Here is a 114,986-nt window from a genome sequence, read left to right on the forward strand (position 1 = left end):
ACTTCGTCCGAGTTGGCGAGCAATGCCCCGGATGGACAATGCTGTCGTAGTTCTCAATTCGTAAACTTTATTTCGTTCAGAAGCGCTAAGCTGGATATAGCTCATAGGGTGTCTTTTTGTTGTGGTAGACATCAGACTATCCTATGAGCCCCTCTGTGGAAAGCTTCTAGGTGTTGCACTTCGTTCTAGAATCGGCAATATGTCAAATATTAATCATGTGTAAATATTAACTCATGCACGCTAATTGATTGACTCCTTTTAACCATTTGATTGAACGTTGACAGCCATCATTAAAGGAAACTATGGGTTCATAGCCCAACATATCCTTCGCTTTATTTAGGGGTAATTTATATGAAGATTGTTGCAAAACACTCATCATCTCGGTGATCACAGGCGTTGGTGATGATTCTACAGGAGCTAATGACCTTTCTGCTGACGATAATGATGGTTTCTTGAAAATTTTCTTAAGATATTTCTTAGTGCCATCTGGTATCAAAGCTAGACTTCTTTGTATCGTTTCAGATTCTTGGATGGCGCGAATCCATTCTTTTTGTTGACTATGACTAAAACTAGGAGGAAATAGTTGGGGAATATCTTGAAGATTAATGCCAAGTTCGTTGGCAAAAGGTTGATAAAAATCACGCCAAGTGACTTTTTCTTGATCGCCAACGAAGAATGCTTCACCATCTATTCCTGGTTTTTCTAGTGACAGGTGGATCGCATGAACTAAGTTGTCTATATAAACTGTATTGCAAATACCACTGCCATCATTGATGAAATAGGCTGTACCATTCTGAAGTTGATTTGTGAGCTCGACAACCCAACGAGATCGTGGTCCAAATACTATTCCTGGCCTAAAAATTACTACCTCAACATCCCCGGTTTGCCGCATTTTTAAGAGCCTTTCTTCTGCGTCAACTTTGGCTATATGAGTAGGGAATCTAGGTTGGTGTCTAACGGGTGGAGTTGCTTCCGTTGTGCCCTCCGCTGGCGCAGAAGTATGCACAATCATCGAACTAAGATATATGATTCGGCGCACGCCAGATTGCTGCGCAGCCTGATACATAGGCCTAACACTGCCTCTAATTAATCCAGGACTGCCTAAAACGGAATGAACAACTACATCGCAACCTGCGAAGGCTTCCCTTAGAGCGGATTGGTCAAAGGCATTAGCTACATAGCTGTTAAGTCCTATTCTAGAAAAAGTTTCGAGACTGTCGGCTCGACGCGCAATAGGACGTACTGCTATTCCTTTATCATGAAGTATTTCAACGATTCGACTTCCTACAAAGCCACTAGCTCCAACAATACCGACTGTCACCATTGAGCTTTTATTCCTATAGTAGATCTTATTTTTTATTTGGCCGAAAAATTATAGCTATGTCAACAGGCTAATTGCTTCACATGATCTGCCAAGCGCAAAGATAGGGCAATCATGGTAAGGGTTGGATTAGAGTACCCAGAAGTAGGAAATACTGAACATCCTGCAATAAATAAGTTAGATATATTATGGACTTTACTATTAGAATCTACTACACCTTTCTTGGGACTATTGTGCATTCTAGTGCTGCCAATGTGGTGATGCATAGCAGTTTTCTCAAATACTTGTTTAGTCCAGTCTCGGGTGAACCTCAATTCACCAATACCTGCCTGATCTAGCTCCTCAGCCCAAATTTCTTGAATCCGGATGGCATTTTTGATGTCTATCTCATTAAGCCGCCAATGGATTTCGGTCTTGGGAAGGTTCAGAGAATCACGCTCTTTACTCAGAACAATTCGATTATTTCTGTCTGGAGCTTGCTCTAGTTGATAGAAAACCTCAAGTCTAGAGAAACGACTCTTTTCGTAAGGTAAGTAAGACCAATCACCTCTATGAAAGCCAGGAATATTTCGAATGGCGGCCCAAAAACTAGCCGAGACGACATAATCACTACCCCGGCTAATGATAGCAAGATGCTTAGCCATATCTTTGGGAAGCTTCCTATGGCGTAGGCTTGCGATTAGTTCTCGTAATGCTAAAGTTGCTTCTCGTTGATGTGGCAGAGGCCGTGGGAAAAGTTGGGCCCCATTATTCATTAGACCCTCTTGGCGCATTGTAGCTTCTGATAGCTTAATGTGAGCCATTACAGGCCCTTGCTTTGTAGGAAAAATATCGTATAAATCGGTTTGATTGAATATTGTTGATTTGTACGGAATTATGCCGCAACTTAAAATAGGTCGATCCATGAAGTATCGACCGACAACATCATGTTGATTCCCTACTCCAGCAGGATATTGTCGATTAGATACTAATAAGAGGCGAGCATTTTCCATACCTCCAGCTGCCAAAATGAAATGACTAGCTTTAATCCAACATTGCTTACCTTGCAGAGTTGAAATCTGCAGACGTGTTACTTTCTGTCCAGATTCGTTGACCTCAATGTTCAAGACATTAGCATGTATTAGCGTCGTGATGTTGGGAGTTTGCCGGAGAGAGTTTGGGTACTCGGTTGTGAACGGATCGCGTAGACCATATTGGCTGATACCAGTAGTAACACGATCAGTTTTAAATGATAGAGGTCTTGCGTTCTTGCCTTGCCAATAATCAGCGTCGTAGCTATAGGGCCCAATTTGACAAACAGTCTGTGCTCGTTCGTAGAAAGGATCTAGGTCAGATCTGCTAAATGGCCAGCCACTGTTAGGTACCCAGTCTCGTTGCTCAAAATCGATGGGGTCTAGAGGCAAACAGCGCCAACCATATTTTTGGTAGCCACTCTGACCTTCCCAGCAGTGGGCTGTTCCTCCTAGCTGGCGCCGCCTTGTTTCATGTACTACAGGATAGGGATCACCGACTACAGTGCCTTCACTCAGAGCCTGTGTCTCTTTATCAAACTCAAAACCACCACTTTCGACGAGGCAAACTGTAAAATCTTGATTAGCAAACTCTCGAGCGATAGTCAGCCCAGCGGGACCGGCCCCAACGATACAGATATGGCTCTCTAGGATCTCGTCGGCGGGGAGCGATCGCGCGTCAATAATCATAGGTATTGTGTTCTCCCAACAGTTGATATAGAGAATATGCCCACACCATAGCTTACTGCTATCTTTATCAGTGGGTCTTTAAACAAGCTTGTCCATAGCATTACCGATGTAGAAGATACTGGAAAGGCCAGAAGATTTCTGAGTAGAGTTGTATTAGGATGAAATTTTCAAGATGGTAAGCAGCTATGGCGAGATGCTTTAATATCGCAGAATGTCTCAACGCTAGTTGTGAACGTGCTTAGCGGATTTCTTTCAAGGATTAAGTAGGCCGAATTTGCTAAAGATTGAGGATGTTGTGAAGCAAACGTAGTTTAGATCACAATCGTTGCCTATGGTTGCTATATTACCTGGCAACAGTCCGGACAGTTTTAGCAACGAAGCTATAAGGCTTACGGGGCAGTCACTCCAGCAATCGCCTATTTGAATCAAGGTTAGCTTTCAGGCTGACATTGCTTTAAACACTTTGGGCGACGTAGGCTCTGGCTTACAGGCAATATGGAGGGAGAATTTTTGTCTGGAGTATTGACCCGGAGAGGCTGTGCAATCGACGTGTAGCTTGAATATTGCCGTGGCTAAGGCTGAGTTAGCTGGTTTAACAGGGAACACCGAACAGCAATGGGCTAAGTTTTGAACCCGAAGTGATACTAGCGGAGTTGCTGAGGGAAACCTGACGACTAGGGTAAACTCATACTGCTCTACCCCTATTAGGCATTTGGGAGGTAACTAACTGGCTGCCTGACACCTCTCCGGAAACCCTTGATTTCTCGTTGCCAGCCTGTCCGCGAAAGGACTCTACATCAAGGCTTCCAACCCCAGGATTAAGATCTAGGCTCCAACCATGAAACAACGAGATATCAGTACTTTGAGGCACTTGTGTCAGGCAGCCAGGTGGCTGACATGGTACAGACCCTGAGATGACACCAATTTCAGCGTCTCATGTCAACTCACCTTTTCCACCTCGCGTCACGAGGTTTCAAGCCTTTCAACCACTTCTGTCAGGCAGTCAGGCCCTAAAGTCTAATGCTCCTAAAGAATTTAATAGTTATGCAAGTTGCTTTGTAGAGTAATGATGAAATTATTACTTATCTCTGGACTTTGGTTATAGATATCAACATTTCTCGAATAGGATTGTCGAGTTAGTAATCGATGCGACCTTAAGGGCATCACCGTATTCATTAGATCTTGCTGGAGAGGCTACCATGGCTTTGGATAGACTACTTGTAACTGGTGCAGCGGGGTTTATCGGCTCAAACTTCGCTCATTATTGGCACCGCCACTACCCCCAAGGAAAGATCATTATTATAGATGCTCTTACCTATGCTGGTAATAAGTCTAACTTGAAAAATCTATTAGTTGATGCCAACGTAGATTTGATTGAGGGCGATATCTGCGACCGTGCGGCCGTTGAAAGCGTACTTAAAGAGTACGATGTTGATACATTAGTACATTTTGCGGCAGAGTCTCACGTAGATCGCTCTATCTCGGAACCTGAGGCATTTGTGCGTACTAATGTGTTAGGAACGTTTACTCTTCTAGAAGCTTTTCGTTCTTATTGGGAAGCTAAGCATAAGCCTGATCATTTTCGGTTTCTGCACGTCTCAACTGACGAAGTTTACGGTAGTTTAGGTCCTAATGATTTAGCATTTAGTGAAATTACGCCTTATTCTCCGAATAGTCCTTATTCGGCAACTAAGGCAGGGAGTGATCATCTAGCGCGAGCTTACTACCATACCTATGGTATGCCTACTCTCATAACCAATTGCTCTAATAATTATGGTCCTTACCATTTTCCAGAAAAATTAATCCCGTTGATGTGCGTCAACATGTTGCTAGGCAAACCTTTACCTATTTATGGTGATGGTCAAAATGTTCGCGACTGGTTGTTTGTAGAAGATCATTGCAGTGCTTTGGATTCAGTACTTCGCAAAGCTTCCCCTGGAGAAACATATAACATCGGTGGCCAAGCAGAAGTGAAAAATATTGATTTGGTCAATCTACTGTGCGAGTTGATGAATGAGTTGGCTCAGGATTTACCTGTGCGACCTACTCAACAGTTAATCACTTATGTTAAAGACCGCCCTGGCCATGATCGTCGTTATGCGATGGATATCAGTAAAATTCGAGCAGACTTAGGTTGGCAACCTAGTGTTACTCTGGAGGAAGGGCTAAGAAAAACTGTGAAATGGTATCTTGAGAATCGTGATTGGTGGATGCCTTTGCTATCAGCAGATTACCAAAAATATTATGAGGATATTTATAAATTTTAATCATTTTTAGTAGCCATAGATCGCAATGAATAAGCTATTTAATCATTGTATATATGCGATTTTTTAGGATTTTTCTTTAATTCCTCGTATTACCTTGTGGCTGCTATTGAGTTTCTTTGAAGTCTTTTATCTTGTTGCCTATTTATTTACCTAAACAAGCATATTCTACGTATCCAGGCAGCGTTATGATGAAAATGTATTTATAGGAAAGATTGAGAATTTTATGAAAACAAACTTAATGAAGTTGCCAGAAGTCTGCTTGTTTGAGCCAAAGGTATTTAAAGATCAGAGGGGATTTTTTTTTGAAAGCTTTAATCAGAGAAGCTTTTCTTCTGCATCAGATACGGAATTTAATTTCGTTCAAGATAATCACTCACGGTCTGAAAAAGATGTCTTGAGAGGTCTGCATTATCAAATTCAGCAGCCCCAGGGTAAGTTGGTAAGAGTGGTTGCTGGGGAGATCTTTGATGTAGCCGTAGATATTCGCCGTGACTCTCCTCGCTTTGGTCAGTGGGTCGGTTGTACACTAAGTGCTGAAAACTTTCGTCAACTTTGGGTTCCACCCGGCTTTGCCCACGGCTTTTTAGTGCTTTCAGATGTGGCAGAAGTGCTTTATAAAACGACAGACTATTATGCTCCTGAATATGAGCGCTGTATTCTTTGGGATGCTCCTGAACTAAGCATTGACTGGCCTTTGGAGGGACGAGAACCAATTCTTTCGACTAAAGACCGGGCGGGTAAATCACTTAACGCAGCTGAGGTCTATGATTAATGAAGATATTGCTAACAGGTGCTTCAGGTCAAGTTGGTCAAGAGTTGTGTAGGCTTTTGGCTTCTGATCCTGCAGTAGAATTGTGGGCTTGCGATCGCACTGCCATAGATTTAAGCCAGCCAAGTGCTATCTCTACTCAGGTGGCTTCCTTTAAGCCTGAAGTTATTATTAATGCTGCTGCTTATACGGCTGTCGATAAGGCCGAGAATGAGCCAGAGCTAGCTTATGCTATTAATGCCAAGGCTCCCGAGTGTTTAGCCCAAGCTGCTAATCAATTAGGAGCTAGCTTGATACATATTTCTACTGACTACGTATTTGATGGTCAACAATGTGTACCTTATCGAGAAGAGGATATATGTAATCCTTTGGGGTGCTATGGGCGAACGAAACTGGCGGGGGAAAGGCTAGTATTACAAGAATGCAGCCGTAGCCTAATTCTTCGTACTGCTTGGGTTCATGGGGCAAGCGGTAGAGGTAATTTCGTTAAAACTATGTTGCGTCTCGGCCAAGATAAAGAGCAACTGCGAGTCGTTTATGACCAAGTAGGAACGCCTACTTGGTCCCAAGATATTGCGCAAGCTATTGTGAACTTGATCCCCCTACTTGGAGAAGATATGTACGGAATCTACCATTTTACAAACAGTGGGGTGACGAGTTGGTATGATTTCGCGATCGCGATTTTTGAAACAGCTGAGCAGTTAGGATTTTCTCTTAAGCTGAAACAAGTCGAGCCGATTACTACGGCAGAATTTCCTTCTCCCGTACAGCGTCCTGCTTACTCAGTGCTGGGGTGTGAGAAAATAGCGGGTATTCTAGGAGCTAAAGCGCCCTATTGGCGAGACTCACTCCGGAGCATGCTGACAGAGTTATATGGCAAAGTAATTTAGATTTAATACTTATGAAAGCACTTATTTTATCGGGAGGAAAGGGGACTCGACTCCGCCCTCTAACTCATACTGGTGCTAAGCAATTAGTGCCAGTCGCTAATAAACCAATCTTATGGTACGGAATTGAGAGTATTGTTGCTGCTGGTATTACTGAAATTGGGATTATTATTAGTCCTGAGACTGGCGCCGAAATTCAACATAAAACAGGAAACGGAGAGCTTTTTGGAGCTAAAATCACGTATATCCTGCAGGATAAGCCTGAAGGCCTGGCCCATGCAGTAAAAATTGCGCGATCCTTCTTAAAGAATAGCCCTTTCGTTATGTACCTGGGGGACAACCTAATCCAAGACAGTTTAGGGAGCTTTCTACAGCAGTTTCATGATAACCGCTCTGATGCTCTGATTATGTTAAAGCGGGTAGCTAATCCTACAGCTTTTGGTGTGGCTAAGGTAACGGAAAGTGGGCAGGTAGTCAGCTTAGTTGAAAAGCCTAAGGTTCCCCCTTCCGATTTGGCTCTCGTAGGAGTTTACTTTTTTGGTCCAGAGATTCATGCTGCGATCGACCAGATATCTCCTTCAGCACGCGGAGAACTGGAGATTACTGATGCTATTCAAACAATGATTGAGAAAGAGCAGCGTGTAGATGCTTGTCAACTAGATGGATGGTGGCTGGACACTGGTAAGAAAGATGACCTGTTGGAAGCCAATCAGATTATCTTGGATGACTGTCCTATGACGGCTATTGAAGGTGAAGTAGATAGTCAAAGCCGAATCTCAGGCCGCGTCAAGATAGGTAGCGGCTCTAAAGTTACTAACTGTACCATTCGTGGACCAGTTGTGATTGGCCAAGACTGTCACTTGGAGAACTGTTTCATTGGCCCCTATAGCAGTATTGCTGACCGAGTAATTCTAATTGATTCCGATCTTGAGCACAGTGTCTTGCTAGCAGATGCCAAGGTTATTGGTGTGCAGCAGCGCATTGTCGATAGCCTAATTGGTCAACGGGCTAGTTTGACGGAAGCGCCTCGTCGACCGATGGCGTTGCGATTTATGATTGGAGATGATAGCCAAGTCGAATTAACTAATTAACTATTTGAGCCAACCAATTCTTCTTTCTAAAGTTTGAATTTATAGCGTTGGTCAGTTCGCTTAGGACATAGACAATCGCCAACCCCAAAAACTAGGGCAGCGAACTGGCGTATAGCCATCGCCGGTAGGTTACTAGGGAAACGTCCTAACCTTCGTGGCGATGGCTATACGTAATCCTTGGTCGCTTGTATAGGCAAGGTGGGAGAGGGACAATCAAACGTAAACATCTCTCCTGAAGACGTGAATCATCGGGAGAGATGTTTGGTGGCGACAACTATATCAACACAGAACTGAGATGGCAGAGATAGGCTAGTAGGCTAGACCCATACTGCGGGTGGTTTCAGCACCTAGATAAACTCTGATGCTCAAGAAGTCGGTAGGGCAGGCGGTTTCACAGCGCTTGCAGCCAACACAATCTTCAGTGCGGGGGGATGAGGCAATTTGCCCGGCCTTACAGCCATCCCAAGGCACCATTTCTAGTACATCGGTGGGGCAGGCGCGCACACACTGGGTGCAGCCAATACAGGTATCGTAGATTTTGACAGAATGGGACATTGAATAAAAACTCCAATGTGGATCACGACTGGGTTTGACGACCTTAAGGAGTCCCCCAAAGGGAGGTCAAAACGGTCTATACAGTAAGGGTTTCCTAATCTTTGACCAGTCTATAGCGAGAGATTTCAGCTCTTATCGCTACCCCCTATAAACCTTAACGGATCGTAATATGAGTGGGGCTGAGACTCATAAACGATCGCTATTAGGGATCCTCGACGCGGGGTTTTAGCTTTCGCCGGGCTATTTAGCTTGGGCAGCCATAGACCCTGCTCTAGCTACAGCTAGAGCAGGGTCTATGGAAATGTGCTCGACTGGGCATCTCTGTCTAATTAATGAAGCTGAGCAGGTGTACCATTATTTTTCAGCCTACCTAATCAATCCGGTCAATCTTTCTAAAGGCCATCACCACCAAGGCATCGTCGGCGGTAAGCCGATCAAAAGACTGAGCTTTGGGGTTGAGCAGAATGTCGCCGTTGCTTCGCCGTACCCCCAATAAGAGCAGCGGATTGTCGGGCTGGCGGGTGGTGCTGTAGGTGCTTACCCAGTGGCTGAGCTCGGTAAAGGTCTTGCCCCAAAGGTGGTTGGGGTATTGGCCTGGGGCAATGAAATAAAACTCGTTGGAGTCATCAGAGTAGGTGAGCAACTGCTGGTAGACCACTGACATGTTCCTAAACATGGCGCTCTGGGCAATGATGCCAGCGCTGTAGTCGCGGGCTGACACCACCTCGTCTACTCCAGCCTCTTGCAAATGGCGACGACGGCTGAGGTTAACCAACTCGGCAATCACGTGAATATCTCTTTGCTGGCCGGGAATATGCTCTAAATGCTTGATTGCCAGGGCAATGAGGGCATTTTTGTCATCGGGGGCTTCGGCCTCCTCATCGGCCAGTAAGATCACGGCTTGGGCCTGGGAGGCCTGTAGGCGCTCTAGGGTGGCATGGTGGGTCGGGTCGTCTTGGACAAAGTGCACTCGGCCGCTAGCGGGGCGATCGCGGCCCGCTTCGCCTACCGCCGCCGCTGACACCACGACAATATCGATGGGGTCGGCTTTGTTGCCCTCCAATAGCTGGTCGATAATGCCTGCCGCTTTATCGTTCCAGTTGCAGAGGATGATGTGGTCTTTAAATATGCTCAACGCGGTCTCCGATTGCAGGGCACGGGTGACAAAGATGGAGGAAATCTTACCGCTGATGGCCCCAAAGATAAACGTGCCCGAGATTAGCAGGAGCAATTGCAGCACTCGCCCTAGGGGGCTCTTAGGCTTGTCGGGATATTCACCCATGAGGGTAATGACGATATTCTCCAGCACCTCCCAGGGAGGGCTGATCGGGCCGCTCTCCTGCCACAGCAGCAGGCTCACTGCGATCGCCAGCATCGACACCACAATCAGGGCAATCAGACGCGGCTGTAGGCGGTGTTTGGGGAGGGGCGTCACTGTCATGGATCTGGAGCGAAACTTTCCTCAAGATACCGCCGACAGCTTCAAGTCAGAGAAAGTTTAGGCCATGGAAATATTTAAGCCGATATGGCCTATAAGCCCAGGGCTAAGTTAACAGCGGCTTCGGCATGAATGCGGGTGGTGGGAAACAGTGGCACCGCTGCCGTAGCATCCCCGACAAGTAGCTCAAGTTCGGTGCAGCCCAGGATGATGCCCTCGGCCCCAGCGCTCACGAGGTGCTGACAGAGGTTGAGCACCGTCTGGCGCGACTCGGCCCCAAACTGACCCTGGCACAGCTCGTCGTAGATGATGCGGTGTAGGGCATCTCGTTCGGGCAGATCGGGCACGAGCACCTCTAAGCCATGGCGGTTGAGTAAGCGCTGGCGATAAAAGTCTTCTTCCATGGTGAATTTGGTGCCCAGCAGCCCCACCCGCGTCAAGCCCTGGGCGCTGATCTGGTCAGCGGCGGTATCGGCAATATGTAGTAGCGGAATGGAGATACGGGCTTCGATATCGTCGGCTAGCCGGTGCATCGTGTTGGCGCAGATCAGCACCATGCTCGCCCCGGCCATTTGCAGTTTTTGGGAGGCTTCGACCAAAATATCGGTTAGATCTGACCAGTGTTCGGCATGCTGCATGGCAGCAATGTCGGCAAAATCAACAGAGAACATGATGATCTTGGCGGAGTGCAGTCCGCCCAAGTGGGCGCGGATGGATTGGTTGAGAATGCGGTAGTATTCAATCGATGACTCCCAGCTCATGCCGCCAATTAGGCCAATGGTTTTTATCGCTTCTATCGGCATGGAGGCACCGGAGAATAAGGGGCAGATTGTGCCCACGGTATATCATTTTTCCGGGTGGATGGGTTAAGGTGGCGTAAATTTGACTGAGCGCACGGGGCTATCCCAACGACCTAGTAGTCCTAGAGTTGACCTATGACAGTTTCTTCCCATGCCGCCCCTTTTGAACCCCTCAGCGTTGAGGCCCTTGCCCAGCGCCTAGCTGAGGGAGACGGTGACCTCCAGCTGATCGATGTGCGTGAGCCGAGTGAGCTAGCGCTCGCCAGCCTAGCGGGGTTTGTCAATCTGCCCCTGAGTGAGTTTGGCCACTGGTCAGAGACTATTCACAGTCGTTTTGAGCGCGATCGCGAGACCATTGTGCTCTGCCACCACGGTATGCGCTCGGCCCAGATGTGCGGCTGGCTGGCCCAGCAGGGCTTTACCCAGCTCAAAAATGTGACGGGTGGCATCGATGCCTACGCCCTTATGGTCGATAGAACTGTGCCACGCTACTAGGCTCTACTATTTGGGTTGAGACCTTTGCTCTTATGGTTACTACTATCCTGCGATCGCTGATTCCGGGCCAGGCACCTGCGGCGGCTGAGCTGCGATCGCTGGCTCAGGTTGTGGGTAGCCAGATCGCGGCCCACCGAACAGGGCTGCCGCTGGTGATACCTCGCCGCGACATTCCCCTAAACTATCGGGTATGGGGACTACAGTTTGGTCGCCAAGACAACCCGGTGTTGACCTCGACAGAGGCGATCGTCAAGCTGTTTCAGCGCGACGGTATCGATGGCCGACTGCTGATTTTAGGTGACGCTGGGGTGGGTAAAACCCATACGCTGCTGGCCATCGGCGATCGATTGCTGAAGCAGGGCGGGCCGGTGCCAGTATTGCTCGATGTGTCGGCCTGGGCCGGTGAGTCGATGCGGGAGTGGTTGATTGTCACGCTGTGGCATCAGTACCGGGTGACCAGGGCCAGCGCCGGTACCTGGGTCGATACCGCTCAGCTGACGCTGCTGGTCGATGGGTTTGACCATCTCCCTACTGCCCAACAGCGAAAATGTGCCGCCGCCCTCGAAGCCTTGCTGCGCACCAACCCCAACCAGACCGCCCTGCTCTGCTGTCGTCGTCAGGTAATGGAGTCCTCCGGGCTGATCTTTGACCAGTTCAACTGCGGGGTGCATATCATTCCGCTGGCGGCCCAGCAGGTCAAGGACTATGTGCTGGCTCAAAATTGCCCTGATCTATGGCCGACGATTAAGGGCAGCAAGGTATTGCAGCAGCTGGCTCGCCTACCTCTGCTGCTCAATCTGCTAATTGCCCTCAAAAACCCGGCAGACCCACCCATTCGCAGCCGCGCCGAGCTGGTGCAGCGGTATATCCAGCAGGGCCTAGCTGAGGCGAAAGGCCAACCAGCTCAGAATCGGACAGCGTTGACCTGGCTGGGGCAACAGCTCGATCAGCGGCCTCGAATTTTCTATCTAGATGATCTCCAGCGACTGTGGCTGCCCGCCAAGCGTCAGGGGGTGTATCGGCTGCTGGTGGGGCTGGCGATCGCCCTGGTGATGGGGCTGGTGGGGGGTAACCTGCTGCTGGGGCTAGCCCTAGGGCTGATGGCCTCTCAGATCGATCTAGAGAATTTTCCCTACCTGCGGCTGGGGCTGGCGATCGCCCCCCCAGCTCGTTTGGGCACCTTGGTTCTGGTCTGCGGCCTGCTGAGTTTGGGGCTAGGGCTAGGGCTAGGCACCTTAGCGGCGCTGCTGCTGACTCCCCTAGGGCTGGGTATGCCCGCCTTTGGCGGGGCAGGGGTGGTTGGTGCGACCATCGGCTGGGGCTTGGGGTTGGTCGGGTTACTGCGCAGTGGGCTGCCGGGAGTCGCCCAGGGCCGTCAGGCTCCGAATCAAGACATTACCCTGGCGCTGCGCAATACCATGCTGCTGGTCGCCCTCTGGGGAGGAGTGCTGGTGCTGGTGGTGGTCTTGCCGGCGATAGTCAGTGGACAGCTACCCCTGGCGCTGCTGCCCATGGCTCGCGCTCGACTGATGTTAGCGGTGCTGATAGCCACAGCGCTGTGGCTATCCTTTGCGGTGCAGCACGCCGTGCTGCGGCTGCTACTGGCTGGGGGCAAGGGCTTACCTTTAGCGGGGCGCACCTGGCTCGATGCGATGGTAACGGCAGGGCTGCTGCGGCGCGTGGGAGGTGGCTATAGTTTTGGCCACGATAGCCTACGACAGGCGATTGCCCCTGGGCCACCGGAAGCGCGATCGCCCAAGTTATTAGAGCTATGAGGCTAGCCTTTCCAGGTGCTCCTAGGGGATTGCGTTAGCTCATGGTTTAATCGGGCTGGATTAACCGGCAACGCAGCAGACTCGTAACCAGCCGCGTTGTCATCTGGGCTAGCTCCTATGGCCTTCAACAGAATCAGACACAATTGAGCATGGGGCCGCCATTGCCCTAGAGTCTGAGTCCGCCCTGCCTGAGATCACCGTGTTGTCTACCCTGTCTTGCCATGGCGTTTTCATCCAGGTCTGCATCTAAACCCCCTGACAAAACCAGATCTCGCTTTGCCATCCGCTGGGCTACTTTGACCATGGTAGCCATGGTAGGGCTGGCGGCGGCTATTGTGATCGCCTGGTTCGCTGGTGAAGTCCGCATCACCTACATCTTTAACCAACTCCAGGCATGGCAAAATCAGCCTCCTCTATGGCTTGGGGCACCAGTGGTAACGGTTCAATATCTGCTGGCCCCGACGGTAGTCCTACTGTTGGTGGCCTACACTGTTATCCGGCTCTCTCCGCGTCCTCGTCCTTGGTCACGGTGCATTGTGATCGGTATTTTGCTGACGTTGATGGTGCGCTATCTGCTGTGGCGCTGCCTATCTACCCTCAACTTGGCTACTCCCCTGGAGGGAACCCTCAGTTTATTACTGCTGGGGGTTGAGCTATTTGGGCTGTCCCTAGGCATCATCCAATTGCTACTGCTGCTGCTGGTGCGCGATCGCCGCCCCCAAGCCGATCGGCTTGAGCAAGAGGTCATTCAGGGCCACTACCAGCCCTGGGTAGACGTGTTTATTCCCACCTACGATGAACCGACTTTTATTTTGCGGCGCACCATTATCGGCTGCCAAGCCATGGATTATCCTCGCAAAACCGTCTATCTACTCGACGATACTCACCGCGTTGAGGTTCGCGATCTAGCCGCAGACCTGGGGTGCGAGTACGTGATCCGCCCTAATAATGACCATGCCAAGGCGGGTAATCTCAACCACGCTATCGAGTACACCAGAGTGCAGGGTAGGCCCCCTGGAGACTTGATTGCTTCTTTTGATGCCGATTTTGTGCCGACTCGCAACTTCCTCTGTCGTACCGTTGGCTTCTTTCAAGATTCAAAGGTAGGGCTGGTACAAACCCCCCAGAGTTTTTATAATGCCGACCCGGTCGCCCGCAATCTGGGCTTGGAAGGGGTTCTGACCCCAGATGAAGAAGTCTTCTATCGGCAGATTCAGCCCATGCGAGACGGCTCAGGCAGTGTGGTCTGTGCTGGAACTTCCTTGATTGTGCGCCGCAGTGCCCTAGAAGATAACGGCGGCTTTGTCACCGAGTCGCTCAGCGAAGACTATTTTACTGCCGTGCAGCTAGCCGCCAAGGGCAACGAGGTGATCTATCTGGATGAGCAGCTCAGTGCGGGCCTAGCGGCTGAGGATATTTCCGCCCATGTCACCCAACGGGTGCGGTGGGCCAGGGGTACGCTCCAGGCATTTTTTATTGACTCCAATCCCCTGACCATTTCAGGCCTGACGCCGATTCAGCGACTAGGGCATTTAGAGGGGTTGATGAACCAGTTTGGCAGTGTGCCTCGACTGGTGCTGTTATTTATGCCCCTGGCCTATTCGTTTCTCAATGTGGTACCCATTCAAGCCAATACCCAAGAGGTTTTGTATTTCCTCTTACCCTACTACTTGGTGCAGCTCACCGTATTTGCCTGGCTGAATGATCATTCCCGTTCGGCTCTGCTGTCAGATATTTACTCTCTAGTAATGGTATTTCCTCTAGTGGCAACGGTGGTGCAATCGATGATCCGCCCCTTTGCCAAGGGGTTCCAAGTTACCCCTAAGGGCACGTCTAGCCAAAGGTTTCAGTTTAATTGGGGCCTGGGATGGCCGCTAGTGGTGATGTTTGGCCTGATGGCCGTCAGCCTGTGGCGAAATTTGGGGCTTTGCCTGGCGATGATTGGGGGCAGTGACTACTACAGCACCTATCCCAAAGGTCTAGCCCTGGGATGGGTTTGGAGCGCCTATAACCTGGCGCTGCTGGCTGTGGCGCTGCTGGTCTTGCTGGATGTACCTCGTCCTGACCCTGATGTCTGGGTTGACCTGCGCCGGGTGGTGAGGCTATCGCCGCGCCCACCCGAGGAATCTGCCCTACAGGACTCTATGCCCCCCTTGGGTAAGCCTTGGTGGGGCACTACAACCCAAATGTCAGAAGGCGGTGTGGAGGTAGACCTTACCCAGAGGGTCACCCCAACTGGTCCTCTGGTAGTGGGGATGCCGGTAGATATCGACATCGCTGAAGAGGCGATCGCGCTAACGGGTACCATCATCGCGCTTGAAGACGAGACGGATTATTCTCGGGTGAGGGTGCGGTTTAGCGCGATCGACCCGGTTAGCTATCGATCGCTAGTGACCCTCTTGTTTTGTCGCCCTGGCCAGTGGAAGCGTTGGGATAGCCCTGGTGAACTGCAATCTATCGGCCTGCTACTGCGGGTGTTATTTTGGCCCCGCCGATTTAATCCCCAACAGTCTAGGTCTTTACCAGGGGGCAAAGGGTAAACTATCGAAGCCGAAACACTCTATGATGCGGCTATCGTACTGCCCCTATCGCCCGTTGCCGTTGCCCTATGCAGATTACCTACGACCCCGATCGCGATATCCTGCAAATTGCCTTTAACAATAGCGCAGTCGGCGAGACCGCTCGCATTTCGCCTAACCTTATTCTCGATTACGACGACGATGGGCTCATCGTTGGGCTAGAGCTGCGCCAGGCATCAAAACGGGTGGCCAGCCCTCTGTCGGTTACGTTTACCATCGGTGATGCCGATCTCGAAAAGCCCCAGCCTTAGAAACCCATAAAAAAGGGGAAGGCAATGCCTTCCCCTGGTCATCATGACAAACCCTCAAGGATCAATAGCTGATCCTATGCCTCGGCCTCGCCTGCTTCAAGGGCAGGGCTAGCCGTGTCGCCCAGGCTAATTTTGACTACCTTGTTGCGGGCTTCGACCACCTTAGGCAGGGTAAGGGTGAGCACCCCATCGGTAAAGTGGGCCGCTACCTGATCGTTTTGCACGGCGTCGGGCAGGTTCACAAGGCGATGGAAGCTGCCGTAGCGGGTATCGTCGTAGAGCACCTTGACCTCATCTTCGACGGGGGCGGGCTGGTTGCGGGTGCCTGAGATAGATACCGTATCTGCGCTTACCTGCACATCTAAGTCGGCGGAAAGTACCCCGGCGAGGTAGGTGGTGAGGACAAACTCATCGCCCTGGTCAATCAGGCGCACTGCTGGGGCCCAATCGGCTTTGGTCAGGGCTTCGGTGGTGAGTTCACCAAACACGTCGTTGATCTGGCGACGAATGGCGTTGATCTCGGTAATGGGGTCTAAGTAGCGACGAATAATCATGGATTCTAATCCTCCTGGTACTTGCCTTTGCAAACTGTGAAAGGGATTCAGGTCAAGCATTTGCGCTCTCGCTGTGTACAGTTACTATGGTGCGTCAGCGCCCCGGTATGCTCCAGTGGGAGGAACCCTACTGCGATGGCGAGCTTACCTCCCGTACCAACGGTGGGGTGAACCGTAAAGCAGGGTACGGCCGGGTGCGATTGCGCTTGTTATGCCTGGGATCGTTGAGGCAAGGTCTGCGATCGCGTTACAGCGTCACCAGGCCGGGGTGGTTGGCGATTAGCTGATCGGCACAATGATCTGATCTTAGAGTTTATTGATACAAAAACAACCGCTTAGCGGCGCGGGTAAAGGCCACATAGCAGAGCTGATTGCGCTCAATCACGTTGCGGTTGGCGGCCATGGAGGGCACATCCACAAACACATCTTGAAACGTAGACCCCTGGCTTTTGTGGATGGTGAGGCTATAGGCGTAGTCCACTGCGTGGAAGCGCTGTTGCAAGTCCCAAAACTCCATCCAGCGCTTCTCTTTGGCCAGAAAGTCGAGATTGGTTTTGAACTCGCCCTGGCCCGACTCGTGCAGCACCCGCAGCGTTTTAAAATCCCCGGTTTCGGTCTCGACCTCTAAAATCCACAGGGGCCACTCGCCCTCGCGGGCCCGAGCGATGTGCAGCACCTCGCATTCAGCAGAGGTGGGCAACACGATCGCATCGTCTTCGAGGCAGGGAGTGACGGCAATTAGTCGCTCACCAGGTACAAACCGAAGGGCATTGGGGCCGTAGATTGCCCTGCGAATGAGCTGGTTGAGCTGGGCCACCCGGCGGTTGGTGTAGGCCAGGGCCCGCACCTGATCGGGGTTGGCCTGGTAGGCGGGGCTGGTAAAGGCGCGAATGAGCAGCTCGTGCCAGGCGGGGCGGGGCAGTACAAAACAGCCTTCGGTGTTGTCGGCATTGGTATCGCTGGCAAAGCCAGGCAGGCGATCGCGCTCTAAATTACGCCGAATATCTTCGGCAATGACAGCGATCGCCCCCCCATACCTCACCACCTCAGTGAGTTCAGACCGCTGGATAATCTGGCGAAAGCAGGCCGACTCAGGCTCGTTGACCGGTGGCAGCTGGGCCGAGTCGCCCACAAACAAAATCTGGGTGCCCCGATACAGGTTTGACACGGCGTTGACCAGCAGTTCCCACAGCTCCTGGTTGACCATCGAGCACTCGTCCACAATCACCAACCGGTAGCGATCGATCTGGCTGGCCTGCTGGCGATCGACCACAAACATCTGGTTGCCGTCGTCTTCGTTGATGACGGGGCGCAGGCCCAGCAGCTTGCAGCAGGTCATGGCGTCAATATCGAGCCGCCACTGGGCCGCCATTGCCGCCAACACCTTGGTGGCCTTGTTACTAAAGGCGCTCAGCACGATGGGGCGCTCATCGCCGCGATCGCGCAATTCGCGAATAAAGGCTTGCAGCAGCGTGGTCTTGCCGGTGCCCGCGTAGCCCGTCAACAGATAAAGCTTTTCGTCCCCCTGCACAAAGGCATTGAGAGCCTCCAGCGCCGCCTGCTGCTCAATGGTGAGGGCTAAGCCAGCCCCAGATAATTGGGTTGGAGGTGAAGCCATGGATGCTGAACAGATGTTCTATCCCAGATTAGCCTGATTGTCGATGGCTTTGGGGTGAAGCTGGCTGCTCCACCCCTAGAGGCTAATGCAAAGGCTTTCTCGCCTCAGGCATTTATGGACAGGGCTGGGGTGTAACGTTGCTGCCAACACCGTTGGGGCCAGTCCGAGCAATCCAGCCTGTGCTGCCATTAAACATCGTCGTGGCCATCCAGATCCGGCCATCAGAGGTTGTGCTTTGGGTCGGGGGGTTGGTGCTAGCAAAAATGTTATCGCCAGCATTGTAGCCTGCTATCACCGTCCCGGTTGCCGGGCTCGACCTCACGACTAAGCCAAAGTTGGCCCTGAAGCAAGCCCTAGTGGTAGGCGGTGGAGTGCTGCCACAGGGGCCCAGATTGCCTGCATTGAGCCAGCCCACCGGCTGCACTGACGATAGGGTACCGCTACCCAAGAAAAACTGCGCTCGCCCCGAGGCCACTACGCCAGTCAGGGTGATCTGGGTACCCGCTGCCAGGGTGCCAATGCGGTTGGTTGTTGGCCCTAGGGCGGAGTTGTCAAAGATCTGTGCCGCTTGGTTGAGTCGCCGACAGCCGCGAATTAGGTTGGTATTCTCAGTCAGCGGTCTCGTGTCTTGGGCTAGGGCGGGGGCAATCGCCACTGAACTGGCCGACACCAGGGCGATCGCGCCTAGGGAAAGACGCCGCAGTGCTGGGGATGTCATAGGTGCTCCTAAACGGATGGTTTAACCAATTTTTTACCGTAATCGGGGGAATCACCTGGTCATCGTATCATTAGCACGGTTGGCCCCCAGCAGGGGCGTCATCATTTTGTAATGCAGGGGCCGCGAGTCTGAGAAACCGGGTTTCTGGGCCAACTGCCGGGGGCTGAGCACCGCACATAAGAGTTCGTTCCCAAAGGTGGCTCTAGGCTGGGCTAGGGCAGACTCTAATCAGGGTAACCGTCGCCATCGTTGTATCCCCCTGGTCTCGATCAGCATCTGTTCTCTAGCGTGCCATCGATTTAGCCATCGCCGCCCCAAGGTTAGGGACAGACGTGGGACAATAAACACCCTGTGCGCAAATTGGTAACAACGGTATGACGGCGGCAATGCCCTATTCTTCTGAGGCGATCGAGTCAGCAATGCAGGCGGGGGAGCTCACCTTTGCCCTGCCCGACCCCAGCGACGAAAATATTTCTGACTACGAGTTCAATCAGCAGATGGAAGCGGCCTGGCAGGTGTGCGATCGCTTTGACCTGCAAACCGATATCTGGCGGGGGCGGATCTTGAGGACGGTGCGCGATCGCGAAAAGCGCGGTGGCGACGGGCGCGGCACCGGCTTTCTCAACTGGCTCAAAGACCGCGAAATCACCAAAAGCCATGCCTACAACCTGATCGAGTTGGCCGAGAGCGCCGACCAGCTGCTCGACGCGGGTATGCTCACCCCCAAAGAGGTGAACCAGTTCAGCAAGCGCGCCTTTGTCGAAACCGCCAAAGCCGCCCCCGAGGTGCAGCAACTGGTCAGCGACTCAGCTCGCAAGGGCGACCACATCACCCGTCGCGAAGTGCGCCAGGTGGCCAACGAGTGGGCCGCCATGACCTCGGATCTGATCCCCGAAACCCTGCGGGAAAAAGCTGCCGACAATACCATTCCCAGCCGCTACATTGCGCCCCTGGTGAAGGAGATGGAAAAACTGCCCCCCGTCCACCAAACCACCCTCAAAACCGAAGTCGAGCTCAACCCCGACCTCGATACCCTGAAGCAGGTCACCGCCGAAGCCCGCTATCTCTCCAAGTATTTAGCCTCCGCCAACCAGGTGCAGCTGCTCGAAGCCAGCGGTGTCAACCTGGAGCTGGCCCTCGAAGAAGCCCTGCGAGTGGGATGTTTGAACTCTGCCGCCGATATGGTGGCCCAGGCCGCCCAAATTGAGCAGACCGCCGTCAAGCTCTTCACTGCTTGGAAGCGACTGAACCAGTTGGCCGAACGAGTATTTGTTGACAGTGGCGAAAGTACCCCGAACCTGCGCGCCCTGCTCACCGCCCTCGGCCCGGTCACTAGCGAAACCGTGCAGGTGCGCCTGGGCGAGATCGACAGCGTCACCGCCCAAACCATCCGCTGGCGCCTGATGGTGGAAGAGGATTGACTTCTGGAAATCTTCCAGAGGCTTGGCTGAATCTCAATTTAGAAATTCATCACTGCCCGCAGCCTGGCGATCGAGTTCAAAGCCCAACGGCTTGAGGCGTTTGACAATTTGACGATACTTAAACCCAGCTAGACGACCCATCAGATGCCCAGAACAAGGGGGTAATCAAAGGTGTCTTCAATATTAGTAAGACTCATCATTGGTTGAGGTGTTTGATGCTCTGATTGGTCTTCTAAAAGCTTTTGAGCCACGTCGCGAGCAATCTCGATCGTTTCGGCAACAGTTCTTCCCTGGACTACTAAACCTGGGATATCGTTAGACGTAGCCAGGTAAACTCCTTCAGGGAGTTTTTCAATATGAAGCTTAGCAATTTGTTCCATGGGGGTATTCTTCACTCTGAATGGAAATGGCTGGATGAGCACAATCCGCAACTTGAGAAGACAACGGCCTATCTCCATTGATTGTAAGCAAGAGAGCTGCCCTAGTGATCCCCTTAGACTTTGACTAGAGACATTAGCATTACCTCCCATACCAGGCGGGGCTGGACAAAGCGGCGCAGGTAGCCCTTGGCGGCTTCCAGCTGGGGTAGCCACCGGGGGCTTTCGGTCGGGTGGTGTTGCCAGTACCAGTTGAGCAGGTAATCGAGCAGCCAGAGCTGCGCTTCGGTATCCAGGGTTTTGGCCACCTGGCGACCCTGTTCCAGGGCTTCACGCAGGCTGCGGGGGGGCTGGTGTAGGGCCGTCAATAGCTCATCGGGAATATTTTGGAGCTGTTGGTAGGCGGCGATCGCACCTCCTGGGCTGCCCTGGGCCATGGCCAAAACCTGCGGCTGCTCTAGGATGTCTGCCTGCCCCATCTGATGCAGCACCGTCATCATATCTGCCCCATTGAGCCGCTGAAAGGGGATGGTCTGGCAGCGTGACACTAGCGTTGGCAGTAGTGATTGGGGGCCAGGGGCGAGCAAAACAATCGTCGCCTTTCCCGGTTCTTCCAGGGTTTTGAGCAGAGCGTTGGCGGCCCCCTCGGCCATGGTTTCGGCCGCTTCAATCACCACCACAGCACGGGGCGCTTCCAGCGGCGGGCGGCTGAGAAATTGGGCTATTTGCCGCACCTGCTCCAGGCGGGTTTGGGGCGGGCTTTTGCGTGTAAGGCCAGCCTCGGCGGCCTGGGATGCGCCGATCAGCTTACCCTGGTGCAGATAGGTGGGCTCAACCCAGAGCAGATCGGGGTGATTGCGCTGGGCAATGCGCCGCGCTAACACCGTAGACAGGGTCGTCGGATCGGGGGCAAACAAGATTTCTGCAAAGCGCTCTGCGGCTAGCCGTCGCCCGATGCCGTGGGGGCCAGCAAACAGGTAAGCTGGGGCCACCCGTTGGTGATCTACCGCACGACAGAGTAGCGCCACGGCGGTGTCTTGGCCCACTAGGTCGTCAAACTGGGGGTGTACCACTGCTGTACATACCTATCGACAACGGCATCAATCTCGGTGGCTACGGCATCGGTCTCAGCGGCGGCATCGATGGCCACAATGCGGTCTGAATGTTGCTCAGCCAGTTGCTCAAACCCCTGCTGTACCCGCTGGTGAAAGGCCAAATCGGCCTGCTCCATGCGATCGGCGGCCCCTCGTTGGCGGGTGCGGGCCAGGCCAACTGCTGCATCAAGCTGAAGCCATAGGGTGAGGTCAGGCAATAACCCGCCGGTAGCTACCTGGTTGAGCTGGTGAATTAGATCGAGATCCAGGCCCCGCCCGTAGCCCTGATAAGCCACCGTCGAATCAACGTAGCGATCGCACAGTACCCAGCTTCCGTCCGCCAGAGCGGGCTTAATCAGCTCTTCGACGTGCTGGGCGCGATCGGCGGCATACAGGAGCAGTTCAGCCCGACTGGCCATCGGGGTTGCGCTGCGATAGTCAAGCAACAAGTGCCGAATTTCCTGGCCCAGTTCAGTCCCCCCGGGTTCGCGGGTGGTCACAATCTGGGAAATAGCGCCCTGGCGCTGGAGGTCTTGTATGCGATCGCTGCCCTGCAGCGTAGCCTGTAGCCGCTGGAGCTGAGTCGATTTGCCACAGCCCTCTACGCCCTCAAATACCACCAGCCTTCCAGACATCGTTGGCTATAGTTAAACTATCCACTCAAGCTTACAGGCAAGGCCAACCCTTGATGTGGCCATGGCTTAGTCCTTACCCCAGCCATTTTGAAGAATGTGCTATACGTTAAAACATATATCAAAGCTGATGCAACACCTTTGCTGTAGGCTTGTACGTGTCTTCCTCCCTTTATAAAGCCCCCATAACATCTAGTCCATAGCCGTCAACTACTAACAAATTGCCAAGCTAGTTTTAGCAGAGGATACCTATGGCCCGGTATACCAATCTAGTGCCTGTACCTGTCGCTACTGCACGGTTGCGAGATTCAATCGTCAGCACATTGCAGGCCTGTGGTCTGAATATGGTCTATGAGACCAAAGATTATTTAGTAGCTAAAGAGCAGCCAGGCAACGTGTCGTTGGCCCAACTCACGACGATCGAGGTTTTGATTAACCCATCGACGGCTGATGCCAATGCTACCCTGGTTAACCTGGTCGTTAAGAATGAAGAGTTGCCGCTAAGCCTCAACAACCATTGTGAGCAGGTCTTTAGTGCGGTCAATCAAGCTCTTGTGGCGGCGGTTTAGTCTGTCAGCTCTCATCTAGGGCTTAAGGTTACCGCCAATACCGCTAAGCTCTGCCTAGGCTTTGCTTAGGTGATGTTAAGGGAGTTAAGCATCGGTGTCGTTATCCAGCCCATCGATGTACTCTTCACCCTCTTCAACCATATTTGGGCTGATTAGGGTAATGTCAAATTCATCCGGAGGCATGGTCGACTGGCTATCCCGTTTGAGTTGGTAATAAATCGCTCGAGCCTGGGGCCCAAAAACAATCTCGTCCTCATTCTTGAGGTCATGGGCTTGAAGCTTACGTCCGTTGATTAGCATGCCGTTAGCGCTGGGCTTGCCCTTGAGATTTCCATCCACAATGCGGTAATAGAAGGTATCGTCATCCTTGGGCAACTGCACCAGCGTAGCGTGGTGACGCGACACGAACTGAGACGACAGTCAAATGTCGCACTTGGGATCACGCCCGATGGAGTACACCGACCCATCTAAAACGATTTCTCGACGCCCCTTGCTGTCTTCGACAATGAGAATGTTACTGAGTTTCGTGTGGATTGGCATGCTCTGAACATTAGCAAAAACAAAGTTCAAAATCGGCTCATCAGAGAACGTAAGCTTTTTAACTAACCCGTTCTAAGGTTCTAGGGGCTCCTTTGAACCCGCCTTTGACTATCACACTATGAATCTAAATGAATCTAGCTACGGCAATGTTAGCTCTATTATCGTCAGGGTAAACAGGATTTTGGGTATGTTCAAGCGCTGCTTCTCAGTGTACCCCCTTGTTGCTTTGCCTAAATGGTAGAAGAATTCTCATTGGGTGACAGATCGGTTATGGCAATCCCTTAGCAAGGCTGGGGTGGGGCTCTGCTCCAGGGCATTGGCGCAAGATGCCCGGTCTAGTCACCACCGTCAACTTCGAGCTCGTCCCAGGGGTTAGAGTTGACATCGCGTAGGCGTTTGAGCATCCAATCAAAGCGAATATTACCCATGGAGAGCATATCCTCCATTTCATCAATGTCGGCATCGTTGGGAATAGCGACGGGTCGCCAGTGCTCGCCTTGCAGGTGCTTCACCGTACTGCGGAGGCGGCTAGAGAGCAAAATAGCGAGGGCACGATAAAAGCGAGAGGCAAACCAAATATCCTGCTGTAGCTTGTGGCGCAGGTGACCGCAGGAGATCGACAGCACGATACTGGGTTCTAGGGCCGATACGGTAGCCGATGGCGGTTGACCATCCACAAAGGACATTTCACCGACCACTTCACCGGTAGCGAGTTGAGCAATGGGGCTATCATTAAGGGCGGTTACCGTCACCTCAAGTTCACCATCCAGAATGAGAAAAAGCTCATCGCAGGGCTCGCCTTCACGGATGAGCACATCTGCAGCTTGTAGCTCTCGGCGCTGCCCAGCCTCAATCAGCCAATCGACATCTTCATCCTCTAAAACGCCGAGAATAAATACCACACGCTTCATGACTGCGGCCCTACTCCACAATAACCAAACTGCCAATGGCAGGGCTGACAGTGAAACCTAGCCCCAGGCATCAACAACAGTGTAGGCGGAACCCTAGGGTACTGTCGTCTAGCTACCTTGGATAGACTATGCCAGTTTTCTAACATAACCTACGATGGGATGTACGCAACATTACCCGAGAAGCGGGGTTCTGCAACAGTTCTAAACACGGGGTGAAGTATCGAGATTTTGGTGATTGGTTCGCGCTCCTAATTTTGTTCTTTCTAGTCAGCCGCATCGCCGAAACGGTGCTCGACCGGCAGCGACACTGCACCGGCCTGCGCCTAGAGTGGTATGTAGTCTTGCTGATTGTCGTAGAAGTGCTGCTATCGCTCTACGACCTATTTCTAAGCCCCCGCTGAGGTACCCATGGGACAATCGATTGTGGTAAACCAGGCCGAGTTTGAGCAGGCGGTGCTGCAGCCCTCCTTTGATCAGCCAGTGTTGGTCGACTTTTTTGCCACCTGGTGTGGCCCCTGCCAGTTGCTCAAGCCCATGCTCGAAAGCCTGGCCCAAGAGTACGACTTTACCCTGGCCAAGGTTGATATTGACCAAAACCCTGAACTGGCTAAGGCCTTTGGGGTGGAGGGTGTACCTGACGTACGCATTGTCACCCAGGGGCAGGTACAGGAGGGGTTCGTTGGGGTGCTGCCCGAACCACAGCTGCGGGAACTGTTGAGTGGGCTAGGCCTGCAATCGAGTCTGGAGAACGATCTCAAGATCTTTGAGGTGGCTCAGGCGACGGCAGATCCAGCGGAAATTTTTCCGGCCCTGACGACTCTGCTCACCCGCTACCCCAACAATGGCCAGATTTTGATCAAGGCAGCCCAAGTATATCTGGCCCAGGGTGACGATGCCCTAGCCAGCCAGTACCTGGATCTGATTGACCCCAGCGATCGCACCGTGGCTGACCAAGGGGAAGGCGTGCGGGGGCTGCTCACCCTGCGGCAGTCCCTGACGGATTTAGGGGATGAGCCCCTGGATCACGTGTTTAGGGTGGCCGTTGGAGCCGCCCTAGCCAGCGATTTTGAGTCCGCCCTAGGGAAATTCTTGGAAATCGTGAGGTGCGATCGAACCTATCGCCACGATGGTGCCCGCAAAGCCATGCTGACGGTGTTTAAGCTGCTGGGTCATGACGACCCGCTTACCCTCACCTATCGCAAGCAGCTGATGCAAGCGCTTTACTAGAGACAGCCGCTGCGCTCAGTAAAAACTGAAGAATCCTGGGTCGGGTAAATTTGGTTAAGGCTACGACAGTTATTCTAAAGACAGGTGCCTAAGCTAGTTCTCAAATACTTTGTCCTGAGTATTTTGGCCTATGAAATCTGAGCAGTAATCCTATGGCATTTCTGACCCGCTGGCTTCAGTTTTTGCGATTTCTCGAAGGGCTGCTAGAGCTTTTAGACTTCCTCGCGACTCCCCTGGGTCTGATCGCCGGGGTCGGGATCGGTCTATATAGCATGCTGGTCGGGTTGGGCATCGATGCATCTGCTGCGGCTACCCTGGCCGGGTCGGTTGCTTTAGTGCTCAGCTGCCTCATCACTCGCCCTGATTTTTGAGGATTTTAACCAAGGCGTTCGCGCTCGGGTTTGTCCTTGCCCATAGCGTCTCTCGACGCTGTCTCACCGCCTCGTCTTTCTGACCTTTCCCCCTATGCTCCCCGCCGCCGAGGCCGAAGCCAAAATTCTAAGTCTCGTTTCACTCCCCGCAGAGACTGAGCAAGTTTCCTTAGATGCTGCCCTGGGGCGCATTCTGGCCCAGTCTATTCCTAGCCCGCTTGATTTTCCCCACTGGGATAATTCGGCGATGGATGGCTATGCGGTGCGTTACGACGATGTGCAGGGGGCCGGTGCTGGTACCCCGGTGGCGCTAACGGTGACGGAGACCATTCCAGCGGGGCGATCGCCTACGCTGCCTGTGGGCCCAGGTCAGGCGGCCCGTATTCTCACGGGGTCGATGTTGCCCGCTGGGGCGGACACCATTGTCATTCAAGAGGTCACCCGGCGCGAGGGCGATCGAGTGCTGGTGCTAGAGGCTCCCCAACCGGGCCAGTTTGTACGCCGTCGGGGCAGTTTTTGTCGGGCAAATGACCCACTGATGGGGGCAGGGCTGCCCATTGGTGGGCCAGAGCTGGCGGTGCTGGCGGCGGCCCAGTGTGTGCAGGTGCCCGTGTTTCGTCAGCCCCGGGTGGCCATTCTCTCGACCGGGGATGAGTTGGTGTCGCCCACAACGCCCCTCCAGCCGGGTCAAATTGTTGACTCTAATCAGTACGCGTTAGGGGCCCTGGTGCGTCGAGTGGGGGCGGTGCCGATACCGATGGGAATCGTACCCGACCAGCCCCAGGCTCTCAAAGCCGCGATTCAGCTGGCGCTGACCCAAGCGGATGTCATTTTGTCTTCTGGCGGGGTGTCGGTGGGTGACTTCGACTATGTCGATGACATCCTGGCGGACTTGGGGGCGATGCTGCACGTGCGCTCGGTGGCGGTGAAACCCGGTAAGCCCCTCACGGTGGCTACTTTCCCCGCTGGACAAGGGGCTGATAGGCTCTACTTTGGTCTGCCGGGCAACCCGGTGTCGGCCCTGGTCACCTTTTGGCGGTTTGTGGCCCCAGCCCTGCGCCAGCGATCGGGGCTAGGGGAAGGCTGGGGGCCGATGTTTGTGCCAGCTACTACCCGCCATGGGCTCAAGGCGGGTGGGCAGCGAGAAACCTATCTGTGGGGCAGACTGGAGTCAACCCCTGCTGGCCACTGGTTTGAGCTGGCCAGCGGCGGCCATAACTCCGGTAATCTGATTAATCTGGCGGGCACCAACGCCCTGGCAGTCGTCCCCGTTGGCACCACCTCCATCCCCGCCAATGAAACCGTACGGGTTATGGTTGTGGGCTGAGGCGTTGCCTCAGTCGTCCTCTGCGATGGGCCCTGGGCCAGGCTTCGCTATCGCACAGACATAGTCCATAGCCGCCGAGTTGAGGGGATCGGGGTCAACGGGCTGCCAGCGATCGCTGCCCACAGGGCCGTCAAACGCTACATCCCGAAAGCGCCGACGTAAGCAGTCGTACTCGGTGAGGTAGTCAGTTCGCTGGGGCCGCTCGGTGCGGCGATCGATGTAATAACTACCGACTCGTACCTGCCCAGAACCCAGCAGTTCAATGGAGTCAATATCGACAAACTGCTGCTGTTGGCCCTGGCTGGCGGCGGCGACGGGGTACCAGGTAGTGGCGGCACTGTTGGCAGCAAACCCAAGATCAAGCAATAGGTGCAAGCACAGCAACCCTGTCCACCGGGCGATCGCAGTCCAGACACCCCCCGGCGACCAATGACTAGACTTCAGGAATCGCGGGCGATGCATTGCCGTGGCAGGTTAAAGGGTAACTGATGGGTGATGGATGCGGCCCATTACCCATCAGAGGTATCTGGGGGCAACTCAGGTGGTTCGATGTCGAGCAGGTTTGCTTTAGATCGCTTCAGGTCTTTCCACAGGCGTTTGATTTCGTCATAGGCATCATGGGGCGACATTTTGCCGCCGGTCTCTAGGTTGCATACAAACGACACGCGCTGGGCAAATTCTTGCAGGTTGGCATTGAAGGCCAACTGCTGAGGAGTGAACTCGCCCCAGTACTTGCTGCGGGGAAAGAGAAAACTATCTTTGGGCGATGGTTCGTTATCGGTCATAGCACCAGCCAATGAAGAGCCCTATTGTTAACTTACCTTAGACCAAGTTTCTGCTCGTTGGCGGCCTAGGGCCAACGATGTCGGTTAAAGCACTAAAATTAGCCGTTTTTTCTGCTCCGTCATCCTGATGTACTCGTCCTTCCTGCTTGGCGAAAGTAACGTGACGATTCTAAAACTCCTTAAGGTTTATGGCCATTGTTGCCCAGCCACTGATGAATTTGATCGACGGCGACCTTGGTATTGGCAGCGATCGCCACCGGGCCTGTGGCCAACCCTTGCCACAGGGAAATAGCACCGGGGTCCATGGCCATCAAAATGATTGGTTTCTGGGCTTTGAGGGCCAGGGCGATCTCTGAGGCTGTGCCAGGGCCTAGGCCGCAAGCGACTACCACCTGACTTGATAGGACATTGACGACGTTACGCCCATCCCCCAGGCCCGTCACGATTGGAATATCAACAGCTGCTGACATATCGGCGCCGTCTGCGGAGGGCAAAATACCGATGGTTATCCCCGCCGCCGCCTTAGCACCCCGACAGGCGGCGTCCATTACCCCGACCGACCGACCACCCGTCAAAACGGCCCAGCCAGCCATCGCTAGAGCCTGACCTAGGGCGTAGGCTGTCTCTAGCTGGTCGGGTGTGGCGGTGATACCCGGCCCCATGACGCCGATAATAATTTGAGCCATAGCAACTGTGGCAGTGAGTGCGCGGGGCAACAGCATCGCTACCCTCTAAATGTGGTTCATTTCTCAGCCAGGCGCAAAGAAACTTGACGATGCTATCCCACCACTTAAGGGGGCTGTCGTTTAGATTAAGTTAACTGACGGATAAATAACCGACGAAGAAAATTTGGGTACGTTGAATCCATTCCTGGCCCTGTGCCAGTCTGCTGTTCCTGCCCCCGATTCTGCCGTGCGATCTATACTGTCTTGCTTCAGTGGGTTTCGCCTGAGTGCTCTGCTGCCCCCGGTACAGAGGCTCTGGGGTCGCTCGGCCTTGATAGGAGGGCTGGTGGTGGGAGTGGGCACCCTGATGGGCCCGCCTGCTCTAGCCGCAGAGTCGATCACGATACAGTTAGGGCTGTTTTCCCAGACGGTTAGTCTGGATGATTTGCAGGCCTTCGCGGCCACTGGGGAAGTTCCTGGGTCGCTGCAGCTCTACCGCCCGTTACTCAATGCCAGTCTGCAAGAGGCGTTGCAGGGCGAGATTACCCTAGACCCCGAAGTCGGCCAGGTGATCTTAGACGAAATTTTACACACCCCTGGGGGGGCGCAGCTGCTGGATACCCTGCGGGCGATCGCCCCTAATCTAGAGGCTACCGATCTGCGCTCTACCCTGGCTCAGGTGTCAGAGGCAAAGCCAGGGCTGACGCTGCTAGGCATTTTGCGGGCTATGCCCCAAGACACCCTAGAACTTAACGTGGGCACACTCATTACCCTGGCTTCACAGTTTCGCCTGGCCCAGATGGAGAGCAAGGCCCTGAGCCGGGTGTTGCGCCAGGTACCCGATGGGCAAACTGAAGCGACAGTTGTGACCCCTGAACTGCTGGGTGTCGATCCCTTTTCGACCGGAACGGCCCAGGTCGAGCGCTGGGAGCTGGTGCTGCGCGATCGCCGCCGCGATCGCAGTATTCCGGTCGATATTTACTGGAGTGAAGACACCCACGGCCCGCTGGTGGTGATCTCCCACGGGTTTGGGGCTGACCGTCGCTTCTTTGCCTACCTGGCTCAACACCTGGCCTCCCATGGGTTGACCGTGGTATCGGTAGAACATCCCGGCAGCAACGTGGCCTCCCTGCTATCGCTGCCCGGAGATGACCTCACCACGATTGCTGCTGCCCAAAGCCGGATTTTGCCCGCTACCGAATTCCTTGACCGACCCCGCGACATTACCTACGTGCTCGATCGCCTGGAGCGGCTCAATGCCCACTCCTACAGTCTGCGCGATCGCCTCAATACCGACCAAGTGACGTTTATTGGCCATTCCCTCGGGGGCTATACCGGGCTGGCCCTGGCGGGGGCCGCGCTAGATCTGCGATCGCTCGAGTCCTACTGCCAGACCCTCAAGCCAGTGAATGTTTCGCCAGCAGACTGGTTCCAATGCGCTGCCCTCGATTTGCCGGTTAAATATGCCAACCTACGCGACGACCGCATCACTCAGCTGGTGGTGGCTAACCCCCTAACCGGTCTACTGTTTGGCGAAGCGGGCCTGAGCCGGGTACGCGTGCCGACCCTGGTCTTGGCCGGTACCCACGATGCCGTTACGCCGATGGCTAGCCAGCAGCTGCGCCCCTTTATGCAACTGTCGAGCACCAAATATTTGCTCACTGTAGTGGGTGGGTCACACCTGAGCGTTGGCGACCCCAATAATCTCAACGCCGATTTGGGGCGCATTCCCTTTATGCCAGCGCTGCCCGATGTCACGACAGCTCCCCTGCGCATCTTTCTTCAAGGGGTAACCCTCAGCTTTGTAATGCAACAGACCCCAGAGGCCGAGGCCTATGCCCCAGCACTTAGCCCTACCATGGCCAATGCCTTCTCAACAGCTAACCTGCCCCTACGCCTGAGTCAAACCGTACCCGAGGGCCTAGCTAGCTGGCCCCGGCTGCGCCAAACAGCACTCTATCGTCAGGAAGGAGTCAGTAGCTACCTGTCATCGTTGTTACACCTGGAAGCCTTGGCGATCCAAGAACAGTTTCAGGCCCTGCAGCGTCAAATGGTGGCCTATCTGCGCACCACTCCCCCTTCCCTGACGGCTGTATATCTGCCCTTTGTGATCCCTAGCGCGCCTATGCATGCCCACTATCGCTACTCCCGCGAGGCCAATCCCTAGGGAACTACCTGGTCTCCTCATCCTTTGAAGCCATGGTGTACCCATCCGGCATAATGGTGCCGTGTACATCGGTGCGGCGCAGGTTTGTGTAGTCGAGCTTGGCGTTGATCATGACGGCATCCGTCAGATCGGCACCGCTCAGGTTTGACCAACTCAGTCGAGTTCGATAGAGCGTAGCCCCCCGGAGGTTAGCGCCCCGTAGTGAACTCCAGCTGAGGTTTGCCCCCCGCAGATTGGCCTGAGAAAGGTTGGCATTGACCAGGTTGGTGCTGTTTAGTTTAGCTCGGCTCAGATCAGCTTCCTGAAAGTTGGCTCCCTCCATCGTGGCCCCCGTGAGCACTGCCTCTACCAAAATGGCCTCCTTGAAAATAACGCGGTTCATTAGGGCGCTGGTTAAATTGGCGTGCTCTAGATTGGCATGGCTTAGATCTGTGGCCAGCAGCCGACCCCGACTCAAGCTGGCTTCATTGAGCTGGGCACCCTGGAGGGTCGCGTGGTCAAGAACGGCCTCGTTAAGGTTAGTGTCCCGCAGGGTGGCTTCACTGAGGTCGGCGCGTACCAGGTTGGCGCTACGCATACCGGCCTCGCTCAGGTCAGCCCGCGCTAGGCAGCTATCGGTCAAGTCGGCACCGATTAAATTGGCTAATACCAGAACCGCCTGCTGAAAATTGATATGGGTGAGCTGGGCTTCGCGAAAGTTGGCTCCCACCAGGGTGGCTCCGGCAAAGTTAGTATTTTGTAGATTGGATTGTCGGAAGTTAGCTCCACTGAGGTTTTGCCGACTGAGGTCGGCTCCCACCATCTGAATACCGCGAAAGTCGCGCTCGCCTGCTGCGTAGCGTTCTAGCAGGTTGGCGGCCGTAATATCTGCGGGCCAATCGAGGGGCTGAGAATTAGAGGGAGGGGTTTCCAACGAAATTCCTCAAGGGTGACGATAATTCAGGGGAAGTGGGCGATCGCAGGGAAACCCGTAAATACATAGGTCAGAATCGGCGAATGCTTTCAGCCCTGGGCCCATATAGCAACAAGAACCTCGGCCCAGGGCTCGCGACTAGCCCTGAGTGCCTTGACCGGGACTGAAGACGATGGTGGTGTACTAAACGCCCCAGCACTTTAGCGTAAGCTATAAGCGCTGCCCCTCCCAGCCTATCCGAGGGAAGCTTACCTGGCTATAGGCCAGATGGCGTGACAGCAAAGTCAGATCGGCTATCAGCCGGGGCAGGGTTGTCTCTGGTAGTCGGCACCTTTGTCTCCCAACGGCGGCTAGCGGTGGGCTTCACATGGTTGGCGATGGCAGCAAAATCTAAAGGCTGGACGGGGCTGGGCCCACCAGACCCACCTGCATTTATCCTGGATGGAGTGACCATGAGGTTGATTTAGGCCATGGGTCGATCGCTACTGCTACTGCTGCGCCGCCGCCTATTCTGGCTGACCCTGCTGCTGACAGTATGGCTGCTGTGCAGTGGTCAGGCCCAGGCGGGGGCCCTGGTTGATCGCCTAGAGGCGTTTCCAGATTGGGGGACAAAGTCCTCGCTGCCATCGGCCCAGGGTGATTTGGTCTATCCCGACTGGCTGCGCGGTGAATGGCAGCTCACCAGTACCCTGATCGACTTGGCGGCTCCCCTGGCCCCCGATATGGTGACGCCTGGCTTTGAAGGCAACCGCGAGCAAGTGGGGGTACCGGTGGACTGCCCAGTGAGGTTTGTTGCAGTTGCCCAACGGGCCCTTGGCCTTGTACCGCTACTGACGGGTGACACTCAAACCGTGGCCGATCGCGCTTTCAATGGCCTGAGCCTGGCCCGGGCTTATCTGGGTGAAGCGGCTGTCAAAGCCGTCAAGGTTGACCCCGAGAACCCCAACCGCCAGGTGACCTTGCTGAGCCGCCAGCGCCAGTTGGAGTCTACCGTGACGGCTCGGGCTACCGAGACCCCAATGGGTGGGCAATTTATTACCGTTGAGCGCTTTCAGCAGGTCTTTCGGGGTGGAGCGATTCCGTACTTTAACGAAGTGGAAACCACTACTGCTTATCGTTATCAGCCCCAGAGTCTCACCGCGTCGAGGAGGGAGCAGCACGTTACCGCCGACCAGGTGACGGTGGTATATCTATCTCCCCAGGATCCTGATTTTCTCAAAGCTCAGAATCAGCCTGTGGCCCTGTATCGCTATCGCCTAGAGTTAGAGCCACTGACGTGAGTCGGTTTGCAGAAGCCAAGGTGGGTGGAGGGTTCCCTGGCGATCGGGAGGGATGCAAACTTAATTTAACGGTGCTTTAACGTTGGGCCGAATGGCAGTAGTATGAGTTTAGGTTATGGTTTGCCCACTGCCCGTACCAGTTATTTGACGCAGATAGTTTATTTGACGCAGATAGTTTATTTGACGCAGATAGTCGATCGTTAGGGGTAGTAAATATTTGCCGCCGCCAGTCTAGCTGCTTCAGCGCGATCTAGGAACGTCTGAACGGTGAGGAGTCGATGTTTGTGAGGTCGTTGCAGCTGGTTTTATGCTGATGCTGCGGCAAGCCATCGGTAGCTGAAACAGCCATGGTGGATTGATGGCGTTCTGACTGGTCTGCTGATCTGTTCTAAGGGTTGATCTATCGGTCAGCCGCGATCGCCTCTTTTTGACGCTTTTATAACATTTCTTTATTCATTGCGACGGTACCACTAACCCATAGCTGCTGGCTGAACTCGTTAGGAGATTTTTCCCAATGACTGACTTCCATGCGCTGAATTGGCCTGCGCCTGGTGGCAGCAGGCCCGAGCGAGTTGCGATCGCAGGCACTATCACCAATGCCGTTACGCACGAGGTGATACCTCGGGCCGTCGTGCGCATTACGGCGGCCCCTGAGGCCTTTGCCGAGAGATTAATGGCCATCTTAACCAGCGCGATCGCCCACCAACCGCATCTTCAGGCCCAGTACCAAGACCTGCTAGAAAGCTGGAATCGATCCCTAGCGTCTCTGGCCACGGCCCAGCTGTTGTTTGACCGACTGGGGCCAGTGTTAGGGCTGGCCCGCCTCGACGAGACCCAGGCTGGTGGTGACGGCCACTATTGTTTCTGTGATCTGCCCCCTGGCCTTTACACCCTCGTCGCTAGCTATACCTGGCTCAATCACTGCCATGGCTCGACGTCAGCCCAAGCCGAGATCGCGCCCAACTGCCACCAGCATGCCTTTGTCGAACTTGACATGGCCCTGAGCTTAGCGCCCGGGTCGTGGCCCTTAACTGTGATCGGTCACCCCCAGCATTTTGCCCTGGCATCAGGTGCCTTCAATGGCCTTCCCAATGGGGCTTTGACCCTCCAGGCTAGGGACGGAAATCGGTCTCGTTGATGAGGGCTAGGGCGGTGCGCCAGACCATGTAACCCTCTGCGTTGAGGTGCAGGCCATCGGTCGTCATGTCGGAGCGCAGATACCCTTCGCCGTTGACAAATAACGGGTACAAGTCTAAAAACTCGGCTTCAGACTCAGCTGCGACCAGCTCAAGCTGGCCATTGACCTCGCGAATGAGCTCGGGGGGAATTGCCATCAGGCGATCGCGGCCTTCCCAGGTAGCCGACTCGCCCCCATGGGGTAAGATCGACTGCACCACAATTCTAGCGGTAGGGTGGGTTTGGTGCAGATAATCGATTATCCGGCGAACGTTATAGACCAGATCGGTGGGTGAGCCTCCCCAGACTAGGTCATTGATGCCCACCATGATAAACACCGCCTCTGGGGAAGTATCGTCGAGTAGGTAGAGGCGGTTACGTAACCCTCCTGAGTTTTCTCCCGAGATGGCCTGGTTAATCCAGGTCTTGCGCCCGGGCAGCAGGCTGCTCGGAAACCAGAGCGTGAGCGAATCACCCAGCAAGATATTTTGTCGAGGGGCATCAATGGCGACAACTGCCTTCGCCTCAGCATCTAAAAGGGCTACCCACTGCTCATAGTTGAGGCTGTGGCGGTTACCTAGTTCGGGTTCAAAGGGGGCTGCGCCCTGGGCATTGGCCGCAAAGGCATTGGCCTGGGGCAGCACCGCATCTCCTGCCCGGTTGAGCTGCCGCAGCATGACCATAGCGGTGATAAACAGCAGCCCATTCATGACCAGGGATAGCAAGGCCCAGGACGGTACGCGCTGCAAGTAGTACAGCGCTGCACGAAGCTGCGGGTGGGATAGAAAAGGAAATGCCACGGCAGTATTACCTACGAACCAGGGTCAGAAAATCTGTGCCCTCTATGGGTCAAATTGTAGATAGATTTCTCATCCATGAACCACTCTTATCGTGAAGCTTGCCGTCCCAGAACTTTAGGACGCGCGGGCTATACGTTAAACCGAAACAGCATGACATCGCCCTCTTGCACCACGTACTCTTTGCCTTCGCTACGGACCTGCCCTTTGTCTTTGGCCGTAGCCAGTGAGCCCGCCGCCACTAAGTCGGCGTAGGCGACCGTTTCAGCGCGAATAAAGCCACGCTCAAAGTCAGTGTGAATCACTCCGGCTGCCTGGGGAGCTACCATACCGGCATGGATCGTCCAGGCCCGGGTCTCTTTAGGGCCGGTGGTGAAATAGGTGCGCAATCCCAGCAGCTCATAGGTAGCCCGAATCAGGGTTTTGAGTCCGCCTTCTTCCACCCCTAGGGCCGCCAAAAAGTCTTGGCGTTCGGCGTCATCGAGCTCCACCAGCTCCGCTTCGACCTGGGCTGAGATCACCACGACTTGGGCCTCTTCTGCGGCGGCGACTGTGCGCACCTGCTCGACCCAGGCATTGCCGCTGGAGAGGTCATCTTCGGAAACGTTGGTGGCGTAGATCACGGGCTTGCGAGTAAGTAGCCCCAGGGGTTTAATGATGGTCTCTTCCTCGGCGTCCAGTTCCACTTGGCGAGCCGTTTGGCCCTCGTTGAGCACCGGCAGTATTTTTTCTAGAATGGCGAGCTCGGCCTGGGCCTCTTTGTCGGCGCGGGCTAGCTTGCGCACTCGCTCAACCCGGCGCTCTAGCTGGGCTAGATCAGACAGGGCTAGCTCCAGGTTGATGATCTCAATATCGCGTACTGGGTCGACGGAGCCGGAGACGTGGATGATGTCGTCGTCGTCGAAGCAGCGCACCACGTGAACGATCGCATCGACTTCACGAATATTGGCCAAAAACTGATTGCCCAGCCCTTCTCCCTGGCTAGCACCCTGGACCAGGCCGGCGATATCGACAAACTCAACCCGGGCCGGTACCACGTCTAAGGAGCTAGATAGATCTGCTAACACCTGGAGGCGGCTATCAGGCACCGCCACCACCCCCACGTTGGGCTCAATGGTACAAAAGGGAAAGTTTGCCGCTTGGGCTTTGGCGTTGGCCACCACGGCGTTAAATAGGGTGGATTTGCCAACGTTAGGAAGCCCAACAATGCCAGCTCGTAACATGGGGTAACTCTAGCTCAGTAAACAGATTGGAAAGCAATGGCGAGGGTCATGGGGCCCGGCACCTATCTAGCATAGGAGAGGATGGGGCCATTGCGGAGGTGTTGCTATACCCTTGAAGCTGAGAAATCTGAGACCGCAGAAGAGTAATGCTATGGCTGACAAAAACGGAGTGGGATGCTGGCGTTGGGTGCGGGTGGCAAGCGTGGTGATGGCCTTGGGGGTAACGGGATGTGCCACCCTCGGCCTATCGCCGCGATCGCAGGAGAATGACGCCACAACGCCCCAGTACGTCGATCGCAGCTTTCGCGGTGATATGTTGGTCAGCCGTCTCAAGCCCATCCGCCTGCGGCTATCCAACGGTTGGCAGCCTGCCCCCGCCACCAGCCTGCACCCCAACGCCGATCTAGAAGCCTACAACCTCGACCAGAACATGTTTTTGGTGGTGCTCGGAGAAGATCGCGCTGCGGTGGCTTCCGGCACATTGGAAGACCAGGCCAGTATTTATTTACAAATTCTCAAGGGCGGCTTTAGCCAGGTGATAGCGGATGAGGCTCGCACCAGCGTAGAGCGGGTGAATGGCTTTCCAGCGGTGCAATATGAAGTGCGGGGCGAGGTCAACCAGCGCCCAGTAGCCTACATACATACCACCGTCGAGATGGGCGAAAACTATTACCAGGTGGTTGTTTGGACGCCTGATGACCTGCGTGTAGCCAACAGTGAAGCCATGCGGGCCATCGTACAAGAATTTCGCGATGCCCAGCTCTGAGGCTACCATTCTGTGGCCTAATAGAGTCTGTGGCCTGGGCAGGCACTCCCTACCCTTTGACTCGGTCGCCCAGTTCTAGCCCTAGAAATTCTGAAGGATATCAACCGCTATGTTGCGCTGGCCCCTTGCCCCTTGCTTTAGCCTCATCCCTATCGGCGATCTACTTAGCCCCTGGATGCGGGTGATGGGTTTGGCCTGTGCGACGCTGCTGCTGTGGTTGGGACTCGGCGGACAACCTACGGCCCTGGCCGGTCTGACCGACGACAACTATGACGGCAACATTTTTGCCCTCTATGCTGGCAATGGGTCGCTGGTGCCCCCGAAGGTGAGCTTAGAGCAGTCTTTAAAGTACGGCAAGCCTGCCCTGGTGGTGATTTACGTCGACGACAGCAGCGACTGTAAGAAATTTTCGTCGGTGATTTCTCAGCTCCAGGCCCCCTACGGGCGGGTTACCAACTTTATTCCAATCATGGCCGATGCGATTCCGGTCAAGGCCACCTACGCCCCCAGCGAGCCGGGCTACTATTTTGACAATGCTGTACCCCAGACCCTGGTATTTAATGCCCAGGGAGAACTGCTGTTTAACCAGGTGGGCATTGTCTCCTACGAGGCGATCGACGATGTCATGCGGGACGTGTTTGACCTGCTGCCCCGCACCGAATCGGAAGAACTGCGTCGGCGTCCGCTGAATGAAGTGAATTCAGAACTGGTGCCGGTGGAGTAGGGGCCGGACGGCTGAAGCTTGAATCAGAGACTTTACTTGAATCATACGAAATCCGATTTGGAAAACCCCGATTCACAATTAGGAACCCCGTAGGGGCATAGCATGCTATGCCCCTAGCAATCGAGGGTATGTAACCAGGATTTCGTATCAGAGCTTTTACTTGGGTCGGCGGCGCGAGGGTTTGGGGCGGGCCAGTTTGAGGCTGGGATGGTGCAGGGCGAGAGCCTGCTGCAAACAATCTAGGGTGAGTAATGGCGGCTCGGCTTGCCGCGCCAGGGCTACCGCTGTTTGCGCCAGGGCTTCAATTTCACCGCCGGTGAGGGCCAGCTGCTGAGCGATGGTGGGCCAGCGCAGGGTGCGCTCTTTTTTGATGCCGGGGGGAATGGCCCGCTGCCATAGCACGGTGCGGGCGGCGACATCGGGGCGAGGGAACTCGACAATGCCGGTCATAGCCTGCCGCCAGGAGGGTTTAACACTCTGGAGGTAGGTGCTGCTAAGCAGGGTGAGCCCGGGTTGCTGGCGGCGCTGAACTACCCATGCCTGCACGAGGACGGCATCTACGGTGGGATTGCGGCCAAACCAGTGGGGGGATTGTTTGAGCAGTAACACGCAGGGAGGCAGCTGGGTCAGGTCGTCGAGGGCGGGGAGGTTGCCTTCGGCATCGGGGGTGAGGGTGCTCAAATCTACCGTGACCAGGGGCAGGTTGAGATCGGTGGCTAACACCTGGGCGGCGAGGGTTTTGCCGGTGCCGCTGGGGCCAGTCAGTAGCACCATGGTGCCAGGCCCAGCGGCGGCGATGGTCTGGAGCTGGGTCAGCTGGGGCGTCGGCAGCACCAGGTCAGTCCAAGGGTGCTGAGTCGTGGCGATGCCTTGGTCGGGGCTAGGTGCGGCGGCTGGGGGCCAAGACTCCAGGAGGGTGTCTTCGGGAGCTTCGGCTAGCAGATAGGCGATCAGACTGTCGGTGAGGCGTAGATGGCGGCTGAGTAGGGTGGTGTCTTCGGGGCTGACCCATTCCACCAGACCCAGGCTGAGTAAACGACTTTCGGGGGCAATCAGCGGACGCGATCGCCGCCATTCTTGGTCGTTTCTGCACAGCAGCCGCAGGCATAGGTCGACCGTGGGCAGATCCCAGTCTGACTCGTCGTGCTGGTATTGCAGGTAGCTGTAGAGTCGACCAAAGCGCTGGTTGACTTCGGGCGCCAGGGCTAGCAATAGCACGTTTTTTTCAAACAGGGTGAGCTGGAGGCGATCGCGCAGTTGGGGGAGAGCTAGCACCACTCCGTGCTGCTGGCTGGCAGCAATGCGCGCTTCGAGCTGCTGGGCATAGCTGCCGTTGTTGCGGGGCACTTTGGGCGGGCGAACATTGTCGTAGCCGGGCTGACCCGTAAAGCTAATAATGCCTTTCCACCAGTGGCGGGTGACGCGGTCTTCGCCAGAGAGGGCAAAGTCGTCGAGCTCTTGCACCTCACGCTTTTGGCGCGACACCGCCACCATCAGCAAGCGGTCAAGCCAGGCCAGCTCGGTTTTGAGGTAGGCCCAGTTGTCGGTAAACGGGGCGATTTTGTTGGGGACGGAGGACTCAGGATTGGACATGGCCCAGCACCCGAATAAACTCTAGGGGTAGCCCATCGGCATCGGCCAAAAACGCCACCTCGTAGACGCGATCGCCAATGATCTGCTGCGTCGGCTCCAGCAAAACCTTTAAATGACTGCCCCGGTCAGAATCGGTGACAAATTGCTGGCGCAGGTCATCTAGCCATGCGGGCAGGCTAGCGGTCTCTGTTGTCAGGTCAAAAGAGAGGTGGTAGTAGCCAGTGTAGTGCTCATCGCCAAAGGCATCGGCGGCGGGTCGAGGTTCGGGCACCTGGATCAGCTCAATGCGCCCCCCCAGCCCCTCCATCCAGCAGGCTAGGGTAATGCCAGCGGTAAAGCGTTCGTGGACGGTAAACCCCAGGACTTCATAAAACGCGATCGCGCGGTGAATATCTTGGGTACGAATTGATGCGTGGTGAAGCATCGGGCGAGCTACTAATCGAAGAGGCGAAAATAAGGATAGCGCACCGGCACACCGGGCTCTTTCTCAAGGCTAAAGTTAATCACGGCCCAGCGGGGATCTTCGTCAGCGGGAGGGCTAAACTCCACCGGCAGGCCATAGAGCTTGGGGGCAGTGGAGGTCTCGGCTTGGCCGCGCCAGGGATTATTGCGCTCTAGATAGGCGTTGACCAGATCTTGATAGCGCTGGGCAATAATCACCCGCGTGGCCCGGTAGCCTTGAGTATAGAGCCGATCGAGGGCCTCGTGAATCTCAAAGCGAATGCCGTCGGGGTGAGTGTGCTGGCGATACCAGTCACCCTCCCACTGCCGCCAGTGCCGCCCTGACTGCAAATGCACCAACTCTTTGGAGTCGGGGTCGGCTTCAAAGGCCCCGTGGCGCGTGCAGAGGTAGGTGTCGGTCAGCGTCAGCGCTGGAATTGTCTGCCGACAGTGAGGACACTGGATTTCTGGGCCATAGATGGGGTACTGCAAAGCGGAGTTAACCATTGGGCTGAAACCAGTTGTGTCCTCAGTCGGCATGAGCGCTAGCCGTATTATACCTGTGGGGACTCGGCTGGCTGTGTAGTCGCAACATCCCATTGTTTGAATCTGGCCACTTTTTTGAGAACTTTACCCGCTATGAATGGCTCCCTTAGCCCTGTTTGGCCTCGCCCTGACCTTTCCCAGGCGACATTTGTCGCCCCTAATGCCACTGTGCTGGGCATGGTGACGCTCCACCAGGGCTGCAGCATCTGGCATGGGGCCGTGCTGCGTGGCGATGTCGAACGCATTGAAGTCGGAGCCTATAGCAATGTACAGGATGGGGCGATTCTCCACGGTGACCCTGGCCAGCCTACTATCCTCGAAGATTGTGTCACGGTGGGCCATCGGGCTGTCATCCACGGGGCCTACATTGGGCGGGGCAGTCTGGTGGGCATTGGCGCCATCGTGCTAAACGGGGTACGGGTCGGCAGCGGCAGTATTATCGGCGCGGGTGCGGTGGTGACCAAGGAGGTGCCGCCGCGATCGCTGGTGATGGGCGTACCCGGCAAAGTAGTGCGCGAGGTCTCTAACCAGCAGGCCCTCGAACTGCTGGAGCACGCCCAGAAATACCACCAGCTCGCCCTGGCCCACGCCGGACACAGCACTGATATTGGGTTTAGCTAAGGCTGACTCTGGGCGATGAGCTGACTGTTAGGCAGAGGGTGGCCTATGGTGTAGAGGGGGTGCCAAGCCCTCTACGGTGACGTTTGCCAGCGAGGCTGACAACGAAAACCGCTAAGGCATGGATGCTCACGTGAAGACTTAACTATGTAGGCTCGCTATGGAGTTTTGGTACCAGCAATTCTGGCCTTTGCCCCCCCAGTTTTCGGCTCGGATGCGAGGACTGGCTAAATCGGTTTTTGTCATTTTGCTCTGCCTGATCTGTCTCGTGGGCTGGGGTGATCTGGCCTGGAGCCAGCCCGAGGCCGCCGAGCTTTCACCAGAGACCGTGCAGGCAATCGCCGAGCTGCGCCAAAAGGCCTTTACTGCCTCCCAGCGGGGCCAGTTTGCCGAAGCTGAAACCTACTGGAGCGAGCTGATCGACTACCTGCCCAACGAAGCCGCTGTGTGGAGCAACCGGGGCAATGTGCGGGTGAGCCAAAATAAGCTGACTGAAGCGCTAGACGACTATGACCAGGCGGTAGCGCTGGCCCCCGAGCAGCCTGACCCCTACCTCAACCGAGGGGCCGCCTTAGAAGGCCTGGGGCGCTGGGACGATGCGATCGCCGACTACAGCCAGGTGCTAGCCCTCAACCCCGACGATGCCGCCGCCTACAACAACCGGGGCAATGCTAAGGCTGGCCAGGGCAATTGGGAAGCGGCCCTGGTGGACTACCAAAAAGCCGCTGATCTGGACCCTAAGTTTGCTTTTGCCCGCGTCAACACGGCCCTGGCCGAGTATCAGTTGGGTCACGCCGATGAAGCCATTCGCCAGTTTCGTAACCTGACTCGCCGCTACCCCAACTTCGCCGATGCCCGCGCCGCCCTCACCGCCGCCCTCTGGAGCCAGGGAGCCCTGGGTGAAGCCGAGAGCAACTGGGTCGCCGTGATGGGTCTCGATCGCCGCTACAAAGACCTGGACTGGGTCAGTACCGTGCGCCGCTGGCCCCCGGCCATGGTCACTGCCCTAGAGAAATTCTTGCATCTGTCTTCGAGTCCTAGTTAGCCGATCGGCCGAGGCCGAGTTGACGGGCAAAAAATTTATGCTACGTTAAATATAACGAGCGTTCGGTTAAAAAAGAATGCCCAAGATTGTCGATCATGACCAATACCGCCGAACACTGTTAAGCCAGTGTTTTGACCTATTTGCTGACCACGGCTACGCCAGCCTCACCACCCGGCAGATTGCCAAGGCGCTGGGGGTGTCGACCGGCACGCTGTACTACTACTTCCCCAGCAAAGAAGATCTATTTATGCAGCTGATCGAAGAGCTGACCGAGCAGGATTTGCTGCGCGCCACCGCCAAAATCGAAGGGCTAAGCACCCTGAGAGAGCGGATTCTGGCATTAGGGGATTTTCTAGAAGCTAACGAAGATTACTTCATCAAGCAGACGTTGCTGATGATGGATTTTTACCAGCAGGCCGGTGTCGGGCAGTCGCGGGTGAATGAGGCCGTGCAGCGGGTGAGTGAGCGATCGCGCGACGAAATCATGGCCGTCCTCCAGCTAGAGAATCCTCTGGTTGCCACCCATATTCTCTGTCTGATTGACGGGCTGATTGCGGAACGCATGGTAAACCCGGCCATGGTGTCGTACCGGCAGCAGGCAGAGCTCTTAGCTGACCTGCTGACCGCCTACCTGGAGAGGCCTAAGGGAGAGGCTCGATGACTATGAAATTCCTGGTCTGGTGGCGCTATGGTCGTCGCCAGCTCTACCCCTGGCTGGTTTTGACCAGGGCCGGCTGGCAACTACTGGTGCAGTGCGGCGTAGAGCGCGATCGGGCCGCCATTCGGTGGATGGCCACCTTGGTCAAAATTGACGGCGTTAAATTGACCGCGTTTCTCAATGATCTAATCTGGTAAACCCCATGGAAACCTTAGCCTTAACCGCCCTACAACCGACCCAATTCGATGCTGCCACTGAGCTACTGGGTGCCGCTTTTGCCGATGACCCCCTATTTAACTACCTGGTGCCTACCGATGTCCCCCATCGTCCAGGGGTAATGGCCTACCTATTCCGCCTACTGCTGCTGTGCGGTGCCGAGCATACCTACTGTTGTGTAGAGCCAGACCCCCAGGGCCTTAAAGGCTTGGCTATCTGGATGCCGCCGGGGCAGTCAGTAGGGCTGCTAGAGATGCTGCGGGTCGGGCTGTACGAGTTGCCCTTTCGCTTACCCTGGCAGTATCTGCCTCGCTGGCAGTCGGCGCTGGCCCTCGACTACTACCACCATCAGGCGATGCCCCAACCCCACTGGTACCTGATGCTCTTGGCCGTTAGCCCCTGTTACCAGCGCCAGGGCATCGGCCACCAGCTCATGCAGCCAGGGCTAGGGGGTAGCGATCGCAGCGGCCAACCCTGCTACGTCGAGACTTCCACCCCAGGCGCGGTGCGCTTTTACCAGCGCCACGGCTTTGACGTTCTAAAAACAGGCCCGTTTGCCGACCAGGCTCCGTCGTTTTGGACGCTACAGCGGCCAGGCCAAATGGAGGGCGGCACCTAACCGCCAATCATGCTAGGCAGTGAAAAATGCTTTGCCAGGCATCGTTGGTCTCACCCAGCCCCCTAGCTTTGGGCTAGCATCGATGGCCTCGACATTAGAAGACCGCCTGGGCCAGCTGTCTGGCTCCATAAGCAAACCCCAGCTCTCAAGCGAGGGCCGGGGCAAATTGGTCGTTCCATTTATGGTCGTTGGGCTAACAATAAAATTTAAAGATAAGAAAGTCATAAAGGCTCAGGGGGCAACAGCCCGGCAGGGGGGTCAATTTCAAGATACCCTTCGGCCAAATTCACCACGGGCACGATGGCAGGTACAAAAGGCACTAGCACGGTGCGAGTCTTGGCAGGCTCTGATTTCTCTGCCTTGGGAGAATAGTAAGTAACTTCTAAGAGATCGTTGCCCGCCGCAAACAAATCGGTAACGGTGCCAATTTCAGCTCCGGTGGCCTGCACAATCACCCGCAGCCCCATGAGGTCGGCGACGTAAAACTCGTCGTCGTCTAGACTGGGGCGATCGCCCTCGGGTACCAGCAGCACCGCATCTCGCAGGGCCTCGGCCTGGTCGCGGCTCTCAACCCCGGCGATCTGCAGGACGTACAAACCCTTGCCATCGATGTGGCGTCCGCGCACCAGCTCTACTAGCTCTGGTGTTTGGCTGCGGGGGCGCTGCAGCCAGCGATCGCCCGGTGCTAAGAACCGCTCTGGAAAGTCGCTGCTGGGGTACACGCGTACCTCGCCTTTGATTCCCTGGGGAGCCACAATGCGGCCAATCTCAACCCAGCCATCTCCCGTGGACAAATCAGCATGCTTTGGGGAAGGAGTCATCGGGCCGGTACCGCCATCGATGGGGTGGCCCCAGATTGACTCGGCGGGGCCCGATACACCTCGGTGACCAGCGCCCCGAGACGGGTCGCCGCCTCGGCTAGCTCGGCTCGGCTGGCGGTCAGGCTCAGCCGCAGACACTGGCGAGTGTGGGGCCAGTTGTCGCGCAGGCCTGGGAAGAAAGGATGCCCAGGGACGACAATCACCCCCCGCTGTTTGAGCCGCTGATAAAGCTCTTGGTCGGTAATGGGCAGTTGGTCAAACCACAACCAGGCAAAAATGGCGCCCTCGCCATTGTGCAAATACCAGGGCAAGTCCTGGGGCAGAGCCTGGTCAAGGGCAGCTGCGAGTACCGCAAACTTGTCTTGGTAATAGGGGCGAATCACCTGCTCAGACAGCTGGGCCAACGCTCCAGAGGCGATCGCTCGGGCCGCGATCGCCTGGCCGTAGCGCGATGAATGAATGCAAAAGTTGGTCTGAAAACATTCCAGCACCTGAATAATGGCCGGATCGCCAATGGCCACCCCCAACCGCTCGCCGGGTAACCCCGCCTTAGACAGGCTCATACAGTGGAGAATATTTTCCCCAAAAACCGGCTCCATAGCGGTGAAGTTGAGGGCCGGGTAGGGGGGCGCATAGGCCGAATCGACCAGCACCGGCACGTTGTGGGCCGCGGCCAGATTGGCGATGTGCTCAACATCTGCGTTGCTTAAGACATTGCCCGTGGGGTTGCAGGGCCGCGAAAACAACACAAACCCGGTATTTTCATCGATCGCCAACTGGCTAAAGTCAGGTCGATAGCGGAATCGATGCGAGGCCTCATCCTGAATAATGGTGGGGCGGTAGGCCCGCACCGCCTCAGGCACCAGCGAAATGCCGCCATAGCCCGTGTAGTCGGGGCTGAGGGGCAGCACGATGTCTTTCATGCGGCCAGTGGCGTGGTAGCCGCCAAAGGCATTGGCCGCCAAAAAGTAGAGCGCCTGACTGCCGGGGGTAATCAGAATATTGCGATCGCTCAGGGCCAGGCCATAGCGCTGGTTAAAGTCGTCTTTAATCGCCGCAATTAGCGGCTCATAGCCCTGGCTAGTGCCGTAGCGGCATACCACCTGGCCATACTCGGCGCTGGCCAGGAGCGCTTGGGTGCAGTCGCGCCAGAGCTGCTCGATCTCAGGCAAAATCACCGGGTTACCGGCACTGAGGTTAATCAACAGCTGCCCCTGCCCCGCCTGCAGCGTCTCGATAATGTCTTTCATAATGGCGCGCACACCGGTGAGGTGAGACATTTCCTCGCCGAAGCGGGTGAGTTCAGGGGTCATGGGTCGGGGAGAATAGATGAATAGGTGGAGCGGTCGGGAAGATGGTTAGCCTGCGCCTAGATGTAGAACGGTCAAATTAGTATAGTAGCCTCGCCAGAGTCAGTTATCTGCGATCGGCCGCAATCGGGCCTGTGCCCACCCCCTCATCGACGGTTCACCGTGCGCTACAAAAGCCCCTCGCCGCTGATCTGGCCTAATGGTCAGAAAAAAAGCCCCTCGATGTCTCGAGGGGCTAGTTACAGGCGCAGACAAACCTTTAGATGCTGAGCCAGCCAAACCACGACAGCACCACGGCGATCGCCACCAAACTCAAGAAAATCGCCAGCCCGGCAGTCACTGCCCCTGCCGCCTTACGAACTCCATCTGGCGTTTCCATCCAGTCGCCCTGGGCTAAACGGCGATCGGCAGAAAAGTCGTAACCCAGGGACTCTAGCGTGGTCAGGTGGTCGTGGGTGTAGCGAGGCATGCGCTCAAAGGGCAGGTCACCCTGCGATCGCTGGGGTAGCACCCGTCGTCGCTGGTAGGGCACCGTGCGATCGCCAAAATTGGCAACATACTCTTTACTGCCCATCAGGGCATCGACTAGTCCTTCTAATCCCTTTGTGGCCAGCACAATCGACCAGGTGAGAGTCTCTTTATCGTCGTAAACATTGCGACCTAGCAGTCGCTGCACACAGAGTTCTACAAACCGATAGTTATTATTAACCTCATAATTCCAGGTGCGAAATGCATTGGATGTCGCCAGCCCTCGGACAAAATCCTTGACCGAAATCAACCCACCCCGCAGTTGTGACTCCAGCAATACCTGGCGATTACTCTTCAGCATTTGTTGCTCATGAAACACCTGACGATAGGCCGCTAAAATGAGCGCGTCCATATCTGCCTGGGAGCAACCTAGATCGAGACTAAAAATCCCTGATTGCTCATCTCCTGGCACTTCATAGCCTGCCACACGCTGATTTTGGCTACTGGGCCCATAGGTTAATAGCGGCAAAGTCACAACTACTTTCCTCCAAGTGAAAGCTAAAAAGATATTTGATAATTTGTAGGAATCAAGGCCATAGTGAATTGAAGACCTTTGCTGTTATCCATAGACTCCTAGCTATGCCTGGCTTTTATTGCCATGGAACCAAAAACAGCTAAGGCCTAGACTAGAAGAACAGAGGAACGGAGATTCTTGTTTCGACAGGTACAGTAACAAACAGTTATATTTCTTAAAAATTTTCGCCAGGGGCATTTAATTCTTTTCTTAAAGAAATTAAATGCGAGGATTAAAATCCTGAATTAGCGGATAACTACTCCTGATATTTCAGCCTTTCTCCTGGGCTGGCGTAACATCCCTAAGCCGGCCAAACGCATCTACAACGCATCTACATTGTCAAAAGGGCATCTGGTCTCCTCGGGCGACGACCTTTGCCACCGTTAAACTTGCTGAACAAAATAGCCTTCTCCCGCAGGGGGCAAGAGAGGGTTGAGTAGACTAGGGCCCTAGCCGCAGCGTCAATCGCTCAGTGCCTGACGGTCTACCAGCCGAAGGCTGACAGCGGCAGGAGTGCTTCGGTGTGACCTCCCTCTGGAGCAATCTCAGGCTCAGATAAGCGGGACTCGGCACAAAACGACGCTGTGCTAAACCCACCAAAGCGTTTGACGACGCTAGTGCGCAGTCGCAGATTGGGGTTGGCAAACCAGAAACGCTCTATAGAACTCATGGTTTCGTACTCAGTAATGAGTAGCAGCCCCTCGTCACCGTCCACTTCATAGCGTCCAATGACAGGAACAATCTCGGCATAGCCGCGCTCGCGCAGTAGCTGGCCATGGCTGGGGTTGTCACTGTCAGGCACCAGGGCAAATACGGTGCTGCCAGCGTGGTTTTCGTCATCTTTATCCCAAGCCATGGCCCCCTCCCAGGTGACAAAGGCACCGCCAACCGCTAGCGCCGGGTCTACCTCGTGTAGTTGGCAAATTTCCACCACGCGGGCATGCCCTGCCGCTAGGGCCTCTACTTTAATCGTTGAGCCGCCTAATTCAGCCCGGCGAAAGGGAAGGTGGTGGGTGGTGCGTTGAGAGTTCCACTCGCCCGCGCTGAGGCGAAAAAAATCCATTACGTCCATGGGGCAGGTCTCTTTTTATTAGACTTCTCAGAATTGCAACTGTAACTATGGCGACCGACAACAGCAGACGGCCATTCTGGATCATACCGCTGTGTAGGAGTCAATGCATGAGTTTAGCTAGGGTTGAGTCCCGATCGCTAGGGTTTGACTCCTAGGCTAAAAACGCCCGATAGCCTGCTGTGACGGCCCAAAACCACGACCCAATATTGCGTAATATTACGTTGCCTGAGAGAAGCCAGGCTGAGGCTAAAAGCTCTACAGTGACCACCACCAGCAAATTCTTTCGCTTTGCTCCTGCAGTGAACGTAGCTTTTCCTTAATAACTTGTAAAAGATAAAGACACACCAGCGGTGTATAAACATGTCTGGAGGGTTAATTGAATTAGCGAAAGCCAATTCAGGCAACGGTTTCAAGGAATGTCTTAACTCCCCTGTAGAGATGGCATTCCTCCTTCTGATGAGCCTTCTTAAAAGCGTGTGGTGAGCTGACTGTGTAGAAGCTTGAACAACCTTGAAGAAGTGTAAATTAGATGAGAAGACGGACCCCGCTGATCCTTAAGATCCTTCCTATAGATTAGTTAGACAGCTCCGGCTGAACTAATGATTAACTCGGTCTTTTGGCCATTTTCAAGCTAACTCAGCGACAAAAATTAGGAGATTTGAGTCGATGTTTGACGCATACACCAAGGTTGTTTCTCAGGCCGACGCACGCGGCGACTTTTTGTCTGGCGATCAGCTAGATGCTCTGGGTCGTGTTACTGCTGACGGCCTCAAGCGGATCGATGCCGTTAACCGCATGACTGGCAGCGCTTCTAAGATCGTATCTGACGCCGCTCGCGCCCTGTTCGCTGAGCAGCCTCAGCTGATTGCTCCTGGCGGCAATGCTTACACCAACCGTCGGATGGCTGCTTGCCTCCGCGACATGGAAATCATCCTGCGCTATGTGACCTATGCAACCTTCACCGGTGATGCTAGCGTTCTCAACGATCGCTGCCTGAATGGCCTGCGTGAGACCTACGTTGCCCTGGGCACTCCCGGCGCTTCCGTAGCCGCTGGCGTTGAGAAAATGAAGGCTTCTGCTATTGGCATCGTTTCTGATACCGCTGGTATCACCCAGGGCGATTGCAGCTCCCTCTATTCTGAAATCGGCAGCTACTTCGACCTGGCTGCTGCAGCCGTTGCTTAGGTTCATCCTAAATTGAACCTTGCTTGAGTTGGGCCAATCTGGCTTGACTCTCAACTACTCGTTCATTTGCTGTGAAGACAATTCAAGGAGAACCTTAAGACTATGAAAACCCCATTAACTGAGGCTGTTGCAGCAGCTGATTCTCAAGGCCGCTTTCTGAGCGCTTCTGAGCTACAGGTTGCTTTTGGTCGTCTACGTCAAGCTACCGCTGGTCTAGAAGCTGCTAAGGCTTTGACCAACAAGGCTGACTCTCTGGTCAGTGGTGCTGCTCAAGCCGTTTACAACAAGTTCCCCTATACCACCCAAATGCAGGGGGCTAACTACGCTTCCGACGAGCGTGGTAAGGCCAAGTGCGCCCGTGACATCGGCTACTACCTGCGGATGGTAACCTACTGCTGCGTCGCTGGTGGCACTGGCCCCATGGATGAGTACCTGGTTGCTGGTCTAGACGAAATCAACAGCACCTTCGAACTGTCTCCTAGCTGGTACGTGGAAGCTCTGAAGTACATCAAAGCTAACCATGGTCTGTCTGGTGATGCAGCTACCGAAGCTAACTCCTACGTCGATTACGCCATCAACGCTCTAAGCTAAGTTGGCCATTTGCCCGGAGGGGCAGACAGTTGTTAGCTGATTGTTAGCGATTGTTTGCTGCTCCGGGCATTGTTGTATCTATACACGCCCAAGGAGGCAACCATGGCAGTCACCACTGCAGCGGGACGCCTTGGCGTTTCGCCCTACGACGAGTCGATGCAGGTAGAGCTACGGCCCAACTGGGTCGAAGACGATGTGGAGGCAGTGATTCGCGCTGCTTACCGTCAGGTCTTTGGCAATCAGTACATTATGGCTAGCGAGCGTAATACCAGCGCCGAGTCTTTGCTTCGGCAGGGAGAGATTTCAGTTCGAGATTTTGTGCGGGCCTTGGCCCTGTCAGACCTCTATCGGGATAAGTTTTTCCTGAGCGGGCCACAGAATCGCTTTATCGAGCTGAACTATAAGCACCTGCTGGGTCGGGCGCCCTACGGCCAGGACGAAATCGCTTTTCACACCGACCTTTACAACACCGACGGCTACGCAGCGGAAATCAACTCCTATATTGATTCCGAAGAGTACCGCGACAAGTTTGGGGACAACGTTGTCCCCAGCTACTGTGGTCACCTAACCCAGCGGAGCCAAAAGACGGTCGGGTTTTCCCGCTTCTTTCAGCTTTATCGAGGCTACGGCACCAGCGATCGCGCCCAGAGTAGTGGCATGCGAGCCAGGCTAGTGTCTGAAATTGCTAAAAACTCTTCGTCGCCCGTGGGTAGCGGGGCTACCGGAGCCGCCATCGTGGGGGTGTCTGGTGGCGATCGCGAGAAGCTCTATCGGGTACGGGTTAACCAGGCTACCGTAGCAGGTAGCCCTCAGGTGCGCCGCACCTGCACTGAGTTTTTGGTGCCCTACGAGCAGCTGTCTCGAAAGCTTCAGCAAATTAACCGCACCGGCGGCCGAGTGACTAACGTCGACCTGGTTTAGGTAGCGGTTTTAATACCCTCTCTGGCGGAGTGCTTGGTCTCTCAGTTGAGGCCGCAATGGTTATCTCACCGGGGTAGGGTCACCTAGAGCTTAGGCTGTGGGTGGCTCTACCCTAGGTGAGTCTGGCCTTGGGTACTGCGCCAGTTTTTATTCTGATGTGTTGATTAGCTCAACCCTCACTTGTGTTGATCTCGCTTGTGTTGATAAGGAGAATAATCCTGTGCCTATTACAACGGCAGCATCCCGGTTGGGAACCGCTGCATACGATGAAACCTTACCCGTAGAGCTACGGGCAAATTGGACCCCCGATGATGCCGAGGTGGTAATTCGGGCTGTATATCGCCAGCTGCTAGGCAACGACTACCTGATGAAGTCTGAGCGCCTAACCGGTGCTGAGTCGCTGCTTAAAAATGGTTACATCAGCGTGCGCGATTTTGTGCGCGCCGTGGCCAAGTCTGAGCTGTACAAAGAGAAGTTTTTCTACGGCAACTTCCAAACCCGCGTGATTGAGCTGCACACCAAGCATCTGCTGGGCCGCGCCGTCTACGATGAATCTGAAGTGGTTGAGCACCTCGATCGCTACGAAACCCAGGGCTACGACGTTGACGTCGATTCGTTCATTGACAGCGAAGAGTATCAGGCCAATTTTGGCGACAATGTGGTGCCCTACTACCGCAGCTTTGTTTACCAGGCTGGGCAGCGTTCGGTGGGCTTTACCCGCATGTTCCAGATGTATCGAGGGTACGCCACCAGCGATACCGCCCAAGCGGGGGGCAAGAAGTCTCGCCTGGCGGGCGAGCTGGGTCGTAACACTTCATCGTCGATCATTAGCCCCACCAGTGCTGCTGCGGGCTGGTCGTCTCAAGCCAACAAGCTGGCCACCCCCAGTCAGGCCCTGGGTGGGTCTACCCCCTACGGCAGCGACAGTCGAGTCTACCGCATTGAGGTCATGGGCGCTAACCTGCCCCGTTACCCCAAAGTGCGGCGCATCAATACCTCCTATCTGGTGCCCTACGAAAAGCTGTCGGCCAAGCTACAGCAAATCAACGCTATGGGTGGCAAGGTAACTAGCGTTACGCCCGCCAGCATGTAAATCCGAGCTTAGGTGGGGTATTCCTAAGGATGCCCCCGCCTGAACAACACCGTATCCGAGATCTCGCAACGACCAGGAGTAGTTTCCTATGCTCGCTCAAAATGCCTTTGGCAGTCAGACTAATTCCCCTGCTGGCAATCGTGTCTTCCTCTACGAAGTGGAGGGGCTGCGCCAAAACGACGCCACCGATAAAAATAACTATCCTATTCGCCAGAGCGGCAGCACCTTTGTTAAGGTGCCCTACAGCCGCATGAACGAAGAAATGCAGCGTATTGTTCGCATGGGCGGCAAGATCGTCAGCATTCAACCCCTCTCTGCCGACTAGGCTGTTTAATCAGGCTGGAGACGCAGGAGATATGGAACCGGATCCCCAGCAGTTGGTCAACGCCGAGGGCGAATCTCTAACGGTGGATCAGGCTATTGCCAACCTGTGCCAAACTGCTGATGGGGGCCTGCGCTACTATGCCGCTTGGTGGTTGGGCCGTTTTCGTGTGAGCGAGTCTGAGGCCCTTCAGGCGCTAGTGGCCGCCCTGGAAGATGAAAACGATCGCGCCCCCGATGGCGGGTATCCGCTGCGGCGCAATGCGGCGCGAGCGCTGGGGAAACTCGGCGATCGCACGGTTGTGCCAGCCCTTGTTCGCTGTCTTGACTGCGATGACTACTACGTGCGCGAGTCGGCAGCTCAGGCGCTAGGGGCCCTGGGGGATGAGCGGGCGATTGCGGCCCTGCGATCGCTGCTGGCCGGGGGGGTGGCTGCGGCTGTGGCTGTTCCCGGCAAGCCCCACCTGGTGCAGCCTTACAATGCTGTGTTAGAGGCCCTGGGTAATCTGGCTGCGCGCGATGCGGTCAGCGATATTGCACCTTTTCTAGCCCATGAGGTGGCTCAGGTGCAAAATGCTGCCGCCCGGGCGCTCTATCAGCTGACTGGCGATGCGGCCTATTGCGATCGCCTAGTCGATCGGCTACAAGAGCCGAACCTGCAACTGCGACGATCGGCGATGATGGATCTAGGCGCGATCGGGTATTTGCCCGCCGCTGGCGCGATCGCCGCCACCCTAGCCGAAAACAGCCTTAAGCTAATTGCGCTCCAGGGTGTGTTAGAAACGCACTTGCAGCAGTCTGGGTTCCCAACCGCAGGCTTAACTGCCGAAGCCCGCCAGGTTTTAGGTTTGATGGATGAGCTGCTATAGAACTAGATGAGCTGCAACCAGGCAGAGGTTAACCAGCGGCAGGGCAGAAAACTTCTTGCCATGATCATGATTGGAGCCGGTTCAGGCGTGGGTGCGACAATAGCAGAGCTAATTCGAGCGATCGACACCGCTGATTCTAAAGGTGCCATGGTGGTGGCCGTCAATCAACTGGCCGCTGCTCAAGATGCTGCCGCTATTCCTACTCTAATTACCGTGCTGGGCTACAACAACCCCGGTGCGTCAGTAGCTGCAGTCAATGGTTTGGCGGCCCTAGGCGATGCTGCGGTGCCAGCCTTGCTCGAACAACTCGACGGCTACAACTATGGTGCCCGGGCCTGGGCTATTCGGGCTCTGGCGCTGATTGGCGATCCCCGAGCGTTATCGGTATTGCTCGATACCGCTAAAGGAGACTTCGCCCTCAGCGTGCGTCGGGCTGCTGCCCGAGGCCTGGGCAACATCAACTGGTCACTGCTGGCTCCAGACCAGAGGGCTATACTCCAGGAGAACGTGCTTCAGGTCTTGACCGAGGCGGCTATCTCCGACCCAGAATGGGTCGTGCGCTACGCTGCGGTAGCTGGGCTACAGGGTTTGGCGATCGCTTGGGTGGAGCCCAACTGCCAAATGTCGCCGCTCCTTAACTGTCTAGAACGAGTTTGCTGGAACGACGATACCGCTGCTGTACAAGCCCGCGCCCGCCTGGCATTAGAGGCTTTAGCCAGCTAAATTAAGGCCTTGCCCTGCCAGATAGAGAAATGCAACACATTTACGCAATTTCGAGGTATGGTCTCTATGGTTAAGGCGCGTCTAAAGCGTTTGATTGAGATTGCTTAAGCCAAGCATCTCGGGGCAGCTACTCCGTGCGTTAGAGTTCGGTGCGTTAGAGTAAATAGCCAGGTTTGGGGAGGGTCGTGTAGTGTTGGCAAATCGTTCAAATACCCCGGATGACCTCAACGTCATGGGATTGCCGGTGCATTGGCGGGCCGACTATGCTGGCTGGCTAATCGACCAATATCACCAGGGGCACGGCGCTCACGTGGTCACCCTCAATGCCGAAATGGCGATGCAGGCCGACCAAAATCCGGCCCTGCGCCAGGTCATTCTCAACGCCGAGTTGGTGATCCCCGACGGGGCTGGGGTGGTGCTGTACTTTCGGACGAAGGGGCAACACATTCAGCGGGCTCCTGGCATTGAGCTGGCTGCCGCAGTCCTCAATTATCTCTCTAGCCAAGAAACGGTCTTTATGTATGGCGGTGTTCCTGGCGTGGCCCACCGCGCTGCGCTGTATTGGCAGCATCAGGTAGCGGGGCTAAAGGTATTAGGCACTCAGCATGGCTATTTGGGCCCAAACGACCAGCCCGAGTTTTTGCATCAGCTTGAGCAACTGCAGCCCAGCGTCATTTTGGTGGGCATGGGGGTGCCTCGCCAAGAGCTATGGATTCGCGACCACCGTTACCTCTGTCCCAACAGCATTTGGATTGGCGTCGGCGGCAGCTTTGATATTTGGGCCGGGGTCAAAACTCGCGCTCCTGAGTGGATGTGTGACAACCATCTAGAGTGGCTCTATCGGCTCTACAAGGAGCCCTGGCGCTGGCGGCGAATGTTGGCGTTACCTCATTTTGCCTGGCGATCGCTCACCTACTCGGCCCGTTAGGCTCAGCTAAAGGCCAGGTTGGCCAGCCCCAAATATCGGATACCGGTGGGTGTCACCTCAAAGCGACAGGGTAAAACCCGCACTCCCTTGGCCATGGCTTCCCGCAGCAGGGTGCCGTAGGTGGGGTCGGCCTGATCCCCCGGCGCAAACTCGGTGCAATCACCCCGGTTGATAAAGTACAGCATCACGGCCTGGGCATCTGGAATCAGCGCCGTCAGCTCTTTGAGGTGTTTTTGGCCCCGGGTGGTGACCGTATCGGGGAACAGGGCCAGGGTGCCCTTGGCCCAGGTGGTATTTTTCACCTCAATGTAAGTGGAGGGTGTGCTCTTGCTATCTACCACAAAGTCGATGCGGCTCTTGCCGTCGCCGCCATAGCGCACCTCAGGGCGAATGGTGTTGTAGTCGCCCAGCTCTGGAATTTGTTTTGCTTCGAGGAGTGACTTTACCACCCGGTTGGGCATTGCGGTGTTAGCGCCTACCCAGGTAGGCATCGTGTCGTGCACCTCGGCTAGTTCCCAGGTGTAGGCGAGCTTGCGCTTTGGGTCAGTGCTTTGGGAAACCAGCACTCGCCCGCCAATGTGGCATACCCCGGTCATGGGCCCTGTGTTGGGACAATGGGCGGTAATGACCTCGCCGGTTGTCAACGCAATGTCGGCAAAAAACCGCTTGTAGCGCTTCAGTAATGTGCCTTCGAGCAGCGGTGGCAACGGGTAGAACCAGTCGGCGGTCATAGCAGCGGGGGATGGGGGCCGTGCCCACCCTAGCAGGAAAGGGCTGATACGGGTACCTGGGCAAAATATCGCCGACGAAATTGCTCTTCTTGCACGGCGTCTAGAAAGCGCCGCACGGCCAGAAACTCGGGCGCATCGGTCTCGGGGTGGGTTTTCAGGGTAAGCACGGCGGCATCTTGGGTGGCGATGTCGAACCCAACCGTGGCTAAGGCCGCCAACCCGAGGGAGAGGCTGGTGGGAGACAGGTGCAGCCTCTCTATCAGCTGCGATCGCGTTACTTCAATCCCGGTTCGGGCCAGATACTTGGCAATGCCCACCAGCTCTTGCCACACCGCCGAGGGCGTTAGCCGGTCTACCTCGGGTGAGTAGGTGAGGGCCAGCGGCAACCCACTCTGGGCGGCCTGCCGCTGCCAGGCTTGCCAGTCGCTCCAGTGGCTAGGCACCTGATCGACTATCAGCACGGCCCCTTGGTCGCCGGGCATGGTCTGCCGCCAGTCAAGAATAGGGTGCGATGGACCTGGGGCTGGGGCCGCGACGGCGCTTGGCCGGACATCCACTAGCTTGATGTGATAGCCATTGTGACGGTTGAAATCGAGCTCTGCCACCACATCACAACGCCCCTGGGGTAGTTCATCGCGGTAGTGGCCCCACCACTCGCCCGCAAAGCCCGCCTGAGCATCGTCATCCCACAGCTCAAACTCAGTTTTGATATAGCCGACGGTCTGGTTGTTGCGATCGCGCAATTTTCTGTGCGACACATTCTGAAACCAGGCCTGGCGAATCAGCAGCTTTGGCACTGGGTTGCCCATACCGCAGGGTTCTAGCCCTTTGAGTTGGCGAAATAGAGGCTGGCCTAGATCGCTCACCGTTACCGCCAGATCGATCTTAAGCAGGGCCTGAGGGGCGCTATCTCCGCCAAGCTGCTCACGCACCACGCGGTTTAACGCCGCCGCCAGCATCTCCACATGCTCGACAGGCAGAGTCAGCCCCGCCGCCAGGGGATGGCCGCCAAACCCGGTGAGTAAACTGGCCTGGGTCTGAAACAGCTGGTAGAGATCGAGCCCCTGAACCGATCGGGCCGACCCCCGCGCCAGTCGCGGCCTGCCATCCTCAGGCGGCGGATCGATGCGGAGCAAAATGGTGGGTATCCCTAAGGCTTGGGCCAGTTGCCCAGCCACCAGGCCCAAAATACCGGCGGGCCACTGCTCATCGGCCAGCACCAAACAGCGGGTCGTAGCCAGGTCTACCTGGGCGACCCGGGCCATGACCTGGCTATACACATCCCGCTGGAGAGCCTGGCGGCGGGTGTTGGCCAGCTCGGCTTCATAGGCCAGGGTTTTGGCGCGATCGCGATCTTGGCTAGTCAATAGCTCTACACAAAAGCTGGCATCGCCATGAATGCGGCTGACCGCGTTAATGCGCGGCCCTAGGCCAAAGGAAATATCCGTCGGGCGATCGCCCGTGCGCTTACACAGCGCTAGCAGTTCTGTCAATCCCGGCCTGGGATAGGGGGGCGCTGGCTGAGTCTGGGTTTGTAGTCGTGCTATTCCCACCTGGGCGAGGTAGCGACAGTCGCCTCTAAGCTCGACTAAATCAGCAATCAGCCCGATAGCCACCAGGTCGAGCACATGGTCAAGGGGGCGAGGCGGCGGTGATTCTAGCGAGTCATACCAGCCCTCCAGCAGCTTATAGGCCACCGCTACCCCCGACAACGTGGCCAGGGGATGATCTGGGGATAAACGCCTGGGATTAATCAGAGCAAGAGCGCCAATCTCCCTATCCGGCAGCGTGTGGTGATCGGTCACAATCACCTCAATACCCAGCTGATTAGCGTAGGCAATTTCAGCCCCATTGGTGCTGCCCGTGTCACAGGTCACCATCAGGGTGGCGCCCCACCGAGCCAGCTGATCAATGCCCCGCTGCGACAGCCCGTGGGATTCGCTGAGGCGGTTGGGGATGAAATAGGTGAGGCGATCGCCCTTGGGGATCAACTGCCCCAGCCCATCCCACAGCACGGCGGTAGCCGTCACGCCATCGGCATCAAAATCGCCCCAGATAGCGACCTTTTCTCGCTCAGCAATAGCCTGGTTAAGACGGGCCACTGCGATCGCCATATCCGGCCCAAAGGCATGGGCCGACCTAGGCTCATAAACTGCCGGGTTCAGCCAACCCTCAAGGGCATCGAGGTTACAGATCTGCCGCTGCCACAGTATTTGAGCCAGATGCCCGCTCCCCCCCCCGACGACCTGGGCCACGGCCCTCGCCCAGGGCTCTGGACAGTGATCTGCTGTGGGGAGCGCCCAGTGCAACGGTGGTGCAGCCATAAAATCCGTTTAAAACAACAACAATTAGAAAACGGGTTGGTTGAGGCGAGTAGGCCCACCCCACCCGGAAACTTTAAAAAGCTTCCGTAAAATAAATTAGCAGGGCAGATCACAGGCTATTTGCCTACGATAGGGTTAGCGGGTAATTTATAGTCAGCCAAATAGATGAATATCTGCTTAGCTGATTCCCATGGTTAGCGATCCGCGCTGAGGTGAGGGCCTAAACACCCGACTCTCCTACTTTTCATCTATATCAGTTAGTTTTATTTTTTAATGGACGCTCCAAACCGATACCACCTTCGGCCCCTGCTCGGCAAACTGTCTTTGGAGTTGTAAACTCCTCATTAGTTAATTTTAATTATGACGAAGCGTAGCCACCCTGAGCTAGATGGTCAAAATCCTCAAACACTGTACACCTTTCACCTCAAACGACCTGGCCAAACCCTGCGGGAACGACTGACCTGGGGAGCACTGGGGTTGTCGATTGGTTTAAGTGCGGCCGTTGGGTACTTAATGCTCGCTGGAGAAGAGCGATCGTGGCTATGGCCTCCCTCCCGAGTTACTGAAGCCACGGGCGCAGATCCGTTCCGCCAGGGGTCTGAGCAGGCTATGGCTGCCGCCGAGTTAACTCAAACCGCTGAATTTAGAGAAGACTGGGCCGACATTGTTATTCTCTGGCAACAGGCCAGCGATGCTATGCGGCTCGTGCCCAATTCCAGCCCTAACGCTGCCCTGGCCCAAGAGAAGGTAGCTGAGTACGAGCGCAACCGCCAATATGCCCAGAGCAATGTGGATACCCGCACCAGCCGTACCCCTGCCGACACAAATTACTGGACGCTGGGCTCTGACCGCGACCTGGTGCTGACCGTTCAGGGGCCGCCCTCCCAAACCACCCAGTTTCAAAGTAGCTGTCAGCAAATCCTGCGCTACGACAACAGCGTGGTAGAGCTCAATAACGGTTACGTCAGCCAATACGAAAATACTGATAGCAACCTCAAGGTTATTGGTGAAACGCCCGTTGTGGTCTCGGCTCAAGCGGCCCAAGGCACCTGGACTCTGGGCTCGGCTGAGGCCGATGTCATCCGAATTCAGGGCACCCCTACTCGCCAAGGGCAATACACCGCCACCCGTTATACCACGCTTTATTTTGGGACTAGTGCCGTGCAGTTTGAAGAGGGGCAGGTGATTGGCTATGCTGACGTCGATAAAAATCTCAGGCTCTCTCTGAATCTGCCCCCTCTACCTGAGGGCCAGACATTACCTCAGCATTGGTCTGTTGGGTCTAGCCGTTCTGAGGTGCTCAGGGTCGAAGGACGTACGCCAACTGCCATTAGCCGCAATGACAGCAACTGTGAAGAAGTTTTCCAGTTTGATGGTGGAGAAGTCACCTTCCGTCAAGGAACCGTAACCGGCTATCGTAACTTTGGCCAAACCCTCCAGGTAAACTAAGTGGCGCGCAGATTAGCTTGCTGCTCTCTCGGCTGAGCAAGACAATTCGGTAGAGCAACGTTAACCTAACGTGGGTTCTCAGAGTAACGGCTAAGATCCGGTGCATTGTTTTGGTCTAATGCCCCTATGCTTAAACCAATCATGTGGTCTTCTCTGCCTTTGCACCGTGGATGATGCCACCCCTACTATTGATTTAGTCATCGTCGATGACGATGCTGAAACCCTACGCCTGCTGAAACGGCTTCTAAGTCAGCAGGGGTATCGTATTGAGGTGGCTGAAAATGCTGCGCAGGCATTAGGTGTCATCTCAGCATATCGTCCTGGATTGGTGCTACTAGATCTCGTGCTGCCTGACATGGATGGTTATGCTTTGTGCCAACGGCTCAAGGCCAACCCCCTCACCGCCGAGATCCCGGTGATTGTGCTCAGCTCTTTGGTGGACTCCCTCGATCGCGTCAAAGCTTTTCAAGTGGGGGCCACCGACTATATAACTAAGCCCTTTTCTGCCCAAGAGGTGTTGGTCAGGGTGCAAAATCAGCTGCGGTTAGCCCAGCAGCGGCAGCTGCTTAGCCAGCAAAATGCTTTGCTGCTTCAAGAGGTGCAAGAACGCACCCAAATGGAGCAGGCGATGATTGCGGCAGAGATGAACTACCGCAGTATTTTCGAGAATGCAACGGTGGGCATCTTTAAAGCCTCGTCAACGGGGCAGCTGCTCAGCGTTAATCCATCAATGGCTAGGCTTTATGGCTATGACTCGCCCCAAGAAATGGTGGCGACCATCTCAGATATTAGCCACCAGATTTATCTTGAACCGAAACGGCGGGATGAATTGGTCGTCTATCTCAATCGCTTTGACAAAATTACCGATGCTGAGTCAGAGGTATTCCGCAAAGATGGCGGCACGTTTTGGGTCAGCGAAGATATTTGGAAAGTATGGGATAAGAACGGCACCTTTTTGCACTATGAAGGTATTGTTCATGACATCAGTGAGCGGCGGCAAATGGAAACCGAGCTGCGGCAACAGCGCCAGCAAGCCGATCGCCTACTGGTCAATATTTTGCCCCATCGCATTGCCCAGCGCCTCAAGGGCGGGGCTCGCACCATTGCCGAAAGCCTTGATCAGGTGAGTGTGCTATTTGCCGATCTGGTTGACTTTACGGCAGCTTCTAGCCAAATGACGCCACCTCAGCTGGTTAAGCTGTTGAATGAGGTGTTTTCAATGTTTGACCAGCTGGCTGAGTTTCACCGCTTGGAGAAAATTAAGACGATCGGTGATGCCTATATGGTGGCGGGCGGGCTGCCCAGTGCCAGCGATGACCATGCCGAATCGATCGCACACTTTGCCATCGACATTTGTGACGCTATTGAGCGGTTTCCGCGCCCTGACGGCAAGACGTTTCAAATTCGGGTGGGCATTAATACGGGCTCAGTCGTTGCTGGGGTGATTGGACGACGCAAGTTTGCCTACGATCTTTGGGGCGATACCGTTAATATTGCCAGTCGCATGGAGGCCACTGGAGAGGCCCAGCGCATTCAGGTGACGCCAGAACTGTATGAAAAACTTAAAGGCAAGTTTCGGTTTGAGGCTCGTGGCCATGTGGCGGTTAAGGGCCGGGGTCAAATGATGACCTACTGGCTCGTAGGGCGGCTGTAGTCCTGAGCTGGGTAGGATTCAAGATAAAATGCCCTGGAGACAATACCTGCTGCCTCTAGATTTCCTATGGTTGCGATTTCTGCGGATCTGCGTCAGCGACTGCGTCAGCCCCTGCACATTGGTGCTGTAACTGTTCAGAGTCGGGTATTGCAGTCGCCCCTGTCTGGGGTGACCGATCGCGCCTTTCGGCAGCTGGTCCGTCGCTATGCGCCAGCCTCGATGCTCTACACCGAGATGGTGCAGGCCACGGGGCTATGCCACGCCCAGCAGCTCGCAAAGCTGATGGACATTGGTGCCGCCGAACAGCCGATCAGCATTCAGCTGTTTGACTGCCGCCCCGACTTTATGGCGGCAGCGGCGCGTAAAGCGGTGACAGAAGGGGCCAAAACCATCGACATCAACATGGGTTGCCCGGTCAATAAAATCACTAAAAAAGGCGGTGGGTCTTCGTTGCTGCGGCAGCCAGAGGTAGCCGAGGCGATTGTCCGTACGGTGGCCAGTGCCGTGCCTGTACCTGTGACCGTGAAAACCCGCATTGGTTGGGATGACGACCATATCAATGCCGTAGAGTTTGCCCGCCGCATGGAGGCGGCTGGGGCGCAAATGCTGACGCTTCACGGGCGCACGCGCAGCCAGGGCTACCACGGCCCCGCCGATTGGCACTGGATTGCCCGGGTCAAGGCCGCGCTGGCCATACCGGTGATTGCTAACGGCGATATTGTCTCGGTGGAGTCGGCGGTGCGCTGTTTGGAGATCACTGGGGCCGATGGGGTGATGTGCTCGCGGGGTACCCTGGGCTACCCATTTTTGGTGGGCGAAATTGATGCCTTTCTAAAAACGGGTGTGGTTTTACCCCCGCCTACCCTACTAGACAGGCTGCGCTGTGCCCGAGAACACCTGGGCCTGCTGTGGCAGTACAAGGGCCAAAAGGGCATCTATCAGGCTCGCAAGCATATGGCCTGGTATGTCAAAGGGTTTGCAGGGGCTGCCCCCCTGCGTCAGCAGCTTTGCCAAATTGATACCCTGGTGGCGGGATATCGGTTGCTCGATGATGCGATCGCAGCTCTAGAGACAGACCCCGCTCTAGGTCGGCCAGGTTCTGTGCCTACTGGGGTAGCCCCAGGTTAGGTTGGGCGCTGTATCCAGACGTTGTCAACAGTAAGAATTAGCTAAGAGCGGATAACCGCCCCTTGACTAACGGGGTTTAAGGTAGGATCTATTAATAAATAAACTTAAGTTGTTCAGATTTAAGTTGCTGCTGTTTTCCCCAGTATCTCCATGACCTCGTACGCCACCGCCACTGCCCGCGCCGATATGGGTGAGCTTCGCCGTCTGAGAAGCCTGTTGCCCCCTGAACTTCAGAGCTGGGTGACGGTGGAGTCGGCCATTGATGTGACCCCGCCGCTGATCACCTGTGAAGAACTGGGTAAAGACCAGGTTGAGATTCAGGTTGACCTGATCAAGTGGGAACAGCTGGCGCTCGACCAGCGCAATCTATTATTTTGGCATGAGGTAGGCCGCATTCAAAACGACACCATTCCCCGCGATGGTTGGGAAATGGCTGCGCTGGCTATTGGCCTGGGTGGGGCCGTCGGTGAGCTGTGGGTACAAGATGGCCTACTGCTAATGCTGGCGCTGGGGCTGTGTGGCTTTTCAAGCTGGCGGCTCTATAAGCGCAACAACAACCAAAAGACCCTGCAAGAGAGCATCAGTGCCGACGATCGCGCGATCGCCATTGCCACTCGCTTTGGTTACACCTTGCCCAATGCCTATAAAAGCCTGGGCAGCGCCCTCAAAACTCTGATTGAGCAAACCCCGAAGAAGCGTCAGCGCGATCGCTACATCAAACGCCTGGAAGCCCTCAAAAAGAGTGCCGCTAAAGCCAAGGAGAGTGCTCGGGCCCAGCGTGGCGATATGCGATCGGCCTACTAGGCTGGATAGCGCGATCGCCCTGATCGGGGGCGCTAGGGCTTAGAGTATTCCACCTAAAAAAACATCCTGATCAGGAACGCGAACTCGGCCCAATGGGCCGGTCGCGGAGAGACACCGGATAGGTATTTAGTTGGAACACTCTTAATCGGATTGCCGCAGCGTTTGCAAGATCTGTTCTATCACCGCTATCGGTATCTCCGGCGGCAGACCCGTGCTGGCACCAATGACGGCAAAACTTTGATTGTGCGGAACCACCCCTGTCAGACCTGCGACCTTTAGCTGGGCCACCATCTCCGGGCTGCTTTTAGGCAGCACGATGACTGGCTTAGCACCCTGACGATAGACCCCCAGGGACTGTACCGTAAGCTCGAAATCGCCCGGTGAGAAGGCCGGGTTAAGGTCGCCATCGTATTCAAATTTACTCAGCATGAGCTGCATTGAATAGAGCTGAGCCGGGTTGAGGGGGCTAGCCTCAGGCACCGTACGGGCGCGGCGAGTGGCCACCATGTCTAAAAATGAGGTTCTGATGACGTTGGAGCCAGTGGCCTCAGTATCAAAGGAGCGGCAGTAGGCCAGGCTATCCCAGCCAGGGTTGTCGCGCAAAATCCATTTGTACCGTTGGCCGTCGCCCTGGGCATGCAGCACGGTGCCCTGCCACTGGCTCAGGTTTAGGGGTGGCTCCAGGTTGCGGGTGCGAATGGAGGCAAATCCACCGCTATTGGCGGTAGAGACCTGCCCACTAAACCGCAAGCCCCCCTGCCACTGGATTTGGCTAGTGCTGACTCCGCCCATTACCCCATCGTCGAGACTGCCCCACAGGGCCGCGATCGCGGGGTCAAGGCGACAAAAATTGATCAGGGTTGCCTCCTGATACGCGGCGGCTTGACCCAGCTGTGCGATCGCAGCCAGATCGGCTGCCTCAGGATTGGTAGCCCCCCAGAGAATCAGCGGGGTGTTGATCAGGTTGGCCCCGGGCTCCAAAGCTTTAGAAATAACCCCATAACCAAGGGGAGTCAGCACCGGGGCCAGCGCATCAAACTGATCTATCGTGCTGCCCCCTAACGCTATTTTGGGTTGAGCTAAAACAGGAACTAAACTACGGGTGTCTAAAGTATTTGTCATAGAGATACCGGGTTCTACCATGCCGGGAAGACGGCGTAATCCCTTGCTGAGAGGGCCTACCACCTCGAAATGAGCCAAGGTTTTGAGCAGTCGTATAGGATTCCAAGTCATGGTAAAAGCTAACAAAACATTGTCAATCTTGTGTCTAACTCGGCCCAGATGTGTCACGCGATCGGGCGATTTTCTGTAGATCTACCCATTAGTCAGCCTGACTCACCCGGGTATGCTAACCCTAGCGGTGGTAAATCCTTTGATGTTGTGCCCTTCGCCAGCCCCTGTTTTCGTGGTTCCCTTAAGCAAGCATTACCCATGCGAATTTTAATTTACTCCTACAACTACCACCCAGAGCCGATTGGCATTGCACCGCTCATGACCGAGCTGGCTGAGGGGTTAGTGGCTAAGGGGCACCAGGTGCGTGTGGTCACGGCGATGCCCAATTATCCTGAGCGCCATATTTATCCCCAATATCGTGGCCGCCTCTTCTCCACTGAAGATCGCAACGGGGTCACCATTCAACGTTGCTTCGTGCTGACTTGTCCCAAGCAAAGGCTAGCGGGGCGACTCCTGCTAGAACTGAGTTTTATCATGCTCAGTCTCTGGTCGGCGCTGCGGGGATGGCGGCCTGATGTGATTCTCAATAGTAGCCCCTCTCTGCCTGCCTGCCTGCCTGTGGCGCTGCTCAAGACGATCTATCAATGCCCCAGCGTGCTCAATCTGCAAGATATTTTGCCTGAGGCGGCGGTGCAAACCGGTTTGCTGAGCAATCCTTGGGCCATTCGCCTGGCCGAGCTGGTAGAAACCTTTGCCTATCGCAACGCTACTCGCATTAGCGTCATTGCCCAGGGCTTTCGCGATAACTTGCTGGCTAAAGGGGTACCCGATACAAAAATGGTGTCTATCGCCAACTGGGTCGATGTTGACTTTATTGCTCCCCGGCCTCAGGCCAGTAGCGTGTTTCGCCACCACCACCAGCTGCAAGACAAATTCGTAGTGCTCTACACCGGCAATATCGCCGCTACCCAGGGGGTAAAAACGGCTATTCGCGCCGCCCGGGTTTTGACAGACTATCCCGATATCCATCTGGTGATTGTGGGCGAAGGTAAACAGCTAGCGGCCCTGGAAGCCTTTCGCCAAAAGCTAGGACTGAGCAATATTTCGCTGCTGCCCTTTGTGCCTCGGGCTGAGCTGCCCGATATGCTGGCCGCAGCCGATGTGGGGCTAATTTTGCAGAAGCGCAGTATGGTGGGCTTTAATATGCCCTCTAAAACCCAGGTGCTGTTGGCCAGTGGTCGGCCTATTCTAGCTTCGGTACCGGGGGATGGGTCTGCTGCTCAGGCAGTCAGAGCGAGTGGGGGTGGCCTGGTGGTCGAGCCGGAGAATCCTCAGGCGCTTGCGCAAAATATTCTAGATCTCTATCAGCATCCGGCAAAGGCGCAATATTTGGGCCAACGTGGCCGTCAATATGCTGTTGAACATTATTCGGCTAGTCGAGCAATTAATCGCTACGAAGCCCTCTTCTATGAGCTGGTGGCTCCGCAACGCCAGTCCACAGATGGAGAATTTACTCTGCTGCCGGTGCAAGAATAGAGGCTAGATAGGCCTAGAGCATCGGTACAGGGTGGCTAACCAGCTTTATTCTTCGATCGCTAGAGAGACGCGATCGCCGCCGACAGAGCGCATATCGCCTAAAAACTGCATTACCTGCTCGTAGGGTAGATCCTGACCGGGCAAGAGAAAGACAATGTTTTCGGGATTGCGGCCCAGGTAGGTTTCCATTTGCCCCTTCAGGGCTTCGACTTCAATCGGCTGCCCGTTGAGCTGCACCTGATTTTCGCCCACGAGCTGCACGATGAACGGGTCGGTGGGGAGCGGGGGCGGGGTATTGTCTTGCTGCTCAGCCGGTAGCTGGACGTCGATGAGTTTTTCGCTGCCCAGGCTCATGGTGATCATGACAAAGAACGCCAAGATCCCCATCATCACATTCAGCATAGGGATGAGGTCGATCTGGGGTAGTTTCGAAGACTGACGTTGACTAAACCGCATAGATTAAAGCTACAACCGTTCCATTGGCTTGGGGCTGGTCACCAGGTCGGGGCGATGGTTAGGGTCGATGCTCAGGCTGGGTTCGTACCAATACTGACGGTAGATCAGCTCGAGTTCGTTGCCAGCGTCAGAGAAGTAGTCGATTTGCTGGGCCTGGAGGGTGACCATGACCCGAAAAACTAGCAGGGCAATAATCGCTACCACCATGCCAGCCGCGGTAGTAATCAAGGCTTCACCAATTCCGGCGGCGGCGGCGCTGGCTTGTTCACCGGTCCCTCCCCCGCCAATGTTGAGGTTGCCGAAGGTGGCAATTAGCCCGGTTACCGTTCCGAGCAGGCCCAGCAGTGGCGCCACTGCGACGATGGTTTCTAGAATTTTATCGCCCCGGCGCATTTTGACAAATTCGCGATCGCCAGCTGTTTCCATCGCCAGCCGAAAAGTGTCAGGGGAGGGCTGCTTCAGCCGCAGGGGAGCCAGCAAAAACCGGCCAATGGGCAGATCTTGGGCCTGGGTTGCGATCGCGGCGGCTTGGCTGAGGTCACGACGAGAAGCATCTAGCACGTCACTGACGACCTGATCTTCGCGGCGCAGCAGCTTGGTCCAGAACAGGGAGCGCTCTAGGGCGGTGGCAATGGTGAGTACTGAGCAGCCTAAAATGGGCACCATGACTGGCCCACCCTTAGCCAAAAAATCTAGAACAGTTGTCATAGCCTGGGACTAACAGTGAATTGGTTCTGCTTCCACGATAAGCCTATCGAAAGCTATTGCCCTGCACATTAACGCAAGAGCGATAACGATTTAAGAAAAGTTTAAGTCGTGCCGTGGTTCGATCAGACAGTAGTCTAATCGCTATCTCCCGGAATATACGGTCGGTTAATGGCGCGTCCGGTAGGCCCAGTCACTGAGGTTGTCTTAACCGGTGATGATGGCTGAGGGCTAGACTGGGTGGTTGCTGCCGCAGGCCGACCAGCGACGGGATTGACTCCAGCGGCGGCAGCTACTGCACCAGGAGACGGTAGCTCTTGCCAGCTCAAGTTACCGTCAGAATCAACCTTAACCAGTACTGACTCAATCGTGCTGGTATCGGTTTCTAGGCTTCCCACCACCTGACATTCAAAGCGATCGCCGGGCTGATTGACCCGGTAGGTAGACGTACCACAGTCGATTTGAGCTCGCTTACCGTAGGCCTGTGATAGCCCCTGCTGAATGCTGTCTTCTATCTTGGGTAAATTTAGCAGCGCCTTAGAATTGGGCACCTCCCAGGTAACATTGCCCTGATTGTCTTGCTGAATGACATTGACGGTAAAGCTGCCCTCGGGGCTCAACTCGCCGACGCAGCGAAAGTAGGCCTCTGCCTGGCGAGTGATGTCGCTAGGGCAGAGTACAGAGTCAATCGATAGACGACGCCCCTGGCGCTCAATATCGGCCTTAATGGCGGCCTCTACCTTGGCGGTGTCGAGCCGGTTGCCGCAGGCGACCAGGCCCAGGGCACCGAGCCCCCAAAGCCATGACTTGAGGGAAGCAAATCGGTTACACCTGTTCATTGAGCCAATCAGTCCTTCGGGTTTCAAGACAGTTAATGCCACAGACCATATCTCGATTGTGCCAGGAATCTTGCCCTAGCGGATGCTGTCTTCACGACCTCTCCAGGCAGGTTCACCATAGCGCCGTTCCGGGCTGCACCCCTCTCCGCCATAATAAGGAAGGTGCTTAACACTTGTTTATAACAACTCGCTCACTATGGCAAAAGATCTACAGCAGTTTCTGACCCTCCTGGAAAAGCGGGGGCAACTCCGCCGCATTACCGCCCCTGTTAGCCCAGATCTCGAAATTGCTGAAATTGCCAACCGCTTGCTGCTGGGGGGAGGGCCCGCCCTGCTGTTTGAAAACGTGCAGGGGGCCACTATGCCGTTAGCGATCAATGTGCTGGGCACCGTAGAGCGAGTGTGCTGGGCCATGGGTATGGAACACCCAGCTGAGCTCGAAACCCTGGGTGAAAAGCTGGCGCTACTGTATCAACCCCGTCCGCCTAAGCAGTTTTCTCAAGCGATTGACCTGGGTAAGGCGCTGTTTGACGTCGTCAAGGCCAAGCCTGTGCGCGATCTGTTGCCCCCTTGCCAGCAGGTAGTGCTGAAGGATGATGCCGTTGATCTCAATCAAATACCGCTGCTCCGGGTTTACCCCGGGGATGCCGACAAGGTAATTACGCTAGGGCTAATGATCACCAAGGATCCGGAGACCCACATTCCAAATATTGGGGTGTATCGACTTCAGCTCCAGTCGAAGCATACCGCTACAGTCCAGTGGTTGTCGGTGCGGGGCTGTAGCCGTCACCTGCGTAAGGCTGCTGAAATGGGTAAGCCGTTAGAGGTCGCGATCGCGATTGGCGTCCACCCGCTGGTGATTTTGGCCGCCGCTACCCCCCTGCCGATCGATCTGTCAGAGTGGCTCTTCGCTGGCCTCTACGCGGGTAAAGGCCTCACATTAGCCAAATGCAAAACCGTAGACTTAGAGGTGCCCGCTGCCGCTGAACTCGTGCTGGAGGGAACGATTACCCCCGGTGAAACGGCTGTAGATGGCCCGGCTGGTGACCATATCGGCTACTACGGTGGCGTCAATGAGGCGGCTCCGCTGCTGCGGTTCCACTGCATGACCCACCGCAAGAACCCAATTTATATGACTACCTTTAGCGGTCGCCCGCCCAAGGAAGATGCCATGATGGCGATCGCCCTCAACCGCATCTACAACCCCATTCTGCGCCAGCAGGTACCCGAAATCCAGGACTTCTTTTTGCCCATGGAAGGGCTGAGCTATAAGGCCGCTGTATTATCAATTGAAAAGTCTTATCCTGGCCAGGCCAAACGCGCGGCCCTAGCCTTCTGGTCGGCGCTGCCCCAGTTTAGCTACACCAAGTTTGTAATTGTGGTCGATCAGACCATCAATATCCGCGATCCTCGCCAGGTGATGTGGGCCGTTACCTCTAAGGTTGACCCCGTCCGTGACGTGTTTATTTTGCCCGATAACCCCTTTGATCGGCTTGACTTCGCTACCGAGAAACCTGGTCTTGGTAGCCGCATGGGTATCGATGCTACCACCAAGGTCTATCCCGAAACCGACCGCCCCTGGAGTGAAGAACTCACCCCTGACCCTGATACCGCAAATTTGGTAGACAGGCGCTGGGCAGAGTATGGATTAGGCGACTTGAACCTGGGGGATGTAGACCCAAATCTATTTGGGTATGACTTGAGAAAATAGGTGCTGTAGGAAGAAAATTAAGTAAGACAATGTCTGTGTCTCGGTATAGGGATTGGTCGTAATGCTGTAGGTTAGGCCCGGGGCAAAGGAGCTGCGATCGCCAGTCGCTGACGCACAACGTCAAGGCATGGACGTGCGATCGCCAATAGGTTATTACCCGGCTTCTCAGCTAAAGATATAGAAAAGACTTGGTTGTGCTCAGCGCTATAGCTATAGAGGCCGTAGCCATAGCTATCCAGAAGTGTTGCCAAGTCTTCAGCGGTATAACTAAAATTTTGTATTTGGTGATTAATTTCCAGAATCCATACCATAGGGCAGTGTTTTTGCAAAAGTAAATGAGCCCCTCTAAATGCTAATAGCTCAGCACCTTCAATATCCATCTTCGCTAGGGTCAACTCTTCTGACTTGTCATGTAATAGGTTATCTAATGTATCAGTAGACACTTGCAGGGTTCGGTTAAAATCTTGGTTGGCAATCCTAGGGGTCGAGTCACCATCGGCTAAATCTAAAGAAACGTCACCCTGAGAGTCTGAAATAGCCAACTCATAGACCGTAACATGATCAAACTGATTCAGAGTCAAGTTTTCTTTTAGACGAGCTACATTTCTAGGCAGGGCCTCAATACTGTATATATGACCAGTCGGAGACTTAGCTGCAGCCAAAAGCGTGTAAACACCAATATTCGCTCCGACATCAAGAAAGCTGTCGCCATCCTGAAGAAAACGCTGTAAAAAAGACATTTCATTGTGGTCGTAAAGCCCGCAATATAAGGCCGCGCTAGCTGAACGGCTGTCTGGGTAGCATCGCACCTTAATGTCTTCATCCAAACTAATGTTGATACTTCTACCGGTGAATCGTTTCCAGATCTGCCACCCTAAAAAGCGATACACTGCTTGTGTTTGACGCTTCTGATTGTTTGGATGGTTCCAAATATAGGCTAGAGTTCTGCCAGCCAGGAAATTTTCATTCATAAAATTCTTGAATTTAGCCAAGCGAATATCTTTTGAATTCAAAGAGATTGAGGCTTAAAGATACGCTCCGTGAATTGCCAGCAGACTAAAAACATCCCCCTCCACTGGTTGTAAGCTACGCCCATCAAAGAACGAAAATCCATAACCTCTGAGAAAATTTTCAACCCTATTCTTACTAGAGTAGCCGTCAAGATAAACGGCTTTAACAAATCTCTTTTCAAAAAACTTGCTAGATCCTTCTAATACATCCATCTCTTGACCTTCAACATCAATTTTGATGACCATAGAGACCCCACTAATGTCAAATGAATCTAGACGACGACAAGGTACAATCGTCTTTTCTTTGTTGTTGTAAGACGAGGCATAATCAATAGCTGTGAACACACCAGAAGCTGTTCCGCTGACAAATTCTAGTTCACCTGTCTTGTTTGAGAGCGCTATACAATGCGTTTTAACCTGTAAATTTTCAACGGTTCTCGAAAGCCGCGAAAATGTATCAGGATTTGCTTCAAAAGCTAGAAATTCGATGTCTTGAAAAACTGATTTTAGTTTTGATAAACTCGCAGAAAAAACCCCTACGTTGGCCCCAACATCTATAAAAGTATCTGAGCCAGGCAGCAATGCGGCAAGGTGCATAAGCACCGGAATTTCATCGCGGAATAGACTAGAGAACTTTGCCATCCTAGATGCTCTAAGATAGCCATGCTCTTTAATGGAATTCACTTTCAGCCTAGAGCATAGCAAATCTATATCTATATCTTCATCTTTTTCCAGAAGCTTTGTCACGAAAAGCCTCACGGCAGGCTTTTTGATGAAATAACGATCATATAGTCGAGAAAACACTTGGCTTACCTCCTGATTTTTTCGAATTTCATTTTTTCGTACAGCTTGGCATCAATTAGGAAGCGATACCAGAACCCTTGAAAAACATGAAAAATCAAACCAGGGATTCCATCTAGAAAGCCAAGACCAATAACGTATCGCATTAGAAAATATATTAATGCTCTCAAAAATAAAGGAGATCGAAAGTAGAGGTTCTGTTTAACCCATCGTCGCTGAGACGGTTGTGATCCGTTATTACTACCCAGTAATAAATTCGCTTCGCTTTGGGTATCTATAATATCTTGAATTTCTAGTTCTGAATAGCGGTTATGCTTATTGATCCAGAAGTTCAAACCCTTTAAATTCTCGTCAATGAGGTCATGGTGTAACTTGTCGAGGCTACCTTTAGAAAGAACCATATGTTCATCCATATAGCGCGATTCACAGGAGGCATGTCCTGTACGCCAAACCCGAAGCAGCCAGGTAGGATAATAGCCACCGAAACGAATCCACCGGCCCATAAAGAAAACACGACGTTTAATCAAATAGCCGGAGATTTGTGCTTCAGATTGAACAAGTTTTGTATTTAGTTCATCAACTAAATCAGACGTCAGACGTTCATCCGCATCCAATCGCATCGACCAAGGCGTGTTAAACGGTAAATTCTCAATTGCCCAGTTGACTTGTTCTCCATGATTGACCCACTCGTGGCTATACACGTGACAACCCCATGCACTAGCTATGCTGAGGGTGTTGTCTATACTGCCTGAGTCTACAACAAAGACTTCCGCGTCTAAGCCCTTTAGGCTTTCAAGGCAAGTGGATAAATTTGCCTCTTCATCCCTAGTCAAAATGATCAGAGAAATAAGAGCCATAATGATTCAAGTATTCTCGACGTCAAAGCTAGGTGAAATGGATTGATAGGTTTCTATTAACCTCTTAGCTACTTTCTCCCATGTGTAATGTTCTAAAATAAATTTACGCGCTAGATTTCCTGTCCGCTCAGCGGCTGCGGGATGACTCAAACAAGAAAGTAGGGCTTCAGTGATTTCTTCAGCCTTACTTTCAACCACATAGGCAGCTTTTGCGATCGCAGCCTCAGGAAAGTTGCAGCCAGTAGTAATTATGCAGGGTAGTCCAGATGCCATAGCCTCTAGAATCGACATGCTAAAACCTTCAGAATAGGAAGGGGCCACATAGAGGTTGGAGGCAGAAAAAGCTGCATATTTAAGAGCACCTGTTAAGAACCCAGTAAATGTGACAGAGTCCGAGCATCCTGCTGCTGCAAAGTATTCCTGGGCGGTAGGCGAAAATCCAATGTTGTCCGGGCCAGCGATAATCAGATGAGTCTGAGGAAATTGAAGTTGAATTGAAGCAAATGCCTGCGCTAGCAAATCGAGTCCTTTTTTAGGATCAATTCTGCCCAGGAAGAGAATTAAGGTTTTATTTCGTGTCAGTGGAAACTTTTGGTAAAACAATTCAGCATCGGGCAAGGTATTAAAATCATGCTCATGAATTCCATTTGGGATAGTTACAATAGGTGGTGCAAGTCCCAGCTTTCGAATATGTTCTGATTCAGGAGAGGCCGTAGCTTGAATTACACTAGCTCTATTCAAAGCGGGACGCTCCAGTACTTTATAATAGAGATGCTTTTTCCAAGGCTTATACGACAGTGCCCATGGTTCTAACATTCCATGGGGAGCCATAACATAGGGCGTTTTATGCCACTGGCAGGCGAGATGAACTGGGATATTTGGCAAGGAAAAAACCGCGTTGCTATGAACTACATTGTAATCATGAACATGGTTAAATAGCCAGAATGCGAGCGAACTACTCCATTTGTAATCGCCTGAACTAAAGTAGGGGAAGTACTTAATTCGATAGCCATTCTGATTAACCCACTTCTTAATAGGAACCTCTAGTCTCTGTTGCCCATTAGCATTGGTGGTAACAACATCGACATACATACCTTGGTGACTCAGGGCTTCTGCCAACCCTACTACGATCTTGGTTGGCCCACCGTAAACGTCTCCAATAGCTGGAATAACTAAGAGAATATACATGATAAGAACTACTTCAACGTATGCTGAATAGCCTTCTGAAGCCCATGAGAAAAGGTTTCAGGAGAATAATTCTGAATGTGAACCTCCGAAGCACGGCCCATAATCTCTAGATCTACAGAGTCAGAACTAACTTTCATCATCAATGATGAAAGTTGTTGAACATTTTCTGGATCAAACCCAAATCCATTCACACCCTCTAGCACTAAATCCTCGAAACATCCGCAACAGTTTGAAACTATAACCGGAAGACCTGCAGCCATAGCTTCGTTTACGACAAGTCCCCATTGTTCTTGAAGACTCGCATGAATGAAACATTGAGCATGAGCATAGTATGGTAAAAGCTCTTCCAGCTGAAGAAACCCAGGCATGTGAACTGAAGACTCTAGACCCAAGACGCTGACTTTTTGTTCTATCTGAGGATATAATTCACCGTCACCACATAATACTAGATCCCAGGGTTTGGTATTTGTCTGCTGACGATAGTCTGCATAGGCTTGAATGATTCTATGCAAGTTCTTTTTTGCAATAAATCGATTGACAGCTAAAAAGTAAGGGCGATCGAGTGGTTTTGGAAGATCTTTAATTTCTTTACGGCAAAATCTCTTATTCTCGACCACATCGTACCCGACAAAAATAGCATTTCTTGGCATGCCAAGATTACATAAATATTGCTTATGAAGTTGCCCTGCTACTAATGCAGCATCATATTTCTGAATAATCAAACTTTTAATAAATTCCTTAATAGAATTACGCAGGGAGTCATTTTCTTTGCTGTCTGATAAGAGGATCGCAGGTTTCTGGTGGAACAGGCTCCATAGCAAGCCTACCAGCATGCCCTTGATGCCATAGCCGCAGAGGATGACAATCTCTGGTTGCAAATTGTTTAAAGCACTTAAAAGGCGCCATGACAACATAACCCACGTCTGCCCTTCAGCAGATTGCTTAGACAATATGACTCTTCTATAGGGAACCTCCTGGTCACTCTGTTGCCAGCTATAGGTCTCCGACACCTCACCAAACTCTACTAATGAGAGCTCATAGTTTGGATAAGTCATAGCAAAGTGGGTGTAACGGGCAGCAATATAGGGGCCTGTTACCATAGTTAAAGCAGTCACTTTCATAGTAGATGAGTCTTCTACACGGCTCTACTTATAATGCCAATACCTTCTGCTAATTGAGGATTAAATCGAAGAAAGCAGTTGGCTATACTAGCAGCGATGCCTTGTCCACCATTTGCAAAACTAAACACACACTCAATAGAAAAGCCAAAGCGCTTCAACAAGACTTTGAGTGTATGTGGAGAGTGGTGCAATAGATGATCAGGATGAATCAATTCATAGCCTAAGCAAGCTCTAATAAAACCCTTTAAGGAATAAGCATTGGGGACTGTAACTACTAACTGTGTGTGAGTCTGCATGATTCTTCGGATATTGCCTAGCGCTTGCCCTGGGTTATTGAGATGTTCCAAAATTTCTCCGGCGACTATAACATCAAACTCTCCAGACGGATAATCTTCGATTTTTTCTACATTTCCGTAGAAAATGCTCTTGACTCCGTAGTTGTTTGCTAGCCATTGAATCATTTCTCTATCAATATCAACACCGACTAATTGTTTGGCGACACTATCAATCTGAAGATGAAGTAGGCGATTAGCGTTTGCTGCTCCTATGGTTTCAGGGGAATCTGTTGCTCCTAAGTGTAAAACGCTTCTCTCATGACATAAAGAGCGCAATAAATCTATGCGGTCAACAAACTGTATATTCTTAAACTGACTTTTGATCATAAATCATAAAGGATGTTTAAATTCTCGACTGGTTGCATCACCATGAGCATACTAATTTAGCATGTGTTGCCATCGGCATCCGCATCTGATTTTTTGAGTTGGGCATACTTAATTACAGCACCTACAACGATTAGCCGAAAAATTATATCTTGTGTGAATCGGCCAATACCATGGGTGACCGACAGCAACGCTGGTATTACTAGACTAATGTATAGCACCTGAGAATAGAAATTGTTATATCTAGTAGATAGCACCCAAAGATGTTTAAACCAGTAAGCCATCCCAGCAAATACTAGACATCCGAAATAACTAAATTCCCTAAAGGAATCTCCAAGACCGGTGAATGTTGAACCAGTAGGGGCAACATACCTGAATAGCTCTTCTAGATCATAGTCTGACAATTGAATATATAGTGAGTCTTTAAGCTCATATCCTACAAGTTGCCCAGGCACGTATTGAAAAATAATGCGATTCCAAAGTCCTGATCCAAAACCAAATTTTCCTGTACTTTGGGCAGCTTCAACAGTTAATGCAGCATTGCGCAGCTCTAGGATACTCTCATTTGATAAAAGGCTATCTAAAGCAAACCTCAGATCTGCGAGTGTTAGACTTCTTGAAAATAGAGCCTCCCAAACATCGCCTCGCATGATAGCAAAAAGAGGAATTAGTGCCATTGTTAGGAAAATGGCTAATAATGAAAGCCATCTGGGTGGAATAATACGGTAAGAAAAGAAAAAAGCTACTGCCAACATAACGAGTAAGGTGGCTGTTTCGGTACGACGGCCTTGCTCTAAGACAGATGCAATTAATGGTAGTAGCCCCGCATGTGCCAAAACGATATAGATTATTTTGCGTTTTGCTAGACCAATCAGAAGCAAAATAATGGATCCGATCCAGGTGGTTTGTGAGAAGAAAAATAAAATGGTAGCTGGGCCAGTCCACTGACTCGATGTGGGTCTTGGAACTACTGTGCCAATCATTAAAAAACAAACAGTACCAAAAATCGCAAGGGCAACGGCCGCTCGTACTAATCTACGTGAACTCAAGACCCGCTGATACCTAGGTAAGAAATAAAGTTTGGGTAAATACCCTAACCAGCACATAGCAACACAGAGAGAACCGTAGATTAAAATTCTATCAATGCTGTGGGAAGGTACAACACCGGGAAAGTTAACTAGAGAAATTGCTTGAGGAACTAAAAAACTAATAAATATGGCCCCCATAAAAAAAGGAAACTGAAGTACTCTTTCCTTTTTTAGGATTCCCCAAATAACTAAGCCAATACAGGTACTAATAAAGAGTATAAGTGGGCCATTCATAGTATTTAATTAGCTTAAGGATGTAATATCATATCTTTGAAATTCTCGATGGCTTTATTATTATTTTGCTTAAGGTAATTTTGAAGCGCACAGCTAGAATTATTGTCTTCTTTTTGGTTAAAAAGGTTAACTAGGGCATCTGCAATAGCGGCTGGGTTTCGGATCGGAACCAGCTGGCAGCCAAAGCTATTTTGGGTGATAGAGCCTGCATTATGCGTGGTTATGACTGGAAGACCGTATTGTAAGGCTTCATAAGTCACCATGGCAGAACCTTCGCAGATAGATGGCAAGACAAATACGTCGGCCCAATTATAGAGCTCAGGCATTTTTGAACGGGGTACCTTGCCAAGAAAACTGCAAACACTGGAGTATTTTTCAACTTTCTCAGAGCTTAATTCAATGGGGCCAACAATCTTACAAACAAATGGGATTCGGCTTTTCAGTTGGCATAGTGCATGGAGCAAGTCGGGTATACCTTTTCTCAGACCTACCGATCCGGCGAATAAAATATGTAGGCTTTCTTGGCGATATTTTTGGTGAGATAGAGGCTTGTCTTCGGAAATAATGCTCTTAGTGTTTATTCCGCCTAAGGGAATAACAAAGATTTTTTTAGATGGAACTCCTCGCAAAATAAGAGACTCTTTGACAAAACTAGACCCACAAACAATTTGATCTGCTAGATCTTGTTCTTGTCTTTCCCGCTTGGCAAGATCTATATCTGAAACTGCTGGCTTAAACGGATGACTTACCCAATCAGCCCAACGCGCTTCTTCTTCCTGTAGGAGCAGGTGAAGATATGTCCGTTCAACTAAGGTCTGATCTAGGATGCAACGGTAGCCATGACTCTTGGCATACTGAAATAGATCAAGGGAAGCGCCATTGAAGCCGTAAATAGTGTTCGCTTGACCTAGGCCATTGTTGATAATGTGCTGACAGAAGTCTCGGCCTGCTTTCTCATAGACTGAGGCAATATTTTGACCTTCTGCTCTTTTAAGTGCTTCAGCATACCGGTATGCTAACCAGGGAAAATGAGTGATTTTAGCGTTGTCTAGATTTACATCATAACGATCTAGGAATCGCTTAGCTGCTGACGGGAGATATTTATTTACTTGCTGGTTCCGAAGAGATCGAATTGGCCAACTATTGCCAGCATATAAATCAGTATAGAGGGTTTCAAGTACTCCCCACCTGTGAAATAGAACAGGTTCTTGATAATGTTTTCGTGCGCCTAGCTGTGCAACAGCTATTTTAGTTGAGGTCATAATTTTCCACCCTTGGAGTAGCTCACCTCAAGTAATGTTGAGCAGTTAGGAAATATATTAAACGGTATTAAAGTCAAGGAAATTGACATATGGATCTAGTTTTGCCGTTTTGCCATTATTTGTTTAGGTGCTTCATGTCTCTATGGCCAGATAACTCTTATGTATTCCCAAAAATATGGCAGTGTATTGGGACTCATGGGGAGGCGTGGTTTCATTTTGATTAGATTACATTCTTTACTGATTTATTTGACTTAATGCTACACTACTAAACGTCATCCTAAGCCATGACTGAAAGTCTGCGAATTCTGTTTGGATGCCTTTTAGATCTGTATGATATAAACCAGTTCTAGAATCTTTGATAATCGGTGCTCGATCAAAGATGAGGTGTCGTTTGTCGTTAGGGCTAATATGTCTGGAGTAAAATAGGGCTGGCTTTCCAGCCGCTAGAGTTGCAACACAGGCATGCACTCTGTCTGAGATAGTTAACGTAGAATTTTGGTACAGACCTAAATACGAGAGGGGATTGAACGATAAATAAGAGTTGGGTTTTGAAAAGTCTACGTTGAAAAAACTTGTTCCTATGCCATGATGGGGTCTAATCACTTCGTAGTTAGATATCCTCTGAGGGAGCGGCCTTAGAAATTCACCGTGTCTGAGTAGCTTCCAAGCCCAGGCATGTTCTGATAATCCATACGGACTCAATTTAACATCAGATATTGCTTGATCTCCTAGCTCAATCTCGATGTCAGGTTCAAAACTTTTGTAAAAAGAAACTGTTATATATGGCCTGTCTATTCTGAGCTTAGCCAAAGGTAAAAGCAGGTATGCATAAAATGCACAGCAGATTCCGTTGTAACAATTTTCAAGGTGTGGGTTGAGTAGGTTGAATGTGTGGGTGTCTCTGGTGGAAATTCCCAGCGGTGGATATAGGCTTAGGAAATGGATGATGTCGTCAAATTGTTTGGATTCTCTATCCAAGCTGGAATGGCTGCTAAGAATGAGGTAATTTGCGCCCTCTTGCTTAATTGTTTTGATAAAACTGGCATAGTGACTTAGGAAATTAGAGTTAAGTATTGGGCCAGAAAAAACATAAATATCTCCTCGATAAAGAGTTGATATTTCAAAGGCGTTTTTTTTAAATCTGCTTTTTAGCTTGGAACCAAGGCGGAAAGCTCTCTCGACTGGACCATCTATCATGGATATGTTGGAGTTATGACCAAACAAAGCCTCGAGTAGATAGAAAATAGGAAATTGATAGAACCCATCTCCTATATTATTCCAAGTTGAATTCTCAACGAGAATGCTAATTCCCTCTCTGGGTTGAGGTTTTTTAATATCCATTATTCACTTTGAGTACGTTTTTTCTCTGCTTGATTGCTGTCAGCATTTGGTTGTTTCAGTCATCAGCCTTAGAGTGTTTCAACTAAATACCTATCCGGTGCCTCTCCGCGACCGGCCTAGTGAGCCGAGTTCGCGTTCCTGATCGGGATGTTTTTAGGTGGAATACTCTTAGAAAGAATAATTACCTCAGCGCAACTGAAAATGACTTGGGCCTAAGTTTATGGATCTATGGGATCAGCCAACTACTTAGATCTCGGTTTAGCAGTTGGCCTAATTTTTTAGTTTCTTCGGTAAACTCGGCAAGCAATTTTTTCTTCAAGACAATATCTATAGATACCCTTGGCCTTTCTACGCTGTTAAGTTTACTCCAGGCTTGGCCCATTTTTCTCCCCATAACCTCCCTGGCAAGGGGGGGGAGAAATGTTCTGGCAAGCCAAAGATTTGCAGGATGTGTCCTGACTTTTTGTATGAACTTGCCATTGAATCGTCGAACTTTGTTTGAATTGAAAACTCTGAACTCTGGACTAAAGTATGTCTTCTCTATATTCAGAAAGTCAAGCACTCGCTCATAGGTAGCTTCAGCATCTTGTTTTAACTCATCAAATAGGACTATGTGAACGTTTGCAGTACCAAAAATGTCGAGATAATGGCTCACTTGAGCTGAAAAGCTAGCGATTTCTCGATAGAGCAAGCATTTATAGGAAAGATTGGTCACATCAGGGCTGATTTCGTCGATTGATTGCGCTATTTTTCTTTGCGCCTCGGCTTGGAGAGCCTGCTGAAATGATGTTAGGGGCTCGATCCCTCCGTAGACAAGCTGGCTATGTAGAGAGTGCATCTGCTCTACTGGGTTTCTCAGCATGATTAGTATTTTTGTGCCTGGGTTAAACTCTTTTATTTTGATGGGTGCTGCTTTAGAGTAGAGGTGCCAAATTGATGCGTCGCCTACGATCGCTTCCTCACCTATACCTTTAAACCTGCTTAGGTATTTATCAATGGCTGCCTGGGAGTAGCCGTGTGGTTCTTTCTTGAGGTCATCCGCAAAAAAATTAGATTCTTTATACGGATACATGAAAATATCTGGATGTTGTCGAAGGTACTCAAACATCGCTGTTGTGCCACATTTTGGCGCACCCACAATAAAGAAGTTTGGTTTTCTTGCGTTGTTCACGTCAATGGTTTTCTGTAGGCTAGACGATCGGTTTATTTGTGTGAGTTATGTTGAGCGATCGCGTCACTGAGAGCTGACAACCTGACCTGAGGGATCCATATGAGATCTTCTTTTATGGCCTGAATCTCGTCATTTAAAGCATGGCCATTCTCTTAAAGCTTTCGGATTTCTCCAGTAGTTCCTGGTAGTTTCCCTGGGCAACTACTCGACCTTGGGCTAGCTCAATGATAAAGTCGCACTGTTCAACGGTGCTGAGTCGGTGGGCAATCAACAAAATGGTCAGGTCGTCACCTAGGTTCTCGATCGCTGCCATTACCTCTTGTTCAGTAAAGCTATCCAGTGCGCTCGTAGCTTCGTCGAAAACGAGTACGGACGCTTTCTTGTATAGCGCTCGAGCAATACCAACTCTCTGGCGCTGCCCTCCACTCAAGCGAATGCCTCGTTCCCCTAAAGTAGCTGAGTATCCATCTGGACTTTGCTCGATAAAGGCGGCTATTTTGGCTTGCTGAGCCGCAAAGCGTACCCGTTCTAAATCAATGTCTTGCTTAGGCACTCCAAGGGCAATATTTTCCGCAATGGTTGTATCGGCCAGATAGATGTGCTGTGGGACATGGGCGATGGTTTGCTGCCAGGCTCTGGAGCGATCGCCCTTAAGCAACCGGTTATCTACAACAACCTCGCCTACGGTAGGTTCTAAGAGGCCCATTAGAATATCTAGAGTTGTACTTTTACCGCTGCCAGTGGCTCCGACAACCCCTACGCGTGCACCTTTAGGAATGGTAAAAGACAAGGCTTGCAGTATCCAGGGGTCAGTGCTGTTGTAGCGAAATCCCACATCGATAAATTTGATGGTCGATTGCCACCTTAGGGGGGGAGGACTGGGCTGCAACTCTTCGGGGGGAATCGATTGCTCGAGCAGCTTGAGGACATCTTCTACGGCGGTTTGGTCTCCCCGTATGCCAGCCCAAGCGGCGAAAATTTGCTGTAGGGCAGGCATGAGTCGCTGTGCACCCAAGGCCAATGTGCCCAACAATGGCAGTGCTGCTGCACCGCCCCCCGATTGTTGGCTCAGGCCGTAGGCGAGCCCCGCTAGCACTACTAAGCCCAAGGTCTCCACACCGTAGCGGGGGCTGCTACCTATAAAGGCGTTTTCGGCCCTAGCTCTACACAGGGGCCAATTGGCACGGCGATAGCGTTCGCAGTAAAACGGTTGGCTGTGATCCAACAGCACATCGCGGATTCCACCTAGTCCTTCTTGTAGCGCTTTGATTTGCAGGGTCATTTGTCGGCTGATTTGTCGGCTGTTATGGTTTAGACGCTTCCGGGTGGAATAGATTAGCAGCCCGTAGAGCCCACCCAAACCGAGAAAGGTTGCCGCTGAAACCAACGGCTCGATCGCCAAGAGAACCACCACAATCGCTGTGACAATAACCAAGGCGCTAATCAGCGCCATAGTGTGATTGAGTACGGCGATGACAACGGTGATTTTTTCAATGGAACTGATTAGCTCACTGGTGTTGCGGGCTAAATGGACTCGATAGGGTTGGTACAGGGTGCGCCAATAAACGTTGACTGCCATCTCGTGGCCAACCATTTGACCGTAGCTTTTAGTGGCCCACAGCACCAGCAGACGCATAATTCCGGCGAGCAGAGCTGCCACTATTAACGCTATGGTGAGCGGCAGCACTAGCTGCTCGCTGGAGGTAAACCCCAGGGCTTCGTACAGCTGCATTGCCGTCGGATTGTCGAGAACTTTTTCAGGGGCGACAATTACGCTGAGGAACGGCAGCACTGCCCCTAGGGTAATGGCTTCGGCTATGCCGCTGGTCACCATTAGAGCTGCCAAACCCAGCAACTGCCAACGTCGCTTGAGGTTGAGGTGCTGCCAAATCCGCCTGAGGATAGGTTGAATGCCGGGCGGGTTGACAGCTAAACGCTTCTGACTGAGCCTGCTTTTATAGGGTTTGGCCATGGATTGTGGAGAAACAGGTCGCCGGATATAAGGCCTATTTGGGGGGGTAGCTTGGCTAACGATTGAATCGTCTTGGTCATCGGCTCTGGACTCAGCCGATGCGGCGAAAGTCTTTGATACCTTGAAACTGGGTATGGCGGGCCTGACGGCGGGTAAACTCACCGACGCTAGGATTGCCAGTGGTCAAAATGACGCCGCTAGCCTGCATCCAGAGGGCGGTGGGGGCGACTGTAACGTTGTAAGTATTTGTGTTGGTTTTGCAAACGTGATACCACCGACTTGCTTGACAGTGATCGCACCAAAAAGCTTCTAGCCACTCGCCCATAAGGGGAACTGTGCCATAGCCAGCAATGACGGTCAGCGATCGCAGCCGACTGAGCCCCCGCTGCCGGAGCTGCTCAGGGTGGGTGGCGTAAAGGGGATATTTTTGGCTGACGCTGTCGAGATAGGTAGCGTGGTCGGGGCAATAAATGCTACGGCGTTTAGATCGGCTACGGTGGCGGCGAGGTTGGGTCATGGCAACAGATTGTTGGCTTAGGGGAGAAGAGCAGGCAACCAAGCTAGAGAAAACGGCCACACCTCTCCTAGACTACGGCCTCAGCCTAGGCTGGTCGAGGTTGCGGGGGAGAGACTGAGATCGTGATGACCATCGAAGCCCACTCCATGCTCGAAAGGGTAACGGATTTATTCAGTTAGGCAAGGCCTAGGGGGTGAAATTTAAGATTTGGATGTTTTATCGTTCTCGCCGATCTAGGCTACAAGCGAGATGTAGCCGTCTCTGGGGGCGGGGCTACCGCTACCAGGGCAGGGTTGAGCCGGCGTATACAGGCATCTACGACCTCAAAATAGCGGCGGGTGATCTGTTCGGGGGTAAAATTTTGCTGCATGTAGCTACGTCCTCGGTGGCCCATTTGGTGTCCTCGGTGGGTATCAGCAGCCAGCATACGAATAAAGTTGGCTAAGCCATCGCTATCGCCGTTGTCAAAGGCGCGACCAAAATCACCTTCGGCTAGCAGCGATCGCAGATAGGAGTGCGGTTCACAAATTGCTGCTACTGGGCGACCGGCGGCTAAGCTGCTGTAGAGCTTGCTCGGGGCTACCAACCCTTCTACCCCAGGCACCAGGCTAACTAAACTGAGATCGCAGGCCGTGAGAGAGTAGGGTAAATCGGCTTTGGCCTGGTAAGGGAGAAACAGGCAGTTGCTTAACCCCAACCGACTAACCTGGCTGAGGCAAGTCTGACGTTTTGCCCCAGCCCCAATAAAGACAAATCGGATCGGCTCATGGCGCAATAGCTGGGCTGTTGTCATGATGGTATCCATATCGTGGCAGCGCCCCATGTTGCCCGAATACAGTACTGTGAAGACCTCGCTTAAATTGTGCTGGCGGGCAAACCAGTTGTCAGCCTTAGCGCGGGGGTAAATAGATCCTGGGTCAGCCCAGTTGTGAATGACAGAAATTTTGGTAGCTGCTTCGGGGCAGTGGTCGACAATCCGCTGTTTCATGGTCTGGGTCAGCACCACGATCGCACTGGCATGGCGCCAGGTTTGGCCGTTGAGCCAGTGCCAAAGCCTGACTAAAGCGTGATTGTGAGATAGCACATTGAGGGCAACAGCCACATCGGGGTAAAGGTCATAGACCACGCATAGGTAGGGCTGCTTAAACAGGCAGTGGAGTAAATAGGCCAACAACGGTAAGTAGGGCGGCTCGGTCGTCACTAGCACCAGATCGCCTCGCCGGGCTGGATGTATGAGTTTGACGAGCGATCGCAAGCAATACAGCAATCCGCCTACGGCGCGGCCTCGAATGCGGCGCGGCCACAGTCGGGCTGTTCGGGTACGCCTGACTGTCACCCCGTTGACCCGTTCTTTTTGTGGAGCCAAAGGGCAGTCGTAAGCATAGCCGGGCTGACCAGCAAACACCTGTACTTTAACGCCCTCACGACTTAGGCTTTGAGCGAGTTCTGCCATCAGCTGCCCAGTCGGTGCGTAGTCGGGGGGAAAGAACTGGGTCAATATTGATAGTTGTGGAGGTACATCCCGTTCACGATGCATTGATCTCATTGGCCTTTACGCGTAGAAATTGAGCACCCAACCATACCTGAAGCCGTATCATGACAACGACTTGAGGTATCTAGTCTTGACTTGGCAAACCAAAAACTCATCCTTCTTTACTAGGTGAACCTGAAGCTTTCCATCACGAAAAGTGATTAGCTCATCAGTCTAGAGACATCGACTGTCTCAGGCATTTGTAGAACTAATGCTTCAGTTTTTAGCGTGCCAAGACAATTGACCCTGACGCTATTTCCTAGAGATGATTTTCGTTGTCTCTAAGTTCCTCAATTAGCAAAAATGGATAACCTGTAAACTATCGAAACAATGCACCCTATGTTACTAAGCAGCTCCAATTTCTAGCGCCTAGCAATGTGTCCTAGGCTAGGCCGTCCAGTTTTTCTACAGCCTAAATAATTTCATGGCAAAAGGATAGCGCACTTACTAGATAATTGAGCTGAAGATTTTTAATCCGATGCACCTTAACGGGTAGCGAGACTGCTTCATCGAAGCAGAACAGATTAGAAGCATAAAAACAGTAGAGAAGACTACAGAAAATATGCTTTTACAGTGTTTGCAGCAGCTTGCCAGTGACTGATGCGATCGCTCCAGGATTATATGAGATACTCCAAAGGCTAGGTGGAAAGTTAGACGGAAAGCTAAGTGCCAGTGTCGGTTGCCGTGACAGTTATGGCACATCGAGATCGTGATTGGCCGTTGCAAGAATAGCCTAGTCAAGAGTCTTCAACTTTAAAAGTCTAACGGTTTATCTCCCCAATAGTGAGCCAGTTTTTCGAGGTATAGATTGATGTCTGTCAATAGCATAAAGGTCGGCAACCAAAACCTCAATCAGCCTGAATTACTATAGGTCGATTGAGGCCCTGAGCTGCTGGAGCGATCGCCCTAAAACCATGAAATCGTGGGACTCATCTAGGGCAACTAGAATGTCGGGGTCGGTGTTATCTAGGATACGGTTATAGGCTTGAATAGCCGACTCAAGCTGAGTGGCATCTACGGCACTGCCGTTTATTTCTTGAGCTGGCAGCAGATTGTTGGTCGCGTTCAACAGCGTCACTAGATCGGCATAATCTATTCCTGCCAAGGCCATTTCAGTGAATGCATCGACTTGATCAGGCGTCAGGCCCGCCGCAAATGATGCGGCTAAGAAACTGCCAGCATTGGCAATTTGCTCACGGGTACCTTGCAGCGGCGTGACCACAGGCGTGCCGCCCTCGGGAACAAACACAGCAGAGGTCACCCAGACGGCCTCGTCATCTCCAAGGTTGGCTTGGGCCAGGTTGAGGAACGGCAGATCGGAAACCACGCCGCGATTAGCGCTGGCCACCACCCGACCCAACGATGCGCCCGGGGCAGGGGTAGGAGCGGCAATGGTCAGTGTGCCCAGGGTTGTAGTGATAGAAATGCTCTCGCCATTGTTGAGGGCGTTTAAAGCGAGCAGAGCCAACTCCCCGATAGTGACCGTAGTACCGCCGCCATTGAAGGTTGCGCCTACCGGACTGAACCCCTGTAGGTCGATATTGGCCAAGAGATTGATCAGGATATTGACTATACCCGGGCTGGTGTTTTGTAGCGCCTGCAGAAGCGCCAGAGCAGCCTGATTGAGAGACTGTTGGGCAGCGGCGGTCAGCGTGATCTGGCCGGTGCCCGGATCGACATTGGCGTTGGGAGAGTTGGAACCAACCTGGGTGCCGGTTCCCAGGGTGGGGCTGCCAGCCGGTACAAACGTTGTCCCGCCGATGGTAATGCCGCTGGTCAGACCCACTGGGGCTTTTCCGGCCTGGCCTGGGAGGGCGATCGCCAGGCTACTGCCCACCAAAGCCAGCATGAACCAAATTTTTCGTAGTCGGCTCACCAGTTTATTCACGGTTGTTCTCCTAAATCATGGGTTGCGATCGAAGGTTGACCAAAGCAAAGGCGACGCCACAGCGACTTAAAAGCGGGGAGCAAAGTTAAAGCCATAGCTGACACTGACCACCGCCACAGAACCCGCCTGGGTATTATTGCCAATATCGCCATAGAGCAAGTTGAGCGTCAGGGGCAGGGTGGGGGCTGGTACGATCGATGCCCCTACATTAAGGCCCACACCGCTCCAGGCGGTGTTGACCGAAAACTGTGGGTGTACCTGGAGACCGACCCCAGCGATCACGCCGACATCACTGTTTTGGCCAGAAAAAGAGCCGCCCCCCAGACCCAACGTGCCGGTAATGGGCATGCGATTGACAGGGTGGTCGGGTTGAAGCAAGTGGGCCGCGGTCACAACGCCGTAAAGGCTAGACGGGCTACCCCCAGCCTGGGGGCCGTAGGAGGCAAAGTTGTTGAGACCGACGGCAGCAGCGACCTGGGTTTCATCACTGCTATGGACTTGGCGGTGCACTTTGACATCAAAGCCACCGTTCTCGCCAAACCGACGCACACTCAGCAGGTTATAGGCTAGCTCCACGCCCACTGCCCGGCGCGCATCCCCCAGGCCAAAACCCGCAGACAGGCTGCCATCGGCCTCGGGGCGGAGGCGATCGGCCCCCGATAGCGCCGCGCTGATGAACACATCGCCCCAGTTAGCCCCAAAGCCCGAAGGAATTCCTGCATTGGGCGAAGGTGGGAAGGTCTGCTGCGGAGTAGCGGCCGTGGTGATGGGGTCAATTCTTAAGTCGTCACGAATTTGATCGCCAGTTTCAGCCGTCGGAGAAACCTGGGCACTAGCCGGAGGGCTGGCGACTCCATTGGGCGCAGCCATGGGCTGTGATGGAGAGGCGGCCACCGGAGAAGTTTGCTCCGAGGACATAACCGGCTGGGGTGAGGGCAGGGCGAGGGCTACATTGGCCGTTGCCCGCTCAGGGGCAGCGGCGGATGGGCTAGGTCGTTGGCCGGCGGTGCGATCGCCCTGGAGCGGGTCTGCGGGAGCTGGGGTTGCTAGCCTTTGGGGCCTCATGACCAGAGTGGTGGGTTGTGCTGCAATCTGCTCAGCGGTAGGTTGACGGCGGGCCGAACGCGATGGCAGTGGCGGTAGCTGTGGCCCTCGTTGTAAGGCATCAGGCTGACTCACCCGCTGGTCAGGTGCTGGCGTAATGGCCGAGTCGGTGGCCATTGCGTCTGCCGATATACCGGCGGCAGCGCGAATATCGCGCATCAGCGCCTGGACTGCGGCAGCTCTGGCCCGAATCTCGGCGACTTGATGAGCATTGGGTCGGGTCGCAGGGGCGATCGCTGGTCGAGCGGCGGTAGCTGTGGGCGCTGAGCGGGCTGCGGTGGTGACCGCAGCTGGAGATTCTAGCGGGGCGATCGGCGGTGTAGCGGCGGGCCTGGGCAGCTCAGGGGTGGCAGCAGCCCGAGGTTCTTCTGGGGCCGTGGGTTGGGAAAGGGGCTGACGAGCTGTGGGCTGGGCGGGAGTTTCGAGCAGAGATTCGACCACGGTGGGCTCGCCAGGTGCTGCCATAGCAGCACCTGGCGGCGTTGACGAGGTGGCGCTAACCGGCGCTACCCGAGAGGACTGGTTGGCAGAGGCCGGGTCGCTGGGCTCTGTTGCTCGTGTTGCTGGCAGGTTGGCGATCGCTGAGCGAATCTCAGCCATTTCGGGGTTGTGGGCTGGCTGAGACGCCCTCGGGGCTGGCTCAGGCTGCTGGCTAATACCCTCGGGGGCAATCGACTCGGGAGAAACCGTTAGTTCAGGGGCGACACCCTCAGACGCCGCGACATCTAGATCGGCTCCACGACTTGAAGTGGCCATGGTCGGGGTGGCGGCAGGAGCGGCGGCGGTAACGGCGATCGTCTGCTCAGTATCTGGTGCCCAGGAGGGCTGGGGAGTCCCCTGGTTTTCAGTCTGAGGTTCGGTTATTTGGGCCGAGGGCTCGGGCGCAACTAGCGGCCTGGGCTCCTCTGCTTGGGCCGCCCCCAAATTTGGCTCGGGGGCAACAGGGGGTATTTCTGTTGCTTCAGCTCCTCGGGGTAATAGCCCTAGGCCAGCCAGCCCGAGCAAGCCGCCGGTAATCAATGGTTTTGACTTATGCTTCATCTGTTACTCTCCTCACATCCCGTTGTCGTTGCCATGCTGTCGGTTCACACCCGCCACTATGGGGCGAATTTTTAGTCACGCCCCCCAACCTCTGGGGTGACTTGAGGGCGATCATAATATTGGTAGTACTTGTATCCACTCCGGCGACCCTGGGGCACCCCGTTTACGACCAAGCCCAACAGTGGAGCCTGGGCCGTATTGCCCAAATCAGCCAGCACTCGCTGAATCTCGGTACGCTCTGACTGGTTGAGCCGGACTACCAGCAATAATCCGTCGGCATGGGCAGCGGTCAGCTTGGCGTCGATCATGCCGGCCAGGGGCGGAGTATCGAAAATAATTAGGTCGAAGCTGCGCCGATACTGCTCCACAATCTGCTGCATTTTGCGAGACGACAGCAACCGTCCTGGAGAAGGCGGGTGTGACCCCGATGGCAGCAGATGCAGATTGGGATTGCCTGGCAGGGTTCGCACCAGCGAGATCGGATCGTCAATGGGCTGGGTGAGCAGATCGCTCAAACCCTGATTGTTGGGTTGGGCAAAAATGAGATGTTGGCTCGGCTTACGCAAATCGCCGTCGATCAGCAACACCCGGCGACCCATATTGGCCGCAGCAATAGCCAGGTGGGCACAAACAGTCGATTTGCCATCCCCCGGCACCGATGACGTGAGTACCACGACCTGCACCGGGGTATCGGAGCTGAGCATGCGCAGGTTAGCCTGTAAGGAATAAAACGCCTCTGCAAAGCTAAAGGAGGTATACAGCTTGTTGGGGCTTTGATTTTGGGCCAGCACATCGGCCATGGTAGCCGTTAGGTTTGGCACCATCAGCAGCGGCTGTTTTTGCAAGGCGGGAGCATTGGGCACCATAGCCAGATTCGGCAGATGAGTGGCTTTGGCCAGTTCTTCGGGGCTGTGAAAGGCCTGGTCGGCGCGATCGCGCACCAGCGCCGCCACCCCGCCTAGCAGCAGCCCCACGACCGTGCTAACCAATAGCTTGCGAGGTAAGTTGGTGATTTCGGCGATGCTCGACTCGTCTAACGGTGAAATCAGCTCCCATGGAGCCGTCTGCCGAGCCATCTGCAGCCGCAGCTCCTGGCGACTGGTCAACAATTGGTCAAGGCTGCCTTCGGCTACCGTCAGTTCACGGTCAATCTGCTGAAAGGAGCGCGACAGATCGGCTACCCGCTGAATTTCTGACTGCAGCTGTTGGATCGCTTGGCCAATCGCTTGATCTTGGGTTTGTAGCACCTGCATCTGGTTGGCCGTATCTACCAGCTGCTGCATGAGCGCTAAGCTCACGGTTCCCTGGTAGCCCAGGTTATTGGCCTCAACTGTGGCCCCTACCAATCGCTGAGCCTCGGTCTCTAACAGCGGCAAAAGCTGCTGGCGCTGATCTTCCAACGCTTGAATAATCGGTGTATCGACCTGAAATCTTGCCGACTCGGCAGCTATGTTCTGCTCAAGCTCGCGCAAATCCCCCAGCAAGGCCTGATAGGTGGGAGATTCGCTTAAATTGGCCACGCCAATGGCGGTATTGGGGTCAAAGCCTACCTGCTGACGCAAATTGCTGTAAAGAGGGCTAAGGGCCGCCAGCTGTACCCGCAACTGCTCCTGGTCAGCCTGCATCTGGTTGAGGCGCTGGGTGACACTCTCGGTGGTAGCGTTGACATCAACTAGGTCGTAGCGCTTCTGAAACTCGCTCAGGTTTTCTTCAATAGCAGCTACTTCCTGCCATTTTTCTTCTAGCTGCTCGTCTAAAAATGTCAGTCCCCGGCGCAGCTCTCCCTGGCGATCTTGCACGCTGTAATCGATAAAGCCTTCAACCACCTGGTTCAATACGAAATCGACCACCTCTGGATCAGCATCTCTATAGAGGATGCGTAGCACCTTGGAGTCGCCTTCCTGAGTGATGATCAATTGCTCCAGCAGAGTGTTATAGCCAATGTCGGGGTAGCGCTGGCGAATATCGGCTAGGATCGGATCGATCACGGCTGGGCCACGCAGCACTCGAATTTGGCTGGTGTAGTCTAGGCCCGATGACGATGTGTTTTGGCTACCAGGTAGGCCAATGACGGCTTCTAACCCTGGGGTGTTGACCGCCGTCACTGGTTCCACCAGCAGGTTAACGCTGCCGCTGTAGACCGGCGGGCGACTCAGGTGCCATAGGGTCAGGCCACCTAACGACAGCGTCGCCACGCTTAAAAATACTTTGGCACGGCGCTTTAGTACCGCCAAGATCTGACCTAGATCAAAATCATCGCCGTCATCCACTAGGGGCGATGGTGAGGCGATGGGCACGAAACCCGGGTGGTTATGGCCGTTGCCATGGCCATTGGTTTCGTGGGGCTTAGAAGATTGAGGAAAAGGCATAGGCTAAATCTAGGGAAATGCTCCCAAGAGTTGACAAACTTATAACTCAGATTTGAAAATTTGGTGTATTGGGCAAAATATTTTCGGCAGTTGGGGCGCCAATGCTCACACCAAGGGCGATCGCGCCCCTAGAGGCCAAACAGCCGCAGCAGGGTGGTCAGCGGGGTTAGGGGGCCCAAAAACAGGCCGAGGGTATCACCAGCAGCGGCAGCACTGTTGCGATCGACAATCACCACATCGTTGGGTCGCAGAATGGGGTTAGTGCTGTCGTTAGCGGCGGCAGACAAATCGACCTCTACCGTGCGTTGGTCTACGCTGCCGTCTGGGTTAAGCCGGACTAGCTGCACCGTAGAATGTTGGGCACGGCTAGCGTCAAACCCTCCGGCAGCCAAGATGGCTTGGTTCAGCGTCGCGTTGGCCGGTAGGGTAACCCCACCAGGGGTCGCCACTTCACCGACCACCTGCACAGGTATTTCTGCGGGCGAGAAGTTTGCGCTCGAAATCGCTACCGACTCCTCAGGGGTGATTCCTGAGGCCTTGGGAATCACCACCGTATCCCCATCACGCAGGCGGATGTCCTGACTAATGTCGCCAGTGCGGATCAGATCCCAGAGGCTGGTGGTGAGAATGGCATCTCCTGCTAGCTGGGGGCGTCGCACCTGTACGGCTTTGACGTTGGCTTGCTGGGTAATGCCGCCAGCAGCCTGAATGACCTGGGTTAGAGTCGGCCACTGGCGACCTGCATTACCAACCCCTTGGGTTCCGCTAGTTTCGGCCTCTAGCTCAATGGTGTAGGTGCCGGGGCGGTTGACTTCGCCCGCCACAACGACCCGCACTGGTCGGGCTGAGAGCAAGGTGACGGTGAGCTGGGGCGGGCGGGTGAGCAGTTTAGCGTAGCTGGCGGCCAGGGCCGTCTGGGCCTCGGCCAGGGTTAATCCCGTTACCACCACGGTGCCCGCCAGGGGCAGCGTCAGGCTACCGTCTACCAACACCTCGTGGACACCATTTTCAGGGCCGCTAAATTCAGGAATGTTGAAAATGTCGATGCGGATGCGATCGCCTGGCCCCAGCACATAGGCCTCAGGAAAGCTGGGCGCATTGGATATCTCTGACAGCACCCTGGGTTGAGGTACTGACTCTCCATCGATGACCTCTCCACCGACGACGGCCTCCGAGAGCGGAATTGTTTGGGCCTGGGCGACATTGCCAGCAGCGGCAATTTCCCCTAGAGCCACTAGGCTCCAGAACATCATTTTCAAGCGGGTCATTACTGGCCTCCTCAGGCTGTTCGGACAACCGCATCAAAATTTCATCTGTGCTCCGCAACCGCCATCATGCCGCAAGACTTAAAATTTGCCCTCCGTAGTTCGCAAACGTTGACTTTTGGCAAAAAATAATTGTGCGTGACCTCCAGTAGGTCTTTACGGTCGTTCGCCCCTACCCAAATTCATGCCGCCATTCAGCAACGCCAAAATTTTTACCCTATGCTGATTCATCCACCGGGTCATGCTCTCCCAACGCGGCCTGCACTTGCTCGGCTAGCCAGGCGTTGAATAATTCATCTGTCAGGCGTTGGCGAGTGGGGTCATCGAGGCGAGCGGGCAAAAATTTTTCCAGCCGCACCACCACAAACCATTCGCCCACCCGAGTAGGGGGCCACAGCTGCCCCGGCTGGCTAATGGAAAGCACGCGACCCAGGGCAGGGTGGGGTACCGAAAGCTCGACTGGGCCAATCAGCCCGCCGGTTTGAGCCTCTTGGCCTTCTGAATGCTGCCGGGCCAGATCGGCAAAGGGTTGACCGTCGTCTTGAATGCGAAAGTATAGCTCCTGGGCTAGCCCTCCATCCTGGGTGCGAATCAGCGAGTAGAGCACCCGGTCGAGACTGGCCTTGCGCTGGAGAAAGTGTGATTCAACCTTAGGCCCCCAGGTGTCGGCTTTGTAGATTTGAAGTTTTTGGGTTCGCTCCGCTACCGCCGCTAGGTCGGCCTCGCTCAGCCCGCGCTGGTCTAGAAAGCGTTGACGCTGCTCAGGGGTACTCACCTGGTTGGCTTGTAGAAATTGGTCTAGGGCCTGCCGGGCCTGATCGGGAGTCAGAGTCACCGAGGCGATCGCCCGATCAATGACAATCTCTTTAACCAGAGCAGGCCATAGGCCATAGCGCCGCAGCAATGACACTACATCAGCTGAGGAGATGGCTTGGCCAGCAATATGCAACACCGGGCTAGAGTCTTGAGTAGAGGAACCACTCACAGCAGAAAATCGTTGGGGCAGGGCAAATGAGCTAGCTAGACCAACCTTATCGCATTATGGGCGGGTGGTTGTGGGCTGTTGATGGGGTGGCGACGCCGATAGATAGATTGACCACTGTCAGCGGTTGACGGGGCTGTTACAATCCATCCAATTCTATTTTATCGTCCCCAAGGAAAGCGCCATGCCTCGGCCTACTATCCCCGTGGTGTCTTACTCCGACCTGCTGAGCACAACAGGGGCTCGGCAGCGGGCGATCGCAGCTTTGGGTCAAGCGCTCGAAGACATCGGTTTCTTTATCCTTGAACCCCACCCAATTTCGCCAGAGGTAGTCCGTCGGGCCTACCAGGTGGCCGCAGATTTTTTTGAGCTGCCCAATCGCACCAAGGCTCAGTATGCCCCCGCCCCAGCGGGCAGCCAGGACGGGTTCTCTAGCTTTGGTAGCGAGCAAGCCAAGGGGCATACCGTCCCCGACCTAAAAGAATTTTGGCACGTCAACCGCCACAGCCTCACCGAGAATATGGCGACCTGGCCCCAGGAGGTGCCGACCTTTCGTCCGGTTATGACCCGGCTGTATCAACAACTGATGACCTGTGCTGATGTACTACTGATGGCCTGCGCCGACTATTTGGGGCAACCCAGCGACTGGCTTGTTGACATGGCCGCCGGCGGCAATACCGTGCTGCGCTTGGCCCATTACCCTGCGGTCAGCACGGTTCCCGCCGGGGGGTTGCGGGCCGCTCCCCACGAAGACATCAATTTAATCACCCTCCTCTGTGAGGCGACTGCCCCCGGCCTCGAAATCTTTGCCGAGGGGCAGTGGGTTCCCATTCAGACCCACCCTGGCCAGATTGTGGTGGATACCGGCGACATGCTGCAAAATCTCACCAATGGACTGTTTAAGAGCACCACCCACCGAGTGGTTAACTCCCACAACATCAACCAGGCGCGATTGTCGATGCCGTTCTTTGTCCATCCCCGGCCCGAGGTTGACCTCAGCCCCGAACCCACCCTGATCCAACGGACTGGCGGCGAGCCCCAGTTTCCACCCATTACCGCCGCCGATTACCTGACTCAGCGGCTGAGAGAAATTCAGGTGGGGCCAGCGGCTTGATATCTGGAGAAGGTCCTCACCAGTCTGGCGCTGGCGCTAGTCGATTCGCCGACTAGGCACCGATACCCAAGCGTCCGGCCAGGCTGGGGGTGAGGGGCAGCAGCACCGTCAGGGCCAAAAATAGCGCTAGCAGCCCCAGGGCAGCCCGGGCGTCATTGGGTTCTGAAATATCGTTGAGACAGGGGCGTTCTGGGGTGCGCTGTAAAATCACAATCACCCCGGCCCAATAGAGGGCCAGGGGATTGGCCAAGGCCACCAAGGCTAAGACAACTAGCGTGAATATCGTCGTGCGATTGAGGGTCTTGCGCCCGTAGATAGCCTGTACCATCCGCCCCCCATCTAGCTGTCCGGCAGGCATGAGATTGAGGGCGGTGACCACTAGACCCAGCCAGCCCATGATGGTCAGGGGATCAATATCGACCAGCGGTTCTTGCAGGGCTGAGCCTAGCACCACCTTGGCCAGGGCGCCAATCAGCACCGAACCCTGAAAGAAGCCCGAGGGAATTTGAAAGGCGCTGCCGGGATGGGACAGCAGCAGCCCCCCGACTAGCATCAGTAGAGAAATAATGCCGCCGACCGCCGGCCCCGCCAAAGATATGTCAAACAACACGCTCCGGTTAGTCAGCAGTGACTCAAACCGAGTCAGGCTGCCAAAGGCCCCAATCTGCCACGCGGGAATTAGAAAGGGCGGGCTGAGGCGCACGCGGTGACGGCGGGCCGCTAGCCAGTGGCCGCCTTCGTGGCCCGCCAGAATAACCAGCAGGGCGATCAGAAAGGGCAGCGCAGCGCGCCAGCGGGAGCCATCTTGCAGCAGGTCAAACCCCTGCAAGATGGCTCCCGCTTCTAGGCTGGTGAAAATCGTTGCGATCGCCAGTGCCCCAGCCAGCGCCCACTGGGCCGGGGTGGTTTTAGGTGGGTCGGTGCTGGCTGGCATGACCACGACTGTGGGTCTTTGCTCCAGGTTTTCGACTAAAAATAGGCGGTAGCGATCGCCCAGTCGGGCCGCCAGTGACTCGGCTAACTTAGCCCGAGTCTCGGTGGGGTCACCGCGCAGATTGCCGCGAAAGATCGCCCCCTGGTCGTAGGGAATGGTTTCGGTGCGAAAGTAGGTGTCAAGCCCGAAAATGCCTTCGATTTGAGCCAGATCTTCCCCAGGAATAGCCATCGAATCGGGTGGCTCGACCGGGGCGGCGGTGGGTTGGTCGGGGATGTCCAGCTTGTCGGTGTCCTCAGCGATGGCCTCGACGGCTACCGTGCGCCGCTGGGTAGACAGCGCATCTTGCCCCAGGGCCCGGAGCCGGCGTCCCAAGTAAATATAGAGGCCGGTTGACCCCAACAGTAGCAGCAGCACCCCGGCCAGGTTAATGTAGATGCCCAGGGCAAAGAGCCCAAAAAAGAGCAGCCAAGGCCCCATCAGCACCACCGATTGCAGCCAGGCCAAAATGCCCACGGTGCCGTAGGGCTGGGCACGACGATAGCCCCAGCCTAAAATTGCGATCGCCGCCAGCAAAATCAATCCGGTAGTGGCCATAGTGCTGCTGCTCCCGCCCTCCTAAAAACGCCCTAAAAACGCCCTTGCAGGCATAAAATCCTCATCAGTCTACCGCCGATGGGCCAGGGCCGACTAGGTCAAAGCCGTTCACCGCCATCGGCGCTGGCCAGAGGAGGTCACTCAAGGCTGTCGTTCTGGGGTGAAGGTGCTTAAATAAAGCCAGACAACTCCCCCGGGTAACCACAGTCCGAGGGGGGCATCCTCTTTCTTGCCTGCCGTTGCGCGCTATGACATCTCTGCCCCCCGACTCCGCTTCAGCTCAACCGCCAACTTCGGTTCCAGAAAATGGGGCTGGCTCGACCTCCGACAGGCCCGCTCCTAGCCCTTTACCTGCTGAACTGCAAGGGGATACTAAACTTTCGCCCCCGCTGACTGCTCCTGCCCAGCGCCTCGATTTTGACCCCTCTAATCCTGGCCATAGTCCAGCGGTACTGGTCGATCCTGCGGTTACTTCCGCTACCGTCATTACGGTCATTGCGGTGGCCGTGATTGGTCTGGGATTAGCCACCGGTAGCTTTTGGCTGACTCTGGCTGGGTCGATGGTGGCAACAGTGGTCTCCATCCGGCTGATATGGCCTGCCTTGCAGGAGGTGCTAGGCGAGCTGTCGCCCCGGCAACAGTCACTGCTAATTGCCATTCCGGGAGTACTGGTCGGTATCCTAGGGCTGATGAATATCACCGGCATCAATCGGGCGATCGTGACTTGGGGCCTGGGGCTACGGTGGGATATTCTCGGTGCCCTGGGCGACTTTATCGGGGCAATTGGGCAAATTTTTATCGCCTTTTTGGCCCTGTTTGTGGCCTGGCGGCAGTATGTCATCTCACGCGATCTGACCCGTCAGCAAAACCTGATTACCCAACAGCAAACCATTGATGCCTACTTCCAGGGCATTTCAGAACTGGTGCTCGACGACGAAGGGTTGCTCGAAGACTGGCCCCAGGAGCGCATTATTGCCGAAGCCCGCACCGCTGCTATTCTCGGCAGCGCTGACCCCGGGGGCAAGGCCAAGGTAGTGCGCTTTCTCTCCCGCTCTAAGCTGCTGACCCCGCTGCGCCGTGACAACCGCCTGGGCCGAGCTATTTTAGACGGTCGTGGCGGCTATGAAGAAGACCGGATCAACGGTACCCGCGTGATTGATCTGGGGGCCATGCTAGCCGCCGCCAACCTGGCCGGCACCGACCTGCGCTGGGCTGATCTGAGCGAAGCAAATCTGATTCGAGCCGACCTGCGCCGGGGCGACCTGGTAAGAACCAACTTTGCTCGGGCCATTCTATATCAGGCCAACCTGGCCGGGGCCGATCTGCTGGAGGCGCGTCTATTCTACGGCGATGTCGAAACCGCCACCCCCCGCACCCGCACGGGCATACCCGATTACACCACCGGGGCCAATACTGGCGCGGTGGTAGAAGGGGCTAACTTTAGCGGTGTGTATCGACTTTCCGCAGACCAGCGTCGCTACATCTGCGCCTGGGGGGGCGAGGCCACCCGGGCCACGGTTCCGGGGGGCTGTGCTGATATTCCCAATCTGCTGGGGCGCTAGGGCTTGCCCAGGGGTTGAGGTTAAGGTTACTGCTTGTTCTACCTAGGGTCAGCCTATGTCTGGGATTTAACTAAACTCTGGAATGCTGCCCAGCTTACGCACGGCCACCGATACCTCCATGCCCAGGTAGTCGCCCGGGTCGCCAAACCATGAGCCCGACAGGGGGAGAGCCTGGCCGGGGTGACGCGCGATCGCCACCGCAATCAAGTCAAACCCCTCGGTCAGGCGGTTGGTGGGGTCATAGACCAGCCAGCCAGCCCCGGGCAGATACACCTGTAACCAGGCATGGGTCGCCCCGGAGCCGGTCATGCCCACATCGCCCCCATCCAGGGCCGAGTCGTAGAGATAGCCCGACACAAACCGGCAGGCAAACCCCAGCCGCCGCAGGGTTTCGATCATCAGCCAGGCGTAGTCGCGGCAGGTGCCCGACCGCTGTCGCAGGGTTTCCCCCGGTGCTTGGGTGCCTTCCTCCTCCCGCCCTCGGTAGGTGAATGTGTCGCGAATGGTATTCATAATGCGATCGAGCACGTCGCTGGTCACATCCATGTCCCTGGCGACAAAGCCCTTGGCCCAGGCCGCCACCGAGCCATCGGGGTCTTCGGCGTGGGGGCGCAGGTAAACCGCCAGGTCGGTCCATTCGTCGGGCGTATACTGCACCGGTACCTCCTCAGCCCTGGGGTCCAAGGGAAAATTATCAATTCCTTTAGTGCCAAAGTGTTCGCCCCGAAATCGGCAGGTGATCGTCAGCTCCTGGGAGGGTTCAGCCACATCAATCACCGCCACATTATTCGACAGGGTGTCGCTGATCCAGTGCACCTCCGCTGGCACATTGACATCAATGGCATAGCCCAGCAGCCGACCGCTGTAGTTACCCCGGGGCAAAAAAATTGCCCGGTGGGGGCCAAAGGTCACCGGTTTGATGTAGCGATAGCGGGTGACATGCTCAACTTCATAAATGACGGACATGGCGGCAGTTCCAAGATGAAAGACTGTGCTGCTAATGGCTACGGGGGTGGGCTCAACCCAGCGACGACCGAGTATATGGCCCCAGTGATCTGTCGGAGCTGGTCGGGCTCAATAATGTAGGGGGGCATGGTGTAAATCAACCGGCCAAAGGGGCGCAACCATACGCCTTTGGCTACAAACTGAGGCTGCACCACCGCCATATCCACCGGCTCGTGGAGTTCAATCACCCCGATCGCCCCCAACACCCGCACCTCCTTTACCGCTGGCAGCTCGCGACAGGGGGCCAGTTCTTGCTTCAGCTGGGCTTCAATGGCCGATATTTTGGCGGCCCAGTCGTAGCTGGCCAAGATATTTAAATTCTCCAGGGCCACAGCGCAGGCCAGCGGGTTTCCCATAAAGGTTGGCCCATGCATGAAGACACCGGCTTCCCCTTGGGCAAAAGTTTCGCTGATGTGGCAAGTGGTTAAAGTGGCTGCCAGCGACATAAAACCGCCAGTGAGCGCCTTGCCCAGGCAGAGAATATCGGGGCCGATATCGGCGTATTCGCAGGCGAAGAGTTTGCCGGTGCGACCAAAGCCCGTGGCAATTTCATCTAGGATTAACAGCACCCCGTACTGGTCGCAAAGCTGCCGCGCCCGCCGTACATACTCGGGGCTATAGCAGCGCATGCCCCCGGCTCCCTGTACCACAGGCTCAAAAATGGCGGCGGCAATCTCACCCTGGTGGCGCTCTAAGATGGCCGCGAAGCTGGCGATATCGCGCTCCTGCCACACTCCCCCAAAGGGAATTTGCGGCGCATCGGCAAAGTACTGCTCGACCAGACTGTGGCGAAACAGGTGGTGCATCCCGTTGACCGGGTCGCACACTGCCATGGCCGCAAAGGTGTCGCCGTGGTAGCCGTGGCGAATGGTGAGAAAGTGCTGTTTCTGCGGCTCACCCCGGTTGTGCCAGTGCTGAATTGCCAGCTTCATAGCCACTTCCACCGCCACCGACCCCGAATCGCAAAAAAACACTTGCTGTAGCGGCTCGGGCGTCAGCTGCACTAGCTTTTGGGCCAGCTGCACCGCAGGCTGGTGGGTTAGCCCGCCGAACATAACGTGGCTCATGCGCCCCATCTGGGCCTGGGCCGCCTGGTTGAGCCGGGGGTGGTTGTAGCCATGAATGCAGGTCCACCACGACGACATGCCATCGACCAACCGCTCCCCTGTTTCTAACTCCAGGTGAACGCCCTGGGCCGATCGCACGGCAAATACTGGCCCAGTATTGGGCATCGGGGCGTAGGGATGCCACACATGGCGGCGATCTAGCGCCAGCAATTGATCTGTCGGCAACATATCCATAATTACTAGGGTGCATCCGCGCAGCGATGCACTGCTCTGGGGAGAATCTAGCCCAGAAATTTGTTCACGTAGCCCAGATAGGTATCGGGGTCTTCGAGCATGGGAAAGTGCCCCGTATTTTTCACTAAGGCATATTCAATTTTAGGGTTCAAGTCGGCGGCTGCACGCCCCAACTCAGCCGGAGTAATCTGGTCAAATTCCCCCGACACTAGCAGGGTGGGCACCGCAATCTTGGCGAATTCGACCGGCATCACCTCTGTGGCCTGTTTGCTCACCGAGGTAAAAATGGTGCCCAGGGCTGTGGCGTAGTCGGCATTCAAGAAATCTTCCAGGAACGCCGCCTTCTCAGCGGCAGGTATAGGCCGCTTGAGAAAGCGGGCCATAAAAAAGCGCGGTGCCAGTGGAATTTGCCCCAGCCACTTAGGCCGCAACTTCACCACGTAGCCACCAAACCTGTAGAAGGTTTCAAAGGCGGCTTTGTCGTATTCAAAAATGCCGTTACAGGTGAGAATGGCGCGATCGCACCGTTCCCTATACTGGTTCAAAAAGTACACTGCCACCGACGCCCCCATCGAGTGAGCATTGATAGACACCTGCGGCAAATTCAGCGCATCCAGCAGCGCCGCCAGGTCATCGGCATAGGTGTCGAGCTCATAGCCCCGCGCCGCCATCTCATCCTGCTGTTCTGGAGCAATGGTCGATCGCCCAAAGCCGCGCATGTCATACAGTAGGCAGTCGTAGCGATCGCTCAGCGCCATCGCCGTGCTCTGCCAGTAGCGGGCCGATCCGGCCCAGCCGTGGATAAATACCATCACCGGCCTAGTCGCAGCTGAATCACGCGGCGTCTCGGTACCGATCCACTCATAATAGTGGTTGACTTGGTTAATTTCGAGATAGGCCATGGCTAAGCAGACTCAGGCTTAGGCATAGACGACGGGTGTACCAGCAGATCTGCGGTTGAGCGCTGCTCAACCATCTCTCGGGTAATCGCACAACGCTTGAGATCTTTGCGCGAGGGCAGCTCATACATAATGTCGAGCATGAGCTCCTCAATGATGCCCCGTAGAGCCCTGGCCCCAGTCTTGCGGCGGTAGGCTTCCCGAGCGATCGCCCGGAGGGCATCCGACTTAAACTCCAGCTGCACATTGTCCATCCGCATCAGCTTCTGGAACTGTTTCACCAGGGCATTTTTAGGCTCAGTCAGAATCGCCATCAGCGATTCCTCATCTAGGGGCTCTAGCACTGACGTCGCCGGAATCCGACCAATAAACTCAGGAATCAGCCCAAACTTGACCAGGTCGTCGGGTTCTAAATGGCGCAGCACATCGGCGGTGCGCTTTTCGCGCGAGAACTGACCTTCGCCCGGCTGCACAAAGCCAATCGACTTTTTGCCAATCCGCTGCTCAACAATTTTTTCCAGCCCAACAAAAGCGCCGCCGCAGATAAACAAGATATTGCTGGTATCGATCTGAATACAGTCCTGGTAGGGGTGCTTGCGACCACCCTGGGGAGGCACATTGGCCACCGTACCTTCCAGCATCTTCAGCAACGCCTGCTGAACGCCCTCCCCCGAGACATCGCGAGTAATCGAAGGATTTTCGCTCTTGCGGGCAATCTTGTCGATTTCATCGATATAGATAATGCCGCGCTGGGCCTCTTCCACATCTAGGTCGGCCACCTGCAGCAGCCGCAGCAGAATATTTTCGACATCCTCGCCGACGTAGCCGGCCTCAGTCAGGGTGGTGGCATCGGCCACTGCAAAGGGCACATCTAGAATGCGAGCCAGGGTCTGGGCCAGCAAGGTCTTACCGCAGCCCGTGGGGCCGATCAGCAGAATGTTGGACTTTTGCAGCTCAATGACATCCTCCGGGGCCTCGCCTTCATCGCCCTGGAGATAGCTCAGGCGCTTGTAGTGGTTATAGACAGCCACCGACAGCACCTTCTTGGCCTCATTTTGGCCAATCACATGCTCATCTAGATAGGTTTTGATTTCTCGCGGCTTGGGAATCTGGTTGAGGGCAATGGCTGGAGCCGTTCTCGGTCGATCGCCCGGAGGTGTTTCCCGACGCGGTACCGGCTGTGCGATCGCGGTACCCGAGTCAAACAGCTCTTCGTCTAAAATCTCATTGCATAGGTCAACGCACTCGTCACAGATGTAGACCCCCGGCCCCGCAATTAGCTTGCGCACCTGCTCTTGAGATTTGCCGCAAAACGAGCACTTCAAATGGGAGTCGTACTTAGACATAAAATGACCCTAGTTTAGTCCAGTCATCGTGGCAACAGCAGCGAGCGATTGCTGCTCTACAACGTCGTCAATGATGCCGTAATTCTTGGCTTCTGCCGCTGACATATAAAAATCACGCTCGGTATCAGCCTCAATCCGCTCCATGGGTTGCCCGGTATGGTGGGCAATTAGCTCATTGAGACGGCTCTTGTGGTAAAGAATTTCACGTGCCTGAATTTCGATGTCCACGGCTTGTCCCTGGGCACCCCCCAGAGGCTGGTGAATCATGATGCGAGAACTCGGCAGCGATAGGCGCTTACCCTTAGCACCGGCACAGAGCAAAAACGCCCCCATGCTAGCGGCCAGGCCAAAGCAGATGGTCACCACGTCGGGGCGAATTTGCTGCATGGTGTCATAGATAGCCATGCCAGCCGTAACCGAGCCACCAGGAGAGTTGATGTACAGCTGCACGTCTTTTTCAGGTTCCTCGGCATCTAGGTAGAGCAGCTGGGCCACAATTGAATCGGCTACATCATCCATCACCGGCGTGCCCAAAAACACAATCCGCTCCCGTAGCAGGCGCGAATAGATGTCAAAGGCACGCTCCCCGCGGCCTGACTGCTCAACCACAACAGGCAACATGCTGCGAACCTGGCTAGCGTCACTCAAGCTCAAAATAGGACTATTCAAGGGGTTCGATGCAATCATAGTAGGTTTGTGCGAGATTTCAAGGGTTGAAGAGATGGTTTTATCAGCAAATTGCAGGGCGTCATATTATCCAGGCCAGTTAACCACGATCGGATGCGCGGGGAGGTCGTATCAGCCTGCTCGTGAACCGATCGCTAACCTACTCGATATTATGCCCCAAAACTTTAGGTTCACGGGGTAAGCCCATCAATGGTGCGCAGCTATGCCGATAAAACTGAGCCATGGGAGAGTTAACTATCTTCAGCAGACGGATTGCCTTTAGCCTTCGATTTTGGGGTTGGAGCAGGGGCCTCGGCTGCCTCAACCTCAGCTTCCTCAACCTCGGTTGCCTCAACTTCGGTTGCCTCAACTTCAACGGTGTCAGCCCCGGCAGAGGTCTCGACCGCAGCGGCCGCTGCGTCCACGGCCGCAGCTGGGTCTAATGCGGCCTCTGCTTCATCTGCTTGCAAAGTCCCTTCGGGCACCAACTCGATAGTATTGGCCTCCTCAAGCCAGGCCAATATTTTCTCCTGTAGCAGCTCTTCGGTCAGCACCTGGCGCAGGCGATCGGGGTCAACTTGGCTGGGATCTTCGACCTCAGCCATCGCCTCTTTAATTTTTTCCTCCAGCACTGATGCTTCAATTTTGATACCCTCCTGCTTAGCCACTTCGCCCAGGGCTAGGGTACGACGCAGGCGATCGATCGCTTCCGGACGAGTGCGCTGGCGCATGCCATCAATCAGCTCACGGGTCAGCATTTTGTTGACATCAATGCCCTGGCGGCTGAGCTGCATAATGGTTTGGGTGAGTAAAAAGTCCACCTCTTTTTGCACCAGCGTGTTGGGAATTTCAGCCTCCAAATGCTCTACAAGCGCTTCGATCAGCGCTGCATCTTTATTGGCTTTTGTCTTCTCGGCGGCCTCTGCGTCAAACCGCTCTTTAAGAGATGCTTGCAGTTCAGCAATGGTCTCAAACTCACTGATTTCCTGGGCAAACTCGTCGTCTAGATCAGGCAGTTCCTTTTCCTTAATCTCTTTCAGGGTGATAGAGAAAACCGCTGGCTTACCAGCTAGTTCGGCCTGAGTATAGTCGTCTGGGAAGGGAACCTCAACATCTTTCGCCTCATCCAGTGCCATACCGATAATGCCTTCCACAAAGCCGGGGATAAACCGACCTTCCTCCAGCTCCACCTGAAAGTCAGTACCTGAACCACCCTGAAATTCTTCAAACTCGCCGCTTTCAGACTGCACCTTGCCGACGAAATCGATCACGGCTACGTCACCAGCTTGGGCTGGGCGATCCTCAATCGGTACCAGGGTGGCCATGTTGTTTTGATACTGTCCCAGGGTACTTTCGACCCGGTTGGGGTCGGGCAAGATTTCTTCAGCCTGAACTGAGAAACCCGTGTAAGTTTTGAGGGTGACCCGAGGGGGCACGTCAACCGACGCTTGGATGGTAATCGGCTGACCGGGCTCGTACTGGCTGACCAGATCCTCAAAGGAACTCTTCAGCTGATAGTTGCCGATGGCATCAATCTCTTCCTGTTTGATTGCCTTGTCTACGGCATTCTGTACCAGCTCCTCAAGGACTGTTGCCTTAAATTGAGACACGCCAACGCGCTGCAAAAAAACTTGCCGAGGCACCTTGCCCTTGCGAAACCCCGGTATGTTTGCCGTCCGCATCAACTTAGTCAACACTTGGTCGTAAGTTTTTTGAGACAGATCGGCGGGAACTTCAATTTCCAGCCCTACCTGGCTGTCGGGCAGTACTTCCTGGGTAACTTTCATGGGGCCTTTTGCTAAAACTAGACGGCGGCTGCGCATACTCCAAACCAAGCAGAGACAGTTCTAGGGGGTATGCAGAAAAGCAGCAGAGCAACACTACAGGCTGGTTGCCGGCCATTCCCAAACCCTTCCTAACGAACCCTTCCCTAGAGAACTTTTGGCGCAATTAATAAGCATACTCTATCGCTACGGCTTGGCGTTACGGCTTGGTGGCCATTCCTTGGTTTTAGTCCATAATCCTGAGGCTGTAGACCTTGTTTTTGGGGCGTAACGCGATCAGCAAGGCCCGCCCAGCGGGTTCTTTATTATTCCGTCAGGAGTGCCTGAGGTGAAATGTTAGTATCGGTTAATGCTGTTAAAGACTGTACGTAGGTTGAGGTAGTGCCGTGCCGAATGGGTTGAGAGTTGCGGTCATGGGGGCGACTGGGGCCGTAGGGGCAGAGATTTTGGCGCTGTTAGATCAGCGAGCGTTTCCCCTCAAAGACCTAACTTTGTTGGCCTCGCCTCGATCCGCAGGCACTACCTTAACCTTTAAGGGCGAACAGATCCCCGTTCAGGCCATCGGCCCTGACTCCTTCAACAATATTGATCTGGTGCTGGCGTCGGCCGGTGGTTCGGTTTCGTTGAAGTGGTTGCCCAAGGCCGTGGCGGCGGGGGCTGTCTGTATCGATAACTCCAGCGCTTACCGCATGGAGCCCACTGTGCCGCTGGTTGTGCCTGAGGTCAATCCCGAAGCGGCTCAACACCACCAGGGCATTATTGCCAACCCCAACTGCACCACCATTCTCATGGCCTTAGCGCTATGGCCCCTACACCAGGTGCAGCCGATCCAGCGACTGGTGGTGGCTACTTATCAATCGGCTAGCGGGGCTGGGGCCCGGGCGATGGAAGAGGTCAAGCAGCAGGCTCGCGCCATCCTGGCCGGAGAAGACCCCGTGGCAGAGTTGTTTCCCTATCCCCTAGCCTTCAACCTATTCCCCCACAATTCTCCGCTCAACGAGCAGGGCTACTGCCAGGAAGAGATGAAGATGGTCAATGAAACCCGCAAAATTTTTGCTGCGCCGGATCTGAAAGTTTCAGCTACCTGTGTGAGGGTTCCCGTACTGCGGGCTCACTCTGAAGCGGTTAATATTGAGTTTGCTACACCCTTTTCCCCATCGGTGGCCAAGGCATTACTGGCCCGGGCCCCGGGGGTTAAACTGGTTGAAGATTGGGGGCGTAACTATTTTCCGATGCCTTTGGAGGCCAGCGGCCAAGATGATGTGCTGGTAGGGCGCATTCGCCAGGATATTTCTCACCCCAATGGGCTCGAACTATGGCTGAGTGGTGACCAGATCCGCAAGGGGGCTGCTCTCAACGCGGTTCAAATTGCGGAGCTGCTGCTGGTGCCCCAGGCTGTCGGGGTAGGGCTTTAAAAGGACTGGTCGAGGATGAAGCAGCCGAAGACAGGCAGGGTACCTTATATTACTGCGCTATAGTCTTCCCCCCGTGGTAGGGGTTAGGTTGGGCGGTATATGCCTCGATAATCTTCTGGGGGATCTGCCTGCTAGGGGCGAACTTGGTATAATCGCAGAGTCATTTAGTTTTGTAGGACTTAAGGCATTCGGGTGACATATTTTGGCAAAGTGTTAACGGCAATGGTGACGCCATTTTCTAAGGATGGCTCTGTCGATTATGCTGTGGCCGAGCGCCTAGCCGACTATCTAATTACCCATGGCAGTGATGGTTTGGTGGTGTGTGGTACTACCGGTGAGTCGCCTACGCTCAGCTGGGAGGAGGAGTATCAGCTCTATAAGACTGTGCGTGAGGCGGTGGCTGGGCGTGGTAAGGTGCTGGCTGGTACTGGTTCTAATTCTACGTCAGAGGCAATTGAGGCGACCCGTCATGCTTACGACCTAGGAATAGATGGGTCTTTACAGGTTGTGCCCTACTACAACAAGCCTTCCCAGGCGGGGCTTTATCAGCACTTTAGCCAGATTGCAGCGGCGGTGCCTGACCTGCCGATTATGCTCTACAACATTCCAGGGCGTACAGGCTGTGCTTTAGCGGTAGATACCATTGCCCGTCTGGCAGAAATATCGAATATAGTGGCTATTAAGGAGGCTAGTGGAAGTTTAGACCAAGCCAGTCAGATTCGATACCATACTCCCGCTGAGTTTGGTATTTATTCTGGAGATGATTCATTAACGCTGCCAGTGCTTGCCGTCGGCGGCTGCGGGGTGGTTAGTGTTGCCAGCCACCTGGTTGGCCTTCAAATTCAAAAGATGGTGCAGGCCTATGAAGCCGGAGAGACCCGGTTGGCCACCGAGATACATTTGCAGCTGTTGCCTTTATTTAAGGTGCTGTTTGTTGCTACCAATCCGGTTCCGCTCAAGGTGGCGTTAACCCAGCAGGGGTGGGCTGTGGGTGCTGTGCGATCGCCTCTATGCATGCCCGATGAATCTACTAGTCTTGCTATTTCAGATGTGCTTCAGAAACTCTCTGATCAGGGTGTTTTAGCTCAAAGGGTATAGGGTGCTGAGGCGGCTAGCAGCGATCTAGAGAGCATAGCGCCGCGTTCTGAACTGACAACCCCGGATTCCTCGATCTGGATCTTTTAAGACAGGCCGATAACTGCCCCCTAGTTTTCTGACAACTAAATAGCCCGTTTATCCTTTATTCCTGTGTGACCGTTATCTATGGATCTATCTGTATTGTCTATGGCCCTCGCTGCTCGCTCTGTCGATGCCGTGACCTTGACTTGGGTTTCAATTTTTGCTGCTGCTGCTACCGACGGCTAGGGCCTTAACTGTGCTGCCTATCTCTGTGCCAGCTGGTGGGCCTGTTGAGCCCTCCTGCACTTACCGAATACTGGCCATAGGTTGGCGTTAGGCGCTATCTGTTTGTTTCTTTTCCAACTTTCAAGTTTCCAAACGATTGTTTACTGACGAGACTGTTTATGACTTCAAAAACTGACAATAATGCCCTGAAGATTATTCCGCTGGGGGGGCTGCACGAGATCGGCAAGAATACCTGCGTGTTTGAGATCAACGACGAGATTATGCTGCTCGACGCAGGGCTAGCCTTTCCGACTGACGGCATGCACGGGGTCAATATTGTGCTGCCCGATGTGACTTACCTGCGGGAAAACCGCCACAAGATCAAGGGCATGATTGTGACCCATGGCCACGAAGACCACATCGGTGGTATTGCCTTTCACCTCAAGCAGTTTGATATTCCCGTGATCTATGGCCCTCGCTTGGCGATGGCCCTGTTGGAGGGCAAGCTAGATGAGGCGGGCATGAGCGATCGCACCGAACTGCGGCCGGTGCGCCCCCGCGAAACGGTGCGGGTCGGCAACTCATTCCTGGTGGAATATATTCGCAATACCCACTCCATCGCCGATAGTTGTTCGGTGATCATTCATACCCCCGTGGGCATCGTGATTCACACTGGCGACTTTAAGTTTGACCACACCCCCGTTGACGGCGAAACCTTTGACGTTCAAAAGCTGGCAGAGGCTGGCGAGAAGGGCGTGCTGTGCTTGGTCAGCGACTCCACTAACTCTGAAGTACCCGGCCACACTCCTTCAGAGCGATCGGTCTTTCCCAACCTCGATCGCGAGTTTGGCAAGGCCGACGGACGGCTAATTGTCACTACCTTCTCGTCGTCGGTGCACCGGGTCAATATGATTTTGGAACTGGCCCAAAAACACAACCGTAAGGTATTTGTGGTGGGCCGATCGATGCTCAACGTCATTGCCCATGCCCGCGACCTGGGCTATATCAAATGTCCTGAGAGCCTGTTTTTGCCGCTCAAATCCCTCGGCCACACCGCCGATGAGAACGTGCTGATCTTGACCACCGGTTCCCAGGGTGAACCGATGGCGGCCCTGACCCGCATCGCCAACGATTCCCATCGGCAGATCAAGGTTAAGCGTGGCGACACCGTGGTGTTCTCCGCTAACCCTATCCCCGGCAATACCATTTCTGTGGTCAACACCATTGATAAACTGATGATGCGCGGGGCCACGGTGGTCTACGGCAAGGACAAGGGCATTCACGTTTCTGGCCACGGTGCCCAAGAAGACCAGAAGCTGATGTTGGCCTTGACTCGACCCAAGTATTTCTTGCCTGTGCACGGTGAGCATCGGATGCTGGTGAAGCACTCCCAAACCGCGCAGAGTATGGGAGTACCTGCCGACCACATGGTGATTATCAACAATGGCGACATCGTAGAGGTCAATCCTAAGGGCATTCGCATCGCTGGCCAGGTACCGTCAGGAATTGAGCTGGTAGATGCCTCTCGGGTCGGGGTCGTTGGCCGTGATGTGCTGAAAGAACGGCAACAGCTGGCTGAAGACGGTGTGGTGACTATTGCGGCTACCGTAGGCAGCAATGGCAAGCTCTTGGCCGACCCCACTGTGCAAATTCGCGGGGTGGCCCAGTCTATTGCTCCCGAGCGATTTCAGGGCCAGGTGAAACAAATCATCACCCAGGTACTTGCCAATAAAGGTGCTGAGCTAATGGTCAGTGGTAAAAAGGGCCAGTCAGTCATCGATCTAGATGCTCTGAAGGCGGCCCTTGATCAAGACCTGCGCCGCCTCCTGCGCCGCGAACTCGACAAGCGCGATCCGATGCTGATTGTGCTGCTACAGGGTGAGGGGGTCGCGGGCGAGCTCCAAGCCCAGGCAGAACCCAAGCCCAAGGTTGAGTCTAAGCCCAAGGTTGAGTCTAAGCCCAAGGCTGAGTCTAAGCCCAAGGCGAAATCCCAGCCTCAGCCCCAGGCAGCGGTACCCGAACGCCGCACTCGAACTCGGGCTACGGCAGCGTCTGCTTCCTAAGAGCCGATCGCGGTTGAGTTGACGCAATCAAAGGGGCGATCGCAGTGCTAAATTTAGCACTGCGATCGCCCCTTTGATCTATGGTTCGTTGCCGACCAGTGCGAAGCTTAAAGCAACAGAACGCAACATTAGGAGTGCAGTTTCAGCATACCTGTGGTAGAAAGGTAGCCAGCTGAATGCCGCTGCTCCTGCTTGACGCTATAATGCAGTCAGCAGGAGCTAGTGTGCCTGAGCAAAGGCGCATAGCAAATCTCTTAAGCAGCTACACACCCTGAGCGCTGAGTGCTTCTATCAGAATTTTTGTTTAGCTTGTGCGGTTCATCCCAAGCAGATCTAACGTAAATCAGATCCAGTGCAAACAAGAATTCCCAGAGCAACCCAGCTAATCAGATTATCTGTGCATGCCCTTAGGAATTACAGAATCGTTGCGTTCTCGCAATCGGGACTGTTACCCAGCCTTTGCAAATGAGTTTTCCGGTAGCCCGGTGGCGGTGTTGACGTGGCAGGTGAATGGCCAAATCACCCACTCAGGGCGGGAAAAGCAAATTTTATTCGCCCCGGTGAGCGTCGTATGAGGAATTTGGATGCCGAAGCAGATTGTTATTGCTGAGCAGAATCGGATCGCTGCGGTTTTTTCTGAAGATCAGATTCAAGAGCTAATTGTAGCTACTGGTAGCCACCAGGTGAGCGACATTTATGTAGGCACGGTAGAAAACGTGCTTCCTGGTATAGATGCGGCCTTCGTCAACATTGGCGACAGTGAGCGCAACGGCTTTATGCATGTCACTGACCTGGGCCCCCTCAAGCTCAAACGCAGTGCTGGCTCCATCACCGAGCTGGTGGTGCCCCAGCAGAAGGTGCTGGTGCAGATTATGAAGGAGCCCACCGGCAACAAAGGGCCACGGCTAACCGGCAATATTAGTCTCCCAGGACGCTACCTGGTGCTGATGCCCTCTGGCCGTGGGGTGAATTTGTCGCGGCGCATTCGCAGCGAGAGCGAACGCAATCGACTGCGGGCCCTGGCTATTTTGATCAAGCCTGCGGGGATGGGGCTGCTGGTGCGTACCGAGGCCGAAGGCATTAGCGAAAACGCCATCATTGAGGACTTAGAAACTCTGCAAAAGCAGTGGGAGAGTATTCAACAGCAGGCCATGGGTACGCGCCCCCCGGCACTGCTGAACCGTGACGATGACTTTATTCAGCGGGTGTTGCGCGATGCTTACAACGCCGATGTCAATCGGATTGTAACTGACTCCAGCACCGGCATGAAGCGGGTGAAGCAGCACCTAGCTAACTGGAGCGATGGCCAGGTGCCCGCCGGGGTACTGATTGACCACCACCGCGATCGCACCCCTATTCTCGAATATTTCCGAGTCAATGCGGCTATTCGTGAGGCCCTGAAGCCCAGGGTCGATCTCCCCTCCGGTGGTTACATTATTATCGAGCGTACAGAGGCGTTGACCGTAATTGACGTCAACTCTGGGTCCTTCACTCGTTCGGCCACCGCTCGTGAGACCGTGCTGTGGACTAACTGTGAAGCCGCTGCCGAGATTGCCCGCCAGCTGCGCCTGCGCAATATTGCCGGGGTCATCGTGGTTGACTTCATCGATATGGATTCGCGGCGCGACAAGCTACAGGTACTCGAGCACTTCAATAAGGCATTGCGCTCCGACAAGGCGCGGCCTCAGATTTCGCAGCTGTCTGAGCTGGGCTTAGTGGAGTTAACCCGCAAGCGCCAGGGTCAAAATATTTATGAACTGTTTGGTCGCCCCTGCCCCACCTGTGGCGGTCTGGGGCATTTGGTGCATCTACCCGGTGATGCAGCTGGAGAGAATAGTGGCGATACCCCCCGGGCGCTGGTTGCTGGCGGCAGCGCTACCCCTCAACTGGCACCAGCCCTAGGGGATGGCGATAGCCTAGACGGTCGGGCTGACTTGCAAGAGCTCGATCTGATCAACCACCCTAGCTATCAAGATAAATCGGGACGCGGCGGCAATCGTCGTCGTCGTCGCCGAGACCCCTTACCCAGTCGGAGTAATGGTAAAGAGCCACCCGTTGTCAAAGACAATGGGGCCAGCTCGGGTGAGTTCAGGGAGCAGCCCGCTGAGTCTACGGCACCAGTACTCGCCAGCAAGACCGAAGACGACAAGCCCGCTACCCGGGGGCGGGGACGAGCCGGAGGCCGGAGCGATGGGCAAGGCGAGACGTCTCGGGGGCGTAAGCCCGCCGCCGCCCCTCAGGTGATCACCGTTGAGATGACCCCTGATGAGCAGCGTATTTACGCCATGATGGGCATCTCACCCACGGTACTCTCGACCGAAACGGTGGTCGATCCTCGCAATGTAACGGTGTCAGTGGTACTGCCGGGGCAAGCTCCGCCAGCGCTTGTGGCGGCAGGGGCAGCCGAGGCAGAACTGGAGGAAACTCCGGCAGAAACTCCGGCAGTAGCGCTTGTTGAACCCGAGGTTCCTGCGCCTAAAGCCGCCTCGAGTCGCACTGTGCGCACTCGCTCAGCTGGCGCTAAGACCAAAGATGTTGATGTTGCCGTCCCTGAGGCTGCTCCAGAGCCCGTAGCCGAGCCGAGCCCAACTGAGGCCCCAGACCCGGTCGAAGCTATCGCCGATGCCGAGGCTGCTGGCACTGTCCGTCGCCGTCGCCGTCGCCGTTCCGCCTCTGCCGGTGACGGCGACGAGTAGGCCAGCGAGAGGCCCCAGTCATGGGTTTAACCGCTGCTCCAGCAGCTAGAATTGCCGGCATAGACGAAGTCGGACGTGGATGTCTATTTGGGCCTGTCGTTTCAGCGGCGGTCGTCTTGTCTCCTCAAGGCTGCGACCAGCTGGCGGATCTGGGCGTGACTGACAGCAAGCGCCTCAGCGAGAGCCGTCGTGAGGGTTTAGTGACCCCTATTCAAACCCTGGCCATTGACTACGCTCTCGGGCTGGCTACGGTTCACGATATCGAACGCTTAAACATTTTGTACGCCAGCCTGCTGTCAATGCGACGGGCATTAGGGCGGTTGTCTGAGCCGCCCGATCTATGTTTGGTGGATGGTAACCAGCCTATTCCTAACCTAGCCTTGCCCCAGAGAACAGTCGTGCAGGGCGATCGCAAGCATATTGAAATTGCTGCCGCCAGCATTTTGGCTAAGGTATGGCGCGATCGCTTGATGGCACGTCTCGATCGCCGTTACCCCGGCTACCATCTAGCCCGTAATAAAGGCTACGGTAGTGCTGCCCATCGATTGGCCCTACAAACCTTAGGCCCTACTGCCCAGCACCGTCGCTCATTTAAGGGATGTCGTTAGAGCCAGTGCTCGCCCCTAGCGCTGCGAATTGGCTAGCGTAGATTCCCATAGGCCTCGGTTGTTTGCTATGCTATAGCACTGAATGCGGATGTGGCGGAATTGGTAGACGCGCTAGATTTAGGTTCTAGTGTCTTCGGACGTGAAGGTTCAAGTCCTTTCATCCGCATCATTTTGAATCCTGAGCGGAATGTTTTTTAGGGGCCTGAGAAAATGGCTTCTTCAAGGTCTTGGCGACTCAGGGAATATTTAAACACTCGCTGCACGTCCTTGCCGTCGGCGCCAGCGCCGATGTAGCGCACCATAATACAGTCTGTTTCCATGACGATATCGGCTTCCCAGCCGGGGCGCATTGTGTGCCAGCAGTGCATTTCTCCGCTATTTTGGGTGCAGCCTTGCTGACGTAGCCAGGCTTCGATATCGGGTAGAGGGTGGTTATAGAGGGGGGTCGTTGCTGAAGGCAGAGCCATAGGAATCATCCATGTCCAAGATAGAGTGTCGGCATACCGTAGCAGAACTGGCGCGGCAAGGGGGTATGTTCTCCCCTCAGCATCTGAAACAGATGTCTAGAGCCAGGTTGGCGACGATGGTAGCGAAGGCGTAGGTGCTGCTGGTGTAGGTGCTACTGGCAATGGCGGGGCCGCTGCTGGAAGACCCTCTGGAGCAGTCTCTACCCCCGATCGGCTGAGGCTATCGGTTGGGGCAGACCCAGCCACTGGGGTCACGGTTTCATAGTCATCTATTTCTCGATCAGCCGCATAGTCTCCTCGGGTTAGCCCTACCGTAACCACTAAGGCCAAGCAAGCCACAAAGGTTAACCCCAAGATAAATAACGCAAAGATCTCTCCAGCGGAGAGGGGGCGATCGGTAGGGTCGAGATACATGTTAGCGGGTTCGCGCCGCTGGGGAGTCGCTTGCTGGTTGAGAGCCTCTAAAGGCTGCATCACTGAAATGCGTGAGTAGCCTACCTGCTGGTCATAGGTCCAACGGCGATCGGGGCTGCTGAGAATAGCGTAGGCTTCATTCAGTTGCTGAAACCTTTCAGTTGCTTCGGCAGCGGGCAACTCGGTGGTGTCGGGATGGTAGAGCTTGCTCAGATCGCGAAAGGCACGCCGAATCTGCTGGGGGCTCGCCGTTGGCTTAACGCCCAGTTGGTCATAATGGGTTTTAGATCTGGAGTAAGCGTTAGACATAGCATCTCACGGACAGCGCAAGTGGCAACAGGGACGGTGTAGATAGCCGTCTTTAGCTTAGGGCCAGTTCCCAGCTTTCGGTCGATCGAGTCAGGCGAATCTGAGCCAGCGTGAACACAACCGGAATGACGCGGCTGTAGTTAGTGGCCACGGCACGCCAGCCCAAATCAGCTAAGAACCAGCCCCACAGAGCCGGCCCCAACACCGAAAACACGGCTCGAGTGGCCCCATAGCGAGCCGCACTGGCCGCTACCCCTCGCGAGGCCATACCCAGAGCAAAGCGCTGGTGAATCTGAGCGACAACGGTGCCGCCCCCTTTGACCATAGCCTGCCGGGCCACCTCATAACGGGCCACCTGAAAGGCCATTTGTCGGGTAATCTGCTGCAACAGCCAGGGCCGCACCATGGCGCTGACCGCAACAGCAGTGCTGCCCTTAGCCAACAGTGCCAGAGGATTAGCCTGGAGGGACAAGGGCAGGGCTTGAAACTGCTCAAAATCCGTTAAGGACCGAGTGAGAGATTGCTGTAGGCGATCGCGCTCTACCTTAGGCAGCTTCTTCAGGTTGCTGCGCAACAGATGCAAAAACACCTCAGCTTCTAAATCTTCGGTAGACCAGGCCGTGGCATAGGGCAGCTTGAGGTACCGACATACCTGAATCAGTGCTTGGCGATAGGTGACTCGCTGGCTCTGGCCATGAATAACGGTTAGCCCGTCTGCCGCTAAAAATCGAAAACGTTGCTCCAGCCGATTTAGCCACTGCTGTCGACTACCGCTTTGCACCACCAGCAGATCAGCGTTTTGCAAATAGTCAAACGGGTTAAATCGAGGCCGAAACAGAATCTCCGTTAACGCCTGAAGTTCTTCGTCTGTTGCTAGCTCCAGGGCAGACCGTAGCTCATCCACCAGGCGTCACCGCTTAAAAACTGTCTTACATTTTTACACAATTCCCCAAGATAGGATGTTGAGCAACGACTACATGACAAAATGCAGGGAGCAACAGTGGTAGAAGATGTCGTGGTGATTGGGGCCGGGCTCAGCGGGCTGACGGCCGCTCGGCAATTACACCAAAGGGGCTATCGGGTGCGGGTGGTCGATAAGTCTCGGGGGCTGGGGGGGCGCCTGGCAGCCCGCCGTCGGGGCTCTACGGTCATAGACCATGGCTGTCGCTATCTAACCCCCTTTATCGATGAGTCGTTTAGCCCCATTGCCCAGCTGTTAGCAGCGGGTGTGCTGCAGCTCTGGCAACCCGACGCCTTTACCCTGGGGGCTGAGGGGGCGCTAACGGCAGCACATCCAAAGACACTCTATAGGGCAACCGAGGGAATGAGTTCAGTAGCGAAAGCTTTGGCAGGAGACCTAACTATCCAGCGTTCCTGGCGAGCTACAGCTTTAACCCCATGGGCTCGGGGCTGGCGTATTACAGGCGAGAGAACCACCTCAGATAACCAGGCCGAGCCTCAAGCCCTGGAGGCCAAGGCAATCGTTTTGGCCATCCCTGCGCCCTAGGCTGTGGCTTTGCTGGAGACAGCGGCGCAGCAGGATGATGTGATCAAGGCTATGGTGCAACAGCTTCAAGCGGTGACATTTGAGGCTGTGGTGACCGTTATGGCAGGGTACGACCCCATACAACCGACCCTCTTAACGGGTCAGACCGGAAAAAATGGCTGGATGGTGGATGGCGCCGAATCCTCGCCACTGCGCTGGGTGGCCTTAGATAGCAGCAAACGAACCGACCCTCAAGAGCCGGTGGTCGTGCTCCATAGCAGTGCAGCGTTTGCATCTAAAGTAATCGATCACGCTGAGCCAGCGGCCACAGGGCGAGAGCTGCTCATGAAAGCGGCCCAGAACCTGGCACCGTGGTTGAACAACCCCGCCTGGATGCAGGTGCATCGATGGCGCTATGGCTTTGTTAGCCAATCGCTGGCTCAACCCCTGCTGCATCATCCAGAATTACCCACTTTAGTCGGCTGCGGCGATTGGTGCCAGGGCGGAAATGTAGAAGGTGCGATCGCGTCGGGATATAGAGCGGCGGCTACCCTGGCCCAAATCTTGCCCTAGCGACAGCGACTGGTACAAGACTAGGAGCTACTGTTGTTGGAGTAGTCGCTGCTCTCTTTCTCGTCAGTGTTTTCTTCGTCAGTAGCGCCAGTGTTGT

At 54.4% G+C, this 114,986-nt stretch carries 107 protein-coding genes, 1 tRNA gene and 2 pseudogenes (1 of these 110 running past the window's edge); 48 read left to right on the forward strand and 62 right to left on the reverse strand.

Annotation, left to right across the window (positions count from 1 at the left end; translation table 11 throughout):
• Positions 1–226: 226 nt before the first annotated feature.
• Together IQ254_RS01410 and IQ254_RS01415 are read right to left on the reverse strand one after the other, a co-directional pair.
• Positions 227–1,324: an NAD(P)-dependent oxidoreductase gene (locus IQ254_RS01410; RefSeq protein WP_193963603.1), complete on the reverse strand. Its 1,098-nt coding sequence runs from the start codon at positions 1,322–1,324 to the stop codon at positions 227–229.
• A 59-nt stretch (positions 1,325–1,383) separates the two neighbouring features.
• Complete coding sequence (locus IQ254_RS01415) at positions 1,384–3,021, reverse strand: GMC oxidoreductase (RefSeq protein WP_193963605.1); 1,638 nt, start codon at positions 3,019–3,021, stop codon at positions 1,384–1,386.
• Positions 3,022–4,220: 1,199 nt separating this feature from the next.
• On the opposite strand from IQ254_RS01415, the gene rfbB reads away from it, so the two are divergent.
• From rfbB to IQ254_RS01435, 4 genes are all read left to right on the forward strand, one after another.
• Positions 4,221–5,288 (forward strand): dTDP-glucose 4,6-dehydratase, encoded by a 1,068-nt coding sequence (gene rfbB, locus IQ254_RS01420; protein WP_193963607.1) that lies wholly within the window; start codon positions 4,221–4,223, stop codon positions 5,286–5,288.
• A gap of 223 nt (positions 5,289–5,511) precedes the next feature.
• Complete coding sequence (gene rfbC, locus IQ254_RS01425; protein WP_193963608.1) at positions 5,512–6,060, forward strand: dTDP-4-dehydrorhamnose 3,5-epimerase; 549 nt, start codon at positions 5,512–5,514, stop codon at positions 6,058–6,060.
• A complete protein-coding gene (rfbD, locus tag IQ254_RS01430) occupies positions 6,060–6,947 on the forward strand; it encodes a dTDP-4-dehydrorhamnose reductase (RefSeq protein WP_193963609.1) in 888 nt (295 codons plus the stop codon). The genes rfbC and rfbD overlap by 1 nt, the downstream gene beginning before the upstream one ends.
• A gap of 11 nt (positions 6,948–6,958) precedes the next feature.
• Positions 6,959–8,035, forward strand: coding sequence for a glucose-1-phosphate thymidylyltransferase (locus IQ254_RS01435; RefSeq protein ID WP_193963610.1), 1,077 nt, complete (start codon positions 6,959–6,961; stop codon positions 8,033–8,035).
• 309 nt (positions 8,036–8,344) lie between these two features.
• Here the strand turns inward: IQ254_RS01435 and psaC are convergent, their stop codons facing one another.
• The 3 genes from psaC to IQ254_RS01450 all read right to left on the reverse strand — a co-directional run bounded on the left by psaC (position 8,345) and on the right by IQ254_RS01450 (position 10,816).
• Complete coding sequence (gene psaC, locus IQ254_RS01440; RefSeq protein ID WP_006515950.1) at positions 8,345–8,590, reverse strand: photosystem I iron-sulfur center protein PsaC; 246 nt, start codon at positions 8,588–8,590, stop codon at positions 8,345–8,347.
• A 370-nt stretch (positions 8,591–8,960) separates the two neighbouring features.
• Positions 8,961–10,031, reverse strand: a complete 1,071-nt coding sequence (locus tag IQ254_RS01445; RefSeq protein ID WP_193963615.1) for an NAD-binding protein — start codon at positions 10,029–10,031, stop codon at positions 8,961–8,963.
• Between the two features lie 89 nt (positions 10,032–10,120).
• Complete coding sequence (locus IQ254_RS01450; RefSeq protein WP_193963820.1) at positions 10,121–10,816, reverse strand: aspartate/glutamate racemase family protein; 696 nt, start codon at positions 10,814–10,816, stop codon at positions 10,121–10,123.
• 147 nt (positions 10,817–10,963) lie between these two features.
• On the opposite strand from IQ254_RS01450, the gene IQ254_RS01455 reads away from it, so the two are divergent.
• From IQ254_RS01455 to IQ254_RS01470, 4 genes are all read left to right on the forward strand, one after another.
• Positions 10,964–11,323, forward strand: a complete 360-nt coding sequence (locus IQ254_RS01455; RefSeq protein WP_193963617.1) for a rhodanese-like domain-containing protein — start codon at positions 10,964–10,966, stop codon at positions 11,321–11,323.
• Positions 11,324–11,355: 32 nt separating this feature from the next.
• Positions 11,356–13,098, forward strand: coding sequence for a hypothetical protein (locus IQ254_RS01460; RefSeq protein ID WP_193963619.1), 1,743 nt, complete (start codon positions 11,356–11,358; stop codon positions 13,096–13,098).
• A gap of 302 nt (positions 13,099–13,400) precedes the next feature.
• Positions 13,401–15,638: a glycosyltransferase family 2 protein gene (locus IQ254_RS01465; RefSeq protein ID WP_228039928.1), complete on the forward strand. Its 2,238-nt coding sequence runs from the start codon at positions 13,401–13,403 to the stop codon at positions 15,636–15,638.
• A 68-nt stretch (positions 15,639–15,706) separates the two neighbouring features.
• Positions 15,707–15,928: a DUF2283 domain-containing protein gene (locus IQ254_RS01470; RefSeq protein ID WP_193963623.1), complete on the forward strand. Its 222-nt coding sequence runs from the start codon at positions 15,707–15,709 to the stop codon at positions 15,926–15,928.
• Between the two features lie 74 nt (positions 15,929–16,002).
• Here the strand turns inward: IQ254_RS01470 and IQ254_RS01475 are convergent, their stop codons facing one another.
• From IQ254_RS01475 to IQ254_RS01485, 3 genes are all read right to left on the reverse strand, one after another.
• Positions 16,003–16,482 carry an Hsp20/alpha crystallin family protein gene (locus IQ254_RS01475; RefSeq protein WP_193963625.1) on the reverse strand — a complete coding sequence of 160 codons (480 nt, stop codon included), beginning with the start codon at positions 16,480–16,482 and terminating at the stop codon, positions 16,003–16,005.
• Positions 16,483–16,795: 313 nt separating this feature from the next.
• Positions 16,796–18,100 (reverse strand): ATP-dependent RecD-like DNA helicase, encoded by a 1,305-nt coding sequence (locus IQ254_RS01480; RefSeq protein ID WP_193963627.1) that lies wholly within the window; start codon positions 18,098–18,100, stop codon positions 16,796–16,798.
• 112 nt (positions 18,101–18,212) lie between these two features.
• Entirely contained in the window at positions 18,213–18,818 is a 606-nt protein-coding gene (locus IQ254_RS01485) for a hypothetical protein (RefSeq protein ID WP_193963629.1), read from the reverse strand.
• Between the two features lie 386 nt (positions 18,819–19,204).
• Between IQ254_RS01485 and IQ254_RS01490 the strand changes: the two genes are divergently transcribed.
• On the forward strand, positions 19,205–20,239 hold the full coding sequence (locus tag IQ254_RS01490) for a hypothetical protein (protein WP_228039930.1): 1,035 nt from the start codon (positions 19,205–19,207) through the stop codon (positions 20,237–20,239).
• A gap of 45 nt (positions 20,240–20,284) precedes the next feature.
• Here IQ254_RS01490 and IQ254_RS33390 read toward each other — a convergent pair.
• From IQ254_RS33390 to tmk, 4 genes and pseudogenes are all read right to left on the reverse strand, one after another.
• A pseudogene (locus IQ254_RS33390) lies at positions 20,285–20,380 on the reverse strand (type II toxin-antitoxin system HicA family toxin); the annotation flags it as partial.
• On the reverse strand, positions 20,380–20,619 hold the full coding sequence (locus IQ254_RS01500; protein WP_193963631.1) for a type II toxin-antitoxin system HicB family antitoxin: 240 nt from the start codon (positions 20,617–20,619) through the stop codon (positions 20,380–20,382). The pseudogene IQ254_RS33390 and the gene IQ254_RS01500, both read right to left, overlap by 1 nt.
• Before the next feature lie 113 nt (positions 20,620–20,732).
• Positions 20,733–21,689 carry a DNA polymerase III subunit delta' gene (locus tag IQ254_RS01505; RefSeq protein WP_313887331.1) on the reverse strand — a complete coding sequence of 319 codons (957 nt, stop codon included), beginning with the start codon at positions 21,687–21,689 and terminating at the stop codon, positions 20,733–20,735.
• The gene (gene tmk, locus IQ254_RS01510; RefSeq protein WP_193963633.1) at positions 21,662–22,345 is read right to left on the reverse strand and encodes a dTMP kinase; all 684 of its coding nucleotides are present in this window, start codon (positions 22,343–22,345) and stop codon (positions 21,662–21,664) included. Before tmk ends, IQ254_RS01505 begins: the two co-directional genes overlap by 28 nt.
• A gap of 248 nt (positions 22,346–22,593) precedes the next feature.
• Here tmk and IQ254_RS01515 point away from each other — a divergent pair, with 248 nt between their 5' ends.
• The gene (locus IQ254_RS01515; RefSeq protein WP_228039932.1) at positions 22,594–22,911 is read left to right on the forward strand and encodes a hypothetical protein; all 318 of its coding nucleotides are present in this window, start codon (positions 22,594–22,596) and stop codon (positions 22,909–22,911) included.
• Between the two features lie 84 nt (positions 22,912–22,995).
• On the opposite strand, the pseudogene IQ254_RS01520 reads toward IQ254_RS01515, so the two are convergent.
• Positions 22,996–23,451 (reverse strand): annotated as a pseudogene (locus tag IQ254_RS01520) (FHA domain-containing protein).
• Between the two features lie 335 nt (positions 23,452–23,786).
• On the reverse strand, positions 23,787–24,362 hold the full coding sequence (locus IQ254_RS01525) for a cyclic nucleotide-binding domain-containing protein (protein ID WP_193963635.1): 576 nt from the start codon (positions 24,360–24,362) through the stop codon (positions 23,787–23,789).
• 212 nt (positions 24,363–24,574) lie between these two features.
• On the opposite strand from IQ254_RS01525, the gene IQ254_RS01530 reads away from it, so the two are divergent.
• The 4 genes from IQ254_RS01530 to glp all read left to right on the forward strand — a co-directional run bounded on the left by IQ254_RS01530 (position 24,575) and on the right by glp (position 27,287).
• Positions 24,575–24,763, forward strand: coding sequence for a hypothetical protein (locus tag IQ254_RS01530; RefSeq protein ID WP_228039933.1), 189 nt, complete (start codon positions 24,575–24,577; stop codon positions 24,761–24,763).
• A 7-nt stretch (positions 24,764–24,770) separates the two neighbouring features.
• Positions 24,771–25,589 carry a tetratricopeptide repeat protein gene (locus tag IQ254_RS01535; RefSeq protein WP_193963637.1) on the forward strand — a complete coding sequence of 273 codons (819 nt, stop codon included), beginning with the start codon at positions 24,771–24,773 and terminating at the stop codon, positions 25,587–25,589.
• Positions 25,590–25,741: 152 nt separating this feature from the next.
• Complete coding sequence (locus IQ254_RS01540) at positions 25,742–25,960, forward strand: hypothetical protein (RefSeq protein WP_193963639.1); 219 nt, start codon at positions 25,742–25,744, stop codon at positions 25,958–25,960.
• 94 nt (positions 25,961–26,054) lie between these two features.
• Positions 26,055–27,287: a gephyrin-like molybdotransferase Glp gene (gene glp / locus IQ254_RS01545; RefSeq protein WP_193963641.1), complete on the forward strand. Its 1,233-nt coding sequence runs from the start codon at positions 26,055–26,057 to the stop codon at positions 27,285–27,287.
• Between the two features lie 9 nt (positions 27,288–27,296).
• Here glp and IQ254_RS01550 read toward each other — a convergent pair whose 3' ends face one another.
• The 3 genes from IQ254_RS01550 to IQ254_RS01560 form a co-directional block, all read right to left on the reverse strand.
• Positions 27,297–27,749 (reverse strand): hypothetical protein, encoded by a 453-nt coding sequence (locus IQ254_RS01550; RefSeq protein WP_193963643.1) that lies wholly within the window; start codon positions 27,747–27,749, stop codon positions 27,297–27,299.
• Between the two features lie 47 nt (positions 27,750–27,796).
• Complete coding sequence (locus IQ254_RS01555) at positions 27,797–28,072, reverse strand: hypothetical protein (protein ID WP_193963644.1); 276 nt, start codon at positions 28,070–28,072, stop codon at positions 27,797–27,799.
• Between the two features lie 179 nt (positions 28,073–28,251).
• On the reverse strand, positions 28,252–28,758 hold the full coding sequence (locus IQ254_RS01560; protein ID WP_193963828.1) for a cytochrome: 507 nt from the start codon (positions 28,756–28,758) through the stop codon (positions 28,252–28,254).
• A gap of 226 nt (positions 28,759–28,984) precedes the next feature.
• On the opposite strand from IQ254_RS01560, the gene IQ254_RS01565 reads away from it, so the two are divergent.
• Positions 28,985–30,904 carry an alpha/beta fold hydrolase gene (locus IQ254_RS01565; protein WP_313887333.1) on the forward strand — a complete coding sequence of 640 codons (1,920 nt, stop codon included), beginning with the start codon at positions 28,985–28,987 and terminating at the stop codon, positions 30,902–30,904.
• 4 nt (positions 30,905–30,908) lie between these two features.
• Here the strand turns inward: IQ254_RS01565 and IQ254_RS01570 are convergent, their stop codons facing one another.
• A complete protein-coding gene (locus IQ254_RS01570) occupies positions 30,909–31,817 on the reverse strand; it encodes a pentapeptide repeat-containing protein (RefSeq protein WP_193963645.1) in 909 nt (302 codons plus the stop codon).
• A 470-nt stretch (positions 31,818–32,287) separates the two neighbouring features.
• Between IQ254_RS01570 and IQ254_RS01575 the strand changes: the two genes are divergently transcribed.
• Positions 32,288–33,097: a DUF6816 family protein gene (locus tag IQ254_RS01575; RefSeq protein ID WP_193963646.1), complete on the forward strand. Its 810-nt coding sequence runs from the start codon at positions 32,288–32,290 to the stop codon at positions 33,095–33,097.
• Positions 33,098–33,611: 514 nt separating this feature from the next.
• Positions 33,612–34,235, forward strand: coding sequence for a hypothetical protein (locus IQ254_RS01580; protein WP_193963647.1), 624 nt, complete (start codon positions 33,612–33,614; stop codon positions 34,233–34,235).
• Here the strand turns inward: IQ254_RS01580 and IQ254_RS01585 are convergent.
• Both IQ254_RS01585 and ychF read right to left on the reverse strand, forming a co-directional pair.
• Positions 34,210–35,073, reverse strand: a complete 864-nt coding sequence (locus IQ254_RS01585; protein WP_313887334.1) for a GDSL-type esterase/lipase family protein — start codon at positions 35,071–35,073, stop codon at positions 34,210–34,212. The genes IQ254_RS01580 and IQ254_RS01585 overlap by 26 nt on opposite strands.
• 128 nt (positions 35,074–35,201) lie before the next feature.
• Positions 35,202–36,293 (reverse strand): redox-regulated ATPase YchF, encoded by a 1,092-nt coding sequence (ychF, locus tag IQ254_RS01590; protein ID WP_193963648.1) that lies wholly within the window; start codon positions 36,291–36,293, stop codon positions 35,202–35,204.
• Positions 36,294–36,444: 151 nt separating this feature from the next.
• On the opposite strand from ychF, the gene IQ254_RS01595 reads away from it, so the two are divergent.
• The gene (locus IQ254_RS01595; RefSeq protein WP_193963649.1) at positions 36,445–37,059 is read left to right on the forward strand and encodes a hypothetical protein; all 615 of its coding nucleotides are present in this window, start codon (positions 36,445–36,447) and stop codon (positions 37,057–37,059) included.
• A gap of 109 nt (positions 37,060–37,168) precedes the next feature.
• Complete coding sequence (locus IQ254_RS01600) at positions 37,169–37,783, forward strand: thylakoid membrane photosystem I accumulation factor (protein ID WP_193963651.1); 615 nt, start codon at positions 37,169–37,171, stop codon at positions 37,781–37,783.
• 156 nt (positions 37,784–37,939) lie between these two features.
• Here the strand turns inward: IQ254_RS01600 and IQ254_RS01605 are convergent, their stop codons facing one another.
• From IQ254_RS01605 to IQ254_RS01615, 3 genes are read right to left on the reverse strand one after another with little or no spacing between them, the layout of a single operon-like run.
• Entirely contained in the window at positions 37,940–39,376 is a 1,437-nt protein-coding gene (locus tag IQ254_RS01605) for an ATP-binding protein (protein ID WP_193963652.1), read from the reverse strand.
• On the reverse strand, positions 39,363–39,800 hold the full coding sequence (locus IQ254_RS01610; protein ID WP_193963653.1) for a VOC family protein: 438 nt from the start codon (positions 39,798–39,800) through the stop codon (positions 39,363–39,365). The genes IQ254_RS01605 and IQ254_RS01610 overlap by 14 nt, the downstream gene beginning before the upstream one ends.
• An 11-nt stretch (positions 39,801–39,811) precedes the next feature.
• Complete coding sequence (locus IQ254_RS01615; RefSeq protein WP_193963654.1) at positions 39,812–40,324, reverse strand: TIGR02652 family protein; 513 nt, start codon at positions 40,322–40,324, stop codon at positions 39,812–39,814.
• 132 nt (positions 40,325–40,456) lie between these two features.
• On the opposite strand from IQ254_RS01615, the gene IQ254_RS01620 reads away from it, so the two are divergent.
• The 5 genes from IQ254_RS01620 to IQ254_RS01640 all read left to right on the forward strand — a co-directional run bounded on the left by IQ254_RS01620 (position 40,457) and on the right by IQ254_RS01640 (position 43,519).
• Positions 40,457–40,984: a gamma carbonic anhydrase family protein gene (locus tag IQ254_RS01620; protein ID WP_193963655.1), complete on the forward strand. Its 528-nt coding sequence runs from the start codon at positions 40,457–40,459 to the stop codon at positions 40,982–40,984.
• A 157-nt stretch (positions 40,985–41,141) separates the two neighbouring features.
• Positions 41,142–42,026, forward strand: a complete 885-nt coding sequence (locus IQ254_RS01625) for a tetratricopeptide repeat protein (protein ID WP_228039936.1) — start codon at positions 41,142–41,144, stop codon at positions 42,024–42,026.
• A 76-nt stretch (positions 42,027–42,102) separates the two neighbouring features.
• Entirely contained in the window at positions 42,103–42,687 is a 585-nt protein-coding gene (locus IQ254_RS01630; RefSeq protein ID WP_193963656.1) for a TetR/AcrR family transcriptional regulator, read from the forward strand.
• A complete protein-coding gene (locus IQ254_RS01635; RefSeq protein ID WP_193963657.1) occupies positions 42,684–42,881 on the forward strand; it encodes a hypothetical protein in 198 nt (65 codons plus the stop codon). Before IQ254_RS01630 ends, IQ254_RS01635 begins: the two co-directional genes overlap by 4 nt.
• 5 nt (positions 42,882–42,886) lie before the next feature.
• Positions 42,887–43,519, forward strand: coding sequence for a GNAT family N-acetyltransferase (locus IQ254_RS01640; protein WP_193963658.1), 633 nt, complete (start codon positions 42,887–42,889; stop codon positions 43,517–43,519).
• A 221-nt stretch (positions 43,520–43,740) separates the two neighbouring features.
• Here the strand turns inward: IQ254_RS01640 and rimM are convergent, their stop codons facing one another.
• From rimM to IQ254_RS01660, 4 genes are all read right to left on the reverse strand, one after another.
• Entirely contained in the window at positions 43,741–44,340 is a 600-nt protein-coding gene (gene rimM, locus IQ254_RS01645; protein WP_193963659.1) for a ribosome maturation factor RimM, read from the reverse strand.
• Positions 44,337–45,653 carry a valine--pyruvate transaminase gene (locus tag IQ254_RS01650; RefSeq protein WP_193963660.1) on the reverse strand — a complete coding sequence of 439 codons (1,317 nt, stop codon included), beginning with the start codon at positions 45,651–45,653 and terminating at the stop codon, positions 44,337–44,339. The genes rimM and IQ254_RS01650 overlap by 4 nt, the downstream gene beginning before the upstream one ends.
• Positions 45,654–45,909: 256 nt before the next feature.
• Positions 45,910–46,653, reverse strand: coding sequence for a phycobilisome rod-core linker polypeptide (locus tag IQ254_RS01655; RefSeq protein ID WP_193963661.1), 744 nt, complete (start codon positions 46,651–46,653; stop codon positions 45,910–45,912).
• Positions 46,654–47,176: 523 nt separating this feature from the next.
• Positions 47,177–47,764 carry a phycobiliprotein lyase gene (locus IQ254_RS01660; protein ID WP_193963662.1) on the reverse strand — a complete coding sequence of 196 codons (588 nt, stop codon included), beginning with the start codon at positions 47,762–47,764 and terminating at the stop codon, positions 47,177–47,179.
• A gap of 666 nt (positions 47,765–48,430) precedes the next feature.
• On the opposite strand from IQ254_RS01660, the gene IQ254_RS01665 reads away from it, so the two are divergent.
• The 8 genes from IQ254_RS01665 (at position 48,431) to IQ254_RS01700 (ending at position 54,395) form a co-directional block, all read left to right on the forward strand.
• Positions 48,431–48,949, forward strand: coding sequence for a phycocyanin subunit beta (locus IQ254_RS01665; protein ID WP_193963663.1), 519 nt, complete (start codon positions 48,431–48,433; stop codon positions 48,947–48,949).
• Between the two features lie 102 nt (positions 48,950–49,051).
• The gene (cpcA, locus tag IQ254_RS01670; protein ID WP_193963665.1) at positions 49,052–49,540 is read left to right on the forward strand and encodes a phycocyanin subunit alpha; all 489 of its coding nucleotides are present in this window, start codon (positions 49,052–49,054) and stop codon (positions 49,538–49,540) included.
• A 102-nt stretch (positions 49,541–49,642) separates the two neighbouring features.
• On the forward strand, positions 49,643–50,461 hold the full coding sequence (locus IQ254_RS01675) for a phycobilisome linker polypeptide (RefSeq protein ID WP_193963667.1): 819 nt from the start codon (positions 49,643–49,645) through the stop codon (positions 50,459–50,461).
• A gap of 220 nt (positions 50,462–50,681) precedes the next feature.
• Positions 50,682–51,554, forward strand: a complete 873-nt coding sequence (locus IQ254_RS01680) for a phycobilisome linker polypeptide (protein WP_193963669.1) — start codon at positions 50,682–50,684, stop codon at positions 51,552–51,554.
• Between the two features lie 88 nt (positions 51,555–51,642).
• A complete protein-coding gene (locus IQ254_RS01685; protein ID WP_193963671.1) occupies positions 51,643–51,879 on the forward strand; it encodes a phycobilisome linker polypeptide in 237 nt (78 codons plus the stop codon).
• A gap of 31 nt (positions 51,880–51,910) precedes the next feature.
• Complete coding sequence (locus IQ254_RS01690; protein WP_193963673.1) at positions 51,911–52,744, forward strand: HEAT repeat domain-containing protein; 834 nt, start codon at positions 51,911–51,913, stop codon at positions 52,742–52,744.
• Between the two features lie 66 nt (positions 52,745–52,810).
• The gene (locus IQ254_RS01695; protein WP_193963836.1) at positions 52,811–53,467 is read left to right on the forward strand and encodes a HEAT repeat domain-containing protein; all 657 of its coding nucleotides are present in this window, start codon (positions 52,811–52,813) and stop codon (positions 53,465–53,467) included.
• A 232-nt stretch (positions 53,468–53,699) separates the two neighbouring features.
• Entirely contained in the window at positions 53,700–54,395 is a 696-nt protein-coding gene (locus IQ254_RS01700; RefSeq protein WP_193963838.1) for a WecB/TagA/CpsF family glycosyltransferase, read from the forward strand.
• Positions 54,396–54,397: 2 nt separating this feature from the next.
• Here IQ254_RS01700 and sfsA read toward each other — a convergent pair whose 3' ends face one another.
• Positions 54,398–55,126, reverse strand: a complete 729-nt coding sequence (sfsA, locus tag IQ254_RS01705; RefSeq protein ID WP_193963675.1) for a DNA/RNA nuclease SfsA — start codon at positions 55,124–55,126, stop codon at positions 54,398–54,400.
• A 29-nt stretch (positions 55,127–55,155) separates the two neighbouring features.
• Complete coding sequence (gene recJ / locus IQ254_RS01710; protein WP_193963677.1) at positions 55,156–57,450, reverse strand: single-stranded-DNA-specific exonuclease RecJ; 2,295 nt, start codon at positions 57,448–57,450, stop codon at positions 55,156–55,158.
• Between the two features lie 360 nt (positions 57,451–57,810).
• Here recJ and IQ254_RS01715 point away from each other — a divergent pair, with 360 nt between their 5' ends.
• The 4 genes from IQ254_RS01715 to IQ254_RS01730 all read left to right on the forward strand — a co-directional run bounded on the left by IQ254_RS01715 (position 57,811) and on the right by IQ254_RS01730 (position 62,485).
• Complete coding sequence (locus IQ254_RS01715; RefSeq protein WP_193963679.1) at positions 57,811–58,899, forward strand: hypothetical protein; 1,089 nt, start codon at positions 57,811–57,813, stop codon at positions 58,897–58,899.
• Positions 58,900–59,065: 166 nt separating this feature from the next.
• Positions 59,066–60,553 (forward strand): adenylate/guanylate cyclase domain-containing protein, encoded by a 1,488-nt coding sequence (locus IQ254_RS01720; protein ID WP_193963681.1) that lies wholly within the window; start codon positions 59,066–59,068, stop codon positions 60,551–60,553.
• 66 nt (positions 60,554–60,619) lie between these two features.
• Positions 60,620–61,681, forward strand: coding sequence for a tRNA dihydrouridine synthase DusB (gene dusB / locus IQ254_RS01725; protein ID WP_193963683.1), 1,062 nt, complete (start codon positions 60,620–60,622; stop codon positions 61,679–61,681).
• Positions 61,682–61,831: 150 nt separating this feature from the next.
• Entirely contained in the window at positions 61,832–62,485 is a 654-nt protein-coding gene (locus IQ254_RS01730) for a DUF3318 domain-containing protein (RefSeq protein WP_193963685.1), read from the forward strand.
• A gap of 141 nt (positions 62,486–62,626) precedes the next feature.
• Here the strand turns inward: IQ254_RS01730 and IQ254_RS01735 are convergent, their stop codons facing one another.
• Entirely contained in the window at positions 62,627–63,607 is a 981-nt protein-coding gene (locus IQ254_RS01735) for a CIA30 family protein (RefSeq protein ID WP_193963687.1), read from the reverse strand.
• 309 nt (positions 63,608–63,916) lie between these two features.
• Between IQ254_RS01735 and IQ254_RS01740 the strand changes: the two genes are divergently transcribed.
• Positions 63,917–65,194, forward strand: a complete 1,278-nt coding sequence (locus IQ254_RS01740; RefSeq protein WP_193963689.1) for a glycosyltransferase family 4 protein — start codon at positions 63,917–63,919, stop codon at positions 65,192–65,194.
• A 45-nt stretch (positions 65,195–65,239) separates the two neighbouring features.
• On the opposite strand, the gene IQ254_RS01745 is transcribed toward IQ254_RS01740, so the two are convergent.
• The 3 genes from IQ254_RS01745 to IQ254_RS01755 form a co-directional block, all read right to left on the reverse strand.
• Positions 65,240–65,650, reverse strand: a complete 411-nt coding sequence (locus IQ254_RS01745) for a biopolymer transporter ExbD (protein ID WP_193963691.1) — start codon at positions 65,648–65,650, stop codon at positions 65,240–65,242.
• A 9-nt stretch (positions 65,651–65,659) separates the two neighbouring features.
• A complete protein-coding gene (locus IQ254_RS01750; RefSeq protein WP_193963693.1) occupies positions 65,660–66,358 on the reverse strand; it encodes a MotA/TolQ/ExbB proton channel family protein in 699 nt (232 codons plus the stop codon).
• A 134-nt stretch (positions 66,359–66,492) separates the two neighbouring features.
• Positions 66,493–67,194, reverse strand: a complete 702-nt coding sequence (locus IQ254_RS01755; RefSeq protein ID WP_193963695.1) for a DUF4333 domain-containing protein — start codon at positions 67,192–67,194, stop codon at positions 66,493–66,495.
• 196 nt (positions 67,195–67,390) lie between these two features.
• On the opposite strand from IQ254_RS01755, the gene IQ254_RS01760 reads away from it, so the two are divergent.
• The gene (locus tag IQ254_RS01760) at positions 67,391–68,905 is read left to right on the forward strand and encodes a UbiD family decarboxylase (RefSeq protein ID WP_193963697.1); all 1,515 of its coding nucleotides are present in this window, start codon (positions 67,391–67,393) and stop codon (positions 68,903–68,905) included.
• Between the two features lie 71 nt (positions 68,906–68,976).
• Here IQ254_RS01760 and IQ254_RS01765 read toward each other — a convergent pair whose 3' ends face one another.
• The 18 genes from IQ254_RS01765 to IQ254_RS01850 all read right to left on the reverse strand — a co-directional run bounded on the left by IQ254_RS01765 (position 68,977) and on the right by IQ254_RS01850 (position 92,309).
• Positions 68,977–69,918, reverse strand: a complete 942-nt coding sequence (locus IQ254_RS01765; RefSeq protein WP_193963699.1) for an FkbM family methyltransferase — start codon at positions 69,916–69,918, stop codon at positions 68,977–68,979.
• 12 nt (positions 69,919–69,930) lie between these two features.
• Positions 69,931–70,719, reverse strand: a complete 789-nt coding sequence (locus IQ254_RS01770; RefSeq protein WP_193963701.1) for an FkbM family methyltransferase — start codon at positions 70,717–70,719, stop codon at positions 69,931–69,933.
• Positions 70,720–70,724: 5 nt separating this feature from the next.
• Complete coding sequence (locus IQ254_RS01775) at positions 70,725–71,573, reverse strand: glycosyltransferase family 2 protein (RefSeq protein WP_193963703.1); 849 nt, start codon at positions 71,571–71,573, stop codon at positions 70,725–70,727.
• 6 nt (positions 71,574–71,579) lie between these two features.
• Complete coding sequence (locus IQ254_RS01780) at positions 71,580–72,761, reverse strand: glycosyltransferase (protein ID WP_193963705.1); 1,182 nt, start codon at positions 72,759–72,761, stop codon at positions 71,580–71,582.
• An 8-nt stretch (positions 72,762–72,769) separates the two neighbouring features.
• The gene (locus tag IQ254_RS01785) at positions 72,770–73,882 is read right to left on the reverse strand and encodes a glycosyltransferase family 4 protein (protein WP_193963707.1); all 1,113 of its coding nucleotides are present in this window, start codon (positions 73,880–73,882) and stop codon (positions 72,770–72,772) included.
• A gap of 14 nt (positions 73,883–73,896) precedes the next feature.
• Positions 73,897–74,544: a class I SAM-dependent methyltransferase gene (locus IQ254_RS01790; protein ID WP_193963709.1), complete on the reverse strand. Its 648-nt coding sequence runs from the start codon at positions 74,542–74,544 to the stop codon at positions 73,897–73,899.
• Positions 74,545–74,600: 56 nt separating this feature from the next.
• Positions 74,601–75,863: a hypothetical protein gene (locus IQ254_RS01795; RefSeq protein ID WP_193963711.1), complete on the reverse strand. Its 1,263-nt coding sequence runs from the start codon at positions 75,861–75,863 to the stop codon at positions 74,601–74,603.
• 14 nt (positions 75,864–75,877) lie between these two features.
• Complete coding sequence (locus IQ254_RS01800) at positions 75,878–77,125, reverse strand: glycosyltransferase family 4 protein (RefSeq protein WP_193963712.1); 1,248 nt, start codon at positions 77,123–77,125, stop codon at positions 75,878–75,880.
• 234 nt (positions 77,126–77,359) lie between these two features.
• Positions 77,360–78,466, reverse strand: coding sequence for a polysaccharide pyruvyl transferase family protein (locus IQ254_RS01805; protein ID WP_193963714.1), 1,107 nt, complete (start codon positions 78,464–78,466; stop codon positions 77,360–77,362).
• 226 nt (positions 78,467–78,692) lie between these two features.
• The gene (locus IQ254_RS01810) at positions 78,693–79,637 is read right to left on the reverse strand and encodes a sulfotransferase (RefSeq protein ID WP_193963716.1); all 945 of its coding nucleotides are present in this window, start codon (positions 79,635–79,637) and stop codon (positions 78,693–78,695) included.
• A 133-nt stretch (positions 79,638–79,770) separates the two neighbouring features.
• Positions 79,771–81,609: an ABC transporter ATP-binding protein gene (locus tag IQ254_RS01815; RefSeq protein ID WP_193963718.1), complete on the reverse strand. Its 1,839-nt coding sequence runs from the start codon at positions 81,607–81,609 to the stop codon at positions 79,771–79,773.
• 91 nt (positions 81,610–81,700) lie between these two features.
• Positions 81,701–82,126, reverse strand: a complete 426-nt coding sequence (locus tag IQ254_RS01820) for a hypothetical protein (protein WP_193963720.1) — start codon at positions 82,124–82,126, stop codon at positions 81,701–81,703.
• A 238-nt stretch (positions 82,127–82,364) separates the two neighbouring features.
• Positions 82,365–83,624, reverse strand: coding sequence for a glycosyltransferase family 4 protein (locus tag IQ254_RS01825; protein WP_228039938.1), 1,260 nt, complete (start codon positions 83,622–83,624; stop codon positions 82,365–82,367).
• Positions 83,625–84,522: 898 nt separating this feature from the next.
• Positions 84,523–85,545 carry a hypothetical protein gene (locus IQ254_RS01830; RefSeq protein ID WP_193963724.1) on the reverse strand — a complete coding sequence of 341 codons (1,023 nt, stop codon included), beginning with the start codon at positions 85,543–85,545 and terminating at the stop codon, positions 84,523–84,525.
• 66 nt (positions 85,546–85,611) lie between these two features.
• On the reverse strand, positions 85,612–87,690 hold the full coding sequence (locus tag IQ254_RS01835; protein ID WP_193963726.1) for a hypothetical protein: 2,079 nt from the start codon (positions 87,688–87,690) through the stop codon (positions 85,612–85,614).
• 71 nt (positions 87,691–87,761) lie between these two features.
• Positions 87,762–90,059 carry a polysaccharide biosynthesis tyrosine autokinase gene (locus IQ254_RS01840; RefSeq protein ID WP_193963728.1) on the reverse strand — a complete coding sequence of 766 codons (2,298 nt, stop codon included), beginning with the start codon at positions 90,057–90,059 and terminating at the stop codon, positions 87,762–87,764.
• 128 nt (positions 90,060–90,187) lie between these two features.
• Positions 90,188–91,327 carry a polysaccharide biosynthesis/export family protein gene (locus tag IQ254_RS01845; protein WP_193963730.1) on the reverse strand — a complete coding sequence of 380 codons (1,140 nt, stop codon included), beginning with the start codon at positions 91,325–91,327 and terminating at the stop codon, positions 90,188–90,190.
• A 214-nt stretch (positions 91,328–91,541) separates the two neighbouring features.
• A complete protein-coding gene (locus tag IQ254_RS01850) occupies positions 91,542–92,309 on the reverse strand; it encodes a peptidylprolyl isomerase (RefSeq protein ID WP_193963732.1) in 768 nt (255 codons plus the stop codon).
• 181 nt (positions 92,310–92,490) lie between these two features.
• On the opposite strand from IQ254_RS01850, the gene IQ254_RS01855 reads away from it, so the two are divergent.
• Positions 92,491–93,420 carry an isopenicillin N synthase family oxygenase gene (locus tag IQ254_RS01855; RefSeq protein ID WP_193963734.1) on the forward strand — a complete coding sequence of 310 codons (930 nt, stop codon included), beginning with the start codon at positions 92,491–92,493 and terminating at the stop codon, positions 93,418–93,420.
• Between the two features lie 52 nt (positions 93,421–93,472).
• Here the strand turns inward: IQ254_RS01855 and IQ254_RS01860 are convergent, their stop codons facing one another.
• Positions 93,473–94,951, reverse strand: coding sequence for a site-2 protease family protein (locus IQ254_RS01860; RefSeq protein WP_193963736.1), 1,479 nt, complete (start codon positions 94,949–94,951; stop codon positions 93,473–93,475).
• 248 nt (positions 94,952–95,199) lie between these two features.
• On the opposite strand from IQ254_RS01860, the gene IQ254_RS01865 reads away from it, so the two are divergent.
• Positions 95,200–96,513, forward strand: a complete 1,314-nt coding sequence (locus tag IQ254_RS01865; protein WP_193963745.1) for a pentapeptide repeat-containing protein — start codon at positions 95,200–95,202, stop codon at positions 96,511–96,513.
• A gap of 66 nt (positions 96,514–96,579) precedes the next feature.
• Here the strand turns inward: IQ254_RS01865 and IQ254_RS01870 are convergent, their stop codons facing one another.
• The 6 genes from IQ254_RS01870 to tig form a co-directional block, all read right to left on the reverse strand.
• A complete protein-coding gene (locus IQ254_RS01870; RefSeq protein ID WP_193963748.1) occupies positions 96,580–97,479 on the reverse strand; it encodes a transglutaminase family protein in 900 nt (299 codons plus the stop codon).
• Positions 97,480–97,517: 38 nt separating this feature from the next.
• Positions 97,518–98,819, reverse strand: a complete 1,302-nt coding sequence (gene bioA, locus IQ254_RS01875; protein ID WP_193963750.1) for an adenosylmethionine--8-amino-7-oxononanoate transaminase — start codon at positions 98,817–98,819, stop codon at positions 97,518–97,520.
• Between the two features lie 47 nt (positions 98,820–98,866).
• Positions 98,867–99,721 (reverse strand): alpha/beta fold hydrolase, encoded by an 855-nt coding sequence (locus tag IQ254_RS01880; protein WP_193963751.1) that lies wholly within the window; start codon positions 99,719–99,721, stop codon positions 98,867–98,869.
• Between the two features lie 2 nt (positions 99,722–99,723).
• Entirely contained in the window at positions 99,724–101,064 is a 1,341-nt protein-coding gene (gene clpX / locus IQ254_RS01885; protein WP_193963753.1) for an ATP-dependent protease ATP-binding subunit ClpX, read from the reverse strand.
• A 9-nt stretch (positions 101,065–101,073) separates the two neighbouring features.
• A complete protein-coding gene (gene clpP, locus IQ254_RS01890) occupies positions 101,074–101,751 on the reverse strand; it encodes an ATP-dependent Clp endopeptidase proteolytic subunit ClpP (RefSeq protein ID WP_255526931.1) in 678 nt (225 codons plus the stop codon).
• Between the two features lie 230 nt (positions 101,752–101,981).
• Positions 101,982–103,517, reverse strand: coding sequence for a trigger factor (gene tig, locus IQ254_RS01895; RefSeq protein WP_193963755.1), 1,536 nt, complete (start codon positions 103,515–103,517; stop codon positions 101,982–101,984).
• A 383-nt stretch (positions 103,518–103,900) separates the two neighbouring features.
• Between tig and IQ254_RS01900 the strand changes: the two genes are divergently transcribed.
• From IQ254_RS01900 to IQ254_RS01925, 6 genes are all read left to right on the forward strand, one after another.
• Entirely contained in the window at positions 103,901–104,929 is a 1,029-nt protein-coding gene (locus IQ254_RS01900; protein WP_193963757.1) for an aspartate-semialdehyde dehydrogenase, read from the forward strand.
• A 192-nt stretch (positions 104,930–105,121) separates the two neighbouring features.
• Complete coding sequence (gene dapA, locus IQ254_RS01905; RefSeq protein ID WP_193963765.1) at positions 105,122–106,027, forward strand: 4-hydroxy-tetrahydrodipicolinate synthase; 906 nt, start codon at positions 105,122–105,124, stop codon at positions 106,025–106,027.
• A gap of 425 nt (positions 106,028–106,452) precedes the next feature.
• Positions 106,453–108,336 (forward strand): ribonuclease J, encoded by a 1,884-nt coding sequence (locus tag IQ254_RS01910; protein WP_193963772.1) that lies wholly within the window; start codon positions 106,453–106,455, stop codon positions 108,334–108,336.
• A 584-nt stretch (positions 108,337–108,920) separates the two neighbouring features.
• A complete protein-coding gene (locus tag IQ254_RS01915; protein WP_193963774.1) occupies positions 108,921–111,032 on the forward strand; it encodes an Rne/Rng family ribonuclease in 2,112 nt (703 codons plus the stop codon).
• Between the two features lie 20 nt (positions 111,033–111,052).
• Complete coding sequence (locus tag IQ254_RS01920; RefSeq protein ID WP_193963776.1) at positions 111,053–111,640, forward strand: ribonuclease HII; 588 nt, start codon at positions 111,053–111,055, stop codon at positions 111,638–111,640.
• 84 nt (positions 111,641–111,724) lie between these two features.
• Positions 111,725–111,806 (forward strand) — tRNA-Leu (locus IQ254_RS01925).
• A gap of 28 nt (positions 111,807–111,834) precedes the next feature.
• Here the strand turns inward: IQ254_RS01925 and IQ254_RS01930 are convergent.
• The 3 genes from IQ254_RS01930 to IQ254_RS01940 all read right to left on the reverse strand — a co-directional run bounded on the left by IQ254_RS01930 (position 111,835) and on the right by IQ254_RS01940 (position 113,734).
• Positions 111,835–112,107: a DUF3143 domain-containing protein gene (locus IQ254_RS01930; protein WP_193963778.1), complete on the reverse strand. Its 273-nt coding sequence runs from the start codon at positions 112,105–112,107 to the stop codon at positions 111,835–111,837.
• A 96-nt stretch (positions 112,108–112,203) separates the two neighbouring features.
• Positions 112,204–112,830: a J domain-containing protein gene (locus tag IQ254_RS01935; protein WP_193963779.1), complete on the reverse strand. Its 627-nt coding sequence runs from the start codon at positions 112,828–112,830 to the stop codon at positions 112,204–112,206.
• A 52-nt stretch (positions 112,831–112,882) separates the two neighbouring features.
• On the reverse strand, positions 112,883–113,734 hold the full coding sequence (locus IQ254_RS01940) for a YaaW family protein (RefSeq protein WP_193963781.1): 852 nt from the start codon (positions 113,732–113,734) through the stop codon (positions 112,883–112,885).
• A gap of 81 nt (positions 113,735–113,815) precedes the next feature.
• Here IQ254_RS01940 and IQ254_RS01945 point away from each other — a divergent pair, with 81 nt between their 5' ends.
• On the forward strand, positions 113,816–114,337 hold the full coding sequence (locus tag IQ254_RS01945; RefSeq protein ID WP_193963783.1) for an FAD-dependent oxidoreductase: 522 nt from the start codon (positions 113,816–113,818) through the stop codon (positions 114,335–114,337).
• Positions 114,338–114,340: 3 nt separating this feature from the next.
• Positions 114,341–114,889, forward strand: coding sequence for an FAD-dependent oxidoreductase (locus IQ254_RS01950; RefSeq protein ID WP_193963791.1), 549 nt, complete (start codon positions 114,341–114,343; stop codon positions 114,887–114,889).
• A gap of 20 nt (positions 114,890–114,909) precedes the next feature.
• Here IQ254_RS01950 and IQ254_RS01955 read toward each other — a convergent pair whose 3' ends face one another.
• A protein-coding gene (locus IQ254_RS01955; protein ID WP_193963793.1) for a hypothetical protein crosses the window boundary here: on the reverse strand, positions 114,910–114,986 show its end. The gene runs 106 nt beyond the window's last position; the window shows 77 of its 183 coding nt (coding positions 107–183); its start codon lies beyond the right edge, outside the window — the gene reads right to left on this strand; it ends in the stop codon at positions 114,910–114,912.

The organism is Nodosilinea sp. LEGE 07088, assembly GCF_015207395.1.
Lineage (GTDB): Bacteria > Cyanobacteriota > Cyanobacteriia > Phormidesmidales > Phormidesmidaceae > Nodosilinea.

Coding starts and splice junctions, on each gene's coding strand:
- IQ254_RS01410 (WP_193963603.1), bottom strand. CDS start 1,324: ATGGTGACAGTCGGTATTGTTGGAGCTAGTGGCTTTGTAGGAAGTCGA.
- IQ254_RS01415 (WP_193963605.1), bottom strand. CDS start 3,021: ATGATTATTGACGCGCGATCGCTCCCCGCCGACGAGATCCTAGAGAGC.
- rfbB (WP_193963607.1), top strand. CDS start 4,221: ATGGCTTTGGATAGACTACTTGTAACTGGTGCAGCGGGGTTTATCGGC.
- rfbC (WP_193963608.1), top strand. CDS start 5,512: ATGAAAACAAACTTAATGAAGTTGCCAGAAGTCTGCTTGTTTGAGCCA.
- rfbD (WP_193963609.1), top strand. CDS start 6,060: ATGAAGATATTGCTAACAGGTGCTTCAGGTCAAGTTGGTCAAGAGTTG.
- IQ254_RS01435 (WP_193963610.1), top strand. CDS start 6,959: ATGAAAGCACTTATTTTATCGGGAGGAAAGGGGACTCGACTCCGCCCT.
- psaC (WP_006515950.1), bottom strand. CDS start 8,590: ATGTCCCATTCTGTCAAAATCTACGATACCTGTATTGGCTGCACCCAG.
- IQ254_RS01445 (WP_193963615.1), bottom strand. CDS start 10,031: ATGACAGTGACGCCCCTCCCCAAACACCGCCTACAGCCGCGTCTGATT.
- IQ254_RS01455 (WP_193963617.1), top strand. CDS start 10,964: ATGACAGTTTCTTCCCATGCCGCCCCTTTTGAACCCCTCAGCGTTGAG.
- IQ254_RS01460 (WP_193963619.1), top strand. CDS start 11,356: ATGGTTACTACTATCCTGCGATCGCTGATTCCGGGCCAGGCACCTGCG.
- IQ254_RS01465 (WP_228039928.1), top strand. CDS start 13,401: ATGGTAGCCATGGTAGGGCTGGCGGCGGCTATTGTGATCGCCTGGTTC.
- IQ254_RS01470 (WP_193963623.1), top strand. CDS start 15,707: ATGCAGATTACCTACGACCCCGATCGCGATATCCTGCAAATTGCCTTT.
- IQ254_RS01475 (WP_193963625.1), bottom strand. CDS start 16,482: ATGATTATTCGTCGCTACTTAGACCCCATTACCGAGATCAACGCCATT.
- IQ254_RS01480 (WP_193963627.1), bottom strand. CDS start 18,100: ATGGCTTCACCTCCAACCCAATTATCTGGGGCTGGCTTAGCCCTCACC.
- IQ254_RS01485 (WP_193963629.1), bottom strand. CDS start 18,818: ATGACATCCCCAGCACTGCGGCGTCTTTCCCTAGGCGCGATCGCCCTG.
- IQ254_RS01490 (WP_228039930.1), top strand. CDS start 19,205: ATGCCCTATTCTTCTGAGGCGATCGAGTCAGCAATGCAGGCGGGGGAG.
- IQ254_RS01500 (WP_193963631.1), bottom strand. CDS start 20,619: ATGGAACAAATTGCTAAGCTTCATATTGAAAAACTCCCTGAAGGAGTT.
- tmk (WP_193963633.1), bottom strand. CDS start 22,345: ATGTCTGGAAGGCTGGTGGTATTTGAGGGCGTAGAGGGCTGTGGCAAA.
- IQ254_RS01515 (WP_228039932.1), top strand. CDS start 22,594: ATGGCCCGGTATACCAATCTAGTGCCTGTACCTGTCGCTACTGCACGG.
- IQ254_RS01525 (WP_193963635.1), bottom strand. CDS start 24,362: ATGAAGCGTGTGGTATTTATTCTCGGCGTTTTAGAGGATGAAGATGTC.
- IQ254_RS01535 (WP_193963637.1), top strand. CDS start 24,771: ATGGGACAATCGATTGTGGTAAACCAGGCCGAGTTTGAGCAGGCGGTG.
- IQ254_RS01540 (WP_193963639.1), top strand. CDS start 25,742: ATGGCATTTCTGACCCGCTGGCTTCAGTTTTTGCGATTTCTCGAAGGG.
- glp (WP_193963641.1), top strand. CDS start 26,055: ATGCTCCCCGCCGCCGAGGCCGAAGCCAAAATTCTAAGTCTCGTTTCA.
- IQ254_RS01550 (WP_193963643.1), bottom strand. CDS start 27,749: ATGCATCGCCCGCGATTCCTGAAGTCTAGTCATTGGTCGCCGGGGGGT.
- IQ254_RS01555 (WP_193963644.1), bottom strand. CDS start 28,072: ATGACCGATAACGAACCATCGCCCAAAGATAGTTTTCTCTTTCCCCGC.
- IQ254_RS01560 (WP_193963828.1), bottom strand. CDS start 28,758: ATGGCTCAAATTATTATCGGCGTCATGGGGCCGGGTATCACCGCCACA.
- IQ254_RS01575 (WP_193963646.1), top strand. CDS start 32,288: ATGGGTCGATCGCTACTGCTACTGCTGCGCCGCCGCCTATTCTGGCTG.
- IQ254_RS01580 (WP_193963647.1), top strand. CDS start 33,612: ATGACTGACTTCCATGCGCTGAATTGGCCTGCGCCTGGTGGCAGCAGG.
- ychF (WP_193963648.1), bottom strand. CDS start 36,293: ATGTTACGAGCTGGCATTGTTGGGCTTCCTAACGTTGGCAAATCCACC.
- IQ254_RS01595 (WP_193963649.1), top strand. CDS start 36,445: ATGGCTGACAAAAACGGAGTGGGATGCTGGCGTTGGGTGCGGGTGGCA.
- IQ254_RS01600 (WP_193963651.1), top strand. CDS start 37,169: ATGTTGCGCTGGCCCCTTGCCCCTTGCTTTAGCCTCATCCCTATCGGC.
- IQ254_RS01605 (WP_193963652.1), bottom strand. CDS start 39,376: ATGTCCAATCCTGAGTCCTCCGTCCCCAACAAAATCGCCCCGTTTACC.
- IQ254_RS01610 (WP_193963653.1), bottom strand. CDS start 39,800: ATGCTTCACCACGCATCAATTCGTACCCAAGATATTCACCGCGCGATC.
- IQ254_RS01615 (WP_193963654.1), bottom strand. CDS start 40,324: ATGGTTAACTCCGCTTTGCAGTACCCCATCTATGGCCCAGAAATCCAG.
- IQ254_RS01620 (WP_193963655.1), top strand. CDS start 40,457: ATGAATGGCTCCCTTAGCCCTGTTTGGCCTCGCCCTGACCTTTCCCAG.
- IQ254_RS01625 (WP_228039936.1), top strand. CDS start 41,142: ATGGAGTTTTGGTACCAGCAATTCTGGCCTTTGCCCCCCCAGTTTTCG.
- IQ254_RS01630 (WP_193963656.1), top strand. CDS start 42,103: ATGCCCAAGATTGTCGATCATGACCAATACCGCCGAACACTGTTAAGC.
- IQ254_RS01635 (WP_193963657.1), top strand. CDS start 42,684: ATGACTATGAAATTCCTGGTCTGGTGGCGCTATGGTCGTCGCCAGCTC.
- IQ254_RS01640 (WP_193963658.1), top strand. CDS start 42,887: ATGGAAACCTTAGCCTTAACCGCCCTACAACCGACCCAATTCGATGCT.
- rimM (WP_193963659.1), bottom strand. CDS start 44,340: ATGACTCCTTCCCCAAAGCATGCTGATTTGTCCACGGGAGATGGCTGG.
- IQ254_RS01650 (WP_193963660.1), bottom strand. CDS start 45,653: ATGACCCCTGAACTCACCCGCTTCGGCGAGGAAATGTCTCACCTCACC.
- IQ254_RS01660 (WP_193963662.1), bottom strand. CDS start 47,764: ATGGACGTAATGGATTTTTTTCGCCTCAGCGCGGGCGAGTGGAACTCT.
- IQ254_RS01665 (WP_193963663.1), top strand. CDS start 48,431: ATGTTTGACGCATACACCAAGGTTGTTTCTCAGGCCGACGCACGCGGC.
- cpcA (WP_193963665.1), top strand. CDS start 49,052: ATGAAAACCCCATTAACTGAGGCTGTTGCAGCAGCTGATTCTCAAGGC.
- IQ254_RS01675 (WP_193963667.1), top strand. CDS start 49,643: ATGGCAGTCACCACTGCAGCGGGACGCCTTGGCGTTTCGCCCTACGAC.
- IQ254_RS01685 (WP_193963671.1), top strand. CDS start 51,643: ATGCTCGCTCAAAATGCCTTTGGCAGTCAGACTAATTCCCCTGCTGGC.
- IQ254_RS01690 (WP_193963673.1), top strand. CDS start 51,911: ATGGAACCGGATCCCCAGCAGTTGGTCAACGCCGAGGGCGAATCTCTA.
- IQ254_RS01695 (WP_193963836.1), top strand. CDS start 52,811: ATGATTGGAGCCGGTTCAGGCGTGGGTGCGACAATAGCAGAGCTAATT.
- IQ254_RS01700 (WP_193963838.1), top strand. CDS start 53,700: ATGGGATTGCCGGTGCATTGGCGGGCCGACTATGCTGGCTGGCTAATC.
- sfsA (WP_193963675.1), bottom strand. CDS start 55,126: ATGACCGCCGACTGGTTCTACCCGTTGCCACCGCTGCTCGAAGGCACA.
- recJ (WP_193963677.1), bottom strand. CDS start 57,450: ATGGCTGCACCACCGTTGCACTGGGCGCTCCCCACAGCAGATCACTGT.
- IQ254_RS01715 (WP_193963679.1), top strand. CDS start 57,811: ATGACGAAGCGTAGCCACCCTGAGCTAGATGGTCAAAATCCTCAAACA.
- dusB (WP_193963683.1), top strand. CDS start 60,620: ATGGTTGCGATTTCTGCGGATCTGCGTCAGCGACTGCGTCAGCCCCTG.
- IQ254_RS01730 (WP_193963685.1), top strand. CDS start 61,832: ATGACCTCGTACGCCACCGCCACTGCCCGCGCCGATATGGGTGAGCTT.
- IQ254_RS01735 (WP_193963687.1), bottom strand. CDS start 63,607: ATGACAAATACTTTAGACACCCGTAGTTTAGTTCCTGTTTTAGCTCAA.
- IQ254_RS01740 (WP_193963689.1), top strand. CDS start 63,917: ATGCGAATTTTAATTTACTCCTACAACTACCACCCAGAGCCGATTGGC.
- IQ254_RS01745 (WP_193963691.1), bottom strand. CDS start 65,650: ATGCGGTTTAGTCAACGTCAGTCTTCGAAACTACCCCAGATCGACCTC.
- IQ254_RS01750 (WP_193963693.1), bottom strand. CDS start 66,358: ATGACAACTGTTCTAGATTTTTTGGCTAAGGGTGGGCCAGTCATGGTG.
- IQ254_RS01755 (WP_193963695.1), bottom strand. CDS start 67,194: ATGAACAGGTGTAACCGATTTGCTTCCCTCAAGTCATGGCTTTGGGGG.
- IQ254_RS01760 (WP_193963697.1), top strand. CDS start 67,391: ATGGCAAAAGATCTACAGCAGTTTCTGACCCTCCTGGAAAAGCGGGGG.
- IQ254_RS01775 (WP_193963703.1), bottom strand. CDS start 71,573: ATGGCTCTTATTTCTCTGATCATTTTGACTAGGGATGAAGAGGCAAAT.
- IQ254_RS01780 (WP_193963705.1), bottom strand. CDS start 72,761: ATGTATATTCTCTTAGTTATTCCAGCTATTGGAGACGTTTACGGTGGG.
- IQ254_RS01785 (WP_193963707.1), bottom strand. CDS start 73,882: ATGAAAGTGACTGCTTTAACTATGGTAACAGGCCCCTATATTGCTGCC.
- IQ254_RS01790 (WP_193963709.1), bottom strand. CDS start 74,544: ATGATCAAAAGTCAGTTTAAGAATATACAGTTTGTTGACCGCATAGAT.
- IQ254_RS01795 (WP_193963711.1), bottom strand. CDS start 75,863: ATGAATGGCCCACTTATACTCTTTATTAGTACCTGTATTGGCTTAGTT.
- IQ254_RS01800 (WP_193963712.1), bottom strand. CDS start 77,125: ATGACCTCAACTAAAATAGCTGTTGCACAGCTAGGCGCACGAAAACAT.
- IQ254_RS01805 (WP_193963714.1), bottom strand. CDS start 78,466: ATGGATATTAAAAAACCTCAACCCAGAGAGGGAATTAGCATTCTCGTT.
- IQ254_RS01815 (WP_193963718.1), bottom strand. CDS start 81,609: ATGGCCAAACCCTATAAAAGCAGGCTCAGTCAGAAGCGTTTAGCTGTC.
- IQ254_RS01820 (WP_193963720.1), bottom strand. CDS start 82,126: ATGACCCAACCTCGCCGCCACCGTAGCCGATCTAAACGCCGTAGCATT.
- IQ254_RS01835 (WP_193963726.1), bottom strand. CDS start 87,690: ATGAAGCATAAGTCAAAACCATTGATTACCGGCGGCTTGCTCGGGCTG.
- IQ254_RS01840 (WP_193963728.1), bottom strand. CDS start 90,059: ATGCCTTTTCCTCAATCTTCTAAGCCCCACGAAACCAATGGCCATGGC.
- IQ254_RS01845 (WP_193963730.1), bottom strand. CDS start 91,327: ATGACCCGCTTGAAAATGATGTTCTGGAGCCTAGTGGCTCTAGGGGAA.
- IQ254_RS01855 (WP_193963734.1), top strand. CDS start 92,491: ATGCCTCGGCCTACTATCCCCGTGGTGTCTTACTCCGACCTGCTGAGC.
- IQ254_RS01860 (WP_193963736.1), bottom strand. CDS start 94,951: ATGGCCACTACCGGATTGATTTTGCTGGCGGCGATCGCAATTTTAGGC.
- IQ254_RS01865 (WP_193963745.1), top strand. CDS start 95,200: ATGACATCTCTGCCCCCCGACTCCGCTTCAGCTCAACCGCCAACTTCG.
- IQ254_RS01870 (WP_193963748.1), bottom strand. CDS start 97,479: ATGTCCGTCATTTATGAAGTTGAGCATGTCACCCGCTATCGCTACATC.
- bioA (WP_193963750.1), bottom strand. CDS start 98,819: ATGGATATGTTGCCGACAGATCAATTGCTGGCGCTAGATCGCCGCCAT.
- IQ254_RS01880 (WP_193963751.1), bottom strand. CDS start 99,721: ATGGCCTATCTCGAAATTAACCAAGTCAACCACTATTATGAGTGGATC.
- clpX (WP_193963753.1), bottom strand. CDS start 101,064: ATGTCTAAGTACGACTCCCATTTGAAGTGCTCGTTTTGCGGCAAATCT.
- clpP (WP_255526931.1), bottom strand. CDS start 101,751: ATGATTGCATCGAACCCCTTGAATAGTCCTATTTTGAGCTTGAGTGAC.
- tig (WP_193963755.1), bottom strand. CDS start 103,517: ATGAAAGTTACCCAGGAAGTACTGCCCGACAGCCAGGTAGGGCTGGAA.
- IQ254_RS01910 (WP_193963772.1), top strand. CDS start 106,453: ATGACTTCAAAAACTGACAATAATGCCCTGAAGATTATTCCGCTGGGG.
- IQ254_RS01915 (WP_193963774.1), top strand. CDS start 108,921: ATGCCGAAGCAGATTGTTATTGCTGAGCAGAATCGGATCGCTGCGGTT.
- IQ254_RS01920 (WP_193963776.1), top strand. CDS start 111,053: ATGGGTTTAACCGCTGCTCCAGCAGCTAGAATTGCCGGCATAGACGAA.
- IQ254_RS01930 (WP_193963778.1), bottom strand. CDS start 112,107: ATGGCTCTGCCTTCAGCAACGACCCCCCTCTATAACCACCCTCTACCC.
- IQ254_RS01935 (WP_193963779.1), bottom strand. CDS start 112,830: ATGTCTAACGCTTACTCCAGATCTAAAACCCATTATGACCAACTGGGC.
- IQ254_RS01945 (WP_193963783.1), top strand. CDS start 113,816: ATGCAGGGAGCAACAGTGGTAGAAGATGTCGTGGTGATTGGGGCCGGG.